General features: G+C 67.0%; 96 protein-coding genes and 1 riboswitch. Of the genes, 62 read left to right on the top strand and 34 right to left on the bottom strand.

All coding sequences use genetic code 11. From position 1 onward, the window contains the following. Positions 1-56 precede the first annotated feature (56 nt). On the bottom strand, positions 57-461 hold the full coding sequence (locus HMPREF3097_RS05900) for a DUF5319 domain-containing protein (protein ID WP_070758343.1): 405 nt from the start codon (positions 459-461) through the stop codon (positions 57-59). A gap of 224 nt (positions 462-685) precedes the next feature. On the opposite strand from HMPREF3097_RS05900, the gene guaB reads away from it, so the two are divergent. From guaB to guaA, 6 genes are all read left to right on the top strand, one after another. After that, on the top strand, positions 686-2245 hold the full coding sequence (gene guaB, locus HMPREF3097_RS05895; protein WP_070758344.1) for an IMP dehydrogenase: 1560 nt from the start codon (positions 686-688) through the stop codon (positions 2243-2245). A gap of 149 nt (positions 2246-2394) precedes the next feature. Further along, the gene (locus HMPREF3097_RS05890) at positions 2395-3573 is read left to right on the top strand and encodes a GuaB3 family IMP dehydrogenase-related protein (protein WP_070761530.1); all 1179 of its coding nucleotides are present in this window, start codon (positions 2395-2397) and stop codon (positions 3571-3573) included. Positions 3574-3800: 227 nt separating this feature from the next. After that, a complete protein-coding gene (locus HMPREF3097_RS05885; RefSeq protein WP_070758348.1) occupies positions 3801-4832 on the top strand; it encodes an ABC transporter substrate-binding protein in 1032 nt (343 codons plus the stop codon). A gap of 2 nt (positions 4833-4834) precedes the next feature. Continuing rightward, complete coding sequence (locus tag HMPREF3097_RS05880) at positions 4835-5941, top strand: FecCD family ABC transporter permease (protein WP_070758350.1); 1107 nt, start codon at positions 4835-4837, stop codon at positions 5939-5941. Continuing rightward, positions 5938-6762, top strand: a complete 825-nt coding sequence (locus HMPREF3097_RS05875) for an ABC transporter ATP-binding protein (protein WP_070758352.1) — start codon at positions 5938-5940, stop codon at positions 6760-6762. The genes HMPREF3097_RS05880 and HMPREF3097_RS05875 overlap by 4 nt, the downstream gene beginning before the upstream one ends. Positions 6763-7000: 238 nt before the next feature. Continuing rightward, positions 7001-8572 (top strand): glutamine-hydrolyzing GMP synthase, encoded by a 1572-nt coding sequence (gene guaA, locus HMPREF3097_RS05870; protein WP_246821303.1) that lies wholly within the window; start codon positions 7001-7003, stop codon positions 8570-8572. Between the two features lie 187 nt (positions 8573-8759). On the opposite strand, the gene HMPREF3097_RS05865 is transcribed toward guaA, so the two are convergent. Further along, on the bottom strand, positions 8760-9302 hold the full coding sequence (locus HMPREF3097_RS05865; RefSeq protein WP_246818015.1) for a hypothetical protein: 543 nt from the start codon (positions 9300-9302) through the stop codon (positions 8760-8762). 369 nt (positions 9303-9671) lie between these two features. Between HMPREF3097_RS05865 and HMPREF3097_RS05860 the strand changes: the two genes are divergently transcribed. From HMPREF3097_RS05860 to HMPREF3097_RS05835, 6 genes are all read left to right on the top strand, one after another. After that, positions 9672-10406, top strand: a complete 735-nt coding sequence (locus HMPREF3097_RS05860; protein ID WP_371260086.1) for a hypothetical protein — start codon at positions 9672-9674, stop codon at positions 10404-10406. Next, the gene (locus HMPREF3097_RS05855; RefSeq protein ID WP_070758357.1) at positions 10403-12061 is read left to right on the top strand and encodes a Y-family DNA polymerase; all 1659 of its coding nucleotides are present in this window, start codon (positions 10403-10405) and stop codon (positions 12059-12061) included. The genes HMPREF3097_RS05860 and HMPREF3097_RS05855 overlap by 4 nt, the downstream gene beginning before the upstream one ends. A gap of 260 nt (positions 12062-12321) precedes the next feature. Then, complete coding sequence (locus HMPREF3097_RS05850; protein WP_246818016.1) at positions 12322-13008, top strand: hypothetical protein; 687 nt, start codon at positions 12322-12324, stop codon at positions 13006-13008. A 122-nt stretch (positions 13009-13130) separates the two neighbouring features. Then, entirely contained in the window at positions 13131-14291 is a 1161-nt protein-coding gene (locus tag HMPREF3097_RS05845) for a sucrase ferredoxin (RefSeq protein WP_070761529.1), read from the top strand. Positions 14292-14355: 64 nt separating this feature from the next. After that, entirely contained in the window at positions 14356-15039 is a 684-nt protein-coding gene (locus tag HMPREF3097_RS05840; RefSeq protein ID WP_070758412.1) for an AzlC family ABC transporter permease, read from the top strand. Then, positions 15036-15437 (top strand): branched-chain amino acid transporter permease, encoded by a 402-nt coding sequence (locus HMPREF3097_RS05835; RefSeq protein ID WP_070758361.1) that lies wholly within the window; start codon positions 15036-15038, stop codon positions 15435-15437. Before HMPREF3097_RS05840 ends, HMPREF3097_RS05835 begins: the two co-directional genes overlap by 4 nt. Before the next feature lie 235 nt (positions 15438-15672). On the opposite strand, the gene HMPREF3097_RS05830 is transcribed toward HMPREF3097_RS05835, so the two are convergent. The 3 genes from HMPREF3097_RS05830 to HMPREF3097_RS05820 form a co-directional block, all read right to left on the bottom strand. Beyond that, a complete protein-coding gene (locus HMPREF3097_RS05830; protein WP_041628562.1) occupies positions 15673-16329 on the bottom strand; it encodes a methionine ABC transporter permease in 657 nt (218 codons plus the stop codon). Between the two features lie 98 nt (positions 16330-16427). Next, positions 16428-17519 carry a methionine ABC transporter ATP-binding protein gene (locus HMPREF3097_RS05825; RefSeq protein WP_070758363.1) on the bottom strand — a complete coding sequence of 364 codons (1092 nt, stop codon included), beginning with the start codon at positions 17517-17519 and terminating at the stop codon, positions 16428-16430. Between the two features lie 87 nt (positions 17520-17606). After that, positions 17607-18476 (bottom strand): MetQ/NlpA family ABC transporter substrate-binding protein, encoded by an 870-nt coding sequence (locus tag HMPREF3097_RS05820; RefSeq protein ID WP_012359664.1) that lies wholly within the window; start codon positions 18474-18476, stop codon positions 17607-17609. A gap of 256 nt (positions 18477-18732) precedes the next feature. On the opposite strand from HMPREF3097_RS05820, the gene HMPREF3097_RS05815 reads away from it, so the two are divergent. The 6 genes from HMPREF3097_RS05815 (at position 18733) to HMPREF3097_RS05790 (ending at position 27718) form a co-directional block, all read left to right on the top strand. Further along, positions 18733-22230 (top strand): error-prone DNA polymerase, encoded by a 3498-nt coding sequence (locus tag HMPREF3097_RS05815; RefSeq protein ID WP_070758365.1) that lies wholly within the window; start codon positions 18733-18735, stop codon positions 22228-22230. Between the two features lie 172 nt (positions 22231-22402). Continuing rightward, positions 22403-23740, top strand: coding sequence for a CE1 family esterase (locus tag HMPREF3097_RS05810; protein WP_070758368.1), 1338 nt, complete (start codon positions 22403-22405; stop codon positions 23738-23740). Between the two features lie 30 nt (positions 23741-23770). Next, positions 23771-23887, top strand: a riboswitch (TPP riboswitch). Further along, the gene (locus tag HMPREF3097_RS05805; RefSeq protein ID WP_070758370.1) at positions 23879-24538 is read left to right on the top strand and encodes an ECF transporter S component; all 660 of its coding nucleotides are present in this window, start codon (positions 23879-23881) and stop codon (positions 24536-24538) included. (Overlaps the previous riboswitch by 9 nt.) 21 nt (positions 24539-24559) lie before the next feature. Continuing rightward, the gene (locus tag HMPREF3097_RS05800) at positions 24560-26260 is read left to right on the top strand and encodes an ABC transporter ATP-binding protein (protein ID WP_070758372.1); all 1701 of its coding nucleotides are present in this window, start codon (positions 24560-24562) and stop codon (positions 26258-26260) included. Beyond that, positions 26257-27042 carry an energy-coupling factor transporter transmembrane component T family protein gene (locus HMPREF3097_RS05795; protein WP_070758374.1) on the top strand — a complete coding sequence of 262 codons (786 nt, stop codon included), beginning with the start codon at positions 26257-26259 and terminating at the stop codon, positions 27040-27042. The genes HMPREF3097_RS05800 and HMPREF3097_RS05795 overlap by 4 nt, the downstream gene beginning before the upstream one ends. Then, complete coding sequence (locus HMPREF3097_RS05790) at positions 27035-27718, top strand: nucleoside/nucleotide kinase family protein (protein WP_141759422.1); 684 nt, start codon at positions 27035-27037, stop codon at positions 27716-27718. Before HMPREF3097_RS05795 ends, HMPREF3097_RS05790 begins: the two co-directional genes overlap by 8 nt. 36 nt (positions 27719-27754) lie before the next feature. Here the strand turns inward: HMPREF3097_RS05790 and HMPREF3097_RS05785 are convergent, their stop codons facing one another. Further along, entirely contained in the window at positions 27755-29095 is a 1341-nt protein-coding gene (locus HMPREF3097_RS05785) for a saccharopine dehydrogenase family protein (protein WP_070758377.1), read from the bottom strand. Between the two features lie 120 nt (positions 29096-29215). Here HMPREF3097_RS05785 and HMPREF3097_RS05780 point away from each other — a divergent pair, with 120 nt between their 5' ends. The 3 genes from HMPREF3097_RS05780 to HMPREF3097_RS05770 all read left to right on the top strand — a co-directional run bounded on the left by HMPREF3097_RS05780 (position 29216) and on the right by HMPREF3097_RS05770 (position 31175). Further along, positions 29216-29824 carry a tRNA (cytidine(34)-2'-O)-methyltransferase gene (locus tag HMPREF3097_RS05780; protein WP_070761528.1) on the top strand — a complete coding sequence of 203 codons (609 nt, stop codon included), beginning with the start codon at positions 29216-29218 and terminating at the stop codon, positions 29822-29824. Positions 29825-29909: 85 nt separating this feature from the next. Then, entirely contained in the window at positions 29910-30767 is an 858-nt protein-coding gene (locus tag HMPREF3097_RS05775) for a bifunctional methylenetetrahydrofolate dehydrogenase/methenyltetrahydrofolate cyclohydrolase (RefSeq protein WP_141759492.1), read from the top strand. Between the two features lie 36 nt (positions 30768-30803). After that, on the top strand, positions 30804-31175 hold the full coding sequence (locus tag HMPREF3097_RS05770; protein WP_070761526.1) for a DUF3017 domain-containing protein: 372 nt from the start codon (positions 30804-30806) through the stop codon (positions 31173-31175). Positions 31176-31283: 108 nt separating this feature from the next. Here HMPREF3097_RS05770 and HMPREF3097_RS05765 read toward each other — a convergent pair whose 3' ends face one another. Both HMPREF3097_RS05765 and HMPREF3097_RS05760 read right to left on the bottom strand, forming a co-directional pair. Next, complete coding sequence (locus HMPREF3097_RS05765; protein ID WP_070761525.1) at positions 31284-32450, bottom strand: homoserine O-acetyltransferase MetX; 1167 nt, start codon at positions 32448-32450, stop codon at positions 31284-31286. Positions 32451-32465: 15 nt separating this feature from the next. Beyond that, positions 32466-33788 carry an O-acetylhomoserine/O-acetylserine sulfhydrylase gene (locus HMPREF3097_RS05760; RefSeq protein WP_070761523.1) on the bottom strand — a complete coding sequence of 441 codons (1323 nt, stop codon included), beginning with the start codon at positions 33786-33788 and terminating at the stop codon, positions 32466-32468. A 505-nt stretch (positions 33789-34293) separates the two neighbouring features. Here HMPREF3097_RS05760 and HMPREF3097_RS05755 point away from each other — a divergent pair. After that, positions 34294-34974, top strand: a complete 681-nt coding sequence (locus HMPREF3097_RS05755; protein WP_070761521.1) for an MOSC domain-containing protein — start codon at positions 34294-34296, stop codon at positions 34972-34974. Between the two features lie 179 nt (positions 34975-35153). Here HMPREF3097_RS05755 and HMPREF3097_RS05750 read toward each other — a convergent pair whose 3' ends face one another. Beyond that, the gene (locus HMPREF3097_RS05750; protein ID WP_070758386.1) at positions 35154-37391 is read right to left on the bottom strand and encodes an NADP-dependent isocitrate dehydrogenase; all 2238 of its coding nucleotides are present in this window, start codon (positions 37389-37391) and stop codon (positions 35154-35156) included. 232 nt (positions 37392-37623) lie between these two features. Here HMPREF3097_RS05750 and HMPREF3097_RS05745 point away from each other — a divergent pair, with 232 nt between their 5' ends. The 10 genes from HMPREF3097_RS05745 to HMPREF3097_RS05700 all read left to right on the top strand — a co-directional run bounded on the left by HMPREF3097_RS05745 (position 37624) and on the right by HMPREF3097_RS05700 (position 49278). Continuing rightward, positions 37624-38832: an MFS transporter gene (locus HMPREF3097_RS05745; protein ID WP_070758389.1), complete on the top strand. Its 1209-nt coding sequence runs from the start codon at positions 37624-37626 to the stop codon at positions 38830-38832. Positions 38833-38886: 54 nt separating this feature from the next. After that, on the top strand, positions 38887-39921 hold the full coding sequence (locus HMPREF3097_RS05740; protein ID WP_070758390.1) for an exodeoxyribonuclease III: 1035 nt from the start codon (positions 38887-38889) through the stop codon (positions 39919-39921). Positions 39922-39938: 17 nt separating this feature from the next. Next, positions 39939-40820, top strand: a complete 882-nt coding sequence (locus tag HMPREF3097_RS05735; RefSeq protein WP_070758391.1) for a trimeric intracellular cation channel family protein — start codon at positions 39939-39941, stop codon at positions 40818-40820. A gap of 11 nt (positions 40821-40831) precedes the next feature. After that, the gene (gene trpS, locus HMPREF3097_RS05730) at positions 40832-41884 is read left to right on the top strand and encodes a tryptophan--tRNA ligase (RefSeq protein ID WP_070758393.1); all 1053 of its coding nucleotides are present in this window, start codon (positions 40832-40834) and stop codon (positions 41882-41884) included. 148 nt (positions 41885-42032) lie between these two features. Next, on the top strand, positions 42033-43118 hold the full coding sequence (gene yhjD / locus HMPREF3097_RS05725; protein WP_070758413.1) for an inner membrane protein YhjD: 1086 nt from the start codon (positions 42033-42035) through the stop codon (positions 43116-43118). A 90-nt stretch (positions 43119-43208) separates the two neighbouring features. Next, positions 43209-44576, top strand: a complete 1368-nt coding sequence (locus HMPREF3097_RS05720) for an adenosine deaminase (protein ID WP_070758394.1) — start codon at positions 43209-43211, stop codon at positions 44574-44576. Between the two features lie 209 nt (positions 44577-44785). Further along, positions 44786-45760 carry a substrate-binding domain-containing protein gene (locus HMPREF3097_RS05715; RefSeq protein WP_210398553.1) on the top strand — a complete coding sequence of 325 codons (975 nt, stop codon included), beginning with the start codon at positions 44786-44788 and terminating at the stop codon, positions 45758-45760. Continuing rightward, positions 45761-46909, top strand: coding sequence for an ABC transporter permease (locus HMPREF3097_RS05710; RefSeq protein ID WP_070758398.1), 1149 nt, complete (start codon positions 45761-45763; stop codon positions 46907-46909). A 155-nt stretch (positions 46910-47064) separates the two neighbouring features. Continuing rightward, on the top strand, positions 47065-47808 hold the full coding sequence (locus tag HMPREF3097_RS05705) for an ATP-binding cassette domain-containing protein (RefSeq protein ID WP_210398551.1): 744 nt from the start codon (positions 47065-47067) through the stop codon (positions 47806-47808). Between the two features lie 168 nt (positions 47809-47976). Further along, positions 47977-49278, top strand: coding sequence for a hypothetical protein (locus tag HMPREF3097_RS05700; RefSeq protein ID WP_070759545.1), 1302 nt, complete (start codon positions 47977-47979; stop codon positions 49276-49278). A 181-nt stretch (positions 49279-49459) separates the two neighbouring features. Here the strand turns inward: HMPREF3097_RS05700 and HMPREF3097_RS05695 are convergent, their stop codons facing one another. The 4 genes from HMPREF3097_RS05695 to HMPREF3097_RS05685 all read right to left on the bottom strand — a co-directional run bounded on the left by HMPREF3097_RS05695 (position 49460) and on the right by HMPREF3097_RS05685 (position 52527). Further along, complete coding sequence (locus HMPREF3097_RS05695) at positions 49460-50740, bottom strand: hypothetical protein (RefSeq protein ID WP_070759547.1); 1281 nt, start codon at positions 50738-50740, stop codon at positions 49460-49462. 11 nt (positions 50741-50751) lie between these two features. Then, positions 50752-50892: a hypothetical protein gene (locus HMPREF3097_RS09745; RefSeq protein WP_168167014.1), complete on the bottom strand. Its 141-nt coding sequence runs from the start codon at positions 50890-50892 to the stop codon at positions 50752-50754. 178 nt (positions 50893-51070) lie between these two features. Continuing rightward, the gene (locus HMPREF3097_RS05690) at positions 51071-52183 is read right to left on the bottom strand and encodes a C40 family peptidase (RefSeq protein ID WP_070759550.1); all 1113 of its coding nucleotides are present in this window, start codon (positions 52181-52183) and stop codon (positions 51071-51073) included. After that, positions 52183-52527: a hypothetical protein gene (locus HMPREF3097_RS05685; RefSeq protein WP_070759551.1), complete on the bottom strand. Its 345-nt coding sequence runs from the start codon at positions 52525-52527 to the stop codon at positions 52183-52185. The genes HMPREF3097_RS05690 and HMPREF3097_RS05685 overlap by 1 nt, the downstream gene beginning before the upstream one ends. A 135-nt stretch (positions 52528-52662) precedes the next feature. On the opposite strand from HMPREF3097_RS05685, the gene upp reads away from it, so the two are divergent. Beyond that, entirely contained in the window at positions 52663-53310 is a 648-nt protein-coding gene (gene upp, locus HMPREF3097_RS05680) for a uracil phosphoribosyltransferase (RefSeq protein ID WP_012359692.1), read from the top strand. On the opposite strand, the gene HMPREF3097_RS05675 is transcribed toward upp, so the two are convergent. Then, positions 53251-54858, bottom strand: coding sequence for a phospho-sugar mutase (locus tag HMPREF3097_RS05675; protein ID WP_070759553.1), 1608 nt, complete (start codon positions 54856-54858; stop codon positions 53251-53253). The two genes, upp and HMPREF3097_RS05675, sit on opposite strands and share 60 nt — an antisense overlap. After that, positions 54855-55703, bottom strand: coding sequence for a purine-nucleoside phosphorylase (locus HMPREF3097_RS05670; RefSeq protein WP_070759555.1), 849 nt, complete (start codon positions 55701-55703; stop codon positions 54855-54857). Before HMPREF3097_RS05670 ends, HMPREF3097_RS05675 begins: the two co-directional genes overlap by 4 nt. 143 nt (positions 55704-55846) lie before the next feature. Between HMPREF3097_RS05670 and HMPREF3097_RS05665 the strand changes: the two genes are divergently transcribed. Beyond that, positions 55847-57058, top strand: a complete 1212-nt coding sequence (locus HMPREF3097_RS05665) for an amidohydrolase (RefSeq protein WP_070759557.1) — start codon at positions 55847-55849, stop codon at positions 57056-57058. A 108-nt stretch (positions 57059-57166) separates the two neighbouring features. Here HMPREF3097_RS05665 and HMPREF3097_RS05660 read toward each other — a convergent pair whose 3' ends face one another. From HMPREF3097_RS05660 to HMPREF3097_RS05645, 4 genes are all read right to left on the bottom strand, one after another. Beyond that, positions 57167-57724 carry a DUF1707 SHOCT-like domain-containing protein gene (locus HMPREF3097_RS05660; protein ID WP_070759559.1) on the bottom strand — a complete coding sequence of 186 codons (558 nt, stop codon included), beginning with the start codon at positions 57722-57724 and terminating at the stop codon, positions 57167-57169. A 9-nt stretch (positions 57725-57733) separates the two neighbouring features. After that, a complete protein-coding gene (gene glpK / locus HMPREF3097_RS05655; RefSeq protein WP_070759561.1) occupies positions 57734-59347 on the bottom strand; it encodes a glycerol kinase GlpK in 1614 nt (537 codons plus the stop codon). Positions 59348-59365: 18 nt separating this feature from the next. Next, the gene (locus tag HMPREF3097_RS05650) at positions 59366-59944 is read right to left on the bottom strand and encodes a hypothetical protein (RefSeq protein ID WP_070759563.1); all 579 of its coding nucleotides are present in this window, start codon (positions 59942-59944) and stop codon (positions 59366-59368) included. A gap of 312 nt (positions 59945-60256) precedes the next feature. After that, positions 60257-61999 (bottom strand): acetyl/propionyl/methylcrotonyl-CoA carboxylase subunit alpha, encoded by a 1743-nt coding sequence (locus tag HMPREF3097_RS05645; protein WP_210398549.1) that lies wholly within the window; start codon positions 61997-61999, stop codon positions 60257-60259. Positions 62000-62331: 332 nt separating this feature from the next. Between HMPREF3097_RS05645 and prpD the strand changes: the two genes are divergently transcribed. Continuing rightward, positions 62332-63855 carry a 2-methylcitrate dehydratase PrpD gene (gene prpD / locus HMPREF3097_RS05640; RefSeq protein ID WP_070759567.1) on the top strand — a complete coding sequence of 508 codons (1524 nt, stop codon included), beginning with the start codon at positions 62332-62334 and terminating at the stop codon, positions 63853-63855. A gap of 151 nt (positions 63856-64006) precedes the next feature. Beyond that, positions 64007-65194 carry a bifunctional 2-methylcitrate synthase/citrate synthase gene (locus HMPREF3097_RS05635; protein ID WP_070759569.1) on the top strand — a complete coding sequence of 396 codons (1188 nt, stop codon included), beginning with the start codon at positions 64007-64009 and terminating at the stop codon, positions 65192-65194. A gap of 99 nt (positions 65195-65293) precedes the next feature. Here HMPREF3097_RS05635 and HMPREF3097_RS05630 read toward each other — a convergent pair whose 3' ends face one another. The 3 genes from HMPREF3097_RS05630 to HMPREF3097_RS05620 all read right to left on the bottom strand — a co-directional run bounded on the left by HMPREF3097_RS05630 (position 65294) and on the right by HMPREF3097_RS05620 (position 67885). Beyond that, positions 65294-65944 (bottom strand): Maf family protein, encoded by a 651-nt coding sequence (locus HMPREF3097_RS05630; protein WP_070761520.1) that lies wholly within the window; start codon positions 65942-65944, stop codon positions 65294-65296. A 63-nt stretch (positions 65945-66007) separates the two neighbouring features. Continuing rightward, positions 66008-66340 carry a hypothetical protein gene (locus tag HMPREF3097_RS05625; RefSeq protein WP_070759574.1) on the bottom strand — a complete coding sequence of 111 codons (333 nt, stop codon included), beginning with the start codon at positions 66338-66340 and terminating at the stop codon, positions 66008-66010. 48 nt (positions 66341-66388) lie between these two features. Further along, positions 66389-67885 (bottom strand): acyl-CoA carboxylase subunit beta, encoded by a 1497-nt coding sequence (locus HMPREF3097_RS05620; RefSeq protein WP_070759576.1) that lies wholly within the window; start codon positions 67883-67885, stop codon positions 66389-66391. 102 nt (positions 67886-67987) lie between these two features. Between HMPREF3097_RS05620 and HMPREF3097_RS05615 the strand changes: the two genes are divergently transcribed. The 4 genes from HMPREF3097_RS05615 (at position 67988) to purE (ending at position 71359) form a co-directional block, all read left to right on the top strand. Continuing rightward, positions 67988-68929, top strand: a complete 942-nt coding sequence (locus HMPREF3097_RS05615) for a biotin--[acetyl-CoA-carboxylase] ligase (RefSeq protein WP_246818142.1) — start codon at positions 67988-67990, stop codon at positions 68927-68929. Then, entirely contained in the window at positions 68929-69471 is a 543-nt protein-coding gene (locus tag HMPREF3097_RS05610) for a hypothetical protein (RefSeq protein WP_070759578.1), read from the top strand. The genes HMPREF3097_RS05615 and HMPREF3097_RS05610 overlap by 1 nt, the downstream gene beginning before the upstream one ends. A 68-nt stretch (positions 69472-69539) precedes the next feature. Continuing rightward, positions 69540-70802: a 5-(carboxyamino)imidazole ribonucleotide synthase gene (locus HMPREF3097_RS05605; protein WP_070759580.1), complete on the top strand. Its 1263-nt coding sequence runs from the start codon at positions 69540-69542 to the stop codon at positions 70800-70802. Positions 70803-70831: 29 nt separating this feature from the next. Further along, a complete protein-coding gene (purE, locus tag HMPREF3097_RS05600) occupies positions 70832-71359 on the top strand; it encodes a 5-(carboxyamino)imidazole ribonucleotide mutase (RefSeq protein WP_070759582.1) in 528 nt (175 codons plus the stop codon). 124 nt (positions 71360-71483) lie between these two features. Here purE and HMPREF3097_RS05595 read toward each other — a convergent pair whose 3' ends face one another. From HMPREF3097_RS05595 to HMPREF3097_RS05575, 5 genes are all read right to left on the bottom strand, one after another. Then, on the bottom strand, positions 71484-71828 hold the full coding sequence (locus HMPREF3097_RS05595) for a hypothetical protein (RefSeq protein ID WP_070759588.1): 345 nt from the start codon (positions 71826-71828) through the stop codon (positions 71484-71486). A 13-nt stretch (positions 71829-71841) separates the two neighbouring features. Then, a complete protein-coding gene (locus HMPREF3097_RS05590) occupies positions 71842-72672 on the bottom strand; it encodes a carbohydrate ABC transporter permease (RefSeq protein WP_070759584.1) in 831 nt (276 codons plus the stop codon). After that, entirely contained in the window at positions 72669-73727 is a 1059-nt protein-coding gene (locus HMPREF3097_RS05585; protein ID WP_246821306.1) for a carbohydrate ABC transporter permease, read from the bottom strand. Before HMPREF3097_RS05585 ends, HMPREF3097_RS05590 begins: the two co-directional genes overlap by 4 nt. A gap of 308 nt (positions 73728-74035) precedes the next feature. Next, positions 74036-75289, bottom strand: coding sequence for an ABC transporter substrate-binding protein (locus HMPREF3097_RS05580; RefSeq protein WP_070761516.1), 1254 nt, complete (start codon positions 75287-75289; stop codon positions 74036-74038). Between the two features lie 188 nt (positions 75290-75477). Further along, entirely contained in the window at positions 75478-76554 is a 1077-nt protein-coding gene (locus HMPREF3097_RS05575; RefSeq protein WP_070761514.1) for an ABC transporter ATP-binding protein, read from the bottom strand. Positions 76555-76615: 61 nt separating this feature from the next. On the opposite strand from HMPREF3097_RS05575, the gene HMPREF3097_RS05570 reads away from it, so the two are divergent. From HMPREF3097_RS05570 to HMPREF3097_RS05555, 4 genes are all read left to right on the top strand, one after another. Next, positions 76616-77869, top strand: a complete 1254-nt coding sequence (locus tag HMPREF3097_RS05570) for a sensor histidine kinase (protein ID WP_070761512.1) — start codon at positions 76616-76618, stop codon at positions 77867-77869. A gap of 95 nt (positions 77870-77964) precedes the next feature. Beyond that, positions 77965-78759, top strand: a complete 795-nt coding sequence (locus HMPREF3097_RS05565; RefSeq protein WP_070761511.1) for a response regulator — start codon at positions 77965-77967, stop codon at positions 78757-78759. Positions 78760-78933: 174 nt separating this feature from the next. Next, positions 78934-79905, top strand: a complete 972-nt coding sequence (locus HMPREF3097_RS05560) for an ABC transporter ATP-binding protein (RefSeq protein WP_070761509.1) — start codon at positions 78934-78936, stop codon at positions 79903-79905. Positions 79906-79965: 60 nt separating this feature from the next. Next, a complete protein-coding gene (locus HMPREF3097_RS05555; RefSeq protein WP_070761507.1) occupies positions 79966-80724 on the top strand; it encodes an ABC transporter permease in 759 nt (252 codons plus the stop codon). 97 nt (positions 80725-80821) lie between these two features. Here HMPREF3097_RS05555 and HMPREF3097_RS05550 read toward each other — a convergent pair whose 3' ends face one another. Next, positions 80822-81613 (bottom strand): TIGR03089 family protein, encoded by a 792-nt coding sequence (locus tag HMPREF3097_RS05550; RefSeq protein WP_070761505.1) that lies wholly within the window; start codon positions 81611-81613, stop codon positions 80822-80824. Positions 81614-81650: 37 nt separating this feature from the next. Continuing rightward, positions 81651-83435, bottom strand: a complete 1785-nt coding sequence (locus HMPREF3097_RS05545; RefSeq protein WP_070761504.1) for an LCP family protein — start codon at positions 83433-83435, stop codon at positions 81651-81653. A gap of 204 nt (positions 83436-83639) precedes the next feature. Between HMPREF3097_RS05545 and HMPREF3097_RS05540 the strand changes: the two genes are divergently transcribed. From HMPREF3097_RS05540 to HMPREF3097_RS05525, 4 genes are all read left to right on the top strand, one after another. Continuing rightward, positions 83640-84704 carry an SDR family oxidoreductase gene (locus HMPREF3097_RS05540; RefSeq protein ID WP_246821302.1) on the top strand — a complete coding sequence of 355 codons (1065 nt, stop codon included), beginning with the start codon at positions 83640-83642 and terminating at the stop codon, positions 84702-84704. 10 nt (positions 84705-84714) lie between these two features. Continuing rightward, on the top strand, positions 84715-85671 hold the full coding sequence (locus HMPREF3097_RS05535) for a glycosyltransferase family 2 protein (protein WP_070761502.1): 957 nt from the start codon (positions 84715-84717) through the stop codon (positions 85669-85671). A gap of 294 nt (positions 85672-85965) precedes the next feature. After that, positions 85966-87078 (top strand): mannose-1-phosphate guanylyltransferase, encoded by a 1113-nt coding sequence (locus HMPREF3097_RS05530; RefSeq protein ID WP_070761500.1) that lies wholly within the window; start codon positions 85966-85968, stop codon positions 87076-87078. Positions 87079-87565: 487 nt separating this feature from the next. Then, positions 87566-87874, top strand: coding sequence for a WhiB family transcriptional regulator (locus HMPREF3097_RS05525; protein WP_012359725.1), 309 nt, complete (start codon positions 87566-87568; stop codon positions 87872-87874). Between the two features lie 124 nt (positions 87875-87998). Here the strand turns inward: HMPREF3097_RS05525 and HMPREF3097_RS05520 are convergent, their stop codons facing one another. After that, a complete protein-coding gene (locus tag HMPREF3097_RS05520) occupies positions 87999-88463 on the bottom strand; it encodes a metallopeptidase family protein (RefSeq protein WP_070758275.1) in 465 nt (154 codons plus the stop codon). Between the two features lie 79 nt (positions 88464-88542). Here HMPREF3097_RS05520 and HMPREF3097_RS05515 point away from each other — a divergent pair, with 79 nt between their 5' ends. The 3 genes from HMPREF3097_RS05515 to manA all read left to right on the top strand — a co-directional run bounded on the left by HMPREF3097_RS05515 (position 88543) and on the right by manA (position 91891). Then, positions 88543-89025 (top strand): DUF3499 family protein, encoded by a 483-nt coding sequence (locus HMPREF3097_RS05515; protein ID WP_070761551.1) that lies wholly within the window; start codon positions 88543-88545, stop codon positions 89023-89025. A 76-nt stretch (positions 89026-89101) separates the two neighbouring features. After that, on the top strand, positions 89102-90490 hold the full coding sequence (locus tag HMPREF3097_RS05510) for a phosphomannomutase/phosphoglucomutase (RefSeq protein WP_070761499.1): 1389 nt from the start codon (positions 89102-89104) through the stop codon (positions 90488-90490). A 129-nt stretch (positions 90491-90619) separates the two neighbouring features. After that, positions 90620-91891 (top strand): mannose-6-phosphate isomerase, class I, encoded by a 1272-nt coding sequence (gene manA / locus HMPREF3097_RS05505; RefSeq protein WP_070761497.1) that lies wholly within the window; start codon positions 90620-90622, stop codon positions 91889-91891. Positions 91892-91986: 95 nt separating this feature from the next. Here the strand turns inward: manA and HMPREF3097_RS05500 are convergent, their stop codons facing one another. Then, positions 91987-92811: a hypothetical protein gene (locus HMPREF3097_RS05500; RefSeq protein WP_070761494.1), complete on the bottom strand. Its 825-nt coding sequence runs from the start codon at positions 92809-92811 to the stop codon at positions 91987-91989. A gap of 223 nt (positions 92812-93034) precedes the next feature. On the opposite strand from HMPREF3097_RS05500, the gene ahcY reads away from it, so the two are divergent. From ahcY to secA, 8 genes are all read left to right on the top strand, one after another. Then, complete coding sequence (gene ahcY, locus HMPREF3097_RS05495) at positions 93035-94522, top strand: adenosylhomocysteinase (RefSeq protein WP_070761492.1); 1488 nt, start codon at positions 93035-93037, stop codon at positions 94520-94522. Positions 94523-94585: 63 nt separating this feature from the next. Beyond that, positions 94586-95281, top strand: a complete 696-nt coding sequence (locus HMPREF3097_RS05490; protein ID WP_070761491.1) for a dTMP kinase — start codon at positions 94586-94588, stop codon at positions 95279-95281. A gap of 81 nt (positions 95282-95362) precedes the next feature. Beyond that, positions 95363-96043: an MtrAB system response regulator MtrA gene (gene mtrA / locus HMPREF3097_RS05485; RefSeq protein WP_070761489.1), complete on the top strand. Its 681-nt coding sequence runs from the start codon at positions 95363-95365 to the stop codon at positions 96041-96043. Positions 96044-96046: 3 nt separating this feature from the next. Then, positions 96047-98122 carry an MtrAB system histidine kinase MtrB gene (gene mtrB / locus HMPREF3097_RS05480; RefSeq protein ID WP_070761487.1) on the top strand — a complete coding sequence of 692 codons (2076 nt, stop codon included), beginning with the start codon at positions 96047-96049 and terminating at the stop codon, positions 98120-98122. Next, a complete protein-coding gene (gene lpqB, locus HMPREF3097_RS05475; RefSeq protein WP_070761485.1) occupies positions 98119-99849 on the top strand; it encodes an MtrAB system accessory lipoprotein LpqB in 1731 nt (576 codons plus the stop codon). Before mtrB ends, lpqB begins: the two co-directional genes overlap by 4 nt. Positions 99850-99968: 119 nt before the next feature. After that, entirely contained in the window at positions 99969-100688 is a 720-nt protein-coding gene (locus HMPREF3097_RS05470) for a ComF family protein (RefSeq protein WP_070761484.1), read from the top strand. 137 nt (positions 100689-100825) lie between these two features. Continuing rightward, positions 100826-101503 carry a ribosome hibernation-promoting factor, HPF/YfiA family gene (gene hpf, locus HMPREF3097_RS05465; RefSeq protein WP_012359737.1) on the top strand — a complete coding sequence of 226 codons (678 nt, stop codon included), beginning with the start codon at positions 100826-100828 and terminating at the stop codon, positions 101501-101503. A 174-nt stretch (positions 101504-101677) separates the two neighbouring features. Continuing rightward, the gene (gene secA, locus HMPREF3097_RS05460) at positions 101678-104272 is read left to right on the top strand and encodes a preprotein translocase subunit SecA (RefSeq protein WP_070761482.1); all 2595 of its coding nucleotides are present in this window, start codon (positions 101678-101680) and stop codon (positions 104270-104272) included. 70 nt (positions 104273-104342) lie between these two features. Here secA and HMPREF3097_RS05455 read toward each other — a convergent pair whose 3' ends face one another. Beyond that, on the bottom strand, positions 104343-104900 hold the full coding sequence (locus HMPREF3097_RS05455; RefSeq protein ID WP_070761480.1) for a hypothetical protein: 558 nt from the start codon (positions 104898-104900) through the stop codon (positions 104343-104345). Positions 104901-105123: 223 nt separating this feature from the next. Between HMPREF3097_RS05455 and HMPREF3097_RS05450 the strand changes: the two genes are divergently transcribed. Further along, entirely contained in the window at positions 105124-105534 is a 411-nt protein-coding gene (locus HMPREF3097_RS05450) for an HAD family hydrolase (protein ID WP_070761479.1), read from the top strand. A gap of 1 nt (position 105535) precedes the next feature. Continuing rightward, positions 105536-106054 (top strand): DUF6912 family protein, encoded by a 519-nt coding sequence (locus HMPREF3097_RS05445; RefSeq protein WP_070761477.1) that lies wholly within the window; start codon positions 105536-105538, stop codon positions 106052-106054. 130 nt (positions 106055-106184) lie between these two features. Here HMPREF3097_RS05445 and rsgA read toward each other — a convergent pair whose 3' ends face one another. Both rsgA and aroA read right to left on the bottom strand, forming a co-directional pair. After that, positions 106185-107195, bottom strand: a complete 1011-nt coding sequence (rsgA, locus tag HMPREF3097_RS05440; protein WP_070761475.1) for a ribosome small subunit-dependent GTPase A — start codon at positions 107193-107195, stop codon at positions 106185-106187. A 3-nt stretch (positions 107196-107198) separates the two neighbouring features. Continuing rightward, positions 107199-108578, bottom strand: a complete 1380-nt coding sequence (gene aroA / locus HMPREF3097_RS05435; RefSeq protein WP_070761473.1) for a 3-phosphoshikimate 1-carboxyvinyltransferase — start codon at positions 108576-108578, stop codon at positions 107199-107201. Positions 108579-108615: 37 nt separating this feature from the next. On the opposite strand from aroA, the gene HMPREF3097_RS05430 reads away from it, so the two are divergent. Beyond that, positions 108616-109314 (top strand): SOS response-associated peptidase, encoded by a 699-nt coding sequence (locus HMPREF3097_RS05430; RefSeq protein ID WP_070761471.1) that lies wholly within the window; start codon positions 108616-108618, stop codon positions 109312-109314. The last annotated feature ends 37 nt before the right edge of the window (positions 109315-109351 follow it).

Raw genomic sequence — 109351 nt, 5'->3', positions numbered from 1 at the left:
AATTGTGGCACGGCACAGCCCAAAACGGGGGCTGGCCATGCCTGGGGCTTTAAAAGCTACAGCCGCCCGGTCCAGGGGAAGCGGGCGCGCAGCTGCTCGTTGGCGAAATCCATCGCATCCGCATAACCCAGGCAGTAATCCCAGGTCACATAATCCTGCGGGGATGGCGCAGCCGAAGGCTCGTGCACCGGCAGGTGCTGGTGGTTCAGCATGGAGACGATATTCGACTCGATGATCCCCCAGTCGTAGTAGTGCTGCTCATCGCAGTCCTCGCAGAGCATCGCCACGCCCCGCACGCCGTGCGGCTCCAGCAGCTCCCGGAAGACCCGCACGTTCGCGAGGTCTTCACGCAGCGCGGCTTCCTCAGCCGCGTCGATCGGCTCCATGACATCATCGCCCTCGATGGGCCCCAAAAGGGACGCCGGATCGTTCGGATCATCCGCGAAGGGATCCGGCGGCATCTGATAGTTACTAAAGCTCACGAAACCCACCGTACCCGCAAGCCAACCCGGAAAACACATTGCAGACGTTTAGCGCTAAAGTAAGGGCTAATAAAAGCTCGTAACCGAAGCTGCGCTAGCGATTCCGGCATAACCCGCAGGCAGGTGCGTGTCTCGCGGGGAAAGCGGAAGACCTTCGCCAGTGCGGATCGTGCGCTGACAATGCGATGGAAGGATCAGGCCTTATGGCAAACCCACAGTCCACTAACAACTCTCAGGCAGCCCAGCGCGTGGAGACCGGGGGCGACGATCCGAACAAGGTCGCTCTCACCGGGCTCACTTTCGACGACGTCCTCTTGATCCCGGATGCGTCCGAGGTCATTCCTTCCGCCGTGGACACCGCGACTCAGTTCTCGCGCAACATCAAGCTGAACGTCCCAATCGCATCCGCAGCGATGGATACCGTCACCGAGGGCCGCATGGCCATCGCCATGGCTCGCCAGGGCGGCATCGGGGTGCTGCACCGCAACCTCTCCGTCGAGGCGCAGGCCGAGCAGGTCGAGATCGTCAAGCGCTCCGAGGCCGGCATGGTCACCAACCCGGTCACCGCGAGCCCGGACATGACGATCGAGGAGGTCGACGAGATCTGCGGTCGTTTCCGCATCTCCGGCCTGCCGGTCGTCGACGAGGATCAGACCCTCCTGGGCATCATCACCAACCGCGATATGCGTTTCGAGCGCGACGTCAACCGCCCCGTCCGCGAGGTCATGACGCCGATGCCGCTCGTCGTTGCCGAGCAGGGTGTCTCCGCCGACGCCGCGCTGCGCCTGCTGTCGGAGAACAAGGTCGAGAAGCTGCCGATCGTCGATGGTGCGGGCAAGCTGACCGGCCTGATCACTGTCAAGGACTTCGCGAAGCGCGAGCAGTACCCGAACGCCGCGAAGGACTCCTCCGGCCGTCTCCTCGTCGCCGCTGGTATCGGTACCGGTGAGGACGCCTGGAAGCGCGCCACCGCCCTCGTCGACGCTGGGGTGGACGCCCTCGTTGTCGACACCGCGCACGCCCACAACCGCGGCGTGCTGGACATGGTCTCCCGCGTGAAGAAGGAGTTCGGCGACCGCGTGGACGTCATCGGCGGCAACCTCGCGACCCGTGAGGCCGCGCAGGCGATGATCGACGCCGGCGCCGACGGCATCAAGGTCGGTATCGGCCCGGGCTCCATCTGCACCACCCGCGTCGTCGCTGGTGTCGGTGCCCCACAGATCACCGCGATCATGGAAGCAGCCGTCCCAGCCCGCGCCGCTGGCGTCCCGATCATCGCGGACGGTGGCATGCAGTACTCCGGTGACATCGCCAAGGCCCTGGCAGCTGGCGCATCCACCGTGATGCTGGGCTCCATGCTGGCGGGTTGCGCCGAGACCCCGGGCGAGGTCGTCACCGTTGGTGGCAAGCAGTACAAGCGCTACCGCGGCATGGGTTCCCTGGGCGCGATGCAGGGCCGTGGCCTGACCGGCGAGAAGCGTTCCTACTCCAAGGACCGCTACTTCCAGGCCGATGTGAAGTCTGAGGAGAAGCTGGTGCCGGAGGGCATCGAGGGTCGCGTGCCGTTCCGCGGGCACCTGGACCAGATCCTCCACCAGCAGGTCGGTGGCCTGCGCGCTGCCATGGGCTACACGGGTGCCGCCACGATCGAGGAGCTGAACAACGCTCGCTTCGTGCGCATCACCTCCGCTGGCCTGCGCGAGTCCCACCCGCACGACGTGCAGGGCATCGCCACCGCACCGAACTACGACCCGAACCGCTAAAACCCCATCGGCCGGCTTCGCGCACACCGCCGGAGCCGGCCGCTACCGGTTAGCCTCGTTCTAGAGATAAGCCTCCCACCCCTGACCAGCGGGGTGCGCCGCCCACACCACCGCAGCGCACCCCGCTGGCCCACGAAATAAGGACCAACATGCAGGAATACAAGGACATCGGCCGCGGTCGCTCCGCACGCCAGGTCTTCGGACTCAACCAGATCGACATCGTGCCTTCGCGGCGCACGCGTTCCTCCCGGGACGTGGACACCTCCTGGCGCATCGATGCCTATGAGTTCGACTTCCCGATCATGACGCACCCGACCGACGCCGTGGTCAGCCCGGAGTTCGCCATCGAGTTCGGCAAGGCCGGCGGGTTGCCCGTCATCAATGCGGAGGGCCTGTGGGGCCGTGCGAAGGATCTCGACGCCGCCTTCGGCGAGATCGTTTCCGCGGCGGAGCGCGGTTACTTCGGCTCCTTCAACGAGGGCGCGGACGAGGACGTCGCGGCCGAGGCGCTGGAGACCCCGGAGTTCGCCGCGAACCAGGTGCTGCAGCGCCTGCACCAGCAGCCGCTGGACCTGGACCTGCTCCAGGAGCGCCTGCAGCAGGTGCGCGACTCGGGCGTGCGCTTCGCGGTGCGTGTCTCCCCGCAGCGCGCCCGTGAGCTCGCCCCGACGCTGATCGCCGGCGGTATCGACCTGCTGGTCATCCAGGGCACCCTGATCTCCGCGGAGCACGTGGACACCGATGGTGAGCCGCTGAACCTCAAGGAGTTCATCGGTTCCCTGGACGTTCCGGTCATCGCCGGGGGAGTGGTGGACTACACCACCGCCATGCACCTGATGCGCACCGGCGCGGCCGGCGTGATCGTGGGCGCAGGCCCGGTCACCAACAGCCAGGCCCTGGGTATCGACGTCCCGATGGCCACCGCCATCGCCGACGCCGCCGCTGCCCGTCGCGACTACCTGGACGAGACCGGTGGCCGCTACGTGCACGTCATCGCGGACTCCGAGCTCTCCTGCTCCGGCGACATCGCGAAGGCCATCGCATGTGGCGCGGATGCCGTCGCCCTCGGCGCGCCCCTGGCCGCCGCGGAGGAGGCCGGCGCCCCGAACTGGTTCTGGCCCTCCAGTGCAGCGCACCCGAAGCTGCCACGCGGCACCGTGGACGCTCTGCTGCCGCCGACCTCCGTGCCGCTGAACCAGCTGCTCTTCGGCCCGACCCCGGACCCGCTGGGCCACGAGAACCTGGTGGGTGGCCTGCGCCGCTCCATGGCGAAGTGCGGCTACACCGAGGTCAAGGCCTTCCAGAAGGTGGATATCGCGGTCCGCTAAAGCCGTGAAAGAGGGGCGCAGAAATAGCGGCTATGCGCGCTGTGGCGCCTAACTAATGGCGCCACGCGGCGCCGGAATCATCAGAAGATAAAGCGGTCGAACTCCTGCTTGTGAGTTCGACCGCTTTATTCATGCTTAAAATGACAATCAAATGTTCGCTCGGTAAGTTGAAAACTGTCTGCCTTATTGCAATGGGCGATTGATTCAACTTCTTTTGGAGGAATATTATGCAGCGCGCACACAAGCTCCGCACCGCCGGTCTCATGAGCATTCTGGCTTCCGGGGCTCTCGTCCTCGGGGCGTGCTCGGACGCCGGCGAAAACGGGGCACAGGATTCCCAGAACAACGCCTCGGGTGAAGGCTTCGAGTTCAGCAACTGCGGCTTCACGATGCAGCTGGATAAGCCAGCCGAGCGCATCATGTCCGTCGAGCAGGGCACTACGGACAACGTCCTTGCCTTCGGCCTCGGCGATAAGCTCGCGGGCTACTCCCACCAGAAGGACGCCCCGCTGGAGGGCTACGAGGACGAGATGAAGAAGTCCACGGAGGTCTCCCCGGAGGTCGCCACTGCCGAGCAGATCCGCACGGTAGACCCGGACGCCATCCTCTCTCCGTTCGAGTCGGTCTACACCGACGACGGCGCCGGCACCCGCGAGGAGTGGAAGAAGCTGGGCGTCGCCACCTGGTACTCCAACGTCGAGTGCCGCGACAAGGACGGCAACGAGGGCAAGAACGCCTACGACCTCCTGCTGAAGGACTACCAGCAGCTCGGCCAGCTCTTCGGCGCCGAGGACAAGGCCGCCGAGCTCGAGAAGAAGCACAAAGAGCACGTCGACGCAGCCAAGGAGAGCGTCAAGGACGCACCGAAGGACCTCTCCGGCGCCCTGCTGTACTCCATCTTCGACGGCGCGCCGTACATCGGCGGCAAGCTCTCCATCGCACAAGACATCTTCGACCTCACCGGCGTGAAGAACGTCTTCGAGGACGCCAACGAGGCATGGCCGGAGCTCAGCTGGGAGGCCCTGGCTGACAAGGACCCGGACTTCATCGTCCTGGCTGACCTGCCGGGCCGCGGCGCACCGGGAGACAAGGCCGAGGAGAAGATCGAGATGCTGGAGAAGGACCCAGCAACCCGTAACCTCAAGGCTGTGAAGGAGAAGCGCTACGTCATCGTGAAGGGCATCGGCCTGTCCGGCTCCGTCCAGTCCTACGAGCCGCTCGAGGACGTCGCTGAGTACGTAAAGAACTGGAAGAACTAGGTATGGCATCGAGCACTGACACTCGCCGCGAGCCCGGAAAAGGCGCGAAGGCATCCCCCCTGGAGGGCACGAAGCTCGCACCCGCGCGCCGCGTGCCCACCTGGGTGGCGTGGGTCGTCGGGCTGATCCTGCTGGCCCTGGTCTGCTACATGGCCCTGTTCATGGGCGCGGCCACCCTGACTCGCGACGAGGTCTGGGGCTCGATCACCCACAAGCTCGGCATCTTCGTCAGCGATGACCGCCCCGCACCCAGCCTGATCCGTCAATCCATCCTCTTCGACCTGCGCATTCCGCGCATCGTCATGGGGATCTTCGTCGGCGCGGGCCTCGCGGTCGCGGGTGCCTCGCTGCAGGCGATCACCCGCAACGATCTGGCGGAGCCGTACCTGCTGGGTGTCTCCTACGGTGCCTCCACCGGCGCGGTCGTGGCCCTGCTGCTCATGCCCGTCAGCTTCGCGCTGGGGCTGACCGGTGGCGCGGCCATCGGTGCCCTGCTGAGCTTCGGCTTGCTGATGCTCCTGCTGCGCGGCACGGGCTTCGTCTCCACCCGCGTGGTGCTCACCGGTGTGCTGGTCGGCCAGTTCTTCTCTGCCATCACCAGCCTCATCCTGGTCGCCCGCGGCGACGCGGAATCCGTCCGCGGCATCACCTTCTGGCTGCTGGGTGCGATGGGCGCCTCCCGCGCCAACACGATGTGGATCGTGCTGATCACCGTGGTCATCACCAGCCTGCTGATCTGGATGATGTCCCGCTACCTGGACGCCATGAGCTTCGGTGACGAGACCGCGAAGTCGATGGGCGTGCCCGTTGTCGGCGTGCGCGCCGCAGTGCTGATCCTGGTTGCCCTCATGACGGCGGCGACGGTCTCCGCCGTCGGTGCGATCGGCTTCATCGGTCTGCTCGTGCCCCACGCGGTGCGCATGATCGTGGGCTCCGCCCACGCGCGCCTCATCCCGCTGTCCGCGCTGGTCGGTGCGATCCTGCTGGTGTTCACCGACGCCCTGGCCCGCAGCGTGTTCCAGCCGCAGGAAGTCCCGGTCGGTGTGTTTACCGCGCTGCTGGGCGTGCCACTGTTCTTCTTCATCCTGAACCGGGGGCAGCGAGTATGAGCATCGTAGAAATCCAGAACGTCTCCATCACCTACCACCGCAAGTCCACCCCGACGGTGGCCAACGTGGACGCCTCCTTCGAGGCGGGGACGATCACCGCGCTGGTGGGGCCGAACGGTGCCGGTAAGTCCACCTTGCTGAAGTCCGTCGCCGACGTCGTCGACTTCGACGGCGAGGTCATGATCGACGGCGCCCCGCTGCGCAGCTACAGCCGACGCGAGAAGGTCAAGCAGGTCGCGTTCGTCGCGCAGCACGGTAACGCGAACTCCGAACTGCTGGTCCGGCAGGTCGTCGAGCTTTCCCGAATGGCCTCCAAGGGGCCATTCGCCCGGCAAACGGACGAGGACCACGACGCGATCTCGCACGCGGTGGAGCACGCGGACGTCGCCCACCTGATGGATCGGACGTGGAACACCCTCTCCGGCGGTGAGCAGCAGCGCGTCCAGCTGGCCCGCGCCATCTCGCAGAGCGCGAAGGTGCTGGTGCTGGACGAGCCGACGAACCACCTGGATATTCATCACCAGTTCCGACTCATGGAGCAGCTGCGCCACCTCGCGGCCGACCACAACGTGTGTGTGATCGTCGCGATGCACGACCTGGGGCTGGCCTCCCGCTACTGCGACCAGATCGTGCTGCTGGAGGACGGCGCGCTCGTGAAGTCCGGCACGCCGCACGAGGTCTTCACCCCGGAGCGGCTGATGAGTGTGTTCGGGATCGACGCCGAGATCACCACGGTGGGCGGGCACCTGGACCTCGCGGTCAACAGTGCGGTGCCGAACTGGAAGCACCATCACGAGCCGAAGGAAGACCTCGCGCACTAAGCGGCGTGCTAAGCGGCCACGAAGTCGCGCGAAGCGGCCACGAAGCCGTGCGCTCAAGCCACGCGCAGGCGGCCACGAAGCTGTGCGCTCAAGCGGGCAACGAGGCCGCCAACTGGGGTGCCGACCGCGCGGCCAGTCGGGCCGGTCATGAGGTAGCCCACCAAGTGAGTCGGCTAGTCCCCCGCGGGTGTTACCCACCCCGTGGGGGACTAGCCATATATGCGATAGGATGAGCAGCGTGAATCACCAAAATCATCAGCCAGTCCTCGTGGTGGATTTCGGCGCGCAGTACGCACAGTTGATCGCGCGCCGTGTGCGTGAGGCTCGGGTCTATTCCGAGGTTGTTCCGCACACCGCCACCATTGAAGAAATCAAGGCCAAGAACCCTGCGGCCATCGTGCTGTCGGGTGGTCCGAGCTCGGTCTACGCCGATGGTGCACCGGCCCTGCAGCCGGAGCTGCTGGAGCTGGGCGTGCCGGTGTTTGGCATTTGCTACGGCTTCCAGGCCATGACGCACGCGCTCGGCGGCACCGTCTCCGAGACGGGGCAGCGCGAGTACGGCCGCACCGAGGTTGAGCTCCTCGATGACGGCGGCGTGATGCACGCGGGCCTGGGCTCGCACAAGGCTTGGATGAGCCACGGCGACGCGGTCTCGCAGGCTCCGGAGGGCTTCACGGTCACCGCGAAGTCCGCCGGAGCGCCGGTCGCCGCCTTCGAGTGCCTGGATCGCCGCATGGCCGGTGTGCAGTACCACCCGGAGGTCATGCACAGCCCGCACGGCCAGGAGGTGCTGGAGCGCTTCCTCACGGAGGTCGCGGGCCTGGAGCAGAACTGGACCGCCTCCAACATCGCCGAGGAGCTCATCGAGCAGGTTCGGGAGCAGATCGGTGAGGACGGCCGCGCCATCTGTGGCCTGTCCGGTGGCGTGGACTCCGCCGTGGCCGCTGCGATCGTGCAGCGCGCCATCGGCGACCGCCTGACCTGTGTGTTCGTGGACCACGGTCTGCTGCGCGCAGGGGAGCGCGAGCAGGTGGAGAACGACTTCGTCGCCGCGACCGGCGCGAAGCTGGTCACCGTGGACGAGCGCGAGGCCTTCCTCAAGCGCCTGGACGGCGTGACCGACCCGGAGGTCAAGCGCAAGGCCATCGGTGCGGAGTTCATCCGCTCCTTCGAGCGCGCCGTCGCTGGCGTGCTGGCCGACTCCCCGGAGGGCTCCACCGTGGACTTCCTGGTCCAGGGCACCCTGTACCCGGACGTCGTCGAGTCCGGCGGCGGCTCCGGCACCGCGAACATCAAGAGCCACCACAACGTCGGTGGCCTGCCGGATGACGTCGAGTTCAAGCTGGTCGAGCCGTTGCGCCAGCTGTTTAAGGACGAGGTCCGCGCGGTGGGCCGCGAGCTCGGCCTGCCGGAGGTTATCGTCGCCCGTCAGCCGTTCCCGGGCCCGGGCCTGGGCATCCGCATCATCGGCGCGGTCAACGAGGAGCGACTGGAGACGCTGCGCGCGGCGGACAAGATCGCCCGCGAGGAGCTCAGCGCCGCTGGCCTGGACGGCGAGATCTGGCAGTGCCCGGTCGTCCTGCTCGCGGACGTGCGCTCCGTGGGTGTGCAGGGCGACGGCCGTACTTACGGTCACCCGATCGTGCTGCGCCCGGTCTCCAGTGAGGACGCCATGACCGCCGATTGGTCTCGCATCCCTTATGACGTGCTGGAGAAGGTCTCCACCCGCATCACCAACGAGGTGGCGGAGGTTAACCGCGTGGTGCTGGACATCACCAGCAAGCCGCCGGGAACCATCGAATGGGAGTAATCCCAGCAGCTTGAGGCGCCCAGCGGGGTGTACCCCAAGTAGAAAGCGCGTCGCACGATGAGGTGCGGCGCGCTTTCGCGTTCGTGGGGGTGGGGCGTGGGCTAGCCAGGATCAGCGGGTAGTCCGCACTGTGGGGCAGGGGCACTGGCGTTGAGCGGGGCCGTGTACCTGGCTCAGAACGTGGGGCTTAAGCGTCGTCCCGAACCTGCCCGGTCCCAGGTTCGGCGAGATAGCGGGTGCCGTCGATGCTGGGGAACGAGACCCACGCATAGGCCCCGGCCAGCGCGAGCACGATCAGTGCCGCGATCCAGGAGTGGATCTGGAAGGCGGGCAGGATCATCAGCGCGAGCCAGAGGGGGAATAGCGGCATGATCTGCGCGACGGAGGTCTTGTACTTCCGTCCTGTCGACTCCACGGCCGCGCGCACCTTCTTGCGGTAGGGGTGGCTGAAGGTCACGAGGAAGCCCGCCCCGATGGCGATGACCAGCACCATGACCTGCCAGGTTGTCGCCAGCGGCATGACCATCGCCGCCACGCCGAGCCCGAGCAGGAGGGACGCGACGGCGCGCACGCCCTCGGGAGCGCGGACGAGGATGGTCGCCTCGCCGGGGGCGTCGCCCTGCTTGGCCTGCGCTGCGCTGGCTTGCGCTGAGCTGGCCTGCTGAGTGCGCGGCGAGCGCTGCGGGGTGGGGCGCTGGGCTTTCTTGCGGGGCTGGTTCTTTTTGCTCATATGTGACGAGTCTAGTTCCTCGCGGCGGTGTGTTCTTTGTTGGCGGTGAGCAGGGCGTTGGTGAACTGCACCAGGTGGGTCTAGAATCCCTAAATTAGAACACCTGTTCGATATGTCTGGTGTGTTTTCTATTTTTTAGGGCGTCAACCCGGTCGGCCTGGCCGTAGCTGTGAACTCAACCTTAAAGCCCGGCGGAAGTGGGGCTGGCCTGCATGTTTCCCGAGCCGATGGTGTCGATATAGAGGAGGGAGTGCTGTACCCATGCTGATCGATGAGAGCAATGTTGTTCATGCGATCGAGAAGATCAAAAGCAGCCGTGCAGCGGCGCGGGCTGCGGCCGCGGCGCAGCATGCGGCGGAACCTCGAGGCGTGTCGGAACTACGAGGCGCGACGGAATCCCAGAACGCGGCTGGTCTTCAGGGGGTGGTGCAGCCTGTAGAGCGGGAAGCAGGATCTACCCGGGGAGTGTCGCCGCTGCGCGCGGTTGCGCCCGAGCCTGCGACGGTGGGGCGGGCGCGGGCGCTCGGCATGCCCGAGTGGCTCGCGGGCCAGCTTGCTGGCGGTGGGCTGGCTCGTGGGGCGGTGACCGCGATGGCGGATTGCCCCGCCGCGGTCGTCGATATTCTTGCGCATGTCACCGCGAACGGCGGGTGTGCGGCGGTGGTGGGCTACCCGAACCTCGCGCTGGCGGCCGTCGCCGCGGCGGGCGGGGAGCTCTCCCGGTTGATCATCGTGCCGGACCCTGCACCGCACGTCGGGGCGGTGCTCTCGACCTTGGCGGAGGGGCTGGACCTGGTCGTCTACGTGCCCGTCCGGCGGGTCACGCCCACCTTCGCGCGCCCCGTGGAGGCGAGGCTGCGTAAGAGTAGTTGCGCATTACTGAGTTGCGGCGCGCCCTGGCCGGGTGCGCGGCTGAACCTTGACGTGCGGGTGTCTGGTGTTCACGGGCTGGGCCGGGGGAGCGGGCGCATCCGCTCGGTCGGTGTGACCGGGCGCGTTTGGGGCAAGGGGCAGCCGCCGCAGCGCATCACGGCGGAGTTGACGGGCCGCCGCGATGGTGCAGGCAGTCAGGTCGATCAGGGCCGGATCGAGGTGGCGCTGTGACTGGCCGGGGAAAGGCCAGTGCCGAAGCTAGCGCTGCTGCGGCTGAACGCGTGACCGTCCTGTGGTTCCCGGATTTCCCGGTCTATGCCGTGGGGCTTGCTCGCGGCTGGGACATGCTGCGGCCTGCCGCCACGATCGCGGAATATCGCGTCCAGGCCTGTAATGCCGCTGCGCGGGCGCAGGGAGTGCGCCAGGGGATGAAGCAGCGTCACGCGCTCGCAACCTGCCCGGAGCTACGGCATGCGCACGCCGACCCAGTGCAGGAGGCCACGATTCATGAGGACATCGTGGCGGCCCTCATGGAGGTGGCTGCCGGGGTGGAAACGCTGCGCCCGGGTCTCGTTGCATTGCCCACCAGGCCGCTGGCGAACTACTACGGCGGGGAGGCTGCCGCCGTCGAACTCCTGCTGGATTCCGCAGCCCGGTTGGGTGTGGAGTGCCTGGCCGGCACCGCCGATGATCTGATGCCTGCCGTGTGGGCAGCGCGTCGCGGAGTGCACGTCCCCACGGGTGGAAACTCTAGTTTTGTGCCCACCCTGCCCATCGGGTTTTTGGCGGTGGAAGCTGTGCTGAGCGCCCCCGCCGAGTTGGTGAGCACCCTGCAGGAGCTGGGGGTGCGCACCCTGCGAGACTTCGCGGCACTGGGGCGAAAGCACGTGGCGGGGCGCTTCGGCGCCGAGGCTGTGTACTGGCACCGCGTGGCATGCGGCGAGCCCGGCCGGGAGGTCTCCCCGCAGTGCCCTATTCAGCCCGTCGAGGTGCTGCACCAGGTAGGGGAGCCCATTCGGAGTACTGAAACCGCGGCCTTCGTTGCCCGTCAGGCCGCCGCCCGGCTGCACGGGGAACTCTTCCGTCGCGGGGAAGCCTGCCTCCGGCTGACCGTGCGGGTGCACCTCAACCCGCCCGCGGAGTACACCGGCCCCACCATGGTGGAGCGCGCCTGGCGCTGCCGCGAGCCTCTAACGGAAGAGGACACCGCCCAGCGGGTTCGCTGGCAGCTCGATGGCTGGATCACCCGGCTGCGCGCCAAGGCTGGTGAGCCGGAGCAGGATGGTTTCGAGGACTCCGCCGCCGGCGTGGTTGCCATCGAGCTGCTCCCAGTCGAGACGGTGCCCGCGGGCACCATTGCCGAACCACTCTGGGGCGGGGCGGACGAGGGGCTGCGCGCAGCCCGCGCCGCCGCTGGGCGCGCGCAGGCCCTTATCGGCATGGCCGCCGTTCAACAGGTCGTCCACCGGGGTGGACGCGCCATCGGTGGACGCGTGCTCACGCTGCCCTATGGCGAGGAAGCGCCCGAGGAGGTCGACGCGCTGCCCACGACCCAGTGGTGGGGTGAGCTGCCCGCGCCGCTGCCCGCGACCGTGGGTGAAGCTGCTAACCCCAGCGCGGGGCACCCAGCTGCATCGATCACGGTGCTCGGCGATCACGAGCAGCCCGTGCACGTGACCGGCCGGGGTCTGATGAGCGCATCACCCCAACGGTTGCGGTGGGGTAACCGGACACTGCCCATCCGGGGGTGGGCTGGCCCCTGGCCCGTGGATGAGCAGTGGTGGGCCGAAGGGAAGCGCTACGCGCGCCTGCAGGTCGCCACCGATGAGGGTGCCTACCTGCTGGTATGCAAAGGTCAGAAGTGGCGAATCGAGGCGACTTACTGAGGGCATGTTGAGCTGCGTGAGTGTCAAAGGCCAGGGCAAAGGGGGCGGGGCGTGAGAATAAAACAGAAATAGTTTTCCAAAGGAATGTACTGGTGCTAAGGAAATAGTAAGCTTCCAGGCACTGGGGTGAAGCAGGGCTATTCCAGAGCACTAGACCTTCGGCAAGCGACAGGCGGGACCGCCCAGTGCATCCAGATCCCAGTTCTCAAAGACAAAAGATCAGCGCATCTGCGCGGGTCAGCATGAAAGGGGCCAAAGAAATGGCGACCAAGAAGATCAACGCAATCGGCAAGGCCACCATTGCCCTCACCGCAGCGACGGCCGTCGCCATGGGCGGCGTCACCGCCGCAAGCGCAAACCCGCTGGGCAGCCTGGGCAGCCTCGGCTCCTCCTCTCCGGGAGACCTGGAGCAGGCCCAGGGCAAGGAGTACAAGCTCGGTAATGTCGGCGGTCCGGCCTGGAACGTGGACGTCTACAAGCAGCTCGTTACCGGCGCTGAGACCGTGCGCCCGGGCGCGACCGTCAAGACCCGCATCAAGATCCAGGGTGTGAAGGGCGAGACCAAGGTCAGCGACCTTATCGAGCGCATGCCAGAGAGCTTCCAGCTGGTTAAGGTTGAGACCTTCGAAAACGGCTTCCTCGGTGGCAGCATCAAGCAGATCGACCAGAGCCAGTACGGTGTGACCACCAACGACGGCGTCAAGCAGGTCAACGTCGGCCTGAAGGAAGGCCTGCTCTTCAAGGGGGACAGCACCGTCAGCACCACCAAGTCCCTGGTTGTCGACTTCACCTGGAAGGCCGGCTCGGAGGAGGGCACCTTCGCCACCGGTGGTGGCGCAAAGGTTGGCGCAGCCATCAACAACTACAAGGTCTTCGACAATGGTCCGAAGATCACCGTGAAGAAGGGCGCGTCCAAGCCATCCGGCAGCGTCTCCCTCAGCTCCTAGAAGCACCCGTGGGCCTTCCACCCACCCCGCGGGCGTGAGCCCGTGAACCCCTAAGCGGCCGCGATCAACCGATCCGGCCGCTTAGGTCTGCCTAAGGCCTTCCATTTGGTACCTTGTCAGTTATGGCTACCAGCAGAAATCCACTCGCGGGAGTCTCGCCACACGAGTTCACCACCGAACAGCTCGATGACGCCCCCACCATTTGCTCCACCTTCACCGGAGAGCAACTCGCTGGCACCGCAAAACCCGGAAAAATCATCCTCTGCCTGGAGTTCTACACCGGCTGGGGGCACGACATCCTCGACGGCACCGCCTTCGGCGCCGAACTGAACGCGAAGATCAAAACCTTCCTCAAGGACAACGGGGCAGAGCTCCAGTTCATTCGCCGCCCCGGCCGGGAAGGCCAGGACCGCCGCTGCAACAACACCCGGGTGCTCTACATCGCCTGGGCCACCGGCACCGAACCCATCCTCGAGAGGATGGACCTCCCAGACGTCGAGGCCCTCCTGGACATCGACCTGAGCCCCCCGGGCAACACCCCGGGCGCCCGCCGCGTCGACCACCCCATCCTGCTGGTCTGCACCCACGGCCGCCGCGACCGCTGCTGCGCCGTCCGCGGCCGCCCGCTCGCCGCCGCGCTGAGCAAGCATTTCGACGAGCCCGCCGCACCGGAGGGCGAGGCCACCCCGAGGATCCAGCCCGCCGCGAACCCCGCGCTCACCCAGAACCACGCCGACACGGCCGGAGTGGGAGCCGGGCCAGTCGACCCGAAGCACACCGAATTCGACGATCATCCCTCGGTGGACCCCATCGACCCGATCATCTGGGAGTCCTCCCACACCAAGGGGCACCGCTTCGCGCCCTCCATGCTCCTGCTGCCCGCCAACTACTCCTTCGGCCGCATGGCCGAGGGCGGGGCGCGCAGCATGGTGGAGCACGCCCAGCGCGGGGAGCTCTGGCTGCAGGGGAACCGTGGCCGCGGCTGCCTCGATCCTGCCAGCCAGGCCGCCGAACTCCGCGTGGCCCACGAACTTGACGACCGCGGTCTGCCCGTCGGCCTCGCAGCGCTGACGTCCTGGGAGGAAACCCCGGAGAACAGCGACGAGGAGACCGCGCAGTCCGCCGACGTCGCCGTCCGCGTGGTGGAAGATACCGCCTCCGACCTGCGCTTCCGGGTCCGCATGGAGCGCCGGGACAGCGTCATGGTGGTGTCCTCCTGCGGGGATAAACCCAAGCGCTCGAAGTCCTGGATTGCGGTTGGCTGCGAGGAGATTCTTGGGTAGCTCGCGGCGTCCCGAAGAGAGGAATCTCGACCAGGGCGGCATCCGCCACGCCATCGGGCTGGCCATGCCGGTGGGCCTCGGCATGGTTCCGCTCGGCCTGGCCTTCGGCATCCTGCTGACCCAGATGGGCTTCGCGTGGTTCTGGGCGCCGATCTTCTCCCTGGTGATCTACGCCGGCTCGATGGAGTTCCTGGCGCTCAGCCTCGTCACCGGGGGAGTGGGACCGCTCTCAGCCGCGCTCTACGGGCTGTTGGTGAACTTCCGCCACGTCTTCTATGCCCTGAACTACCCGCTGCAGGTCATCCGCAGCAGAGCCGCCCGTGCCTATGGCATCTACGCGCTGACGGACGAGACCTATGCGATCGTCAGCGCCAACCCCAATCAGCGTTTCACCGGCCGCCAGGTCATCGCCATCCAGATCGTCCTGCAGTGCGCGTGGGTCGGTGGGGGAGTCCTCGGCGCCCTCTTCGGCGACGCCATCCCCTGGAAACTCGAGGGCATGGAATTCGCGCTCACCGCGCTGTTCGTCGTGCTGCTGATCGAGTCCTTCCTCGCCACCAGGGACGTCTCCCTGGTCCTCACGGCCGTGGTGACCGCCGCGGTGGCGCTGCTGGTCTCCCCGGGCAACATGCTGATGATCGCGATGCTGCTCTACTTCGCCGTGCTGCTCGCCCGTTTCTACCTCCCGGGTCTGGACCGCGCCCTTCAGCTGCGCTGGCGCACCGGGGACGAAAGGCAGGAAGTATGAGCCCCCAGCCCACAGTTCTGGCCGCCGAGGCTGTCCACGCCGCCGAGGCTGCCGGCAGCTATGGCCTGCCCGCGGGCGTGAGCCTCGGCACCACCATCGGCGTGCTGCTCCCGCTCTGCATCGTCACCGTCGCCCTGCGCGGCCTGCCCTTCGCGGCCCTGCGCTCCTTCCGGGAATCCAAGCTCGTCGCATGGCTCGGCATGGGCATGCCCGTGGGCGTGATGAGCATCCTCGTGATCTACACCGCCGCCGACCGGATGGCCGCCCCCGGCGGCCTGGCCTCCCTGCTCATCGCGGTGGCTTTCACCACGGCCTGGCATCTGTGGCGCCGCTCCGCCACCCAGTCCATCCTGCTGGGCACGGTGTTCTACGTGCTGCTCGTCAACCTCGTCTTCTAGACGACGACGCCGCGCCCGTCACCGATGCCTCGTTCGTCACCGTCGCCCGCCCCCGCGGCAGCGCACACCGGTCCTCGCGCTCACCCCCCCGCTCGGCCAAAGCCCACTCGGTCCAGGCCCACCCGGTCCAACCCCAGCCTCGCTTTAGACAGAAAAAGAACGCCGCCCCGCACCGAAGTGCAAGGGGGCGACGTCCTCAAAAGAGGGGCACAAAACCCCGGAGAAGGGTGAGCTTCTAGCGGCGCATAACCTTCTTGGCCAGCCAGTTACCGAACAGCTGGGCAGCCTGGACGATAACGATGATAACCAGCACGGTGATCCACGTGACTTCGTCGTTGAAGGCGCGGTAACCGTAGACAATCGCGAAGTCACCCAAACCGCCAGCGCCGATGTAGCCAGCCATCGCGGACATGTCCACGATCGCGATGAACATGAACGTAAAGCCCAGGATCAACGGCCCCAGGGCCTCCGGGATGATCACCGTGAAGATGATCCGCAGCGGCGAGGCACCCATGGACTTCGCCGCCTCGATCACGCCCGGGTCGATGGTGACCAGGTTCTGCTCCACGATGCGGGCCGCGCCGAAGGTCGCGGCGATCACCATGCCCAACACCGCGGCCTTCAGACCGATACGGCTGCCCACCAGGGCGTCGCTCAACGGGCCGATGGCGGTGAGCAAGATGATGAACGGAATCGGGCGAACGAAGTTCACCAGGAAGTTGATCACCCAGTAGATGGGCTTATTCGACAGCACCCCACCCGGGCGGGTGGTGTACAGCAGCATGCCGAACACCAGGCCCAGCAGGCCACCGATGACGAGGGTGGCCAGCACCATCGTCAGGGTGTCGTAGATCGCCTGGGTGAAAGTACCGCCCAGCCGGTCCCAGTCCATCGCGGCGAGCACGAGGGTGTCCGGGGACGCGGTGGCAGGGGCGGTAGCGGCTGTGGTGGCGGTGGAGCCCGCGGCGGTCGGGAAAGTAGTCAGCGCGCTCATCGGATCTCCTCAATATCGGTTCGCTGGGACAGGTCGGCGTAGAACTTCTCGATCGCTGTCTCACCGGCGGCGTCCTGAGCGGTCACGCGCACGGTCAGGCGGCCGAAGGAGTGGTTCTGCAGGGTGGTGACCCCGCCGTGGACGATGTTCACGCTCACATCCGTAGCCGAGAGCTCGGAGACGGCGTCGAAGAAGCCCACACCCTGGTTCATCGTGATGGTGAACAGGCGGCCGTCGCCGGCCTGCAGGGCGTCCGCTTCCACGTTGTCCGGGGTGTTGCGCAGGGAGGTGGCCACGAAGTTCTTCGCGACCTCCGTCTGCGGGTTGGAGAAGACCTCGTAGACCGAGCCCTGCTCCACCACGCGGGCGTTGGACATGACGACCACCTGGTCGGCGATGGAGCGGACGACCTCCATCTCGTGGGTGATCACCACGATGGTGATGCCCAGCTCCTCGTTGACGCGGCGCAGCAGCGCGAGCACGTCGCGGGTGGTGGAGGGGTCCAGCGCGCTGGTTGCCTCGTCGGCGAGCAGCAGGCTCGGGTTCGTCGCCAGGGCGCGGGCGATGCCCACGCGTTGCTTCTGGCCGCCGGAGAGCTGCTCCGGGTAGCTGCGGCCCTTATCAGCCAGCCCCACGAACTCCAGCAGCTCGGCGACGCGCGCCTCGCGCTCGGCCTTCGGCATGCCCTGCAGCTTCAGAGGGTAGGCGATGTTGCCCGCCACGGTGCGGGAGGAGAACAGGTTGAACTGCTGGAAGATCATGCCGATATCGGAGCGCAGCTTGCGCATCTCCGGTTCCTTCAGCGGGACGATGTCCTGCCCGTCGAGCAGGATCTCGCCGCTGGTCGGCTTGTCCAGCCCGTTGATCTGGCGCACCAGCGTGGACTTGCCCGCGCCGGAGTAGCCGATGATGCCCACGATGGAGCCCGGCTGGATGGTGATGTTCACGTCCTCCAGAGCGGTGATGGACTTGCGTCCCTGCTTGAAGACCTTGTGGACGTTGCGAAATTCGATTCCCGTTCCCGTGCGGTCGCCCCGCGGGGTTGCGGGGCCGGCCGTGTCGGGGGCGGCGGATGTGCCTTGGGCCATTGGGGTGCCTTCCGGTTTAAAAGGCGTGCCTCGGCTGGCGGGCTGGTGGGCCGGCCATGCGAGACACGCCTTTTTGGGGGTTGGGTTTTACTGCTCCTTGAGCTTCTGCTGGGTGGTGTCCAGCACCTTCTGCAGCTCATCGCCGGACATGGTCACGGCGACGGAGGTGCCCTTGGTCTGCTCGTCGATGGCGTCCTGGACCGGCTTGGAGTGCCAGATCTCGACGAGCTTCTTCAGGTCCTCTTCGTCCTTGCGGTCCTTGGTGGTCACGAAGCCGTTGATGTACGGCTGTGCCTCCTCCTTCTCCGGGTCGTCCTGGAAGATGGCGGTCTTCGGGTCGATGTCCGCGCGGTCCAGGAAGGAGTTGTTGACGATGGCCGGGGTGCCGTCGAGCCAGGAGGTCGCGGTCTGGGCTGCGTCGACCGGGGTGACCTTGATCTTGGACTTGTCGGTGTCGATGTCGGCCGGGGTCGGGGTCAGCAGACCTTCCTTCTTCAGGGTGACCAGGCCAGCCTGGACGAGGACGTTGATGGCGCGGCCCTGGTTGGTGGAGTCGTTCGGGATGGCGACCTCGCCAGCCTTCTCGACGTCCTTCAGGTCGGAGTGGTCCTTGTAGTACAGGCCCAGCGGCAGGATCTCGGTAGCGCCGACCGGTGCGAGGTCGGTGTTGTTGCCGTTGTTGTACTCGGCCAGGAACATCATGTGCTGGAAGTTGTTGACGTCGATCTCGCCGTCGGTCAGCGCACGGTTCGGGATGGAGTAGTCGTTGAAGGACTTGATCTCGGTCTTCAGGCCGGCGTTATCCAGCTCCTGCTTGAAGACCTGCCACTGCTTCTGCTCGGAGTCGGTGGTGCCGATGACGATGGTGTCGTCGTCGTTGCCGCCGGAGCAGGCCACGAGGCTGAAGCTGGTGGTCAGGGCGATCGTCGCGGCCAGGGCCTTGCGTCGAAGAGTCATGGTGATCCTCCTAGATCTGGGGGTGTCCGCCGTGTGCCGTCGTTGGCACGGGTGTTTTTTGTTTGGCGGGGCACTGTTTGTTGAAGGCAAATTTAGCACCGTAGGGCAGCATGGACAACTTGGTCTATTTTCTTGTCATTTATGCACGTGGTGTCGTCGATTTCTGCCTTGAGGGAATGGCGGTACAGGGGCGGTAGGCAGGGGCGAATGCTGTGCTATATCGAATAGATGTTCGATTTAGGGTAGGGTTCTGGCCGTGACGTATACGCGCGGATTCAACAACCCCAAAGCCCTCAGCTGGTCGCGGATCGAGCGTGTCCTTTCGGGAAAAACCACAGGTGAGGGTGTTGAAGTTCGCCCGCGGAACGAGGCGCGGCGCGACGAGCAGCTCGATGGTCGACATGACGATTACCCCGGCGAGGCCCAGTCCGCGGAGCGGCTTGACCTCAGGCGCGGGAAGCAGCCTGATGGGATCCACGGGGCGCGGAGCGCGGCGGGGGAGCCTGGGGGTAGGGCGCGCGCAGCCGGGGCGCACGTGGAGTTCGCGGAGCTGCGCGCCGCCAGCAGCTATCACTTCCTCCACGGCGCCAGCGAACCCGAGGAACTAGTGGAGCAGGCCATCGCACTCGGCATCAGCGCGCTGGCCTGCCTCGACCGGGACGGCATGTACGGGGCCGCGCGTTTTGCCACCGCCGCCGCAGAGGCAGACGGCGAGCTAAAGACCGTCTTCGGGGCGGAGCTCAGCATCGACGGGCCACAGGCCCCCGGCCTGGCGGTGCTCTGCCGCGGCCAGGAGGGCTACCGGCGGCTCAGCCGCGGCATCACCGCCGCCCGGATGGCCCACCGGGACAAGGACGCAGTTGAATACCCCAGCTTCAACTCTCTCGCCGAGGCCGCCGGCGGGCACTGGCTCGTCCTCATCGACGCCGCCCAGCTCGCCATCCCCGGCCGCGCCGCCGAATTACTAGAAGCCTTCGGCACGCAGCACTGCCTCGTGCAACTGCAGCTGAGCATGGACCCGGCCGACGTGGACCACAACGAGGCCCTCCACGCCTTCGCGACCACCCACGGGCTGCGCGAGATCCTCTCCTCGCAGCCCACCTGCGCGACCCCCAGCCAGGCCCGCCTGGCTGGGGCCAAGGCCGCCCTGCGGCGGCGTTGGGACGTCGCTCGTGCCGAACCCGTTACCCACCCCGTGGGTGGATCCTGGCTGCGCTCCGGGGCGGAACTGCGGCAGCTCGCCGGGGACTGCGCCTGGCTCGCGGAAGCCACCGCAACCAGCGTGGGCGTCGCCGAAGAATGCGCCTTCACCCTGAACCTCGTCGCCCCGGAACTACCGCACTTTCCCGTGCCGGAAGGCCACAGCGAGATGTCCTGGCTCCGCGAGCTCGTGGAAAGAAACGGCACCCACCGTTACGGGCGGCGCGGCTCCACCGCGGCGGCGCAGAAGGCCTGGGAGGTCATCGACCGGGAACTCGGCGTCATCGAAAAACTGGGCTTCCCCGGCTACTTCCTCATCGTCCACGACATCGTCGACCACTGCCACAGCAACAACATCCTCTGCCAGGGGCGCGGCTCGGCGGCGAACTCCGCCGTCTGTTTCGCGCTCGGCATCACCTCTGTCGACGCCGTCGCCGCCGGCCTGCTCTTCGAACGCTTCCTTTCCCCGGAACGCGAGGGGCCACCCGACATCGACCTCGACATCGAATCCGGTCGCCGCGAGGAGGTCATCCAGTACGTCTACCGCCGCTACGGGCGGGAGAACGCCGCCCAGGTCGCGAACGTCATCACCTACCGGCGCAAGGGGGCGCTGCGGGATGCCGCCCGCGCGCTCGGCTACCCGGCAGGCCAGGTGGATGCCTGGACCCGAGGTACCGCCGAGGCGCCCGAGCGGGTGCGGCAGCTTGCTGAACAGCTGATCGGCCAGCCCCGCCACCTGGGTATCCACTCCGGCGGCATGGTCATCTGCGACCGCCCCATCGCGGACGTCGTGCCCACCGAGTGGGCGCGCATGGAGAACCGCTCCGTGGTGCAGTGGGATAAGGACGACTGCGCGGCCGTCGGGCTGGTGAAATTCGATCTGCTGGGCCTGGGCATGCTCGAGGCCCTGCACCACGCCATCGACCAGGTGGCCACCCACCGTGGCCGCCGTATCGAGCTGTGGCGGCTGGCCCCGACCGAGGAAGCGGTCTACGAGATGCTCAGCCGCGCCGACGCGGTGGGCGTGTTCCAGGTGGAGTCCCGCGCCCAGATGAACACCCTGCCCCGCCTGCGACCCCGGCGCTTCTACGACCTGGTGGTGCAGGTCGCGCTGATCCGCCCCGGCCCCATCCAGGGTGGGTCGGTCCACCCGTTCATCCGGCGGCGCAACGGCCTGGAGCCGGTGACCTTCGACCACCCGTGCCTGGAACCCGCGCTCGGCAAGACCCTCGGCATCCCACTGTTCCAGGAGCAGTTGATGCAGGTCGTGGTGGACGCCGCCGGGTTCACTGCCGCGGAGGCCGATACGTTGCGCCGCGCGATGGGGTCCAAGCGTTCCCCGGAGCGGATGGCGCGGCTCAAGGAGCGCTTCTACGAGGGCCTGGAGCGCACCAACGGCATCACTGGGGAGGTCGCGGACCGGCTGTGGGAGAAGATCACGGCGTTCGCAGCCTATGGCTTCCCGGAGTCCCACTCCCAGTCCTTCGCCGCGCTGGTCTACTACTCCGCCTGGTTTAAGTACCACTACCCGGCGGAATTCTGCGTGGCCTTGTTGCGCGCCCAGCCGATGGGCTTCTACTCGCCGCAGTCGCTGATCGCGGACGCCCGCCGCCACGGGGTGCGGATCCTCCCGGTGTGCGTCAACGCTTCCGGGGTGCAGGCGGATACGGATCTCTCGGCAGGTTCTGCTGCGTCTTCTTCCGCGTCTTCTTCCTCTTCTTTTGACGACGTCAACCGCGCCCGCGGGGTGCACGGGCTGGGGCGGGGCACCGCGGAGCCCCTCGGTGCGATCCGGCTGGGGCTGGCATCCATCGCGGGGATCAGCGAGGACACGGCCGAGCGGATCGTCGCCACACGGGAAGAGAAGGGGGAATACCGGCAGGTCAGCGACCTCTCCCGGGAAGCCGGGCTCAGCGTGGCGCAGGTGGCAGCCCTGGCGCGGGCCGGGGCCTTAGAGAGCCTCGGGCTGGATCGGCGGCAGGCGGTGTGGGCCGCGGGGCTGGCGGCCACGGAGCGGGAGGGCATGCTGCCGGGGACGTCCGCACCCTCGGTTCCCGCGCTGCCTGGCATGAGCGCCTTCGAGCTGGCTGCCGCGGATCTCGCGGCCACGTCGGTGACCCCGGACGGGCACCCTGTGGAGTTGCTGCGGGGCCAGCTTTCCCAGTGGCACGACCTGCCGGTGCGTGCCGGGGTGCGTCGCGGGCAACGCCGGGGTGGGGCGGCGGTGGTGCCCGCCGTGGATCTGCTGCACGTGCCGGATGGTTCGCGGATCCGGGTGGCCGGGGTGATCACGCACCGGCAGCGCCCGGCCACTGCGGGCGGGGTCGTCTTCCTCGGGGTGGAGGACGAGACCGGCATCGCGAACGTGATGCTCACCCAGGGCTTATGGAAGAAACAGCGGCAGGTGGCGATGACAGCGCGCATCGTGGTGGTCCGGGGGATCGTGCATAACGCGGAGGGTGCGGCCAGTGTTACCGCCGATCTGTTGGAGGCCGTGGAGACGGAGCTGGGTGGTGCCGCGGCGCTGGGTAGCCCGTCGCGGGATTTCCGCTGAAGTGCCCCGGAGCCGGCTACCGGGTCGGCCGTGGTCACGACCCAGGTGGGTGGCTGCGACGGTGAGGAAGTGCCTGTGGCCGGGGGAGGCGGGGGCGATCACAACGTGGGGAATAACACTTATGCGATTCACCGATTGACAATCAGCGCGCCCACCCTTCAAGATCGGGGGAATGACCACCCCTAGCCCTTCCGGGCGCCCCACCAGCCAGCGGCGCTATATGCTGCGGCGAATCATCGCCCTCGCGCTGGCAGCCGTGGCCATTGGGCTCGCCGCCGGGGCCGGGGTGTGGCTGCAGAAAAATACCGGCTGGAGCGTCGACTACCTCACCCGAAAAAGCCGACACAGCCTGGTCAGCGAACGCACCGAACACGAATCCGCCGTGGCCATCCCGGAGCGCTCGAGCCGGACGGCGGGGACCAGCAACGACCGCACCCCGGGGGCTGGCGGTACCGGGGAGGACCAGGCCGGCGCGGGCAGTGAGCCCAGCACCCGTGGGGGTAGCGGGGGAGAAGCCAGCCAGGGTGCTGCCACGGACCCAGCCACGAGCACCAGCCCCGCACCCGTGCTGCGCAATACCCAACACTCCGCCCCACTGCGGGGCGCCCCACACCCCGGGCACAATGGCCAAGTCCAGCTGACATCGGGCGGACTGAACCGCCAGGCAGTGTTGCATGTGCCTGCTGACGCCCTGCCCCGCCAGTCCCAGGCCACCCGGCCCAAGCCACTGATCCTCGCCTTCCATGGCTATGGGCAGTCCGGCGCAGCCATGGCCCGCTTCGGCGACCTCGCCCGGGACGGCGCCATCGTCGCCTACCCCGACGGCGTCGACAGGGCCTGGGCGGGCGCACCTTATGCCACGGCCACCGGGAAACAAGACCTGGCCCTGGTCCGGGACCTCATCAACCGCATTGCCGCCACCTACCAGGTCGACGACCTGCGCATCTACGCCGCGGGAATGAGCAACGGCGGCGGCTTCGTCGCAAAGCTCGCTTGCGAGATACCCCAGGAATTCGCCGCCTTCGCCTCGGTCGCAGGGGCCTATTACAAGGGCACCTGGCAGAACTGCGCAACACGGGCACAGCGTAGCAAAGAACACCCACAGTTTCGCGGCAGCAGGGCGACGTCCTTCCTCGAAATCCACGGGGAGGACGACAGTCGCATCCACTACGAGGGCGGCTCCCGCTACGGCACCCCGTACCTCGGGGCGATGAGCTTCACCTCCGCCTATGCACACCGTGCCTCCTGCTTCGGGGCCCCCGCGGTCCGCAACGTCACCCCCATTGTCCGCCGCTACCAGTGGCGCGACTGCGCGGCGGATAAGGACGTCATGCACATCGCGGTGAAGGGGATGGGGCACACCTGGCCCGGCGAGGGCGAAGCCGCCCGGCCCGGTGAGTCCGGGATTGCCGGGGTGCGTAACGACGGGGGCCAGCAGGAAGCGAACCCCACTCGCGCGGTCAATGCCGGGGCGGAGATCTTGAGTTTCTTCACCCGCCACCGGAAATAGGGTCCTCCGGGGCGGCTGCTAGGGTTAGACCCGACCAACGCGGGAGTCCGGGAGAACGTCCGGGCTGAGAGGGCGCCAGCACCGTGGTGCCGACCGATGAACCTGATCCGGATCATGCCGGCGATAGGGAGGATAAGCGTGAGCATCACGCCCGAAAAACCATCACAGACCAGCGAAACCCACGGCTTCTCAGGCGAGCAGCAGGCTCCCCAGCACAGCAAGTCCTGGCGCGTCGTGGACATCATCGTCGCCGCCGTGCTCGGTGTCGCCTGCGGCCTGATCTTCTGGGTCTGGAACGGCATTGGGGGCGCGGCCTACGGCGTGTTCGACGCTGCCACCCCGGGCCTTGGCGGGCTCGCGGTCGGCATCTGGCTGCTCGGCGGCGTGCTGGGCGGGCTGATCATCCGCAAGCCGGGCGCGGCACTCTTCGTCGAGGTGCTCGCCGCCGTCGTTTCCGCGCTGCTGGGTAACCACTGGGGCATCGAGACCGTGTATTCCGGCCTGGCCCAGGGGCTGGGCGCGGAACTGGTCTTCGCGATCTTCGCCTACCGCCGCGCCGGGCTGGGCGTGGCCATGGCCGCCGGTGCTGTGGCCGCCATCTTCGAATTCATCCTGGAGCTGGCGACCAGCGGAAACTACGCGAAGTCCCTGGCCTTCAACGCCACCTACCTGTCCACCATGATTCTCTCCGGCATCGTGCTGGCGGGCCTGGTGGGCTGGCTGCTCGTCCGCGGTTTGGCTGCTACCGGGGCGCTCGACCGCTTCCCGGCGGGCAGGCAACGCCAACAACTGGTTTAGGCCGCTCAAGGGGAGAAAACCATGACGAGCCACGGGCGGCCGCCGGGCGGGGCGGTCGTGGAGATCACCGACTTCGGCTGGCGCCACGCCGGCCGGAAGAACCCGGCCATCGCGAACATCACCGCACGCCTGGAACCCGGGGAGCGCATCCTGCTGCTCGGGGCCTCGGGCGCAGGTAAATCCACCCTGCTCGCCGGTATCGCCGGGGTGCTGGGGGATGCCGAGGACGGCGAGCAGCGCGGTGCCATCCGCGTGGACGGCAAGGACCCGGCCCAGGCCCGGGGCCTGGTCGGCATGGTGCTGCAGGACCCGGACTCGCAGGTCATCGCCGCCCGGGTGGGCGACGATGTTGTTTTCGGCTGCGAGAACCTCGGCATCCCGCGGGAAGAGATGTGGCAGCGCGCCACGGAGGCTCTACGCACCGTCGGGCTGGGGGAGCTGGACCTCGACCGGTCCACCCACCGGCTCTCCGGCGGGCAGAAGCAACGGCTCGCGCTGGCCGGGGTGCTGGCCATGCGCCCCAGGGTGATCGTGCTGGACGAACCCACCGCCAACCTCGACCCGGAGGGCGTGGCCGAGGTGCGCGACGCCGTCATCCGGGCCTGCGAGGACACCGGCGCCACACTGATCGTCGTCGAGCACCGCGCAGCCACCTGGGCCGGGCACGTCGACCGCATCCTCGTGCTCGGGGAGACCAACCCCAGCGGCGTGGGGGAGCAGGCCAGCGGTGGTCGGCAAGCCGGGGGAGTGCTCGCCGACGGCCCGGCCGGGCAGATCCTGGACACCCACGCCGACCGGCTCGCCGAGGCAGGCATCTGGGTGCCGGGCATCTCGCCCGCGCTGCGCCGCATGGGCACCCCGCCGCCCGAGCTGGGCGCGTTGAAGGCCGCGCCCGGTTCAACTGGCAACCAGGGCCATGCTGATCACCAGAACCATGCTGGCAACCGAGGCACCGTTGCCCACCCGATCGACGCAGAAACAACCATCGACGCTGCGTCCGCGCCCGCAGGTGGGAGCTCCCAGGCGAGCGGGAAGCCACTGCTGCGCACCCAGGACCTGGCCATCGGCTGGGGCCAGCACACCATCCGCACTGGCATCACCGCTGCCCTGGAGCCGGGGTCCACCTGCCTGACCGGCGGCAACGGCACCGGAAAATCCACCTTGGCGCTCACCCTCGCGGGCCTGGTTCCCGCGGCGGGCGGGGAGCTGGACGCCAGTGGGCTCCAGCCCGCTAAGCACAGGCGCCGGGAAACCCCGGACCCCCGCAGCTGGCGCTCGAAGGACCTGGTCCGCCGCATCGGATACGTCTTTCAAAGCCCCGAGCACCAGCTGGCCGCCCGCACCGTCCGCGACGAGTTGCTGCTCGGCCCCAAGGCCGCCGGGATGGACGCCGCCGCAGCCGAGCGCCGCGCAGACGAGCTGCTGGGCACCCTCGGGCTGAGTCACCTCGCGGCCGCCAACCCCTTCACCCTCTCGGGTGGGGAGAAACGCCGGCTCTCCGTGGCCGCGGTGCTGGCCACTGAGCCGCGCCTGCTGATCCTGGACGAACCGACCTTCGGCCAGGACCTCAACACGTTCACCGCCCTGGTCGGGTTGCTGCAACAGCTGGCGGACAGCGGCATGGGGCTGCTGTCCATCACCCACGACGCGGATTACTTCGCCGCGCTGGGCCAGCACCACTGGCACCTTCCCCAGGGCCCCGGCCTGGAGGTGCGGGTATGATCCTGGAACGCATCGACCCATCCACCCGGCTGCTCGCGCTCGCGCTGTTGACCACCCCGTTGCTGATCAGCATCGATATTGTGAGCGCCAGCGTGTCCTTCGCGCTGACCCTGCTGGTCGTCGCGCCCCTGTGCGGGGTCGGGCCTGCCCGGCTGTTCCGCCGGGCTTGGCCGCTGCTGCTCCTCGCCCCGCTGACGGGTGTGAGCATGCTCTTCTACGGGCGGGCTAGCGGGCAGAGCTACTTCGAATGGGGCTTCATCCACATCACCGAGAACTCGGTGCAGCTGGCCATCGCGGTGATGATTCGCGTGCTGGCGGTGGGCGTGCCCGCCGTGGTGCTCACCGCGGACATGGACCCCACCCGCCTCGGCGACGGGCTGGCACAGCTGTGGAAACTGCCCACCCGCTTCGTCATCGGTGCGGTGGCGGGCGTGCGCCTGGTCACGCTATTCCGAGAGGACTGGACGGCCGTGGAGCGTGCCCGCCGCGCCCGCGGCCTGGGGGACGAGGGCAAGCTGAAGCGTGCGCTGCAGCAGTCCTTCAGCCTGCTGGTGCTGGCGCTGCGTCGTGGCGCCAAGCTGGCCACCGCGATGGAGGCCCGTGGGTTTGGAGCCACCCATAACGCCGAGGGCCAGCCCATCGAACGCACCTGGGCTCGTCAGGCTCATTTCGGCGGCTGGGACTGGGCCGTGGTTGTGGGCTCCTTGGCACTGAGCCTGCTTTCCTTGGGGATCGCCGTGTGGACCGGCCATTTCGTGTTGCTGGGAGTACAGAATGGCTAGCGCTCCACAGCTCTCGCCCGAGGAGGCCACCCGCGAGCTCGCCACCTGGGTCGCAAGCCAGCGAGGCCGCCGAGCCACACAGATCGAGTCGGCTGCTGCGCATCGACCCCGCGCGGGCCGCGACCCGCGGTGGGTGATCCTCATCGACGGTCGCAGCGGCTCCGGCAAGACCCACTTTGCGGAACACCTCATGGCCACACTCGGTGCTCCCAGCCACCAGACCGGCGCATCGCCGAGCACGCCCCCGGCCCCCAATACCACGCCCCAGCTGGTGCACCTGGAGGATTTCTACCCCGGCTGGGGTGGGCTCTTCGCCGCAGCCCGCATGCTCGCCGCCGACGTGCTGCAGCCCAATTGCCCGGGCTTTCGCCGCTGGGACTGGGAGAAGAATACCCCCGCGCAGTGGCAGCCCCTGGACCCCGGCCACCCACTAATCGTCGAGGGCGTCGGTGCCCTCAGCCCCGAGGCCCTAGCCGTGCTGCGACGCCGCGGCATCCCGCACCGGACCCTGGTGCTGGAGGCCCCCACCCAGCTGCGCAAGCAGCGCGCGCTGCACCGCGACCCCTACTACGCCCCTTGGTGGAACATGTGGGCCGCCCAAGAGCGCGCCCACATCAATCGGCGCCCCGCCCCGGACTTCATCGTCGCCAACGGCTCCACCCGGTCGGAGGCCTAAAACACCGCCCGCCCGACACAGCGCCGTACTCGCCGGTTACTGCGGCGTGGAGGTGCGGTAGAGCCCGCCTCGCGCCACGTCCAGGCGCATCCCGGACTCGCGGAGGCGACGCACGTACACCATGCCCAGGCCCGTCGCCGGGGTCAGCACGCCACCTTCAGTTCCCGGCAGCTCCGCCTCATCCTTGAGCAGCGTGAGCGCTGCGGTGCCCAGCATCCGGGAGGTCGAGCGGTAGCCCGGATCCCCCTGGGAGTACAGGGTGGCGATGTAATCCGGCTCCACGTTCGGCGCCGGATTCGGCTTCACGAAGCCGTGGAACACGCAACGGAAGTAGCCGTTCTCCTGCGCCTTGCTCGTCGGACCCTCGCCCGGCTCGGGTGCCCACTGGGAGATGAAGTCCCGCAGCTTCGGCGCCTTCATCGCGGTCAGCATCGTCCAGTTAACCCCACCCATTGCGTAGGCCTGCGCGCGGCCCTTCAGGCCCGGCCCGGTGGACTGGAACTCGCGGTAGCGCAGGGACTTTCCGTACTTGAAGCCGCTCAGCGCATTGGAGCGGCGCACCACGCGGGTGTTCACCGAGGCCATGAGGAAAGGCCCGGCCCAGCCCTCCGGGGCGCCGACGGTCTCGGTCTGCAGCACGCCATAATCCGGCTGCTCGCCCAGCTCCGGCTCCGCCTCGCGATCCGGGCTCAGGGAGTACGGGTCAGCCAGCACGCGCCTCTGCTCCGGGTCGCGCTGTGCGGCCTGGAACTGCTCGCGTGCGGACTCTACGGTGCCGCCGGACATGGCCCCGCGCATGCTGACCAGGTTCGTCACCTCGGCCAGCTTCTTGCCATCCTTGGCCGCGGCCTCGTTGATCAGCAGCATGCCGATATCGGAGGGCACGGAATCGAAGCCACAGGCGTGGATGATGCGCGCCCCGTTGGCCTTCGCCACGTCGTCGTACTTGTCGATCATCTTCCGCATGAACAGCACCTCGCCGGTGGAGTCCACGTAGTGCGTGCCGGCCTCAGCGCAGGCGCGCACGAGGTCCTCGCCGTAACGCACGAACGGGCCCACCGTGGAGATCACCACGCGGGTGTTCTTCGCCAGCTCGGTCATGGCGTCCTCGTCGAAGGCGTCCGCCTCCACGATGCGCCAGTCCATCACGCCCTCGTGGATGGTCAGCAGCTGCTGCTTGAGGAAGACCAGCTTCTCGCGGTTGCGGCCGGCCAGCGCGATGGTGACGTCCTTCGGCGCGTGCTCTGCCAGCCAGCCCGCGAGGATCTTGCCGACGAATCCGGTCGCGCCGAACAGGGTGATGTCCACCGGGCGCTGCTTTCCGCCGGTCGGGGTCTTCTTGCCTTGCGGTGTGGCGTCCTTCGGTGCATCAGCCATGTCTGATCGACCTCTTTCATCGTCTGATGGGCTTCGTGCCCGATCGTCGGGGTTCTTCCCCTCCATTCTTACCGTGTTCCGGTGCCGTCAGCGCCCGCGGGCGCGGTTAAGGTGAGTGGCGTGTCTTCGCAGCCTTCCACTCCCGCTTCCGCCGCAGGTCGGTCTTCTTCTTTAACGACGCCACCCCGGCCGGCCGCCGATCCGCCCTTCCATATCCTGTTCGACCAGCCGCAGATCCCGCCGAACACGGGCAATGCGATCCGCATGTGCGCGGGCACCGGGGCGGCACTGCACCTGGCGGGCCTGCTGGGTTTCAACTTCGAGGAGAAGCACGTCCGCCGCGCCGGTCTGGATTATCACGACTTGGCGGAGGTGCAGCTCCACGAGGATTTCGAGGCCGCGGCCGCGCACTTGACTGGGTTGAGTCGGAAGCAGGCAGAGCTGAGCCGGAAGCAGGCAGCGGATGGCGCCTCGCCCCGGGCGAGGGTCTTCGCTTTCACGACGCACGCGGAGACCTGGTTTACGGACGTGGACTTCCGCCGCGGTGACGTCCTCCTCTTCGGCCCCGAACCCACCGGCCTGGACGAGGAGACCCTGGCGGACCCCCGGATCACCGCGCAGCTGCGGATCCCGATGCTGCCGGCCCGTCGCAGCATGAACCTCTCGAACGCGGCGGCGGTGGCGGCGTACGAGGCCTGGCGGCAGCTCGGTTTCCCGGGCGGGCAGTAGCGGGCGAGCGGGCGCCCGCCCTGAAGTGGGGGAAACGGGGCGCACGCCGGTGGGGCAGCGGTAGGCCTGTGGAATAATGGCGGGCATGGCTGCGATTACCCTGGATGGAAAGAAGTACCGCGACGAGATCTTCGCGGACCTGAAGCAACGAGTCGACGCTCTGCGGGACAAGGGGATCACCCCGGGCCTGGCAACGGTCCTGGTCGGTGACGACCCGGCGAGCCACTCCTACGTGCGGATGAAGCACAAGGACTGCGAGCAGATCGGCGTGAAGTCCATCCGCAAGGACCTGCCGGCGGACGTGACCCAGGAGGAGCTCAACGCCGTCATCGACGAGCTCAACGCGGACCCGGAGTGCACCGGCTACATCGTGCAGCTGCCGCTGCCGAAGCACCTCGACGAAAACGCGGTGCTGGAGCGCATCGACCCGGCCAAGGACGCCGACGGCCTGCACCCGGTGAACCTCGGCAAGCTGGTGCTCAACGAGCCCGCCCCGCTGCCGTGCACCCCGAACGGTGCGATCAGCCTGCTGCGCCGCTACGACGTCGAGCTGAACGGCGCGAAGGTCGTCGTCATCGGCCGCGGCGTGACCGTTGGCCGCCCGATCGGCCTGATGCTGACCCGCCGCAGCGAGAACGCCACCGTCACTCTCTGCCACACGGGCACGAAGGACCTGAAGGCGGAGACCATCAACGCGGACATCATCGTCGCCGCTGCAGGTAAGCCGCACATGCTGACCAAGGACATGGTCAAGCCGGGTGCGGCGATCCTCGACGTCGGTGTCTCCCGCCTGGATGGCAAGCTCGCGGGCGACGTGCACCCGGATGTCTGGGAGGTCGCGGGCGCGATCTCGCCGAACCCGGGTGGCGTGGGCCCACTGACCCGTGCCTTCCTGGTCCACAACGTCGTGGAGCGCGCCGAGCTCCTCGCGGAGCAGGGCTAGAGCCAGGGGATTAGAGCGCCAGAGGAGCTGGGCACGATGCCGGACACCCCGAAGGAGCGGGCGGAGGCCGCGCAGATCGGTACCTTCCGCCGAAAGCTGCTGGCGAACCCGCACGACCGGGACGTGCCCGCCTCGCCGCTGCCGGTGATCGCGCAGCGGGCGCTCATCGGGGTGTTTTTGCTGCTTCTGGCGGTGGGGGTGTTCTTCATCGCGGCGGACCGGTGGCGCCGCGGCACCACAGCAATGGGGGCCAGCCTGGTGTTCTTGGCCACGATCCGGTGGGTCGTGGACTCCGACGTGCTGGGGATTTTCGCGGTCCGCAGCCGCAAATTCGATTGCCTTTTCGCCGGGGGCGTGGGGCTGTTGATGATGTACCTGGCGATCAGCGTGGACACGCTGGGCAGCTAGGGGCATCCGGACCAAGTCCCTGCGCGGGGGTCGCGCGGAGCTGGGTATCCCGCGACGCTGGGCGTGGGGGGTGGGTGGCGGTTGTTCGGTGGCAGCCCTTAGCGGTTCCTAGCGGTTGTGGTGCTGCAGGATCTCCGCGCGCTGCTCCGGATTCTCGGCCAGCTCCTCGGCGGCCGTGAGGAACTTCTCAAGCACATTGCCCATCTGGCGGGCCTCGATGAGGAAACCATCGTGGCCGGTGGGGGAGGTGATCTGGCACAGCCCCAGGAAGGCTCCCAGGTTGCGGGAGAGGTGCTCCTGCTGGTGATAGGGGTAGAGGATGTCCGTGTCGATGCCGCAGACCATCGTGGGGACCGTGGAGTTACCCAGGGCGGCGTTCATGCCGCCGCGATCCCGGCCGACGTCGTGGCGGTTCAGGGCATCCGTCAGGGTGACGTAGGAGCCGGCGTCGAAGCGGTTGCGCAGCTTCATCGCCTGCCGGTCCAGGTAGCCCTCGACCGAGAAGCGCTGATTGGGGGAGCGGTACTTACCCAGCGGGTTTTCGCCCCGCTGCGGCTCGGCGCCGAAGCGCTCGTCGACCTCCAGCTCGCCGCGGTAGGTCAGGTGTGCGATGCGGCGGGCCTCGCCCAGGCCCCAGACCGGTCCCATGCCGGCCTCGTAGTAGTCCCCGCCGTGCCACAGCGGGTCGGCCTCGATCACACGGATCTGGGCGGACTGGATGCCGATCTGCCAGGCGGAGGCGCGGGCGGAGACGGCGATGAGGAGGACGGCGTCCATCATCTCCGGGTAGAGCAGCGACCACTCGAGGGTGCGTGCCCCGCCCATGGAGGCGCCGACCACCACGTGGACCCGGGGGATCTCCAGCACGTCGAGCAGCTGCTTTTCGGCCTGCACGAGGTCGCGGATGGATAGGCCCGGGAAGCGGGAGCCCCAGAAGCCACCCTCCGGGTGCAGGGAACCGGGGCCGGTGGAGCCCGCGCACCCACCCAGGGCATTGGCGCAGAGCACTAGGTACGTGGAGGTGTCGATCGGTTTGCCCACGCCGACCATGTCGGCCCACCAGTCGGTGGCGTTGCCGTCGCCGGTGAGGGCGTGCTCGATCAGCACGATGGGGCGCTCCTCCGGCGGCGTGGATACCGCCGCCTGCTCGGCTGCGTCGTAGAAGGCGTACAGCCGCAGTGAGGTTTCGGGAATGCTTGCGCCCGCCTCAGTGAGCACCTCGCCGATGGGAATATCGGCGTAGGAACCGGAGGCGGGCAGCAAGTCGGAGCGCATAGAAAACCTCGTGAGTTAAATCTGCTCGAAGCCCTGCTCGAGGTCGGCGATGATGTCGCGGACGTCCTCGATACCGACGGACAGGCGAACCGTTGCCTGGGAGATGCCCGCGTTGCGCAGGTTCTCCTCGGTGGACTGCGAGTGCGTGGTGGTGGCCGGGTGGACGACCAGGGAGCGTACGTCACCGACGTTAGCGAGGTCGGAGTGCAGCTTCAGGGAGTCGATGAACTTCCAGGCGGCCTCGCGCGGGTCGGCGTCGCCGGTGGCCAGGTCGAAGGCCAGAACGGAGCCAGTGTACTCCAGGCCCAGCTTCTCCTTGACCTTGTTCCACGGGCTGGACTCCAGGCCGGCGTAGGCGACACTGGCGACCTTCGGGTGCTTGTCCAGGAACTCGGCGACCTGCTTGGCGTTCTCGTTGTGCTGCTTGACGCGCAGGTTCAGGGTGTCGAGACCCTGGACGGCCAGCCAGGCGTTGAACGCGGAGAGGGTGGCGCCGGTGTCGCGCAGCAGACCCGCACGAGCCTTCAGGCCGAAGGCTGGCTCGCCGAGGTCGGCGTACTTCAGGCCGTGGTAGGCCGGGTCCGGGGTGACGAAGCTCGGGAAGACCGGCTTGCCGTTGCGCTCCTGGGTCCAGTCGAACTTGCCGCCGTCGACGAGGATGCCACCGATAGCGGAGCCGTTGCCGGTGTAGAACTTCGTCAGGGAGGAGACGGAGACGTCGGCGCCGAGCTCCAGCGGCTTGACCAGCGCTGCGGTAGCCAGCGTGTTGTCGATGATCAGCGGGACCTTGTTCTCGTGGGCAACCTTGCTGATCTCCGGGATGTCCAGGACGTCCGCCTGCGGGTTGGCGAAGGTCTCGCCGAAGAAGGCGACGGTGTTGTCCTGAACGGCGTCCTGCCAGGACTGCGGGTCATCCGGGTTCTCGACGAAGGTGGTGGTGATGCCCAGGCGCGGCAGGGTGACGAGCAGGAGCGTCTCGGTGCCGCCGTAGAGGCGCGGGGAGGCGACGATGTGGTCACCGGAGTTCGCGACGTTGATCAGCGCGGCGGTGATGGCGGCCATGCCGGAAGCGAAGGCGACTGCGTGGACACCACCCTCGAGGGTGGCGAGGCGGTTCTCGAGGACCTCGACCGTTGGGTTGGTCAGGCGGGAGTAGATCGGGCCCGGATCCTCGAGCGCGAAGCGCTGCTTGGCGTGCTCGGCGTTGTCGAAGACGTAGCTGGTGGTCATGTGGATCGGCAGGTTACGGGAACCGGTCGGGTCCAGGGTCTGGCCGGCGTGGATCTGCTGGGTGGCAAAGCCCCACTCTGCTGCGTTGGAGTTGTCGTACTTTGGCATGGTTTTCCTGTCTCTTTCGTGTGTTTGAGGCTGTGTTGTGAATCGTGGCGATCCGGGTGGGATCCGGGTGGATTGTGCCGCTCGATCGCTGTGTGGTGACTCACTTTATAGTCCCCGCTGAAAAAAGTAAACCGCTCTGTCTATTTTCGGGGTCTTTATGCGTTAACAGTGCAGGTCAAGAGCGTTTAAAAATTTATACCACTTAGTCTACTTTTGGGTCTTTTGGGGGCTGTTGCTCGGTGGCCCTGGGGTCGTATTGGCGGTTTTTAAGTACCGCTCGGTATGGGTTCATGCGGTGGGTGGCAGCAGCGCACGAAGCGCTGTTTTGCACCGCATCGGATGGGAGGTAGGAGGTCTGGGCTTCAACACTTTTGGCGGAAAAATTGCGGGTCGCACCTGCAAACGCAGTTGAGTCACTAGGGTGGGGTGGTGCACGGGATAAAGAAAGAATCCCAGCGCAACGAGCACAACACGGGCCCATAAGGCGCCAGAAAGGACCCGCACCATGGCGAATACAGACGCTGCATTCCTGATTGACGCAGAGCCGAGCGTGCTCCAGGTGGCAGTTGGTCGGCCCCAGTCCAACCCCGCCGGAACCTACGAGCACACCGGCATCGAAAAGCTGCCGCAGTCGCACATCGACGTGCTCGCGCCGGGCCCGAACTACGGCGACGGCAGCGGCGTCGTTGGGGATACGATCGGAGACGATAAGCACCACGGCGGGGCAGATAAGGCCGTCTACGCCTTCGCCCGCGAGGAGCTGGACTTCTGGGAGGAGGAGCTCGGCCGTGAGCTCGTCTACGGCAGCTTCGGGGAGAACATCACCACTGCCGGGGTGAAGTGGTCGGAGGTCTATATCGGCCAGCGCGTGTCCATGGGTAGCGCTGAGCTCGAGGTAAGCGTGCCGCGCACCCCGTGCGCGACCTTCGCCGCCTGGCTCGATGAGAAGGGCTGGGTCAAGCGCTTCGCACAGCATGGCGACTGCGGCGCCTACTTCCGCGTGATTACCGCCGGGCGCATCCGCCCGCTGGACGAGATTCGCTTCGGACCGGTGCCGGAGCACGGCGTGACGATGGGGGAGGCCTTCGCCGCCAAGCTGGGTGATAAGGAAGCTGCCCGCAAGGTTTTCGACGCCGGGGTGCTCCCCGGGCACCATCATGAGCAGCTGGGTCGCCTGCTGAACTGAGATATGAGCAGCTTGGTCTCCGCTGGATGGAGGCCGCAAGGTCGGGGCAGGGGCTCCTGGCCGGTAGAAAAGAAAAACTGGGCCTAGCAGCGCTATCTCTAGCGCGCTAGGCCCAGTCGGCTATATCCCTCCGCTGACCCCGGGGGCGGGCCTGCAGCAGGCCCGACGGGGGAGCGGTACTAGCCCTCCAGGGAGTTATCTGCTGCAGCGAGATCGTCGATGATCTTGTTGAATGCAGCGACCGGACGCATCACAGCGTTCGCCTTCTCCTCGTCCAGGTGGTAGTGGCCACCCAGCTCCACGGCCTTGCCCTGGATGTCGTTGAGCTCCTTGATGACCTCGTCCTCGGCAGTCTCCAGCGCGTCGGCGACCGGGGCGAAGAGCTCGGCCAGGTCGGCGTCGTCCTTCTGATCGGCCAGGGCGCGAGCCCAGAACATTGCCAGGTAGAAGTGGGAACCGCGGTTGTCGAGGGTGTTGACCTCGCGCTGCGGGGACTTGCCCTCCTCCAGGATCCGCTCGGTAGCAACGTCCAGCGCGTCGCCCAGCACCGGGGTGCGCGGGTTGTTATCCGTGTCGGCCAGCTTGCGCAGGGACTCAGCCAGCGCCAGGAACTCGCCCAGGGAGTCCCAACGCAGGTGGTTCTCCTCGGTCAGCTGCTCGACGTGCTTCGGCGCGGAACCGCCAGCACCGGTCTCGAAGAGGCCACCGCCCGCGATCAGCGGAACGATGGAGAGCATCTTCGCGGAGGTGCCCAGCTCCAAGATCGGGAACAGGTCGGTCAGGTAGTCACGCAGCACGTTACCGGTGACGGAGATGGTGTTCTTGCCCTCGCGGATGCGGTCCACGGAGAGCTGGCAGGCCTCGACCGGGGAGAGGATGCGGATATCCAGGCCCTCGGTGTCGTGGTCCTTCAGGTACTTCTCGACCTGGGTTGTCATGTTGCGGTCGTGGGCGCGCTCCGGGTCCAGCCAGAAGATAGCCGGGTCGCCGGTCTTGCGGGCACGCTCGACGGCCAGCTTCACCCAGTCCTGAACCGGGATGTCCTTGGCCTGGCAGGCGCGCCACAGGTCGCCCTCGGAGACCTCGTGCTCCATGAGCACGTCGCCGGCCTTGTTGAGGACCTGGACCTTGCCGTCCGCCTCGATCTTGAAGGTCTTGTCGTGGGAGCCGTACTCCTCAGCCTTCTGCGCCATCAGGCCGACATTCGGGACGGTGCCCATCGTGGTCGGGTCGAATGCGCCGTTCTTGCGGCAGTCGTCGATGACGACCTGGTACACGCCTGCGTAGGAGGAGTCCGGCAGTACGGCCAGGGTGTCCTGACGGGCGTCGTCCTTGTTCCACATCTTGCCGGAGTCACGGATCATGGCCGGCATGGAGGCGTCGACGATGACGTCGGACGGGACGTGCAGGTTGGTGATTCCGCGGTGGGAGTTGACCATCGCCAGATCCGGGCCGTCCTCGAGGCCCTTGTCGAATGCGGCGCGGATCTCCTCGCCGTTGTCCAGCTCGGACAGGCCGTCGAGGATGGCAGCCAGGCCGTCCTCACCGTCGAGGCCGGCGGCCAGCAGCTCCTCGCCGTACTGCTCGTAGACGTCGGAGAAGTAAGCGCGCACGGCGTGGCCGAAGATGACCGGGTCGGAGACCTTCATCATCGTGGCCTTCAGGTGCACGGAGAACAGCACGCCCTCAGCCTTCGCGCGGGCGACCTGGGCGCGCAGGAACTCGTCGAGCGCGGCGGCGCGCAGGACGGTGGAGTCCACGATCTCGTTCTTCTGCACCGGCAGGGAGTCGCGCAGCACGGTGGTCTCGCCGTTGGCCTTCACCAGCTGGATGCGCAGGTCATCCTCAGCCGGCATGATGACGGACTGCTCGTTGTGGCGGAAGTCGTTGGCCTCCATGGTCGCCACGTTGGTCTTGGACTCGGCGGTCCACTCACCCATGGTGTGCGGGTGGGTGCGCACGTAGTTCTTCACGGCCTTCGGCGCGCGGCGGTCAGAGTTGCCCTCGCGCAGCACCGGGTTCACGGCGGAGCCCATGACGGAGCTGTAGCGGGCGTAGGCGTCCTTCTCCTCCTCGGTGTTGACCTCGAGAGGGAAGTCCGGCAGGTCGTAGCCGGCCTTCTGCAGCTCGCCGATGGCTGCGCGCATCTGCGGGACGGATGCGGAGATGTTCGGCAGCTTGAGGATATTGGCCTCAGGGGACTGGGTCAGCTCGCCGAGCTCCTTGAGAGCGTCGTTGACCTGCTGCTCCTTCGGGAGCTTATCGTTGAAAGCGGCCAGGATACGACCTGCCAGCGAGATGTCACGCGTTTCCACGTCCACGCCGCAAGTCGATGCAAAAGCTTCCACGATCGGCTTCAGCGAATACGTGGCCAGAAGTGGGGCCTCGTCGGTACGGGTGTAAATGATCTTGGCCATAAGGCGGTATCTCCCTGCTTTCACATCGTTTTCGGTGAACCGTTAAAAGTCACTCGATTTTTATCGTGCTACCCAGCTTACGTGAAGTAGAAAAATCGTGAATCATACGGGTACTGTCGCAACTTCGCTTGCGAAAGGCGAAAAAAGTTATTAAAAATATTGATTCTTTTTCGTTACTTCGTATTCATCCGGCCCAGCCAAAGAATTTCAGGAAGCGTGCCCCGTGCCAACCATGCCGAATCGCCGCCCCGTGCCAACACAAACCACCATGGGCAGCCGCAGGAGAATCATCACCATGCTGGCCATCGCGCTCGGTGGCTTCGGCATCGGTACCACCGAGTTCGTGGCGATGGGGCTGCTGAACCTCATCGCCGAGGATTTCCAGATCTCGGAGGCCACGGCCGGGCACGTCATCTCCGCCTACGCCCTCGGCGTGGTGGTGGGTGCCCCGCTCATCACCACGCTGACCAGCACCGTGCCGCGCCGTCGCCTGGCACTGGTGCTCATGATCGCCTTCACGATCGGTAACGGGCTGACCGTGCTGGCCAGCAGCTATAACATGCTGCTGATCAGCCGCTTCATCGCCGGCCTGCCACACGGTGCCTACTTTTCCGTCACCGCGCTCATCGCCGCCTCGATGGCCCCGCCGGGGCAGCGCGGCAAGGCGGTGGCCTTCTCCGGGCTGGGACTCTCGGTGGCCACCGTCGCAGGTGTGCCCGCCGCGCAGTGGCTGGGCACCCACTTCGGATGGAACTTCGCCTTCCTGCTCGTCGCAGTGATCGGCCTGGTGACCTTCGTGGCGCTGTATATCTCGCTGCCGCACATGACCCTCATGCCGAAGAGCAACCCGATCACCGAGCTCGGCGCTCTGATCAACCCCCAGGTACTGCTCACCCTGGCGATCGGCACGGTCGGCTTCGGCGGCATGTTTGCGGTCTATACCTATATCTCCTGGACGCTGACCGAGCGTGCAGGCTTCAGCGAAACCCTCATCTGGATTCCCTTGATGGTCTACGGCATCGGCATGGTTTTCGGAACCTGGTTCGGCGGCGTGCTGGCTGACCGGAACCTGGAGTACACCATCGCCGGCAGCCTCATCGCTCTGATCGTGGTGCTGGGCGCGTTCTACTTCACCTCCACCAACGCCATCACAGGCATCGCCAACTTCGGCCTCATCGGATTCCTGGGCTCCTGCCTGGTCCCGAGCCTGCAGACCCGCCTGATGGACGTCGCCCGGGACGCCCAGAACCTCGCCGCCGCCCTCAACCACTCCGCGCTAAACATGGCCAACGCCGCCGGTGCCGCGATCGGTGGCGCGGTCATCGGCGCTGGCTTCGGCTATGCTGCCCCAGCCCTCGCGGGTGCGGCCCTGGCTGCCACCGGTGCGGTGGTCTGGCTGCTCGCCTTCCTGCTACGACGTCGCCAGCTCGCCGCCTCCTAGCCCGCGGCTTATGCGGCTGCTGGTGTGTCCGGGGCACGGCCTATATTGGTGGGCATGGGTTTTACAGTCGCTACGGTTAACGTCAACGGAATCAGGGCCGCCGCGAAGGTGCGCCACGAGAACAACCAGGGCATCCTCCCGTGGTTGGCCACCCACCCGGCTGATGTGGTGCTGATGCAGGAGGTCCGCGCCGACGAGGCGCAGACCGCCAAGGCCATCGCCCCCGCCCTGGAGGACGGCTGGCATCTCGCCCAGGCGCCAGCCGCGGCCAAGGGGCGGGCCGGGGTGGCGATCCTGTCGCGCCTTCCACTGCGGGACGTGCAGATCGGCTTCGGCCACGAGGCCAACCCGGAACACCCGGGCGCGGTGGAGGCCGCCCGCGAGTTCGACGACTCTGGCCGCTACATCGAGGCCACCGTGGACGCCGAGGTCGGGGGCACAACCCAGCCGATCACCGTGGCCTCCCTCTACCTGCCCAGTGGTGCCAGCGGCACCGAGAAGCAGGACGAGAAGTTCCGCTTCCTGGATGCCTTCGCGCCCTTCATGCACCAGCGTGCCGCGGCCGCCGAGGCCGGGGGGCAGCAGATGCTCATCGGCGGTGACTGGAATATCTGCCACCGCCGCGCGGACCTGAAGAACTGGAAGCCCAACCGCAACAAGTCCGGCTTCCTGCCCGCCGAGCGCGCCTTCCTTGACCACGTGCTCGGCACCTACCCGGACGGTGCAACCCAGGTGGGCGATGCGGAGGACTCCGGCCGGGTCGGTAACCCCGCCGGGGCGGCCGAGGACTTCTTCGGTGCCGTGGACTACCAGCCCGGCGAGCTCGCGCAGGCCCGCATCGCGGCAGGCGCCGCCACCCAGCCAGGCTGGCACGACGCCGTGCGCCACCTCCACCCCGAGGAGGACGGCCCGTACTCCTGGTGGAGCTACCGCGGCAAGGCCTTCGACACGAACGCGGGCTGGCGTATCGACCTGCACGCCGTCACCGGTGGACTGCTGGAGCACGCCGCCGCTGCCCGGGTGGACAAGGCGCCCACCTACGACCAGCGCTGGTCCGACCACAGCCCCGTGATCCTCGAGTTCCGCTAAACCCACCGGGAGACGGTATGTTCCTGATCGTCCTCTTCGTCATCGGCATCACTGCCGAAGGCGCGACCGGCGCCCTGGCCGCCGGCCGCGAGCGCATGGACCTCTTCGGCGTGGCCATCATCGCGTGCGTGACCGCCATCGGCGGCGGCTCTGTCCGCGACGTGCTGCTGGGGAACTACCCGCTGGTGTGGGTAGAAAACCCGATCTACCTGGTCTTCGTGCTCGTCGCCGCGTTCATCACCGTGGCCATCCCCGTGATGATGACTTACTTCCACTGGGTCTTCCTCATCCTCGACGCCGTGGGGCTCTCTGTGTTCACGGTGCTCGGCACCCAGATCGCCCTGGGCGCCGGGCACGGGGCGCTCATCGCGATCGTCGCGGCGGTGCTCACCGGCGTGTTTGGCGGCGTGCTCCGCGACATCATGAGTAACCGCGTCCCCCTGGTCTTCCAGGGCGACCTCTACGCCTCCGTCGCGGTCTCCGGGTCCATCCTCTACCTGGCGCTCAACGCCGCCGGGGTCAACGACAACCTCAACGCGATCATCGTCCTCGCATTCACCTTCGGCCTGCGCCTATGCGCGATCTTCTTCCACTGGTCACTGCCCGTCTTCGAGTACCAGGAGCGCGAGTTCACCCGCGACCGGGAGCACAGCCTGTCCAACCGACTGCTGAACAAGGCCCGGGAGCTGCGCCCCGCTGGCCCCCGCCAGCTGCGCATCACCGAAGGCATCGCCGGGCTGCGGCACCGCCACCACGGCGAAGAGCCGGGGGCGAGTGCCACGGGAGAGGACCCACGAACCGGGGGACGAGCGGCGACCGAGGGCGACGTCGAAAAGGAATGCGGCTGCGATTGCCACGGACAGGGGGACGGCGACACGCAGCCGAAACCCGGTGAGTAGCATTAGAAGACATGACAAGCAGCGAAAACCCACAGCACAGCGATAGCGGCGCGAAGAAGCAGCGCGTCGTCTCCGGACTCCAGCCGACCAGCGACTCCTACCACCTGGGCAATTACCTCGGGGCGGTCAAGCAGTTCATTACCCTGCAGGATGATTACGACGCCTTCTACTTCATCCCGGACCAGCACGCCATCACCGTTCCGGGATATAGCCCGAAGGACCTGCGCAACCGCACCCTCGCCGGTGCCGCGCAGCTGCTCGCGCTCGGCATCGACCCGGAGCGCTCCACCCTGTTCGTGCAGTCGCACGTCCCGGAGCACAGCCAGCTCGCGTGGGTGCTGATGTGCATCACCGGCGATGGCGAGGCCCGCCGCATGACCCAGTTCAAGGACAAGTCCAGCAAGCAGGGTAACGAGAACACCACCTCCGGGCTCTACGCCTACCCGATGCTCATGGCCGCGGACATCCTGCTCTACCGCCCGCACCTCGTGCCGGTCGGGGAGGACCAGCGCCAGCACCTGGAGCTGACCCGCAACCTCGCGGAGCGCTTCAACTCTCGCTATAAGAAGACCTTCGTGGTTCCGGAGGGCATGATCCCGCAGGGCGCGGCGAAGATTTACGACCTGCAGAACCCGACCGCCAAGATGAGCAAGTCCACCGACAACCCACGCGGCCTGGTGAACCTGCTGGACGACCCGAAGGTTTCCGCCAAGCGCATCCGCAGCGCGGTGACGGATAATGACAACGAGATCCGCTACGACGTCGAGAACAAGCCGGGTGTGTCTAACCTCCTGGTCATCCAGTCTGCCCTCGGTGACAAGAGCATCGACGAGCTCGTCGCCCAGTACCAGGAGGCCGGCTCCGGCTACGGCGACCTGAAGAAGGACACCGCCGAGGTGCTCGAGGCCTTCTGCTCCCCGCTGCGCGAGAAGTACAACGAGTACATGGACGACCGCGCCGAGCTGGAGCGCGTCCTCGCCAAGGGTGCGGAGCGCGCCCGCGAGATCGCTGCGAAGACGGTGGAGCAGGTCTACGACCGCGTCGGCTTCCTGCCAAAGCCCTAAACCGGCACACCGCGACCGACGAAAACGACATAATGAGGTACGTGCCCAGGTCGGCCACCAGCCGTCCGGCGCGTGCCACAGAATGATCCGACCCCGGATCGAAAACCCGAAGCCCCGAAAGCCTGCCCAAGGAAGGATGGACGCGCTGATGGCGAAAACATCAACGACGCCCGACTATGACAAGCTCGACGCCTACGGCGTGGAACGCAGCCGCAAAGACGACGAAGGGGCGCTGGTCAAGCTCCGCGACAAGTGGCCGTGGTTCGACCACATCATGCGGATGAACGAGCGCTACGGCGAGCAGGGCGGCAACCAGTTCGCCGCGGGCATTACCTACTTCTCAGTGCTGTCCATCTTCCCGCTGACCATGCTCGTGCTGGCAACAGTCGCGATCATCCTGGCTAATAACCAGGATCTGCTGGACAAGGTCATGGACCAGGTGACGTCCATGGGTAGCGGCGAGATGGGTGACACCCTGGGCACCATCGTCGAGGGCGCGATCGATCAGCGTAAGTCCGTGTTCTCCATCGGTCTTCTGCTGGCCCTGTGGTCCGGCCTGAGCTGGATGAACCACCTGCGCATTGGTGCTTCCGAGATGTGGAAGGTCGATAACAGCCCGGAGAATTTCATCAAGGGCAAGCTCTCCGACCTGCTGGGCCTGCTGGGCCTGCTCCTCGCCCTGGTCGTGGCCTTCGCCGTCACCACCATCGGTAACTCGGGGCTCACCGAGAAGCTGCTTGGTGTGGTGGGGCTCGACGAGGTCCCGGGCATCCGATTCATTACCTTCCTCGTGGCTCTGGTCGTTGCACTGCTGGCTAACCTGCTGGTCTTCTTCTGGCTGATGGTCTACCTGCCGCGGGCGAAGGTGCCGCGCAAGTCCGCCTTCAAGGCAGCCATCATCGGCGCGGTCGTGTTCGAGATCTTCAAGCAGTTCGCCACGATGTTCTTCTCCAACGCGCTGAGCAACCCGGCGGGCGCTGCCTTCGGTCCGATCATCGGTGTGATGGTGCTGTTCTACTTCATCTGGCGCATCACCCTGTACTGCTCCGCGTGGGCAGCCACCACGCCGGAGTCCCTGGCCATGATGACCCCGCCGGTGCCGCCGGCAGCGGTGATCCGCGTTCGCCAGGAGGTTCGCACCGGCTCCACCGACGCCGGCCGCGCCGGGCTGGTCGGCCTCGGGGCCGCCGCGGGTGTGGTCCTGGGTGGGGCCATCCGCTCGATCTTTAAGTAATCCGCCGGTTTTCACCGGGCTTCAACGGCGGGGTTGATAACCCTCCCCGCCCGCCACCATGGGGCACAGCTGCCGAGTAAGCTGTGCCCCATGATTGATTCGGACGTCATTGCATCCCTGCCCAAGGTCGAACTCCACGACCACCTGGACGGCGGCCTCCGGCCCGCCACGATCGTGGAGCTGGCCGCCGAGATCGGCTACGAGCTGCCCACGACGGACCCGGTGGAGCTCGAGAAGTGGTTCTACGACGCCGCGAACTCGGGCGACCTGCCGACGTACCTGACCACCTTCGACCACACCACCGCCGTCATGCAGACGAAGGAAGCGCTGGTGCGCGTCACCCGCGAGGCCGTCGAGGACCTGGCCGCAGACAACGTGGTCTACGCCGAGCTGCGCTACGCCCCCGAGCAGCACCAGGCCAACGGGCTGAGCCTGCAGGAGGTCGTGGAAGCCACCGTGCAGGGCGCGAAGGAGGGCGAGCGCGCCGCCGCCGCGAAGGGCAAGCGCATCCACGCTCGCCTGATCCTGTGCGCCATGCGTCATGCCGACCGCGCCACCGAGATCGCGCAGCTGACCGTGGATAACTACCCGATCTCCAGCCCGGGCGAGGGCTACGTGGTCGGCTTCGACATCGCGGGCGCGGAGGACGGCTTCCCGGCCGCCAACCACGCCGAGGCCTTCCAGCTGCTGCGCGAGAACCTCGTGCCCTTCACCATCCACGCCGGCGAGGCCGCGGGCGTGGAGTCCATCAAGGACGCCCTCGTTCAGGGCACCCTCCGCCTCGGCCACGGCGTGCGCATCTACGAGGACCTCAACGCCACCCTCTCCGGCATCGAGCTGGGGCCGGTAGCCCGCCACGTGCGCGACCGGGGCATCCCGCTGGAGATCTGCCCGACCTCCAACACCCAGACCGGTGTTGCCGAAGAAATCGCCGACCACCCCTTCAACCTGCTCTACGAGCTGGGTTTCGTGTGCACCGTGCACACCGATAACCGCCTGGTCTCCGGCACGACGATGACCCAGGAGTTCGAGCGCCTCGCGGAGGTCTTCGACCTGGAGTACTGGCAGATGCTGGAGCTGACCACCAATGCGCTGGATCATGCCTTCTGTGATGCTCCGCTGCGCGCCGAGCTGGAGCAGACCGTGATCTACCCGGCCTACGCGAAGCTGGGGGAGGAGCTCGGCTTAAGCACCGTTGCTGGTGCGGCTGCCGGTCACGAGCACGATCACGGCGGCCACGACCACGAGCACATCGGCGGGCCAGGCCAGGGCATCTCCGCGGGCCTGCAGGGCCTGCACAGCCCCAACGGCGCGGCCGGGGCGCTTGGGGAGGACGCCAACCTGGAGCTGTCCATGGAGAACCTCAAGGCGGAGCTGGAGCAGCTCGGCCTGAGCCTCGATGACGAGCCCGGCAGCGACGAGGACTCCGCGGACGAGGATTCCGCGGAGAAGGAGTAAGCACGACACCCCGCCGACCGCGCCCCACGCGCGCGGTCCCTCGGGGCGGGTCATATCGGCACGGTATCGCTGCAGTACAGCGCGTCTTGAAGGATTCAGAAGGCCGGTTTGCGGTTTGACTTAGGCCTCTGACCTGCGAAAAATCAGGAAACGTGCAGAAAAATAATCCCCGAATCAACACCGCGTTCAAGCGCGCCCTCGCGGTGCTCATGGCCCTGACGATGGGCGCGGTCGCGGCATGCTCCGCCACCGGCGGTCGCCCGCGCGAGAACGCGAACGGCGAGGGTGGCGCGGCCGGTGGCGTCGATACGCCCCGCTACACCGTCGCGATGATCAGCCACGGTGCGCCCGGCGATACCTTCTGGGACCTGGTCCGCCGTGGCGCGGAGGACGCCGCGAAGAAGAACAACATCGAGCTGCGCTACGCCAGCTCCCCGCAGGCGCCTGACCAGGCCAACCTCGTGCGCAACGCCATCGACTCCCAGGTCGACGGCATCGCGCTGACCATGCCCACCGCCGAGGCGCTGGGTCCCATCGCCCGCCGCGCCACCGAGCAGGGGATCCCCACCGTCGGGCTGAACTCCGGCATGGGCCACTACGAGCGCTACGGGGTGTCCGCCTTCTTTGGCCAGGACGAGCACGTCGCGGGTGAGGCCGCGGGCGAGCGGCTGGCCAAGGACGGCGCGAAGAAGGTGCTCTGCGTGATCCACGAGCAGGGCAATCCCTCCCAGGAGGCCCGCTGTGGTGGTGCCAAGAAGGCCCTCCAGGCCAAGGGTGGCGGCACGCTGGAGACCCTCTACGTCAACGGCATGGATATGACCAGCGTGACCTCCACGGTTCAGGCGAAGCTCGCCCAGGATCGCAACATCGACTGGGTGCTCAACCTCGTCGCCCCGGTGGCCCTGGCCTCCGTCAACTCCGCCCGCGCCGCCGGTTCTGACGCCAAGATCGTCACCTTCGACACCGACGCCGAGCTCGTCACCGCCATCAAGGACGGCACGGTGCAGTGGGCCGTGGACCAGCAGCCCTACCTGCAGGGCTACCTTGCGGTCGACGCGCTCTGGCTCGCCAAGCGCAACGGTGCAATCCCAGGTGGTGGCCAGCCCGTGTTCACCGGCCCGGCCTTCGTGGACGCCAGCAACGTGGACAAGATCGAGGACGCCGCGAAGGAGGGGCTGCGCTAAATGTCTGACCCCACATCCGAGCAGGCCACCGGCCCGGCAACGGCGGAGCAGATTGACGAGGCGGCGCCGAACCTGACGTCGTCCCCGGATACAGAAAACACCGCGGACTCCGCAGCCGAGGGCGCAGCGGAACAGAACGCAGACAAGGCCGGGGACAACGCCGTCCTCGCGGCCTTCAAGCGCCCCGAGCTGACCTCCCTGGTCGGCGCGATCCTCATCTTCGCGCTGTTCATGATCCTCGCCCCGGCCTTCCGCAGCGCGGACGCCTTCGCCACCGTGCTGTACTCCAGCTCCACGCTGGGCATCATCGCGCTGGGCGTGGGGCTGCTGATGATCGGCGACGAATTCGACCTGTCCTCCGGCGTGGCCGTGACCACCGCCGCGCTCGCCGCCACGATGCTGAACTACAACCTGTGGCTGAACTCGTGGACGGGCGTGTTCCTCTCCCTGATCATTTCGCTGTCCATCGGCGCGATCAACGGCTACCTCGTCACCAAGACCGGCATTCACTCCTTCCTGATCACCCTGGCGATGTTCCTCATGCTGCAGGGCATCAACCTCGCCGTGACGAAGCTGGTCACCGGGCAGGTCGCCACCCCAACGATCTCCGACATGGAGGGCTACAACTCCGCCAAGGCCTTCTTCGCCTCCAGCTTCGAGGTCTTCGGCGTGGACGTGCAGATCACCGTGGTGTGGTGGCTGCTGTTCGTGGCGCTGGCCAGCTGGCTGCTGTTCAAGACCCGCTTCGGTAACTGGATTTTCGCCGTCGGTGGCGACGCCGACGCCGCCCGCGCCGTGGGCGTCCCCGTGCGGCGCGTGAAGATCACCCTGTTCATGTTCGTGGCCTTCTCAGCGTGGTTCGTGGGGATGCATAACCTCTTCGCCTTCGACTCGATCCAGGCCGGGCAGGGCGTGGGTAACGAGTTCCTGTACATCATCGCCGCCGTGATCGGTGGCTGCTCGCTGACGGGTGGCCGGGGAACGGCGATCGGCACGGCCATCGGTGCGCTGATCTTCGGCATGACCAACCAGGGCATCGTCTACGCCGGATGGAACCCCGACTGGTTCAAGTTCTTCCTCGGTGCGATGTTGCTGCTGGCCGTGCTGACCAATAATTCCTTCTCTCGGGTGCAGGGAGGTGCCAAGTGACTCGCAGAAACAAGCGGAAGGACGCGGCGACGGTGACGTCGACCGGGACGGGCGCGGCAGGCGACGTCGTCGCCGATAAGGGCGCCGTTGCCGACGGCGCTGCTGATAAGGACGTCCCCGGCGCCGAGGACGGCGCCACCCCGCCGATCATCGAGATGCGCGGCCTGGAAAAGGCCTACGGCGAGCGCCTGGTGCTCAAGGGCATCGACATGGAGATCCGCCCCGGCACCGTGACCTGCGTGCTGGGAGATAACGGCGCTGGTAAGTCCACGCTGATTAAGGCGCTTTCTGGGCTGCACCAGCCCACCGGCGGCGAGATGCTGATCGACGGGGAGCCAGCGAGGCTGCGCAACCCGAAGGACGCCCTCGACCGGGGGATTGCCACCGTGTATCAGGATCTCGCGGTGGTGGGGCAGATGTCCGTGTGGCGGAACTTCTTCCTGGGCCAGGAGCTCACTGGCGCGCTGGGGCGGCTGAAGGCCGACGAGATGCGCGAGATTACCGCCGAGCAGCTGGAGAAGATGGGCGTGGATCTGCCGGATGTGGAGGTGCCGATCAGCACGCTGTCCGGTGGCCAGCGGCAGGTTGTGGCGATCGCCCGGGCGATCTACTTCGGCGCGCGCGTGCTGATCCTGGACGAGCCGACCGCAGCACTGGGTGTGAAGCAGTCCGGCATGGTGCTGCGCTTCGTGAAGAAGGCCCGGGAGTCCGGGGTGGCGGTCATCTTCATCACCCACAACCCGCACCACGCCTACCTGGTGGGGGATCGCTTCATGATGCTGAACATGGGCGAGCAGGTGATGAACGCTGACTTGGAAGACGTCACACTGGAGGAGCTCACGGTGGAGATGTCCGGCGGCGGGGAGCTGGACGCGCTGAGCCACGAGCTGCGCAGCTAGCGGCGAGGGCTGGCTGCGGGGGGGGGATGCGGGGGATCCCAGAGTGGGGGCTGGGCCGATTCTTAAGGGGGGCGATTGAATGCGCTCGACCGGTGCTTTAAGGTGTAGCCGAGAATTAAAAAATATGAGCTAAGTCTCATATATTTTTCATCGAGTTGAGGATTCACTATGACGAACCCGGAATCGAACGGGCACCAGAACAACACACCTGAGGAGGGCGGGCAGCCCGCATCCCAGGGCGGTACCGCGCAGCCACAGCAGCCACCGCAGCCGCCACAGTACTGGCAGGGCCAGCCCCAGCAGGGCTATGGGCAGCCGCAGGGGAACTGGCAGGGCCAGCAGGCACCACAGAACTGGCAGACACCACCCCAGGGCAATTGGCAAGCACAGCCCCAGCAGGCCTACGTCCAACCTCAGCAGAGCAACTGGCAAGGCCAGCAGGCACCACAGAACTGGCAGGGCCAGCCCCAGGGCAACTGGCAGGCACAGCAGCCAGGTAACTCTGGCCCTGGAACCGCGGAGAAGATCAGCGCCGCCGTGGGGCAGCGTGCCTTCGCGGCGGCGACGAGTCTGCAGAGCAAGGCACTGCCGCGCCTGATGGGCGGCATCCTTGGCATTCTCGCCGTGCTTCAGCTGATCGCAGGACTGCTCGCGTGGTACCGGATGAGTGCCTCGGCTTCCTTCATGGGGGTCACGGCAGGCGGGGATGTGAAGATCAACGGCTTCGGCTCCCTAAAGGTCGCCGCAGAGATTCCGTTCGAGGGCAAGCATACCGAACGCGAATTTCTCTGGCAGGCGTTCCTCGTGGAGGTCGTCGTCCTGGCCCTCGTGGTGGCCGCGGCGGTGTTGGTCTTCCGTAACCTCAAGTTCAAGATGGCGGGTATCTTGGCCGCTGCCTCGGGTGGACTGGGAGTTCTGTACGCGATCATCTTCTCTTCGCAGCTGCGGGAGCTGATCAGCTCCGATGCGGAGGACTTCCTGGACATGGTGAACTTGAGCGAGCAGGGTAAGGGATTTGGTTTCTACCTCAGCGTTCTCATCAGCCTCCTCACCATCGCAGTGGGCGTGTGGCTGATCGTGAAGAAGCCTGCGGAGATCGACGCGCAGCGCAATAAGTTCCTTGGTGATGTGGCGAACCGCTCCAGCAAGCAGGCCAATGCTGCCCAGCAGCCTGCGCAGCCGCAGGGGAACTGGCAGGGTCAGCAGTACGGTGGCCAGCCACAGCAGGGCAATTGGCAGGCCCAGCCGCAGCAATACGGTGGCCAGCCACAGCAGGGGAACTGGCAGGGCCAGCCACAGGGTTATGGTCAGCCTCAGCAGTACGGCGGTCAGCCGCAGCAGGGCCCGGGTCAGCAGTACGGTGGTCCGGCTCAGAACTCGACCTCCAATGAGCAGGGCACCCCAACTGACGGAAACCAGCTCGGCCAGTCCGATGACCAGGCCAATGGCGGAGACACCCCGCAGAACTAGCGAGCTCCATGGGACTCACTGAGCCCTGACCCGGTACGCACGGCTGGTGGCTGCCGTGGCAGGCTGGGGTCAGCTCAGCGCCAGGGATACGGGTCTAGAAGCACATGAAAGGGCGCCTCCCGAAAGATCATCCTTTCGGGAGGCGCCCTTTCAGCTTTTCTTAGGCAGCTAGCGGCTCACGCTAGAACTTGCTGAAGCGCTTGATGAGGTCATCCTCCAGCTGCTTCCAGCCGCGCACCTCCTCGTCGAAGGGCGCGGTCGGCGTGGTGCCGGACGGCGAGCCCGTGACGTAGGCGATGTAGGTCTGCAGGCGCGGGAAGCCGACCAGAACCTTGTTCACAGCATCGTCGCCCGCCCAGTCGGCGGCGTCGGCCAGCAGCTCATAAGCGCGGCTCAGCTGCTTCGGATCCACCGCGTCCACGGACTTGCCGATGTCCTCGCGCAGCCCGGTGAAGGTGTACTGGTTCAGGTCGTGAACCGTGACCTCCAACTCGCCGGCATTCGCGGCCTGGACGATGTCGCCCCAGGTCTCCATCTCCTCAAGGTCGTGCTGCGGGGCGTCGATGAGCCAGCGCACCAGGGAGCGAGGATTGGGGAAAGTGTTGATCTGGCCGTGACGGCCCAGGAACACCGGCTTGCCTCCCACGTAGCAGCGCAGGGTGTAGACCCGCTGGCCGTTCAGGGAGATGCGGATCGGGTCGATACCGGCCTGTGCCCATAGCGTCTTGTCGTACGGGTCGGTGTCTTCGTCGGCGGTGCTGCCAGCGGCGGCCTTCTCCGCGGCGGCGTCCTCCCGCTTCTTCGCGGCAGCAGCGCTGGCATCGGCCGCGGCCTTCTCGACTGCGTCGATGCGCTTCTGGGACTCCGCGACGGCCGTCTCGTCCACCTCGACCTCGGTGAGGCCGTCCTCGAGGTCGTCGAGCATCTCCGCCCAGGCGCCGAGCACGATGCGACCCATCGCGGTCCACTCTTCGACACCGTTCTGGCCGGAGTAGTGGTCCGCGCCGCGGTAGATGTTCTGCAGCATGGAATAGGAGCCGAACCATTTGTTGATCGACTCGATGCCAGCGACACCGCCGATGGACTGCAGCAGGCGGTACGCGCGGCTGACGTCCCGGACGTTCTCGTAGCTTGCCCGGCCGGCCAGCTGGTTCGGAGCCTCGATCAGGGAGATCTCCTGGATCTTCTGCGCCGACATCTGGGCATCGGCGTCCGCCTTGAGCTCCTTCCACTTCGGGTGTTCGGCGAGGACGTGATCGTTGCTGCCGACAACGTAGGCGTGGAGCTCGGCGGGGGAGGAGAACACGGAGATCGTGTCGTCCTTACCCAGGAATGCCTGCCACTTTTCGCCCCTGACGACCCACAGCGGGGCCCAGACGGTGTACCAGGTGCCGCTGGTGGTCTCCATCTTCAGCGTCACGAGCTGGTTTGGTTTAAACGTTGTCGGTTTGGAAGCTGCCATGATTGCGGATTCTACCCGGCCGGATCGGAACTCATAGCCTCGACATTGCGAAGCCGGGCATCGAGCACCTTCGGCACCACAGCAGGGGGTGCGCCCAGGAACTGCGCCTGAAGATATTCCTGTTCCTCCGGCTGCGTGACGATCCGCGCCAAGCCCGGAACGCTCCGGGAAGAATGAGCCCCACCCATGTTGTGAAATCCCCCTTTGTTAAACCGGCTCTGTGTTAAACCGACCCAGCCTGGACCGACCCAGCGTGAACCGGCCGAGCCTGAACTGAACCAGTGCGAACTAGCTCAGTGAACCTTTTCAGTGCCCACAGACTAACCCCAGCTAGCCGGTGGGGCGGTAGAAACCGTGGAAACCCATGCCGATATTCTCCGTGCGGATCGGGCTGATACCCACCGGGTCGCCCGCCTCGATCAGCTGGCCGTCTTCGATGACCATCGCCACGTGACCATCCCACACCGCCAGATCCCCGGGCTGCACCTGATCCATCGGGATCTGCGGTCCCACCGCCTGCTGATCGGCCAGGCGGGGCAGCTCCACCCCAGCTTGCCCGTAGGCCCACTGGACGAAACCGGAGCAGTCGAAGCCCTGGCCTGGCGTGGTGCCGCCCCACACGTACGGGGTGCCCAGCTGCGTCTTCGCTGCGGCCACGGCCTTGGCCGCTGCCTCCGTCGGGGCACCTGCCACAGCATCGCTGGATGCCACAGCGTCGCTGGATTCCGCAGCGTCGCTGGAATCCGCGGCGTCACCGTGAGCCACTTCGGGTCCCGTGGCGCTACCCGCGTTCGCCGCTGCGGGAGGCTGTCTGTTCGCCCCCTCGGACGGCGCGGGTACTGCCGGGATCGCCTCCGCCGGCACCGCTGTGGCCGTCGCCTCAGCTCCCAGCCCCAGCAACTCCTGGCCTAGCGCCTGCACGCGGGCCTCCGCCCTGCCCAGGTGCTTGCAAGCAATCGCCTGCGCCTCCGCCAGCGCCACCGGTGCAGTCGGGCCGAGCAGCTGCACCGGATTCATCGCACCGCCGATCTCCGCCAGGGCTTCCATCGCGATTGCCCCGACATCCTCGATCGCCGCCAGGACGGCCTGCTGCCCGCGCCCAGCGACCGCGTCCAGCCCCTGGCGGACTTCCTCAATGAGGTCCACCGCAGCCGAACCTTGTGCGAACTTGGCGGCCATCGCCCCACCGGCCTCGCCGAGCACAGCCGACCCGACTGTCTGGATGACCTCCCCGGCGAGCCCGCTGACCCCGGAGCCCAACAGCGCGGACACTCCAGGCTGTAGCGGCTGTGGGATGAGGGCTGCGATGGGCTCCACGAGCCCCAGAAAATCCGGGATGCAGCCGCCTCCGCCGAGCACGGAGCCAGCCATCTCCCCAAGAACGGAGCCGGCCACGTCCTCGATCACGTCCCCTCCAGCTGGTGCCAAAACAGGTGCACTCATCACCGAACACCTCCCGCAAGTGCTTCAAAGCCAGCCTGGGCTGCCTGCTCATGCTCGTCCACGCGCCCCCGGAACTCATCCAGCGCACCAGCAGCGCCCTGGTAGAACCTCGCCAACTCCCCGGTGGTCTCGTGGTGCCGAGCCCGGGCCTGCTGCAGTGCGGCCAGGAACCTCCCCAGCTCCGGCAGGAATGGCAGCTCCACGTGTGGCGTGTGCGGTGGGGCTGTCGCAGCCAGCTGCTCTGCCACCGTCCGCGCCTCCTGCGCTGCTGATTGGATTCGCTCCTGCTCGGCGATCACCTGGCCGCCACTGTGTCCCCCAATACCGTTCGTCAAAGGCACCATTGTTCCCCCTGAATCTTCCCTGAATCGTCTCGGTGCGTGAAGTAACTCAGAGGTATTAGACAACGGGGACGGTCATTTGGTTCCCGCCCGTGCCAATTTTCTCGCGTGCCCGGTGCTTAACGTAGATTTGGAGTCATGGACATCAAGGTGGTCAATCATCCTCTCGTGCGCGCCCGTCTGACGATTATGCGCGACGCCCGCAGCAACAACGTGGTCTTCCGCGACGCCCTCGCGGACCTCGGTGCGATGCTGATCTACGAGGCCAGCAACGACCTCGAGACTGAATCCTTCGACGTGGAAACCCCCGTCTCCACCGCCGAAGGGCACCGGCTGAAGAACCCGCCAATCATCGTCCCCATCATCCGCGCCGGCCTCGGAATGATCGACCCGGCACTCTCGATGATCCCGGACGCCCAGGTGGGCTTCATCGGCCTGGCCCGCGACGAGAAGACCCACGAGCCAGTCCCATACCTCGAGGCCCTGCCGGATGACCTCTCCGGACAGCCCGTCATGTTGGTCGACCCGATGCTCGCCACCGGCGGCTCCCTGCTCAACGCCGTGGAGCTGCTCGTCGAGCATGGTGCGGACGACATCACCTGCGTGTGCATGGTCTCCGCCCAGCCGGGCGTGGACAAGCTGGTTAACTCTGGCCTGCCGGTGCGAAAGCTCGTCACCGCCACGATCGACCCGGCGCTCGACGAGAACGCCTACATCGATCCGGGCCTAGGCGACGCCGGCGACCGCCTCTACGGCCCGCGGAATATCGACCTCGAGAGCCGCTAGCGCAGCCTCCACCTGCTCGCGGTCCGTGGCCTCGCCCACGGCCTCCAGGTAGAACTTCGCCTTCGGCTCCGTCCCGCTCGGCCGGGCGACGACCCGCAGCGCCACGCCGTCTGCATTACCCACCAGGCGCAGCCCCTCCGCGGCCTCGTCACCCAGCAGTTCGGCGCTCATCGCGGCCCCCGCCAGGTTTTCCGGCGGTGCGGCCGCGATTTTTTTAATGACGTCCGTGGCTTGCGCAATGGACTCCAAGCGGATCGACAGCTGGCTGGAGCGGAAGCAACCGAACTGCTGCTCGATGGCCACCAGCTCGTCCGCCAGGCTCCGTCCCGCCGCGGCGAGCTCCGCCGCCCACGCTGCCGCGACCAACGCGGTGGCGATGCCGTCCTTATCTGCGACGATGCCGGGGGTGGGGCAGGTGCCGATGGCCTCCTCGTAGGCGAAAGTCAACTCCCCGGGGCGACCTTCCGCCGCACGCGCCAGGTGCTTGAAGCCCGTTTTCGTCTCCACGTACTCCCACCCGCTGGCCTGGGCCATCACACCCAGCAGTTGGGAGGAGACGTAGGTCGTCGCGACCACCGGCGGGGCAGCGGCGTCTGCCGCCACGTCAGAGAGCACGCGGCGGGCCAGCAGCGGGCCGGCCTCGTTGCCACTCAGCATCCGGTAGGTCGGCTCGCCACCGGTGGGCACGCCAAGCATGCAGCGATCCGCATCCGGATCGAGTGCGATCAGCAGGTCCGCGCCGACCTCCTTGCCCAGTGCGAGCAGCAGGTCGGTCGCGCCGGGCTCCTCCGGGTTGGGGAAATCCACGCTCGGGAATTCCGGGTCCGGCCAGCGCTGCGCTGCCACCGCATGGATATCCGCGAAGCCATTGGCTTGCAGTACAGACTCCAGCGTGTCCCCGCCGACCCCATGCATCGGGGTATAGGCGATGGTCAGGGCTCGCCGTGCGGTGAGCACCGCGTTCTCGCTACTAACAACCGGGGCGCTGATCGCGGACTCGTAGCCCTGGGATGCGCCGAGTTCAAGCTGCACGCTGCGGGAGCGGGCGACCTCCTCGGCCGCCGGCTGGGCCGCGATGGCTGCCTCGATCTCGCGATCGGCGGGGGAGACCAGCTGGGAGCCACCAGAAAGGTACAACTTGTAGCCGTTATCGCCCTTCGGGTTGTGCGAGGCGGTGATCTGCACGCCGGCGTCCAGGCCGCGGTCGCGCACCAGCCAGGCCAGCACCGGGGTGGGATTGTTGCCACCCAGCAAGGTGACGGTGAAGCCCTTGGCCGCGAACACCTCGGCGGTGGCTCGCGCGAAGGTCTCGGAACCGTAGCGCGCGTCGTGGGCCACCGCTACCGCGATATCGGCAGCGACCCGGTCTGGATGCTGGGCGATCAGCCAGTCGGCCACCCCGGCGGTCGCCCGAGTGACGGTCGCGACGTTCATACGATCCGGGCCCACGTCCACTGGGGCGCGCAGCCCCGCGGTGCCGAAACTCAGACCCGGCTGGGAAGTGTTGTCCTGCGGAGCTGGAGTCGTTTCCTGCGGGGTGGGGCTCACGACTGGATCACGCTCGCGAGCAGGGAACCCATCTCCTGAGCCGCGGCCTGACCGGCGGCCAGCACCTCCTCGTGATTCAGCGCCTCCCCGGTCACGCCTGCCGCCAGGTTCGTGACCAGCGAGATGCCGAGCACATCCACGCCAGCCTCCCGGGCGGCGATCGTCTCGTAGACCGTGGACATCCCCACCAGGCCCACCCCGAAGGTGCGCAGCATGTGGATCTCCGCCGGGGTCTCGTACTGCGGCCCTGGCATCATCGCGTACACCGCCTCACGAATGCTGGGTCGCAGCGCCTTGACCTTCTCTCGCAGCTCGGGGGAGTACGCATCCACCAGGTTCACGAAGTTCGCGCCCACCAGCGGGGTCTTCGCCGTGAAATTGATGTGATCGCTGATCAGAACCGGCTCTCCCACAGACATGCCCTCAGTCAGCCCGCCTGCCGCGTTGGTCAGCACGACCTGCTTCACGCCCGCGGCGGCAGCGGTGCGCACAGCGTGCGCGCACCGCCACAGCTCGTGGCCCTCGTAGGCGTGCGTGCGGCCCAGCAGGATCAGCACGTTGCGCTCACCGATGCGCAGCGCCCGAATGGTGCCCCCGTGGCCCTCTGCGGTGGGTGGCAGGAAGCCCGGCAGGTCGGACATCGGGAACTCCTGGACGTCGCTGTCTGCGGCCTCGCAGACCACGTCCGCAGCTGGTCGCCAACCGGAACCCAGGACGATGGCGACGTCGAAAGCAGAAAAACCAGTCTTCTGCAGCAACGCCGCGGCAGCCTGCTCCGCGAGCTCGTAGGGGGCCTGCCCGGGGTTCGACGCCGCGGGCGAGGATTGCGCATTGTGGCTAGACATGGCCCAAGGCTACCGCGAAGTCACGCGCCACAGGGGTGGGCATATAGAATGGTGTTTCATGCGGCGTAACTAGACAACTCGGTCTTGAAGCGCCACAATCAGCAGACATCGACAATTATTGGCTTTAAGCCGGGAGGCATGCAGTGCAACACGGCGGACCCACCTCTGAGGCGGCCCAACTCACTCAGTTCGTCACCCTGTGGCTGAACGAGAACGTGGACCGTCTGATCGAGTGGCGGCGCCACCTGCACCGGAATCCGGAACTCTCCCACATGGAGGACGGCACCACCGCCTTCATCATGGGGATCCTCCGCGACGCCGGCCTTACACCGCAGGAGATGACCTGCAAGGGAGCCACCGTCGACATCGGGCCCGACACCGCACCAATGATCGCCTTCCGCGGGGACATCGACGCCCTCCCGGTCACCGAAACCACCGGCCTCGAGTTCAGCTCCACCGTGCCCGGCGTGATGCACGCCTGCGGCCACGACATGCACACCACCATCCTGCTGGGGCTCATGGTCGCCCTGGCTGCCTACGTCGAGGAGTACGGCGAGGACGCCCTGAGTGTGCGGGTGCGTGGCATCTTCCAGCCCGCCGAGGAGGTTCTGGACGGTGGGGCCAAGGACGTCATCGCGGCCGACGCCCTGCGTGGGGTGAACCAGATCTTCGCGGTGCACTGCGAACCGAAGCTGCGCTGCGGGCAGATTGGTGTGCGCGTGGGTGCGATCACCTCGGCCACGGACGTCATGGAGATCGTCCTGCGCGGCCCCGGCGGCCACACCTCGCGCCCGCACCTGACCGCGGATCTCATCAACGCCGCTGGCCTGGTCGTCACGATGCTGCCGCAGCTGCTGAGCCGGCGGGTGGACCCACGTAGCGGCACCGTCGCCGCCTTCGGCTCGATCCACGGCGGCCAGGCCTTCAACGCGATCCCTGAGGAGGTTCGTCTCGTTGGGTCCTTCCGCACCGCGGAGGTCGGGGTGTGGCGCGAAAGCGAGGCGATCGTCCGCGAGCTGCTGGACGAGATCGTCGCCCCGACGGGCGCGACTGCGGAGCTGCACTACACGAAGGGCGTGCCGCCGGTGACCAACGACGACGTCGCGACCGCGCTGCTCGCGCAGTCCGTGCGCAACGTCGATCCGCACTCCCTGGTGGAGGCGCCGCAGTCCAGCGGCGGGGAGGATTTCTCCTGGTACCTGGAGCACGTGCCGGGCTCGATGGCACGCCTGGGAACGTGGACCGGCGAGGGGGAGAAGCCGGATCTGCACCGGCCGAATATCATCTTCGACGAGCGCGCCCTGGGTATTGGTGTCCGGCTCTTCGCCGGGGTCATCGACCAGTTCCGTCCCTAAGCGGAGCCCTGCGCTGTGCTCCGCGCCGGAGAGACGGCGCGACTGGGCTGGAGTCAGCGAGGGGTAGTGGCGCGGGACGCCGGGGGAGCATCAACCCACGGGGCAGTCTTAACGGTTGAGGCGGCGCTGCTGGCGTAGCTGGCGAACGGCGTGGCGCTGTTCGCGCTCGAGCTGCCGATTCGTCGGCATGTACCACGACTCCGGGCCAATCTTGAGCATGTACAGCAGGATCGCCATGACGGGGATGATCCACATGAACCAATCCGAGACGGTGGTCAGCATGAGTGCGCTGACCACGGAGAGTGCCATGATCCCGCCGCGGATATTGCGCCCCCGCTTGGAGGCCACGGCGACCTCCTCGGCGGTATACACCTGCCTGCCATAACCCGGCACCGCAACCACCTGCGATGGCTGCGCCTGGTCGCCGCGTGGGATGCGGGGGAGATCCAGGAAAACCTCCGAGAGCTCGCCATGCACCCTGGCGTTGGCGATGTGGCGGCAGCGTTCGTCGTACTCTGAGATGTCTAGCCGGCCCGCCTCGAGGTGCTTCGAGAGCAGGTCCATGGCCTCTTCGCGCTCCTTATTCCCGATGCGGACAGCGCTGCGGGGATCGGGCCGCGAACCGTGTTCCCCCGGCCGGTTCTGCGGGTCATTCGAAAAAGTCATATAACGAGCCTACGCTTTCGTGGCCCAGTCGAAGGTGCGTTCCACAGCCTTATTCCACATGCGGTAGAGCTCGTCCCGCTCTTCTTCGGAAGCCCGCGGGGTGAAGGTGTGCTCCTCCTGCCACAGGCGCCGGATTTCCTCCTCATCCCGGAAGAAGCCCACCGCGAGGCCCGCGGCATAGGCCGCACCCAGGCAGGTGGTCTCCGTGATTTTCGGGATCGTGACGCTCACGCCCAGCTGGTCGGCCTGGAACTGCATCAGCAGGTCGTTTTCCACCATGCCGCCGTCAGCCTTCAGGCTGGTCAGCGGGACGCCGGAGTCCGCGTTCATCGCCTCGACGACCTCCCGGGTCTGGAAGGCGGTGGCCTCCAGGGCGGCGCGCGCGATGTGGGCTTTCGTCACGTAGCGGGTCAGTCCCGTGATCACCCCGCGCGCCTCGGGCCGCCAGCGGGGCGCGAGCAGCCCGGAGAAGGCGGGGACCACGTAGCAGCCACCGTTATCCGCCACGGAGCGGGCGAGGGGCTCGATCTCGTCGGCGGTGTTGAAGAAGCCCAGGGAGTCGCTGAGCCACTGCACCAGCGAGCCGGTCACGGCGATGGAACCCTCCAGCGCGTACTTCGGGGGCTGATTCCCCAGCCGGTAGGCGATGGTGGTGATCAGCCCGTGCTTGCTGCGCTGCGGCTCGTCACCGGTGTTGAGCAGCAGGAAGCTGCCGGTGCCATAGGTGGACTTCGCGTCCCCCGGTTCCAGGCAGGCCTGCCCAAAGGCAGCGGCCTGCTGATCGCCGAGGATGCCAGCGATCGGCACGCCCTGCACCGGGCCGGAGCGGCGCACCCGGCCGATGACCTCGCTGGAGGCGACGATCTCCGGCAGCAGGGACATCGGGATGTCCCAGATCTTGCAGAGTTCCTCGTCCCACTGCTGGGTGGAAAGGTCCATCAGCATGGTGCGGGAGGCGTTCGTGACGTCGGTGACGTGCTTGGCGCGCTGGCGTCCTGCCTTGGCCCCGGAACGGCGACCGGAACGGGAAAGGGAGGACCGGGTCAGCTCCCAGATCACCCAGGTGTCGATCGTGCCGAAGGCCAACTCGCCGCGCTCCGCACGCTCGCGGGCGCCGTCCACGTGGTCCAGGATCCAGCGGATCTTCGACGCGGCGAAGTACGTCGACGGCGGCAGGCCGGTGCGCTCTTCGATAAGTTCCCGCTCCTCGTCGGTGAGAGCGTCGACGAGGTCGGAGGTGCGGGTGTCCTGCCAGACGATCGCGTTGTAGATCGGCTCGCCGGTGGCCCGGTCCCAGATCACCGTAGTTTCACGCTGATTGGTGATGCCGACGGCCGCGATCTCCTCCGGGGTGATGTCCTCGGAGGCGGCCGCGTCGGCTATGACACGGCGGATATTGAGCCGGATCTCCTCCGGGTCGTGCTCCACCCAGCCCGGCTGCGGGAAGATCTGCTCGTGCGGCAGCTGGCTGCGACTCGCGATCTCCCCGCGACCGTCGAAAATGATGCAGCGCGTGGAGGTCGTCCCCTGGTCGATGGAGAGGACGAATCCCCGACGGGAGTTGGTCAGGCGGGCGTACTGCTCAGCGACCTGGTTGGAAAACTGATTCGCGAGGGTGTCCATCGTGTGCGGCTGCGGGACCTAGCGATTTTCCCGACCGCGGAGAACTGCGGACACGACGAGCAATGCGATACCGCTGCCCACGCCGATCATCGAGATCCAGCGGAGGGTATTCAGCGAGCCGCCGGACTTGGCGGAGATGTAGTTCTTCCCCTCGTTGCACTCGATGTGCGCGCCCTGGATGTTCTCGGTGAACTCCACCCGGGCGTACACTCCCTTGACCTTGGTGAACGGCAGGGAGACGTCCTTGATCTTGACGTCCTCGTCGGTGAGGTCCTCCAGGTCCTTGACCTTGTCGTGGATGGGCTTGCTGCCTGGGCCGAAGAAACCACAGGCGGTGGCCTCGAGGGCGTCCTTATCGGCGAGCAGGTAGTAGGAGGTGTCCGCCTTCACTGCGGTGGGGTGATCCTCGGAGAATCCCTTGACGGAAGAGAGGCTGACGATCCACGTGATCGCGCCAATGACCAGGAATACGGCGCCGATGATTCCCAGCAACTTGGGGGAGACCCGTCGCGTGTCGCGGTCGTGCTCTTCTGCCTCGGTGGACGTGTCGGGCACCAGGTCCGGCTGGTCCGTGGGGTCGAGGTGGTTATCGTTCATAGTTATGAAACTCCGCAAAACAGGGTGGGCACCGGGAACAAGCGAACCATGCCGCGAACTCAAAGCCACGTTCGCAGCCAGAAGCGCCGCCCCCAAGGGCATAGGCCAGGCCCCAGCACTGGGTCGTGGGTGACCACTGGCATGGACCAGATCTACCAATCCATTCTAAACAGACCCCCATGCCGGTGGGTAGCTCACCCTTACTCTCGCGCCCGGTGTTGCCTGGCGAACTCTGCCGGAGGAGCCGGGATCGGCCACGCCGAAGAAAGGCGGGAACGGCAGTGCGGAAGAGGTCGGGGGCGGGGTAGCGGGTTAGTCGTCGAGAATCTCGAAGAGCGCCTGGTTCTTCGTCACGCTATCGCCCGGGGCGATCGCGAGTCCGGTGACTACGCCCGACTTGTGCGCTTGCAGGGCGTTTTCCATCTTCATGGCCTCCAGCACCAGCAGGGTATCGCCCTCGGCGACACGCTGGCCCTCCGAGACCTCGATCTTCACGATCGTGCCCTGCATCGGGGCGGCCACGGTATCGCCGGTGATGGCGGCCTCGCCCGCGGCGGCGCGGCGGCGAGGGGCCCGCTTCGTGCGGCCTCCAGCGGCCATCAGCTCGCCCGGGACGGTGATCTCCACGCGGCGGCCCTCCACCTCGACGGTGACGCGCTGGCGGGGCAGCTTCTCCTCGCCGCCCGCCGCTGCGGATGCGTCCTCCGTCGACTCGGGCAGGGAGCCGTCCCACTCCTCTTCGATCCAGCGGGTGTAGACCTTGAAGCCATCCTCCGCGGTGAAGTCCGGGTTGTTCAGCATCTGCTGGAAGAAAGGGATGACCGTCGGCAGGCCAGCAACCTGAAACTCCCGCAGTGCACGCTTCGAGCGGGCGATGGCCTGCTCGCGGTCCTCGCCCCACACGATGAGCTTGGCCAGCATGGAGTCGAACTGACCGCCGATGACGGCGCCTTCCTCGATTCCGGAGTCCATGCGCACGCCTGGGCCGGACGGCTCGCGGTAGGCGGTGATCATGCCTGGGTTTGGCATGAAGTTATTGGCTGCGTCCTCGCCGTTGATGCGGAACTCGATGGCGTGGCCACGCAGCGTCGGGCGGCTGGTCCGGGACAGTGGGCGGCCTTCTGCGATGCGGAACTGCTCGCGCACCAGGTCCCAGCCGGTGATCTCCTCGGTGACGGGGTGCTCGACCTGCAGGCGGGTGTTGACCTCCAGGAAGCTGACCAGGCCGTCGGAGCCAACCAGGTACTCCACGGTGCCCGCGCCCTGGTAACCCGCGGCGCGGCAGATCTCCTCGGCGGACTCGTAGATCCGGCGGTTTTGCTCGGCGGTCAGGAACGGGGCTGGAGCTTCCTCGATGAGTTTCTGGAATCGGCGCTGTGTAGAACAGTCGCGGGTGGAGGCGACCAGGACGTTGCCGTGCTTATCTGCCATGACCTGCGCCTCCACGTGGCGGGCGCGGTCGAGGTAGCGCTCGACGAAGCACTCGCCGCGGCCGAAGGCTGCGATGGCCTCGCGGGTGGCGGAGTCGAAGAGATCTGGGATCTCCTCCATCGTGTAGGCGACCTTCATGCCGCGGCCACCGCCACCGAAGGAGGCCTTCACGGCAACCGGGAGGCCGTGTTCCTTGGCGAACTCCTCGACCTCGGCGGCGCTGGAAACGGGGTGCTTCGTTCCCGGTGTCATGGGAGCATCGACCATCGCGGCGATCTGGCGTGCGGTGACCTTGTCGCCGAGGCGGTCGATGGCCTCCGGCGGCGGGCCGATCCAGTTCAGGCCAGCGTCGATGACGGCGCGGGCGAAGTCCGCGTTCTCTGCGAGGAAGCCGTAGCCGGGGTGGATGGCATCGGCGCCGGACTCCTTGGCCGCGGCGATCAGCTTGTCGATGTTCAGGTAGCTCTCGGCGGAGGTCTGCCCGCCCAGCGCGAAGGCCTCGTCGGCCATGCGGACGTACGGGGCGTCGGCATCCGGCTCGGCGTAGACCGCGACGGAGGCGATGCCCTCGTCCTGTGCGGCGCGGATGATGCGGATCGCGATTTCGCCGCGGTTGGCGATCATCACCTTCTTGATGGGGGTGATGCCCTCGGAGCTGGCCGTCGCAGCAGCATCTTGAGCTGGCGCGCTCGACACCTGATCCGTCTTGGCCGTCACGACGTTAACTCCTCCAATGTGGGTCCTCTTTGAACTCATCACCCTACCGCTATTCGTTTCCGAATTGTTACCTGGCACGCGGTGTTTTGCTCAAGCTCTACTGAACTGGGGTGGGGCTGACGTGCCCTCACAAGCCAACTATGAATTCTCTCACTCGCTGGCTTTAGGGAAAGTGCTTCGCGTGTCTGCTGTGCAGTCTATTATTTTCGCCAAGCTAAGGAGTTGTGAGGAGGCTCATAGTGAAAAACCACGTTGTCCGTACCCGAAAGTCTGCCGAAGAGTTCCCGAGGGAGGAACATCTGGCGTGGAAGATCGCGACGATGGCTGCCGACCCCGTCGCCGTCGACGAGGACGTCGAGGAGATGGTCGTCAACCGCGTGATCGACAACGCGGCCGTCGCGGTGGCCTCGGTGCTGCGCCGCCCGGTGTCTTCCGCCCGCGCCCAGGCCCTATCGGTCGGCCGTCCGCTGCAGGGGGAGGGTGCGACCGTCTTCGGTGTGACGGACAGGGTCTCCCCGGAGTGGGCGGCCTGGGCCAACGGGGTGGCGGTGCGAGAACTGGACTTCCACGACACCTTCCTGGCTGCGGACTACTCCCACCCGGGGGATAACATCCCCGCCGTGCTCGCGGTCGCCCAGCACCGCGGTGCGGACCTGGGGCTGACCGGCAAGGACGTGGTCCGGGGGATTGCCACGGCTTATGAGACCCAGGTCAACCTCGTGAAGGGGATCTGCCTGCATAAACACAAGATCGACCACGTGGCCCATCTGGGTCCGGGTGTGGCTGCGGGCCTGGGTACCCTGCTGTCGCTGGATCCGGAGCAGATCTACCAGGCCATCGGCCAGGCGCTGCACACCACGACCGCGACCCGCCAGTCCCGCAAGGGAGAGATCTCCAGCTGGAAGGCCCACGCCCCAGCCTTCGCCGGGAAGATGGGTATCGAGGCAGTCGACCGTGCACTGCGCGGGGAGGGGGCGCCCGCCCCGATCTGGGAGGGCGAGGACGGCGTGATCGCCTGGCTCCTGGACGGGCCGGAGGGCGAGTACACGGTTCCGCTGCCGGAGCCGGGGGAGCCCAAGCGCGGGATCATGGACACCTATACCAAGGAGCACTCCGCCGAGTACCAGTCCCAGGCACCCATCGACCTGGCCCGGCGCATGCGCGATCAAGTCGGCGACCTGAGCCAGATCGAATCCATCGTGCTGCACACCAGCCACCACACGCACTACGTCATCGGCACCGGCTCCGGAGACCCGCAGAAGTTCGACCCGCACGCCTCGCGCGAGACCCTCGACCACTCGGTGATGTACATCTTCGCCGTGGCTCTCGAGGACGGCACGTGGCATCACGAACACAGCTACGCCCCGGAGCGGGCGCAGCGGCCGGAGACCATCGAGCTGTGGCGGAAGATCTCCACGGTGGAGGATCCGGAGTGGACCCGCCGCTACCACTCCGAGGACCCCGCGGAGAAGGCCTTCGGGGCCCGCGCGGTGATCACGCTGAAGGACGGCACCGTCATTGAGGACGAGCTCGCCGTCGCCGACGCGCACCCGTTGGGCGAGCGTCCTTTCGAACGCGCCAACTACGTCGAAAAGTTCCGGACTCTGGCGGAGGGCGTCATCGACGAGGCGGAGCAGAACCGCTTCCTGGACGCAGCCGAAAAGCTGCCGGCGATGAGTGCTGCGGAATTCGGGGAGCTCAACATCCGATTCTCAGCGGACACCCTGGGTCGCGCGCCGCAGATCCCGCGGGGCATCTTCTAGCGCGCAGCGGAACCTCGACGGGCGCGGAGGACGGGCGCGGAGGGGCCCGAAGACCAACAGCAACCGATTCCACGCAGCGCCCGAGCCGCAAGCACCAAAGCCCAAGAGCACCACCTGAGCCACAGCAACGAGGAGCAAAGGAGCTTCCACCATGAGCACGAACACGCAAAACGCCAACGCCCAGAACAACGCAGCCGAGCAGCCGGAGGTCCGCAAGGGGCTCTACGGGGTGGTCGCCGACTACACCAGTGTCTCGAAGGTCATGCCGGAGACGAACTCGCTGACCTACCGCGGCTACGCCGTCCAGGACCTCGTCGAAAACTGCACCTTTGAGGAGGTGTTCTACCTCCTGTGGAACGGCGAACTGCCCACCGAAGAACAGCTGACCGAGTTCAACAAAGCAGGCCGCTCCTACCGCAAGCTCGATGCCGGGCTGATCTCCCTGATCCACTCCCTGCCCACCGACTGCCACCCCATGGACGTCATGCGCACTGCGGTGAGTTACATGGGGACCAAGGACCCGGAGCACTTCACCCCAGACCGGGAGCACATCACGCACGTCGGCCACAACCTGCTGGCCCAGCTGCCGATGGCCATGGCCATGGACATCCGCCGCCGACAGGGCGAGGATATCGTTGCCCCGGACCCGGAGAAGGGGGTGGCGGAAAACCTGCTGGCCATGGTCTTCGGCAACGGGCCGGACTCGCCGGCGAGCAACCCCGAGGACGTGCGGGACTTCGAGAAGTCGCTCATCCTCTACGCCGAGCACTCCTTCAACGCCTCCACCTTCACCAGCCGCGTCATCACCTCGACCCGCTCTGACGTGTACTCCGCGATCACCGGCGCGATCGGCGCACTGAAGGGGCCACTGCACGGCGGTGCCAATGAGTTCGTCATGCACACCATGCTGGAGGTCGACGACCCGGCGAAGGCAGAGGAGTGGGTCAACACGACCCTCGATAACAAGGAGCTCATCATGGGCTTCGGCCACCGCGTCTACAAGAACGGGGATAGCCGCGTGCCGAGCATGGAGCAGTCCTTCCGCGCGCTGGCCGAGCGCCACGACGGGGCCAAGTGGGTGGCGATGTACGAGAACCTCGCCGCGGCAATGGACAAGCGCACCGGGATCAAGCCGAATCTCGACTTCCCGGCCGGCCCCGCCTATTACCTACTGGGCTTCCCGGTGGACTTCTTCACGCCACTATTCGTCATCGCCCGCGTGGCGGGGTGGACGGCACACATCGTGGAGCAGTACGAGAACAACTCGCTGATCCGCCCGCTGTCGGCCTACAACGGGCCTCAGCAGCGGAAGGTCGTGCCGATCGCCGAGCGAGGGTGATAGGCAGGGCACACCGCGACGTTGGGAACCCGGCTAGCCCCCGAAGCTGATGCCGGTGGCGCGCCGGGGCGATGACCGTATCAGCCACCCTGGCCGGGGCTAGCGGTTCCAGAAATCCGAGACGCTGAGCCCGAAGTGCTCCAGCGCCTGGCGCACCAGCGGCAGGGATAGCCCGATGACGCTGGAAGGATCCCCCTCGATGCGGTCGATGAACCAGCCGCCGAGGGCCTCCAGCGTGAACGCGCCCGCGCAGCCCCAGGGCTCGCCGGAGGCGGCGTAGGCCTCGATGTCCTTATCGCTGGCATCCGCGAAGAACACACTCGTGGCCGAGGAACCCTCGAACCAGTGCCCGTCGTGGTAGATCGCGTGCCCGGTGATCAGCTCCGCCCGTTTGCCCCGTTGCTGCTGCCAGCGGCGCACGGTCTCCTCCGCGGTGTGCGGCTTTCCCTGCAGCTCCCCGTCGAGCAGCAGCATGCTGTCCCCGCCAATCAGGACGTCGCCCTCGCCCAGCTGGAGCCCATCCTCCAGGACGGCATTCGCCTTGGCCTTGGCCAAGTGGCAGACCTTTTCGGCGGGGGGGGGGGTACGCCCCTGGCTCGCGGCCTCGTCGATCAAACGCTGCATCGCGGCGTCCTCGTCCACACCGGAGACCTGGACTACTGGCTCCACCCCGGCGCTGCGCAGGATGGAGAGCCGGGAGGGGGAGGAGGACGCCAGCACGATGCGTGGGGTGGCCTGGGAGTCAGGCATGTCTCGCTCCTTGAAAGGGACGGGAGTTAAGTATCGGTGTGCCGCCGCCGCGATGAGCGGCAGCTAGGCCTGCGGCAGATTCGGGCTGCGGAAGCCCGCCGGATTCGGCTCCGGGGCATTGGGAAAGGGCTCGCCCGCGGAGCCATACCAGCCGCGGGTGTTCGGCTTGGCGCGGCGGCGCTCTTCGGCCTGCTCGGTGAGCTCGCCCACCAGCTGTTCGAGGGCCTGGCGCTGGACGGGCGTGGGATTGCCCTTCACCACCTCGACGGCGGCCTGTGGCTCCGCCTGCGGCGCCTCCTTCTCAGCCGACGCGGCACCGGTGCGGTGGGTCAGCCGTGCGCTGGTGAGCTCTGTTGGCTGTGTCTTGCGGCGGGCGCGGGAAAACTTTCTGCTCATTGATGCTCCAAACGTGTGCTTGGCGGGGGCTCGGTGGGCAGCGGGGCGCTAGAAGGTGACGATGCTGTGCTTGCGCGGGTAGCCGTCCTCAACCTTGCGCTCCAGCAGGGCGAGGCCTTCCACCAGCTTCTGGCGGGTCTCACTCGGCGGCAGCACCGCATCGACCAGCCCGCTCGCCGCGGCCTCGTAGGGATCCTGGGCGCTTGCCTCGTCCGCGCCGATCTCGGCGGCGAAGGTATCAGCGTCCGCCACCGCAACCTCCGCGGTCGGCCACGCGAAGACCAGGTCCGTGCCCATCCGCTTCGCAGCCAGGGCCAGGTAGGCGGCGCCGGTGGCCTTGCGGGTGATCACCGTGATCTTGCCGACCGATGCCGCAGCCGTGGTGTGGAAGAGCTTCGCGGTGCGGCGGATCACCGGCGCGTCCGCCTCCTCCGGCAGGAAGCCCGGAGCGTCGACGAAGGAGACCAGGGGCACGTTGAAGGCGTCGCAGAGCTGGATGAAGTAGCTGACCTTCTCCGCGGAGTCGATGTCGATGCCACCCGCCTTGACGGTGGGCTGGTTGGCGATCACGCCGACTACGCGACCTTCAAGGCGGGCGAAGCCGGTGATGATGTTCGGCGCGAAGCCCAGGCTCAGCTCCAGCAGGCTGTCCTCGTCCAGGACTGCGGCCAGCACATCGCGGACGTCGTAGGTTTCGGACCCGGAGTCCGGGATCAGGTGGTTGATCTCGTGGACCAGCGCGGCAGCGTCGGCACCCTCCTCGGCGCGGCGGTTCGCCAGCTCGGTGTTTACAGGCTCCGTGGCCGGTGCGATCGCCCGGTTATTGGAGGGCAGGTAGGTCAGAACGTCGGCCACCGTGTCCTGTGCGGCGGACTCGTCGGGGACCACGATGTGGGCGGTACCAGTCTCCTGCGCCTCGACCACCCCGCCGGGGTTGGCGTCCATAGACAGGGAACCCTGCCCGTCGATGGAGATGACGACGTCGGACATCGCGATCCCGTGCACCTGCACGCCACGGCACTCGCCGGCGACGACCGCGATCTGCGGGATCACGCCGGAGGCCTGGGTCTGCAGGCGCAGGATGCGGGAGTACATGTCCAGGGCGATGATGCCCTCCTTGAGACGGGCGCCCGCACCCTCGTAGAAACCGATCACCGGGGTGCCGGACTTCAGCGCCAGCTCCAGCACCTTAATAATCTTCGCGCCGGTGGTCTCGCCGATCTTGCCCTCAAAGAGGGTCGCATCCTGCGAGAAGATACAGACCGGGCGGCCGTCGATGGTGCCGTGGCCGGTGACCACGCCATCGGTCAGCGGGCGTTCCTTCTCCAGGTCGAAGGCCTTGGAGCGGTGCCGGGCCAGAGCATCGATCTCCACGAAGCTGCCATCATCCAGTAGCGCTTCCACCCGTTCGCGGGCAGTGAGTCGACCGGCGCTGTGGACCGCCCGCACCGCGTCCTCCCCGGCAGGTTGGCGGGATTTCGCCAGGCGATCCTGGAGGTCCGCGATCTTTCCGGCCGTGGTGGACGTGTCATTCTGAGGATTCATGGCACACAGTCTAGATCATGCAGCGGGTCAGTCCCTATGCCACACGAGCTGGGTGGCTGAGGATGGCGGGGTGTGTCCGCGCCGTGTTCTAACATCAAGGGCATGCAAACTTCCCGTGTTCTTCTCGACGCCGCCACCTTGCGCGAGGTGCTGCCCGCCCTCGGCTGTGGGGCCGTGGAGGTGCTCGATCAGACGACGAGCACCAATAGCGTGCTCGCTGAGCAGGTCCGGGCGGCGCTGGCGGCAGGCGAGGAGGTGCCGGAGTTCTCCGTGCTCTTTGCCGAGGAGCAGACGCAGGGCCGGGGGAGGCTGGACCGGGCGTGGGGTGCGCCGCGTAGCAGTCAGCTGATCGTCTCTGTTGCCGCTCGACTGCCGGGGGTGGATGTGGCGACCCGGCTGGGGCTGTTGCCACTGCTGACCGGTGTCGCGGCGGTGGACGCGGTGCGCGCGGTGAGCCGGGCAGCTGGTGCGGAGGTCCCGGCGGAGCTGAAGTGGCCCAATGACGTGATGGTGGACGGCCGGAAGCTCGGCGGGATCCTCGTGGAAGCCGTGCAGCTTGAACCCGAACCGATCGTGGTGATCGGCCTGGGGCTGAACGTGGATCTCCAGCGCTCGGAGCTGCCGGTGCCGCATGCGACTTCCCTGGTTCTGGAGGGCATGCCGGGCGACCAGGAGTCGAGCGAGGGCGGCCCAGCCAACCCCGACATGGCCGATCCGGGTTCGAGCGAGCCAGACCCGGCCGAGCCTGGCCCCGGAGTGCGCACCCGCCTGGCCATCGCGCTGATCGACGAGCTGGTGGGCGGGCTACGCCGCTTCATCCAGCTGGGCGGGGCACCGCAGAGCGTGCTGCCGCGCTACCGACAGGTCGTCGCCACCCTGGGCACGAAGGTCGTGGTCCACCTTCCGGACGGCACGACCACCCACGGCGTCGCCCGAGACGTGGAGGGTACCGGTGCGCTGGTTGTGGACGTCGACGGTGGCGGAGAGCTGGTCGTCGCCGCCGGCGACGTCACCCACCTGCGACCCGCGGAAGGGGAGAGCTGATGGCCTTCGGGAAAATCACCTTCGAACCAGGCGAGCAGATTCTCGCCGAGCTGTGCCCCAACCGTCGCTCCCTGCTCTTCCCCGTGCTGGAGCTGCTGCTGATCACCGGGGTCACCTGGGCACTGATCGGGATGATCGACCACTACCTCGACGCGGAGGCGCTCCGCCTGCTCGGCTATAGCCTCCCCGTGCCCAGCCAGCTGGCGATGCACGTTGGCGAACCGTTCTACGTTGCGGCCCAGTGGGGTCGGCGCGCGCTGGTGGTGCTGTGGCTCTTCCTGGCCTGGCGGCGCTGCGGGCGCCAGATGATCTTCCGCGCCCGCAGCCGGATGATGCTCACCAACGAGCGCCTCATCACCGCCACCGGGCACTGGCGCAGCCAGACTGCCCAGGTGCCGCTGGAGTACATCGTGGACGCTCGGGCGAAGGGCTCCACCGTCTCCGTGTTCGTGATGGGAACCCGCAATCCGATCGTGCTGCGGGACGTGCCCTATGCCAAACGCTTCGTCCGGCTGATCCGCAGTTACACGCGGGCACTATGATTGGCCGTGTGAAAGATTCAGCTCATTCTTCTGCACCATCCGCTTCCAATCCCAACGCCGAGGCCGGCATGACCCGCGCTGCTGACTGGTCCATCGCCCGGGCGGCTGCCCACGCGCCGGGCGCCCCATTGGTGACCATCATCGGCGATGGCCAGCTGGCCCGCATGATGCAGCAGGAGGCCGTGGAACTGGGCCTGTCTGCCCGCGTGCTTGCCGGCTCCGCCGACTCTTCTGCCGCGCAGGTCACCGCGGACGTCGTGCTGGGGGACTACACCAATAAGGCACACGTCGCGGAGGTCTCCAAGGATGCCGATGCCGTGACCTTCGACCATGAGCACGTGCCAAACGAGTTCCTCGACGAGCTCATCGCCGCGGGCATCAACGTCCAGCCGCAGCCGAAGGCCCTGATTAATGCGCAGGACAAGCTGATCCAGCGCCAGCGCCTCTCCGAGTTGGGCGCCCCGGTCCCGGCCTTCACCGCCATCGCGAACACCGAGGACGCCGCCGCCTTCTGGGGTACCACCGGCGGCAAGGTCTGCCTCAAGGCCCGCCGCGGCGGGTACGACGGCAAGGGCGTGTGGTTCCCGGATTCCGAGGCCGAGCTCAACGAGCTGGTCGCCGAGCTGCTGGACAAGGGCGTGCCGCTGATGGCCGAGGAGAAGGTCGAGCTTGTCCGCGAGCTCTCCGCCCTGGTCGCCCGCACCCCGTCGGGGGAGGCGAAGGCCTGGCCGATCACCGAGTCCGTCCAGGAGCGCGGCATCTGCGTGGAGGCCGTCGCCCCAGCCCCGGGCCACGACGGAGAGGTCCTCAACCAGGCCCGCGAACTGTCCCGCACCATCGCCACCGAGCTGGATGTCACCGGCGTGCTCGCCGTCGAGCTCTTCGAGTTCCGCGACGCCGAGGGTTCGCTGGCGATCAGCGTCAACGAGTTGGCCATGCGCCCGCACAACACCGGGCACTGGACCCAGAACGGTTCCGTGACCAGCCAGTTCGAGCAGCACCTGCGCGCAGTGCTGGACCGCCCGCTGGGCAGCACAGATCTCACCGCGCCCGCCACGGTCATGGCCAATGTGCTGGGGAACGACGATGCCGACCCGGCCATGCCGATGCACGAGCGGATGGACCAGGTGTGGCGCCGCTTCCCGGCGGCCAAGATCCACATGTACGGCAAAGACTGGCGCCCGCGTCGCAAGATCGGGCACGTGAACCTCTCCCTGCCCGCAGGCCAGCCCGCGACCGACGAAGCGGTGGCACAGCTGCGCCGCGACGCCCGCCTGGCCGCGGACTTCCTCGTCGCCGCCGAGTGGTCCGACGGCTGGACCGAAGCCTAGAAACCGATCAGCCCCAGGAGGCACATAACATGACTAGCAACAAGAACTCTGCCCCCACCGGCCCGCAGGTCGGCCTGATCATGGGCTCCGATTCCGACTGGCCGACCGTCGAACCCGCCGCAGAGGTGCTGGCCGAGTTCGGCATCCCGATGGAGATCGGCGTGGTCTCCGCGCACCGCACCCCGGAGCGCATGCTGGATTACGCGCGCGAGGCGCACAAGAACGGCGTGAAGGTCATCATCGCCTGCGCTGGGGGTGCTGCGCACCTGCCGGGCATGGTTTCGGCAGCCACGCCGCTGCCGGTCATCGGCATTCCACGTGCTCTGAAGAACCTCGATGGCCTGGACTCGTTGCTCTCCATCGTGCAGATGCCGGCGGGCGTGCCGACCGCCACCGTCTCCATCGATGGTGCGAAGAACGCTGGCCTGCTGGCCGTCCGCATGCTCGCGGTGGCTGACCCGGAGCTCATGGAGCGCATGGTGAAGTACCAGGAGGATATGCGCGATAGCGTCATGGAGAAGGACGCCGCCTTGAAGCGCAAGCTCCTCGGCGAGTAGTTTCCAGCTGCCGCAAAGCTGGGCCTCGCAGCTCAGCAACGCCATCGCCGGGCCTCGCAGCTCGGCCAGGAAAGGCAAAAAGCGCCCCTCGGGGCGCTTTTTCTTTGTGCTCTCCAGGGGCGCTCTAGTACTCCCGGTAGCGGCGGTAGCGACGCCACACCAGCCAGCTCAGCAGCAGTAGGACCGCGAAGAATACACCGGGCCAGGGGGAGGGCTCGGGCTGGAAGACATTCCACACCGCCTGCACCCCGGCCAGCAGGGTGAAAAAGCCCACGAAGCCCAGGGCGGACTCCCAAACCAGCTTCTTGCGCTGGCCGTCCGGATCCACCTCGCCGGCTGTGGCGCCACTCCGGGCAGATTCGCCGGTGCGCCCGCCCGCTCCACCGGCGCGCTCGTCCAGCCCGCTGGCAGCCCCGCCGACTGGCCGGTCCTCGCGCGTGCCCCGCGCCACGTCCTCAGGTTTCGACACGTTCAACCAACCCCTACTTCACGCCACCGGCGGTCAGCCCGGAGACGATGCGGCGCTGGAAGACCAGCACCATCACGACCAGCGGCACCGTCACCAGCGCGCCGGCGGCCATCGTCGCCGCGTAGGGGAACTCGTAGGCCGAGGCCCCGGAGAAGCGGGCGATCGCCACGGTCACCGGCTCCACGGCGGGGGTGGACAGCTGCTTGGCGAGCATGAACTCGTTCCAGGTCGCGATGAACGCCAGGATGGCCGTCGTAAACAGGGCGGGCGTGGCCAGCGGAAGAATGACCTTCCGGAAAGCCAGGCCACGGGAGGCGCCGTCCACGCGGGCGGCCTCCTCCAGCTTCCACGGCAGCTCGCGGAAGAAGCTGGTCAGCGTGTACACCGTCAGCGGCAGCACGAAGGAGATATTCGGGATGATCATCGCCTGGTAGGTGCCGATCCACTCGATCTTGGAGAAGAGCTGGAACAGCGGGGTGACCAGCGCGATGCCCGGGAACATCGAGGCCGCCAGGATGATGCCCGTGACCAGCCCCTTGCCGCGGAAGTCCACGCGGGCCAGGGCGTAGGCGGTGAACACGCCCACCGTGAGCGCGATCGCGGTGGTCGCGGCACCGATGATCAGTGAGTTGCCGATCGCCCGGAGGAAGTTATTGCCGGCGTCGGTGGCCAGCGCGTCGCGGAAGTTCTCCAGCGTCAGGTGGCTGGGCAGCGGGTTGGTGGAGAAGGTGTAGCGCTTGTCGCGCAGGGCGGTGACCACCATCCAGTAGAACGGCGCGAGACCCCACGCCAGGATCACTATGACGGCGAGGTAGTTGCGCAGAGTCTGGGTTGCCTTCTTCATCGCTGTCCTCCCGTCGCTGCGGTATCTACGGTGTGCGCGCCCTGCGCGCCCGCTGCGTTGCCCTTGTCGGGGACGTCGCCGCGGTCGGTCTCAGCCTTCTGCTCGTTCTTCTTCGTGGCGACGCTCCCGCCGCGCAGCCTGCTCAGCAGAGACTTCTTTGGCTTGCTGCCAGCATCCTGGGTTCCGCCGATATCGGCGCCCAGGAACCTCACCATCACGTATGCCACCCCGAAGATCAGCAGGAAGATGAGGGTGGACAGGGCGGAGGCTGAGTTGTAGTTGCCCTGCTTGGTATCCGTGATCACCAGCTGGCTGATCACAGCAGTGGGGGAGTTGGAGGACTCGGAGATCATGATGACCGGCAGGTCGTACATGCGCAGCGCGTCCAGGGTGCGGAAAAGCACCGCGACCATCAGCGCCGGGCGGACCAGCGGCAGGGTGATCTGGGTGAACTGCTGCCACTTGGAGGCCCCATCCACGCGGGCGGCCTCGTAGACACCCTGCGGGATCATCTGCAGGCCCGCGAGGATCAGCAGCGCCATGAAGGGTGCGGTCTTCCACACGTCCGCGATGATCACCGCGAAGCGGGCGGCCCACGGGTCGGTGGTCCAGTGGATCTGGGTGCCGAGCAGGGAGTTGATGATGCCCTGGTCCGCGAAGATGAACTGCCAGAGCTTCGCGGTCACCGCAGTGGGGATCGCCCAGGGCACCAGCACGGCGGCGCGCAGCAGGCCACGGCCGAGGAAGCTGCGGTTCATCACCAGCGCCATCCACAGACCCAGCACAGTCTCCAGGCTGACGGTGACCACCACGAAGAAGAGGGTGATGCCCAAGGCAGGGTAGAAGTCCGTTGGCAGCATGCCGGAGGTGCACTCCACCACGGTGCCGTTCGGACTCATGCAGCGCTGGGCGATCCACGTGAGGTAGTGGTCGAAGCCCGCGAAGCCGCCCTCCACGAACATGCCGGTGTCCGGGTTAAGGTGCCGGTTGGCCTGGAAGGAAAGATAGATCGCTCGCAGGATCGGGTAGCCGATGACGAGAGCCAGCAGCAGCATGGCCGGGCCGACGAGCCAGATCGCGCGCAGGTCGCGGCGCGGCGTGCTCCTGCTCGTGTCCGTCGCCTTCCTGCCGTGCGACGTGGCACCCGGTCCAGGCTGCTGGTTGGCCGGTGCCGCCGATGTCGGCGAGGTGCTCACAGGCTTTCTCCTTTTGCCGTTGACGGGCCCGCCGGGGACACCAGCGGGCGGGTTGCATAAAAAGCATAGTCGCCACCCCCGACAGGAATGGCGAGGCGGCCACCACATCATGGTGATGCGGTGGCCGCCTGAGTGTCGCGCATCGCGACGAGAGGGGTGAAGAGGCTTTAGCCCTGAGCAGACTCGATGGCCTTCTTCATGTCCTCGGTGACCTTGTCGACCGGGCGCTTCTGGGTCAGTGCAGCGTAGGAGTTATCCTGCACCGCCTTGGACAGAGCGTCGTAGGTCGGGGATGCCGGACGCGGCTTCGCGTTCTCCAGGGAGACCTTCAGAGCCTCCATGTACGGGAACTCCTTCTGGATGTCTTCCTCGTCGTAGATGCTTGCCAGCACCGGTGGGAAGGAAGCCTTGGCGAAGGAGCGCTGGTTCTCTTCAGTGATGATGAACTCGATGAACTCCTTGGCCGTGGCCTTGTGCTTGGAGTTGATGTTGATGCCGTTGTTGTAGCCACCCAGGGTGGACACGCCGACGCCGTCCTTACCGACCAGCGGGGAGACCTCGGTCTTGCCCTTCACCGCGGAGCCCTCCTCCTCGGCGTTGGTGTACATGTACGGCCAGTTGATCGCCATTGCGGTCTGGCCCTGCGTGAAGGCGAGGTTGACCTCTTCCTCGGTTGCGCCGGTGGAGGCGGAGGAGATGGTCTTGTCGTGGTACGCGTCCACGAGGGCCTGCAGGCCCTCCTGGGACTTCTCATCGGTGGCGGTGACGTTGCCGTCCTCGTCCATGATGGCCCCGCCCCAGCCGCGCATGAAGCTGTCGGTCATGACGGTCAGACCCTCGTACTGCTTCAGGGTCGCGGTCAGGCAGTCCTGGTCCTTGACCTCCGTGCACTTCTCGACGAGCGCGTCCCAGTTCTCCGGCACGTCCTTGACGATGTCGGTGTTGCGGTACAGCAGCTGCGCGTTGGTGTTCTGCGGCAGCGCATAGAGCTTGTCGTTGTAGGTTGCGGACTCCACGGTGGGCTGCAGCAGCTTGCTGGTGTCGACCTCGAGGTCGCCCTCCAGCGGTGCGAGCCAGCCGTTGGCTGCGAACTGTGCGGTCCAGACGACGTCCAGTGCCATGACGTCGATGTCGTCCTGGCCTGCCTGCAGGGACTGCACCAGGGTGTCGCGCTGGGCATCGGCCTCACCGGCGAGCTCCTGGAGCTTCACCTGCTCGTCCGGGTGCTCCTTGTTCCACGCGTCGATGATCGGGCGGAGCTTGTCGGTGTCGTTCTTGCCCATCGCGAAGGTGATGGGGCCGCGGGCGTCGGCGCCCTCCTGACCCTTGGCGGAGTCGTCGGAGCCGCCGTCGGAGCAGGCTGCCAGAGCCATGCCGGATGCCGCGAGGATGGCCAGCATCTTCTTGTACTGGTTTGCCATAGTGGAGCCTTTCTAGAAGGTATTCCCGGCTGACCGTTCCCGGCGAGAGATACAGGGAAGCCACCCACCAACGCGCCGTCGGGGCGCGCGGATGAGTGGCAGTCAGCGGGAAAGCTGAAAAGTCTGCACCCCAAGTTTAGGTAATCGGGGGGTAGATCCCACGATGAATATCTTTCTAGTGGTGAATTCTAGCCCCGGCCGTTACCCCCGACCCGCTCCTGGGTCTGGGCGTCGAAGAAGTGGATCCGGGCGCCTGTCGCCGGGGAAAGCACCACGGTCTGCCCAATGGCGGACTGCTCACCCGACCCGCCGCGGGCCACGAGGGTGCCGTAGTCGGTCTCCGCATAGATATAGGAGTCCGCGCCGAGCTCCTCGACGAGGCTGACCTCGCCGCGCACGCCGTTGGACGAGCCCGCGGTGTCGACGGTGAGGTGCTCTGGGCGCACGCCCACGATCAGTTCCTTAGAGCCATCATTTCCCGCGTAGCCAGCCGGCGGGGCCTCGTCGAAGCCCGGCAGCGGCTCGGTGGTGCTCAGCAGGTTCATCGCGGGCGAGCCGATGAAGCCTGCCACGAAGGCGTTATCCGGGTTCTCGTAGAGCTCCTTCGGGCTGTCCACCTGCTGCAACACGCCGTCCTTGAGGACGGCCACGCGGTCGCCCATCGTCATCGCCTCCACCTGGTCGTGGGTGACGTAGACGGTGGTCACCCCCAGGTTCTTCTGCAGCTTCACGATCTGCGCGCGGGTCTGGACGCGCAGCTTGGCGTCCAGGTTGGACAGCGGCTCGTCCATGAGGAAGACCTGCGGCTCGCGGACGATCGCCCGGCCCATGGCCACGCGCTGGCGCTGGCCACCGGAAAGGTCCTTCGGCTTGCGATCCAGGAACTCCTCAAGACCCAGGATCTCCGCCGCGCGGTCCACCCGCTCGGCGATCTCGGACTTCGAGCGCTTGGCGACCTTCAGTGCAAAGCCCATGTTCTCCCGCACCGTCATGTGCGGGTAAAGGGCGTAGTCCTGGAAGACCATCGCGATGTCGCGAGCGGCCGGCTCAGTGCCGGTGACATCCTTGCCGCCGATGGCGATGTGCCCGCCGCTCGTCGCCTCCAGGCCGGCGAGCGCGCGCAGCGTGGTGGACTTTCCACAGCCCGACGGCCCCACGAGCACCAGGAACTCGCCGTCGGCGATGTGCAGGTCGAGGTCCCGCACGCTGGGTCGTTCCGCGCCGGGGTACTGGATCGTTACGTCATCGAATTTCACGTCGGCCATGGGAAAGATGATACTTCAGGACGACGAAGCCCCGCCCCAGCCGACCCTAGAATGTCGAACTATGCCCGAAAGCAAAGTTCCCGGCGCGCTCGGTCACAACCCGCTGAGCACCGGCCCCCTCGGTTCCAACGCGAAGTGGTGGCGCGACCCTGTCCGCCGACTGCAGTTCCTCGTTATCTCGCTGCTTTTCCTCCTGCTCGCCCTCCCGGAGATCGGCTTCGCTTATGGCCAATCCGGGAGGTGGCACGGGCCGGTACTCCTTGCCGGTCTCGCCATCTCCTACGCAGGCTTGGTTGTGCAGCAGTGGCGCGTGGAGCTTGGGGCGGCGGTTGTAGCGATCGGTCTGGCTATATCCGCGCTGTCCGGGACTTTCGCAGTGTTACTCGGGTATCCGCTGGTGTGCTGGCAGGTCTACCTGATCCGAGCACACCTGCCACGGCGCCGGGGTATGTGGCTGACGATCGCCGTGGTCGGCAGCCTTGCGGCGATCACCTGGCAGTTCATCGCGGACCGGTTGTATAACCCGATCTTTTCTGAGGAAACCACCCTCAAGGAAGTGGTCGCCGAGCCAGAGATATGGATGACCATCGGCATGGCCAGCCTGCTGGCCCTGGTGTCCATCGCCCTGTGCTGGCAATTCGGCAAGCAGGCTCATGAGCGCCGGGAGGAGGTCGCCAATCTCGCGGCACGGGCGGAGCTGGCCACAGTTTCCGAGCGCAACCGCATCGCCCGCGAGATGCACGATATCGTCGCGCACTCCCTGACCGTGGTGATCGCGCAGGCCGATGGCGGCCGCTACGCCGGACGTAAGGATCCGGAGAAGGCCATTGAGGCGCTCGAGACGATCTCCACCCGCGGCCGCGAGGCGCTGACACAGATGCGCAGCCTGCTCTCCGTCCTCCACACCGAGGAGGGCCGGGACGTTGCCGCCACCCCGGGCGTCTCCGGTATTCAGGACCTCATCAGCGACGCCAACCGCTCCGGTGCCCACGCCACCCTCGCCGTCGAGGGTGAGGAGGTCCCACTCGACGAGACGAAGGGGCTGACCGTCTACCGGGTGGTGCAGGAGTCCCTCACCAACGTCATTAAGCACGCGGGTCCCGTCGAGGTGCGCGTCCGCCTGCTGTGGGAGGATGCGCGCCTCACCGTGATGGTGGATAACGCCCCAGGGGAGGAGCAGCTGACGGGCAGCGGCCGGGGACTGACGGGCATTAAGGAGCGCGTACGGATCCACGGTGGGAAGGCTAGCTGGGGGTCGAGCGCGCTCTTCCCCGGCGGCTGGAATGTCACGGCCAGCATTCCGCTCGGCGCGTAGGGCTGCGTGTCTGACCGCAGTGCTACCGTGACGGCAGCAGGCCAGCAGAAGAACTAATGACCGAAGAATTTTTAAAAGGCGAGGGGCACGCAAACATGATCACCGTGGGATTGGCTGACGACCAGCAGCTCGTGCGCGCCGGCTTCGCGATGGTGCTGGATAGCCAGGATGACATCGCCGTGGTCTGGGAGGCAGCCGACGGGGCCGAGGCCTGCGAGCTGGCCGTAGCCCAGCCCGTGGATATGATCCTGATGGACGTGCAGATGCCCACCATGGACGGCATCGCGGCGACCCGCCGAATCCTCAACGAGCTCGCCCCCACGGGACCTGCGGGGGAACCGACCCGGGTGGTCGTCCTCACCACCTTTGATAGCGATAACTACGTCCTCGGTGCCGTCACCGCCGGGGCCAGCGGTTTCCTGCTCAAAGACGCCGACCCGGAGGAACTCATCAACGCGGTCCGCACCGTCGGGGAGTCCACCGCCGTGATCAGCCCGGCGGCGACCGCGAAGCTCATCCAGCGCCTGCGGGCGGACGGGGCCGCAGGCAGTGCCGCGTGGCAAGCAGGGTCACCCGCGCCGGGTGCGCAACCGGAGGACACCGCCGCCACGACACCGTCAGCGATGAGGCAAGACACGCCGGATGCCGAGGATGACCTCGGGCTGGTGGATCCACTCACCCCACGCGAGCGGGAGATCCTCTGCCTCATCGCGAAGGGACAGAGCAACCAGGAGATCGCGGAAAAACTCTTCATCTCCCTGCCGACGGTAAAGACCCACGTCGGGCGGGTTCTGATGAAGACCGGCTCGCGGGACCGGGTGCACGCCGTGCTTTTTGCCCTGAAGCACCACCTCGTGGACCCGGAAGAGCTGCTGACCGCCGAAGGTTAAGCGTCAACCGGGTCAGGCACGCCAGCCCGGTGGAGGAACACAGCGGAACCACGGTGAGCCGCGGGGATGACCGGAAGGGGCGGACGTCATACCCCGGTATGAAAGAACAGAAACGGCGATAATCATCCGCCGGACCGATGTTCCAGGGTGGGGCTAGGCACGAAACTGTGAAACATGATCACAGTTGAACAGCTCAGCAAGAGTTACGGAAAGAACCAGGTCCTGAAGGACATCAGCTTCCACGTCCCGGACGGGAAGGTCACCGGCTTCCTCGGGCCAAACGGTGCGGGCAAGTCCACCACGATGCGCTGCATGCTCGGCCTGGACCGGGCAAGCGCCGGGCAGGTCACCTTCAGCGGCGAGTACCGCGACGGGCAGTCCTACGACGGGGCCTTTGCCACACTAAAGAACAAGACGCAGATCGCCGGCGCGGTGCTGGACGCCTCCTGGTTCACCCCGGCACGCACCGGACGCAACCACTTGCGCGTTCTGGCACACGGCGCGGGGATCAGCGACAAGCGCGTGGATGAGTGCCTCGAGATCGTGGGCCTGAGCAGCGCGGCGAAGAAGAAAGCAGGCGGCTACTCCCTGGGCATGAAGCAGCGCCTCGGGCTGGCGGCGGCACTGCTCGGCGACCCGCAGCACCTCATCATGGACGAGCCCGTCAACGGCCTGGACCCCGAGGGCGTCACGTGGATGCGCAACACCATCCGGGCGCTCGCGGCGGAGGGGCGCAGCGTGCTGGTCAGCTCCCACCTGCTCAGCGAAATGCAGCTCACGGCCGACCGCCTGGTGGTGATCGGCAAGGGGCAGATGATCGGGGAGTACTCGATGGACGAGTTCCTTGCCGGCGGAACCGCGGTGTCCGTGGAGTGTCGGGAGGCGGTGCTGCTCAGCGAGAAGCTGCAGCACAAGGGTCTGAAAGTGGAGCTGCAGCGGCCCCGCAGCCTGCGCATCGCCCTGCCGGAGGAACTCAGCGAAGCAGAGCTGCGCGAGTTGGTGGCGCAGACCGCGCTGGAGGAGAACTTCCTCATCACGAAGCTGGCCGCGGAGACCGCGAACCTGGAGCAGCGTTTCCTGGCGGCGACGTCCGAAGCTCAGGAATACCGGACGGGCGCGGTGGCCGGCGCTGGGGCGAAGCGTTAAGTCGCACCGAACAAAACAAGCTAGAAGACCAGCGCGAGAACAAGAAAGAAGGCGCACCCCATGAGCAGCTTCCTCAGCTCAGTGAAATCCGAAACAACGAAACTCCTCACCCTGCGCAGCACGTTGACCTACTTCATCCTGCTGGGCGGTTCCATCGGCGGGCCGGTGTTTTTGTACCTCCTCCTGTCGGAGACGCCCCTCAAGGTGGACTTCTCGGACGTCGGCCTTGGCGGCATGATCGCCCTGATGATCTGCATCGTTTTTGGCGCCTCCACCACGGCCGGCGAGATCAGCACGAAGATGCACGCCCAGGCCTTCCTGACGCAGCAGTCGCGGTGGAACTGGCTGGCCGCCCGTGGCCTCGTTGCCAGCGTCTTCGTGGTGTTCACCCTTGCGCTGGCGATGGCGCTGACGGTGCTGATGATCGTGATCTGGCCAGGAGCGACCTTCGTGGGTGAGCAGAACAATACCGTCTGGTCGCTGCTGATCGGCGGGGCCGCGTTCACCCTGCTCGCGCTGGGAACCGCCAGCCTGTTGCGCTCCCGCGTCGCAGGTATCGGTGTGCCGCTGGTCTGGATGCTCGTCGTGGAGCCGCTGATTTCCCTCGGCGGCGAGAAGTTCGACATCCTCCGGAAGATTTCCGACGTCATGCCAGCGAATACCATCAACGAAATCCAGCGGTATTACACCCTTGAGGGCTACGGCGCCCTGATGGAGGATGCGCACACCCCGGCGTTCTACCTGACTGTGCTGGCGGTGTGGGTCGTGGCCCTGCTGGCCCTGGGCTTCTTCCGCAACTGGCGCGCGGACGTGCGCTAGGCGAGCGCAACCAGGGGGTTGGCAATACTGGCGCGTGGCTTCGGCCGCGCGCTTTTCGTATTTCGGCGCTTGTCAGCGGGCCGGGTACCCGCCGTTATTAGTTAACGAGGCGGGCGTTTTCCGAGGCTGCGAGTTCCGCGAGCCGCTCTGGGGTGGCATCCGTGCTCATGACGACGGCCCCGCCCGCTGCCCAAGGCCGCAGGGTCTCCGCCAGCTGGACCGCGTTGTTCCAGGGGCCGAAGATCACGCGCTCGCCGTCCGCGGCGACGTCGTCGTTCTTAGTGGTGGCCAGCCACTGGCCCTCGCTGAGCTGCTCGCCACCGCTGGCCGCCAGCACCCGGCCCTCATCGACCGGGGCGGACGAGCCCAGGAATGCATCGGGCTGCACCCGCAACTCGGGGGAGAAGTCATTCAGACCGAAGGGCAGCTCGCCGCCCGATTCCGTGACGCCACGGCCGAAGGGGTCGGTGGAGAGGACGAAGACCTCCTCGATCGGCTCGCCCAGCTCGCCGATGTCACCCAGGCCGCCCACTGTATCCAGCCCGCCCAGCCCGTCGTCGGCCAGCTGCTCGGCCAACTCGACAGAGTCCGTGAACGCAGCAACCGGCGGGGCGGCGTCGGAAAGGGAGTCGGGGAGGGGACCGCGGGCGTCCACGACGGTCGCACCGATCAGCCACGCACCCACCGCGATCGTCACCGGCTGCCAGCCGGGCTCAGCGTCGCAGACGATCACCGACCCAGGCCCCGCCCCCAGACCGAGCAGGAGGTTAGCCACCTTGGACTGCCAATTCTGCAGCGTCTGGGCAGAGAGCTCCATGCGGCCAGCATCGGTGTAGGTGGTTAGCCGTGGGGCGGCGGGATCGTTCAGAAGGGCAGAGAGAGCATCCATGCGCCCCATCCTAGAGACGCCACCCGCACGGGTGCGCCTAGTTCACGCACATCGGGCCGTCGCCGCCCGCGTCGATTTCCTCGACCGGTGGCTTGGCCGTCGGGTCCTCGGTGTTCTCCACCGGGTTGCCGTCGCCGCCAATGCTGCCCGTCTGCCCGACGGTGTTGCTGTCCTCGCCGGATTCGGTGCCCTCGTCCGGGATCCCGTCGCCGTCGAGGTCGCGCATGCCCTCGGTCAGCGTGCCTGCGTTCGGGTCATTCGGCTCGACCAGCGGGGCGGTGCCAGGCACGGAGCCCGGGCCGGAGTAGGTGCCCGCCAAAGTGACGGAGAGTTCCTTGTCATCCAGGGAAGGATCCTCGACGATCTCCAGGCCACCGAGCTGCTTGGCCAGCCCACGGGCGGCCGGGTCGTTCTTATCCTTCGCGTTGACCTGGGACTCCGAGACGCCGGTCTCCTCGGAGTTTCCGACCTCTCCCTCCTTGTAGCCGTAGTTTCGGGTCAGCTCGGAGACGTTCGCGGCTACCCCTGGGATGTTGGAGGCATTGAAGACGTTCACGCGGTAGTCCTCCGCGTCGTAGTCCTCGATTGGACCGTCCTTGTCCTTATCCTTGGTGGCCTTCTCGCCGCCGTCCTCCGGGGCGTCCTCGCCGAGCAGTTCGTTGAAGAACTCGTGGACCTGGTCGACGTCGACGGTGACGATGGATTCGCCCATGTCGCCGACCCCGTCGATGGAGGTCACGGGGATGGTCTGGAACTTGACGTTGCCGCCGGCCAGATCCTGCATCTGGGTGGCCAGGGACATGACGTCCCAGCCCTGGTCCAGGACCACGGAGCGCTCCACGGCGTCGTTGATGCGGTTCAGCGCGGAGGGGTCGGTCAGGGTCTTGGAGGAGAGCACCTTGTTGACCAGGGAGGCCATGTAGGCCTGCTGGCGGGTGATGCGGTCCAGGTCGCCTCGGGGCAGACCGTGGCGCTGGCGGACGAAGCTCAGCGCCTGCGAACCCTTGAGCGTGGAGCGCCCCTTCGGGAAGTCCGCGCCGGACAGCGGCTCCTTGACCTTCTCCTTCAGGCAGACGTCCACGCCGCCGACCGCGTCGGTGAGCAGGACGAAGCCGAGCAGTCCGATCTCGGCGTAGTGGTCGACGGTGATGCCCGTCAGGTCGGCGACGGAGTGGATCAGCGCCTGGCGGCCGGCCTGCTTGGAGGCTTCCTCGTCGCTCTTCTCCTGCTCAGCATCCGCCGGCTCGGTGCGGCGCTCGGCGATCTTCTGTTCTTCCTCGAACTTCGCGGTGCCGTAGACGCCGTTGAGCTTCATGTTGCCGTTCGGGGTGGCGACGTACGTGTCGCGCGGCAGGGAGACGGCAGTTGCCCCGGAACCGTCGTTGGGCACGCGGATGAGGATGATCGTGTCCGTGTTGGTGACCTCCTCCTCGCCCGCGTTGAGCATGTCGATCTCCTTTTGGCTCAGGGGGTTGCCCTGGGCATCCGTGCGGGAGTCGATGCCGACCAGGAGGATGTCGGTTGCGCCGTCCTGGTTATCGCCGAGGGCGAGCTCGCCGGTCTGGGCGAGCCGCCCGTCGAGCTGGCCGATCGCCTTATACCCAACCGCGCCGAGCACCAGCACCAACGCTGAGACCGCGGCGAGAACCATGCGCACCGGCTTTGAGCCGATCTGGCGGGTGGCAGTATCCCCGGGGGCGGGCATGATTTGGCGGGAGGAGCGCCGCGGCGTGGCAGGCTCCGAATCCACCCTGCCTGCGCGATCAGTCCGCGAGCGGTAGGCGCGGGGCTGCTGGTCGCCAGCGTTGGGGGGCATAGTCATAGGGTTTTCTTCTCATTCCCGGTTGGCAGATCCGCTGGGGCGCGGGCGGCCTCGTGGCACACAAAACTCCGATAATTATAGGCCTTTTCCCCTGCCAAGCCCACCACCTCCAGGGTGGGCGCAGCGGCCGCCTGGGCGGCTGCTGTTTCCCCGACTGGCTGTGGGGGCCTTAGTTGGCTGTGGGGCCTGAGTAATCTGGACGCCATGCCACAGTCACAGGATTCCCCGACCAACCCCGAGCGCCCGTTGGGCGCTCACGGCGACGCTGCCCGCAACACCGGCGCCGGCCGTGAGGCTGACCGGATGTACGAGAGCCTCGCTGTGGGAACGGGAACAACCGGTGGCGTGGTGCCCGGCATCGTCGTGCTGGGTGCCGGGGGCCAGCTGGGCACAGCGCTTGTGGCCGGGCTGGCAGACCACGCCGCCCCGGTGGTGGCGCTCGGCCGCGCCGAGCTGGACCTGACCGCCAGCGATGAGGAGTGCGCCACCGCCCTGCGGGCAGCCATCGAGCAGGCGGGTGGCCACGACGTTGTGGTCATCAACGCCGCTGCGTGGACGGCGGTGGATGCCGCGGAGGACGCTGCGAATACAACGACGGTCGAGCGGGTGAACGGGACCGCGCCGGGCGTGCTCGCGCAGGTGGCAGCCGCGCAGAACGCGGGTTTCGTCCACATCTCCACTGACTACGTCTTCAGCGGGGAGGCGGGCAGGCCGCGGGCGGTGACCTCGGAGGATCCCCCGGCGCCGGTGAATGAGTACGGCCGCACGAAACTGGTGGGGGAGCGCGCGGTGCTGGATGCCGGCGGAACCGTGGTGCGCACCGCCTGGGTATTCAGCGGGGCCACCGGGCCCGGCCGGGACTTCCTGGACACGATGGCGGGGCTGGCTGACCGCGGTGTGGACCCGAAGGTGGTGGACGATCAGTGGGGCAGGCCGACCTTTACCGGGCACCTCGCCGCGGGGCTTGTCGAGCTGGCAATCACGCTGTGGCGCCAGCGCCCGGTGGATGCGGAGGCGCGCACGCCGGAGCTGCCGCGACTACTGCACGCCACCGGTAGCGGGGAGGCTACGACCTGGGCGGGGTTCGCCGCCGCAATCTTCGACGCCACCGGCCACGACCCGGCCCGCGTGAGCCGAATCCCGACCGCGGAGTACCCCACCCCGGCGCGCCGCCCGGTCGGGGTGTACCTGGACACGAGCTGCTGGGAGGCCGCCGGGCTTTCCCCGCTGCCAGCGTGGCAGGACGGACTGCAGGCGGCTCTGGGGTAACGTTCCCCCCGTGGCACCCATAGCGATTATCACGGTGACGTACTCGCCTGGCGAGTACCTCACAAAGTTCCTGGACTCCATCCCCGCTGCTGCCGAGCAGGGGGCGCACGTCGTCATGGTCGACAATGGTTCGACGGACGGCGCGCCGGAGGCTGCCGTCGCCGACCGTGGCGGACGTATCAGCGGGCCCGGGGCTGAGTCTCAGGACGCCGCCCCGGATGCGGCTGGTAATGCGAAGGAACTGGGCCTGGAGCTGCGCTATTCGGGCGGCAATATCGGCTACGGCTCTGCGATGAACCTCGGCGCCCGCAACCTCCGCGACCTGCGTGACGCGGGTGAGATCGACGATGAGTTCCTCATCATCTCCAACCCGGATGTCGTCTTTACCCCGGGGTCTATCGACGCGATGCTTGAGTGCGCCCGCCGCCACCCGCGCGCAGGGGCCATCGGCCCACTGATCCGCGAGGCAGACGGTTCCGCCTACCCGAGCGCGCGCAGCGTCCCTCGCCTGGGGGCTGGCATCGGGCACGCCCTGCTGGGTGGGGTGTGGCCGTCCAACCCGTGGACGAAGCAGTACCGTCACGACGATGACCTGGACCGTGAGCGCGAGGCCGGCTGGCTGTCCGGCTCCTGCCTGCTGCTGCGGTGGAAGGCCTTCGAGTCTGTCGGTGGCTTCGACGAGCGCTACTTCATGTACATGGAGGACGTGGACCTGGGCGATCGCCTGGGCCGGGCGGGCTGGCAGAACATCTTCACGCCCACCGCGGAGATCAGCCACGCCAAGGGGCACGCCGCGGGTGAGCACCCGGAGAAGATGCTGCCCGCCCACCACGAGTCCGCGTACCGCTTCCAGGCCGACCGCCTGCCCGGGGCGAAGAATGCGCCGATCCGCCTGCTACTCAAGGTGGGGCTCTCGGTGCGCGCCAAGGTGTCGGTGTGGCTCGCCGCGCGGAAACGCAGGGGCTAGCACCGAAAGCGGCGGCCTCGAAGCGCGCACGCCGAGATGCGGTGTGTTGCGGGGCTGCGCATTTTTTCGCAGAGCCTTCCGCCTGGTCGTGGCGCGCTGACGGGAAAATTTGCCCCAGTGTCTCGGCGCCCCGGCGTGGAGGCGGGATTATCACCCGCTGGCGCGCTAACGTGCCTAAGGACACCAACCCCACGATCGGTCGGCCCCAGCAGGGTGCCGGTGAGCTGTTCGTCTGGGGTGAAGCGAATAGTTTTTGACTGTCTACAGCAGTTGCCGAACACGAGGGAGTAAGCGATGGCAGAGGTGCCTCAGGACAACCTTGATACCCGAGCTCTGGCGGAGCAGACTGACGCGGTGATCCTCGTCGGTGGGAAGGGCACCCGGTTGCGTCCCCTTACCAACAGCACGCCGAAGCCGATGCTTCCGGTGGCAGGGGCCCCGTTCCTGCAGCACCTGCTGGCCCGCATCAAGGCTGCGGGGATGACCCATGTGGTGCTCGGCACCAGTTTCAAGGCGGAGGTCTTCGAGCAGTACTTCGGCGACGGCTCCGAGATGGGGCTGGAGATCGAGTATGTCGTCGAGGACGAGCCGCTGGGCACCGGCGGCGGTATCCGCAATGTCGCGAGTAAGCTGCGCCACGACCGCGCGATGATCTTCAACGGTGACGTGCTGGGCGGCACGGACCTCGGCGCGATCCTGCGCACCCACGTGGAGCAGGACGCGGAGGTCACCCTGCACCTGCTGCGCGTGGCCGACCCGCGCGCCTTCGGCTGTGTGCCGACGGACGAGTCCGGCCGTGTCGAGGCTTTCCTGGAGAAGACGGAGGACCCGCCGACGGACCAGATCAACGCGGGCAGCTACGTCTTTAATAAGGACATCATCGAGTCCATCCCTCAGGGACGTGCGGTGTCCGTGGAACGGGAGGTCTTCCCGGAGCTGCTGAACCGCGGGGCGCGCGTGTTCGGGCACGTGGATCAGGCCTACTGGCGCGACCTGGGCACCCCGGGGGACTTCGTGCGCGGTTCTTCCGACCTGGTCCGTGGGATTGCTCCCTCGCCGTTGCTGGAAGGACGTCACGGTGAGGCGCTGGTGGACGAGTCCGCCGCGGTGTCCAGCGGTGCGCTGGTTTATGGCGGTTCGGTGATCGGCCGTGGTGCGGAGATCTCCGGTGGTGCTCGCGTGGAGTCCTCGGTCGTTTTTGATGGCGTGCAGATCGAGGCTGGGGCCACGGTGGAGCGCTGCGTGATCGCGGAGGGGGCGCGCATTGGGGCGCGTGCGCACCTCGAGGACTGCGTGATCGGCGAGGGGGCCGTGATCGGTGCCCGCTGTGAGCTGGAGTCCGGGGCGCGCGTGTGGCCGGGCGTTGCGATTCCGGACGGCGGAATCCGCTTCAGCAGTGACGTCTAGCGCAGCCTGGTCGCGCTAGGGGCGGGGGTCGGTAGACCCCACCGGCGACACCGGTGAGGCGTCATGCTGGCCCTGCGGCGGGACTTTCGGGGGTGGAAATAAAAATTCTTCGAATTTCCAATATCTTGTGCGTGAGACGTCACTTCCGCTGATCGCAGGCCCATATGTAGTGGTTCCGGTGGGGGCGTGCGGAATATCTCGTTACCTTCGAACGTCTGTTCTAGATGTCTGCTGCGGACGATATAGTGACCTCTGTGACAGCTGTGGCTTTTGGGGCGGGCGGGATTTTCAGAAAGTTTGACGGGACGTAACTACACGTGTGTAATCTTCGATATAGCTGCAATAACAACACACCCGGTGAGGCGCTTGACTTTCACCTCAGGCGATACCTTCACAGCGCCGGGAGTGCGAACCAGTAAGGAGTATTGCCGTGGATAAGCCAGCGAGCTCGGCCTATCCCGCCCCGCCGCAGCAGGGGTCGGCGGCAATGGAAAGGGAGGCTCGAGTGGACACAGGTGCCCGCCAGCACAACCTCTTCGACCTTACGCAGGACTTCGACAAGCTCTTCGACGCCGTGGAGCAGGACTGGCAAGAGCAGGCGCTGTGCGCCCAGACGGACCCGGAGGCCTTCTTTCCGGAGAAGGGTGGCTCCACCCGCGAAGCCAAGCGGATCTGCATGGCCTGCGGGGTGCGCGATGAGTGCCTCGAGTACGCCCTCGCTAATGACGAGCGTTTCGGCATCTGGGGTGGCCTCTCCGAGCGCGAGCGGCGCAAGCTGAAGAAGCGCCTCGGCTAACAGTCCGGACGACACCCCGGCCGCTATGGCCGGACTGCACGAGTGACCTCACGCGCCCTGAACGGGACCGCGTGAGTTTTTCTTTTCCCTGTGGCTTTCCTCGGCGTTCCCGCGCAGTGGCCGACTAGCGATCCCAGTCGAAGCGCGGGTCGATGATCTCCGGGCCGACGTTCAGGTAATGCGCGACCAACCGGGTCACGATATAGCGGAGCATGTCCGCCCGCTCCTCTTTGCTGCGCGCCCGCATCTCCACGGGGCGGCGGAATACGATCAGCCGGGGGCGGGTGGGGGAACCGCTGGAATCCACGCCCGCGGGGATCAGCCGCCCCAGCGGCACCTTGCCGTCGGCGACGACATCTGAGGGCCACTGCGTGTAGCCGTGTTGCAGGCGCATGCGGGGCACTAGGTCCACCGCCAGATCCAGGGAGACGAGCTGATCGTCGAAGCGGTCGAGGATCCGCTCGTAGGCATCCAGCACCGCCTGATCGAAGTCCTCAGAGCGGGTCCGGTAGCGCGGCAGATCCGGCAGCAAAATGCCGCGCGGGCCGCGCCCCCGGGGGTCGTTCCTCACTCTGCGGATGTGACTCATGGATATTGAGCCTACGCGGTCGGCGGCCTCGCGCCCCGCGGCGCGCGGGCAGATGTGAAAGCTGGTGAATCTGGCTAAGATGTTCCGCGTGACTGTACACCGAAATTGCTCCCGCCCCGGCTGCCAGCGCCCGGCCGCGGCGACGTTGGAGTTTAATTACGCGGATCAGATCGCCATCATCGGACCGCTGCAGCCGGCCGGCAATCCCCACCGCTGGGATCTCTGCGAGGATCACGTGGAACGCACGTCCGTCCCGCAGGGGTGGCGCCTCGTCCGCAAGACTGAGGACGCGACCCCGCCACCGGCGCTCGGCGGCACGAGCACCATCGGAGCCGCCGACGGCCACGCGGCGGACGACGAGGCTGATGAGGAGGAGCTCCTCGCCCTCGCCGAGGCGGTGCAGCAGGCCTACGAGGAGTCCGGCGAGCTGCCGAACGACCCGGGCCCGCGGCTGGTGCGCCGAGAGGAGATCCCGCTGCCCACCGGCCACCACCCGGCCCGCGGCAACCTGCCGAGCAGCCGCCCCCGCCGCCACCTGCGTGCGGTGCAGGAAAACGACTAGAATCTGACCCAGAACCAACGCCGACCCCGCCCGACCGTCCAGCCTGCGCTGGGCAGCATTGCAATCAGGAGAAAATATGGCACAGCAGTCCGCTCAGCGCGATATCGACGCCGTGAACGCCGTCATCAAGGCCTACGACGTCCGGGGCGTGGTCGGCGACCAGGAGGGTCAGATCAACGAGGGCTTCGTCCGCGACGTCGGGGCCTCCTTCGCCCGCCTCATGCGCGCAGAGGGAGCGAAGAGCGTGGTCGTTGGCCACGACATGCGCGATAGCTCCCCGGGCCTGGCCGCCGCTTTCATCGAGGGCGTGACCGCCCAGGGGTTGGACGCCGTGAACCTCGGCCTGACCAGCACCGACGAGCTCTACTACGCGGCGGGCGTGGGGGAGTGCCCGGGCGCGATGTTCACCGCCTCCCACAACCCGGCCCAGTACAACGGCATCAAGCTCTGCCGTGCCGGTGCCAAGCCGGTCGGCCAGGGCACGGGTCTGGAGCGCATCGTGGAGGAGCTCGTCGCTGGCGTTCCCGCGTATGACGGCGAGCCGGGGACGTCCTCCGAGAAGGACGTTCTCGACGGCTACGCGGACTACCTGCTCTCCCTGGTCCCGATGGACATCCGTCCGCTGAAGGTTGCGGTGGACGCCGGTAACGGCATGGGTGGGCTGACCGTCCCTGCCGTGTTCGGCAAGCTGCCGGTGGAACTGAAGGACCTCTACTTCGAGCTGGACGGCAACTTCCCGAACCACGAGGCCAACCCGCTGGAGCCGAAGAACCTGGTGGACCTGCAGAAGTTCACCGTGGACAACGGCTGCGACCTGGGTATCGCCTTCGATGGCGACGCCGACCGTTGCTTCATCGTCGACGAGAACGGGGATGCGGTTAGCCCGTCCACGGTCTGCGCGATGATCGCCGAGCGCTACCTGGGACAGAATCCGGGGGCGACGATCATCCACAACCTCATCACCTCGAAGTCCGTCCCGGAGATCGTCTCCGAGCTGGGTGGTACCCCGGTGCGCACTCGCGTGGGCCACTCCTTCATCAAGGCGAAGATGGCCGAGACGGGCGCGGTCTTCGGTGGCGAGCACTCCGCTCACTACTACTTCTCGGACTTCTTCAACGCGGACTCCGGCATGCTGGCCGCGCTGCACGTGCTCGCTACCCTCGGCGCGCAGGATAAGCCGCTCTCCGAGCTGAAGGGCAAGTACGAGCGCTACATCGCCTCCGGCGAGATCAACTCCGAGGTCGCGGATCAGGCTGCCAGTACCAAGGCGGTCGTGGCGGCCTTCGCGGATCGCACGGAGAACAGCGACGACATGGACGGCGTGACCGTCGAGCTGACCGGCGGCGCATGGTTCAACGTGCGCGCGTCGAACACCGAGCCACTGCTGCGCCTGAACGCCGAGGCGGCGACCCAGGAAGAGGTGGACGCGATCGTCGAGGAGGCTCTGCGTCACATCCGCGGCTAGCTGCGGGAACTCCGCGGGCACGCCCCGCGGATTACCGCCGGCGGGCGGGTGAGAGGCTAGAATAGCCGGCTAGTTGAATGGCCGACCCCGCGGCGGTAAGCGGTCGACGAGCGTTGAAGGCTGAGGAAAGTGTATCTACTGAAGGGCAACATCCACTCTTTCGAGTGGGGCTCCACTGAACTCCTTGCGGGAGTCATGGGGCGCCCTTCGCCGACCCCGGAACGCGAGGCGGAAGCGTGGTTTGGCGCACACCCGGGCGGTCCCAGCGAAATTCTTGCGGGCCCGGCTGGTGCAGGATCGGGGCTGCCCCACGACCTGGCCGAGGCTATTAGTCAGGATCCGGCGGGCCAGCTGGGACCGGACCTGGCTGAGCTGCCCTTCCTGGTGAAGCTGCTGGCCGCCGATAAGGCGCTGAGCATCCAGGCGCACCCCTCCAAGGCGCAGGCCGAGGCCGGGTTCGCCGCGGAGAATGCCGCCGGGCTGCCCGCGGGCGATCCGACGCGTAATTACCAGGATAAGAACCATAAACCGGAGCTGCTCGTCGCGCTGACGGAGTTCCACGCGCTCGCTGGCTTCCGGCCAGTGGCGCAGACCGTGGAGCTGCTGCGCGAACTGGACGTGCCGGAGCTGGCCCCGCAGTGCGAGGCGCTCGCGGCCACCCTGCCGGGGGCGGAAGGTAGTGCGGCTCGGGTCACCGAGTCGGCTGCCCTGCGCGAGGTGCTGGGCGAGTGGCTGAGCCTCTCGCCCGCCGATGCTGAGAAGCGCGTCGCCGCCCTGCTTCAGCGCTGCGAACCGCTATGCGGAGAACCGGGGGTCCTGGGGGAGGCAGCCCGCACGGTGGTGGAGCTGCAGCGTGATTACCCTTCCGACCCGGGCATCCTGGTCGCCCTGCTGCTCAATCGCGTGTCTCTGCGCCCCGGGGAGGCGGTGTTCCTTGCCGCAGGCCAGCTGCACGCCTATCTGAAGGGCATGGGCGTGGAGGTCATGGCGAACTCCAATAACGTGCTGCGCGGTGGCCTGACCGCCAAGCACATGGATGTCGCCGAGCTGCTTAATATTTTGGACGCCTCGCCGCTCGCCGAGCCGCGCTGCGAGGTTTTCGCTGACGGCGACCAGGCGACGGCTGAGTACCGCACCCCGGTGGCGGACTTTCGGGTGCGCACACTGCGACCAGGGGCCAGCATGGTGGTCGAGGAGCCAGCGGTGGTTCTGGCCGCTGGCGGTGAGTTGACGGTGACGTCAGCGACGCAGGAGCTGCCCGTCGCCTCCGGTTCCGCGGTGTGGGTGGGAGCTGCCGACGGCCGCGTGTCCGTTACTGCTCGCGGTGAGGGGACTCGGGAATCTGAGTTCGACGCCACGGGCTTTATCGTGACCGTGGGGGATGCCGCCGCGCTCGACTAGCCTCGCTGCGACGGTGTCATGTAGTCCCGTGGGCGAATTGCTCTGGCTACGGGGTATCGCTCGACATGCGCGGGGAAGGGGTCTGCCCCGGTGCTTTAGCGCCCTGGGCGGGGCTTCGGCTCGGGGGTTGGGGTCGCCTCAGGCTGCGGAGAGTCCTGCTTGCCTGCTTCCGCACCGTCCGTTTTGGTGCCCTTATCCGGCTTCGTGGATGGGGCGGGCGTGCCGCCCTGGCCGCTGTCGCTCGAGCCTGTATTCGGTTGATCGGGCTGCTGACCCGGGTCGGCCTCGCCGGCACCCGGTGTCGTGGTCGTGCCGTCCTGCACACCTGGCTTCCCTGGCTTCGGTGTCGTTGGATTGGACGGCTTCGGGTCGCCCTTCGACGGTGGCTTCCCAGGAACCCCGGGCAGCTTGGTCGGCCACTCAGAGGGCAGGGGTGGGAGGTTCATGTCCGGCATCTGCGGCTGCTTCGGCAGCTTCTGCGGGGACGTGCCGCTGGGCTCTGCGTCCTCCACGATCGTCTGCTGTGGGGAGGGCGCCTGGTAGCCGCCCCGCCAGGTGTCCGGCGGCAGGAGCGGGTCGTTGCCCAGCGGGGCGAGGTTGCCGCCACGGGCGAGCGCGTCGATCTTCTCGGTCGGGTCCGTAGGGGTCCCGTTGCCATTCATGCCCTCGCCCTGCTCCGGCGCGGGGGAGGACGTGGATCGGGTGGCCTTCGAGCTGGTGTTCGTGGCGGTGGACCGGGAGGCCTGATCGCTGGCGAGCTCGCTCGTTGCCGAGGTGTTCGTCTCGTCCGGGCCGGCCGCGGTGTTGGACACTGCTGAATTCCAGGTCCAGACGGTGATGCCCACAGCGAGTGTCAAACCGGCAGCGGCGAAGCTGAGGATGCCCTTGGAGCCGGAGCGCGGCTCGTCCGTGTTAGTCACGGCACTGTCCTCCTTTGCCTGCTTGTGCTGCGCGTGATGATGCGGAGCGCCGATCGACGTCTTTTATAACGTTTTCATCACGCTATCTGATCTTGGCAGCTCACGCCACCCCCAACGCGAGATTATTTCCCTCCGCCCCACGCCCAGGGCGGCACCGTGACGGGTGGGGCGGCTAGACTTGGGCGAGTTAAAGCATTCGGAAACCCAAGGAGAGTATTCGACCATGGCAACCCTGACTCCAGACAGCATCGGAGACCTCGAGTTCAAGATTCGTGACCTCAGCCTCGCTGAGTCCGGCCGCCACCAGATCCGCCTGGCGGAACACGAGATGCCGGGCCTGATGGAGTTGCGCCGCGAGTACGCCGACGAGCAGCCCCTGGCCGGCGCTCGCATCGCCGGTTCCATCCACATGACGGTCCAGACCGCCGTCCTCATCGAGACCCTCACCGCCCTTGGTGCGGAGGTTCGCTGGGCTTCCTGCAACATCTTCTCCACGCAGGACGAGGCCGCCGCGGCCGTCGTCGTCGGCTCCGGAACCCCGGAGCAGCCTGCGGGCGTGCCCGTCTTCGCCTGGAAGGGCGAGTCCCTGGCCGAGTACTGGTGGTGCCTCGAGCAGATCTTCACCTGGGGCACCGACGCCAACGGTGAGGCCATCTACCCGAACATGATCCTGGACGACGGCGGCGACGCCACCATGGCCGTCATCAAGGGCAAGGAGTTCGAGCAGGCCGGCCTGGTGCCGGAGCCGGGCGAGGGCGACTCCGATGAATACGGCGAGTTCCTGGGCATGCTGAACCGCGTCTTCCAGCGCGATAACACCTTCTGGACCAACAACGCCGAGCAGATCAAGGGTGTCACCGAGGAGACCACCACCGGCGTGCACCGCCTGTACCACTTCGCCGAGCAGGGCACCCTCCCGTTCCCGGCGATGAACGTCAACGACGCGGTCACCAAGTCCAAGTTCGATAACAAGTACGGCACCCGCCACAGCCTCCTGGACGGCATCAACCGCGCCACCGACATGCTCGTCGGCGGCAAGTCCGTCCTGGTCTGCGGCTACGGCGACGTCGGCAAGGGCTGCGCCGAGGCTTTCGCTGGTCAGGGCGCGCGCGTCGTCGTCACCGAGGCAGACCCGATCAACGCGCTGCAAGCGCTGATGGACGGCTTCCCGGTCGTCACCGTGGACGAGGCCATCGGTGCAGCAGACATCGTCATCACCGCGACGGGCAACCTGGGCATCATCACCTTCGAGCAGATGCAGAAGATGAAGGACCACGCCGTCCTGGGTAACATCGGCCACTTCGACAACGAGATCGACATGGCCAGCCTCCTGCATCGCGACGACGTCACGCGCGTGAACATCAAGCCGCAGGTCGACGAGTTCAGCTTCCCGAACGCCGAGGGCGAGCAGATCAGCATCATCGTCCTCTCCGAGGGGCGCCTGCTGAACCTGGGTAACGCGACCGGCCACCCGTCCTTCGTCATGTCCACCTCCTTCGCGGACCAGACCATCGCGCAGATCGAGCTGTTTAAGAACACCGATCAGTACAGCAACGAGGTCTACCGCCTGCCGAAGATCCTGGACGAGAAGGTCGCCCGCATCCACGTCGAGGCGCTCGGCGGCACGCTGACGAAGCTGACCAAGGAGCAGGCGGAGTACATCGGCGTGGACGTCGAGGGTCCGTACAAGCCGGAGCACTACCGCTACTAAAGGCACGTCCCCGCCCGTTGCTGGGGCGGGGAACGGTAGGAAAGTAGAGACCGAGAAGAACCCATGATCATCGCTTTTGAGGGCATCGACGGCGCCGGGAAGAACACCCTGGTCACCGCGCTGGAGGCCGAGCTACTCGCCCGGGAGCTGCCCGTCGCGCGGGTGAGCTTCCCCCGCTACGAGGACTCCGTGCACGCCCAGCTCGCGCAGCGGGCACTGACCGGGAAGATGGGAGACCTCATCGACTCGGTCCACGGCATGGCCACCCTCTTCGCGCTGGACCGCGCGGAGGTCGCCGAGCCGCTCGAGGACCTGGATGCCGATGGCTACATCGTGCTGATGGACCGTTTCGTGGCCTCCAACGCGGCGTACTCCGCTGCCCGGCTGGCTGGCGATGCGGCCGACGGCGAGGAGCCTGCGGAGCTTGCCGAGCACCCGGTGGTTGAGTGGGTTCGCAGCCTGGAGATCGATGACCTGGGCTCCCCGGTGCCGGACCTGCAGGTGCTGGTGGACGCCAGCGCGGAGGTCGCCGGCGAGCGGGCGAAGTCCCGGGAGCAGCAGGATGCCGCGCGCACCCGCGATGCCTACGAGTCCGACGGCGGGTTGCAGCAGCGCACCCTTGAGGCCTACCGCAGCTTGGCTGCCGCCGAGTGGCTGGGCCCGTGGCAGGTCGTGGCCTCGGAGGCCGGGGGAGTGGCCGAGCGGGCCAGCCAGCTGGCCGACCGGATTGAGGCTGGGTACCGGGAGCTGGACTCCTAAACCCGGCGGGCGTGTCTGCCCGGCATAGTACAAAGAACTAAAGACTTTAAACTCAAGAAAAGCGAAGGAAGCACTGCGCTCATGACAGCCAAGATTCTGGTGGTCGACGACGATCCGGCGATCTCGGAGATGCTCACCATCGTGCTGCAGAACGAAGGTTTCGACACGGTCGTGGTCGGCGACGGCAACGACGCCGTTACCGCAGCCCGGGAGCACGATCCCGACCTGATCCTGCTGGACGTCATGCTGCCCGGAATGAGCGGGATCGACGTCTGCCGCACGGTGCGCGAGTTCTCCACGGTGCCGATCGTGATGCTCACCGCCCGCACGGACACGGTGGACGTCGTGCTCGGGCTGGAGTCCGGCGCGGATGATTACATCACCAAGCCCTTCAAGCCGAAGGAGCTCATCGCCCGCGTGCGCGCTCGCCTGCGTCGTAGCCCGGAGGAGGCCACTGAGTCCACCACCATTCGCGTGGGAGAGGTGGAGATCGACACGGCTGGCCACGAGGTCACCCGGGGCGGGGAGGTCATTAACCTGACCCCCATCGAGTTCGACCTGCTGACCACCCTGGCCTCTCGGCCGGGGCAGGTGTTCAGCCGCGAGGAGCTGCTGGAGAAGGTCTGGGGCTACCGCAAGTCCGGCGACACCCGCCTGGTGAACGTGCACGTCCAGCGCCTGCGCTCCAAGGTGGAGCGCGACCCGGATGACCCGCAGGTGGTGCTGACCGTCCGCGGTATCGGCTACAAGTCGGGCGAGTAGCTTATGCCCAACCCCGTCCCGCCGAATGGTCCGGCTGAGCCCGACGCGCTGACTGATACCGAGTCGCGCCGCTCGGCCGGCTCGCCAGTGCGCGCTGACGGGGTTGGCTCGGCGCTGACCGCGGGCGTGGACCGCGTAGCGCAGCCGGGGGAAAGTGCCTCTCCGGCAGCGTCTGCTGGGGAGGGCGAGCCACGGGCAGAGGCTGCTGGGGCCGGGGCGTCCTCGGAGCTGGACATCGCGCCGGAGTCGGGGCCGGAAAGGCCCACGTGGCGTTCCGCGCTGCGTCACCCCGCCGCTACGGCGAAAAGCCTGTGGTACCGCCTGCTGTTCAAGTGGCGCACCTCGATCCAGGTGCGAGTGATTGGCTCGGTCTTCCTCTCCTCGGTGCTGGTCATTCTGGCGCTGGGCTTCGTGCTCATCAGCTTTTTGAACCAGCAGCTGCTGAATGCGAAGTACTCCTCGGCCACCGAGGAGATCCACCGAGCACGTGCCACGGTGGAGGAACAGATCGCCGCCACGGATACCTCGAACCCGCTGCCCGTGCGGCTCAGTGCAGCTAGGGCAGTGCTGGCGGACTCCGGCTCCACCGCGAAGGCCAATTCCGCGGTCTACGAGCCGGTGCTGATGGCGAGCTCTTCCGCTGGCGACGAGGTCCGGGTGCCGCAGGAAGCGGTGATCCCGACGAAGCTGCGCAACTTCGTGCAGCAGGGGCAGGTTTCCTACCAGTACACGACGATGACGGAGGGCACGGAGACCTTCAAGGCCCTGGTCATCGGCACACCCGTGGCCAGCGATGTGTCTGGCATCGAGCTGTACCTGGTGATGCCGCTGGACGCGGAGGAAAACACCTTGAACCTGATGCGAGGCCTGCTGCTGGCGGGAGCGATCGTGCTGCTGGTTCTGCTGGTGGTCATCGCGTGGGTTTTCGCCCAGCAGCTGACCGTCCCGGTGCGTTCCGCATCCCGCATTGCGGAGCGCTTCGCGGCCGGTCACTTGCGCGAGCGCATGGTCGTGGATGGCCAAGACGAGGTCGCGCGCCTATCCATTTCTTTCAACGAGATGGCCGAGTCGCTGTCTGCGCAGATCCGCAACCTGGAGGAGTTTGGCTCCCTGCAGCGCCAGTTCACCTCGGATGTCTCCCACGAGCTGCGCACGCCGCTGACGACCGTGCGCATGGCCGCGGACCTCATCAACGACAACGCGGAGAACCTCGACCCGTTGACCGCGCGTGCAGCGGAGCTGATGGACAAAGAGCTCGATCGTTTCGAGATGCTGTTGGGCGACCTGCTGGAAATCTCGCGCCACGACGCGGGCCAGGCGAACCTCTCGGCGGAGAAGATCGATATGCGCGGTGTGGTCCACTCCGCGCTGGCGCAGGTCCGTGGCCTTGCCGAGGACCTGGGCGTGGAGTTCCACCTGGATCTACCGGAGGAGCCAGTGACCGCGGAGGTGGACTCCCGCCGCGTGGAGCGCATCCTGCGCAACCTGTTGGCCAACGCGGTGGACCACTCCGAGGGGCACCCGGTGGAGGTTGCCTTGGCGGCCACGGAACGCAACGTGGCGATCACCGTCACGGACCACGGGGTTGGCCTGAATCCGGGCGAGGAGGAGATGGTGTTCAACCGCTTCTGGCGCTCGGACCCATCCCGCGAGCGCCGGACTGGCGGCACGGGCCTTGGCCTGGCGATCGCCAGGGAAGACGCCAAGCTGCACGGCGGTGTGCTGGACGCCATCGGCGAGCCCGGGGTGGGCTCCTGCTTCCGGCTGACCGTGCCGCGCAAGGCGGGCTCGAAGGCCGGGACCTCGCCACTGCCGCTGGCCGTCCCAGCGGTGGTCGAGCACGATACCGAGGACGTCCAGACCGATGGCGTCCAGGATGCCGAGCCCCAGGACGCCCAGATCCAGGACGATGAGCGCCAGTCCGAGGGAGTAGGGGCAGCTGGAGCCCAGGCCAATGCGGAGAATGAGGTTCAGCCTGTCGACAACGCGGCGGAACACCGTGACGAGCACACCGCGGGCCGCGCGTCCGGCGGTTCCGGCGGTGAAGAGGGCCCGCGGCCGGAAGGGGAGGACTCGTGAGGAAGCTCAAACTGATCGGCACCACGCTGGTGGCCTGCGGTACTCTCGTGGCCACCGGATGCACCACCTTGCCGGGCGATTCCGCACCGGAGGTGATCAGTTCCTACTCGCCCATGCCGGACGTGGAGGACGTCGTCGAACCGAAGGACAACCAGCCCTCGGACCTGCTGCTGCGCGACTTCTTCGCGGCGAGTGCCCACCCGGTCAGCGACTACGCGGCGGCCCGGAAGTTCCTCACTACCGAGCGGGCGGATCAGTGGCACCCGGAGCGTAAAACGAAGGTGCTGGACCGCGTGTTCATCAACTCTGATGGCGCGGTGCGTGACGGCAAGATCACCTACCGGGTGCGCGGCAACGTGCTGGGTACGCTCTCCCCGGGCGGGGTATTCACCCCGGAGTTCACGGGCTATGAAACCACCTACGAGATGGTGCAGGAGCGGGGCCAGTGGCGGATTTCCAACCTGCGTGACGCGGTGGTGCTGGATCGCGCGGACTTCTTCTCCGCCTACGAGGCCCGGGACCTGTACTTCGTGAACCCGCGCGGCTCGATGCTCGTACCCGACCGGCGCTGGGTATACACCCGCCAGCAGTCCATCGGGGCCTCGATGGTTTCTCTGCTGAACAATGGCCCGAACCCGCTGCTGGGCGACGCGGTGAACTCGCTGATCCCGCCGATGGCGACGGTGCGAACCCAGCGGACCGGGGAGGGTGAGTTTGAGGTCGAGTTCACCGGCCTGACCGGGCTAAATCCGGAGGCTCGCCGGCTGCTGGGTGCCCAGGTGGTGTGGACGTTGGCAGGTGCGGACGTGCGCGGCCCGTACCGGCTGATCGCTGACGGCACCCTGCTATCCGAGGAGGTCGGGGAGACGTGGCGGGTCAATGACGTCTCCGAGTTCGACCCACGAGCCAGCGCTGCGGGGACGCTGCGCGCGGTCTCCGGTGGCCAGGTTCGTGAGCTCAGCGAGTCCAATGCCGATGCCGTCGCGATGGGAGGCTGGTTGGCGTCGAACTACATCGAGTCTTTGGCAGTCTCCTCCCAGGAGAACATGTTCGCCGCCGTCGCGGGGATGGGAGAAAGACCGCGCCGCCTGCTGGTCGGCAAGTCGGAGGGGGCGCCCCAGGAGCTGTTGGAGTCGAAGTCCCTGACCCGCCCGACGTGGAGCGGCGACGCCCACGCCCTGTACACGGTGGCCGATGGGCAGGAAATCAAGCGCTTCGTGCGCTCGGTCCGTACCGGAAACCTCGTGGAGGAGCCGGTGGATGCCGAATCGGTGGAGCGCCTGGGGCCGGACGCGCGGATCAGCATGTTCCGGGTCTCCCGCGACGGCGTGCGCGCCGCCCTGCTGATCGACGGCAAGGTGTACGTCGCGGTGCTGCACGACCGGGAGCGGGGCGGGGTGCGCCTGGGCAAGCTGGAGGAGATCGGCTATCAGCTGGGGGACACGGCTGTTTCCGTGGGCTGGCAGCACGACGGCACGCTGCTGGTGGGCACCCGCGCCAACGACGCCCCGGTGTGGCACCTGGCAGTGGACGGGTCGATGGCTCGGCAGGAGTCCGCGCGCAACATCGCGGCCCCGGTGGTGGCGGTGGCGTCCACGGGACAGGCGATCTACGCCACGGACGATCGGGCGCTGGTGATGCTGAACCGGGATGATCCCGACCCGAAGTACTGGCGCGAGGTGCCGGGGCTGGTGGGGCAGCGGGCGATCCCGGTGGTCGCCCACTAGCGTTGCGCGATTGCGGGGGAGGCGCTCGAGCACTTCCCGCAAGAAATGCCGATCCCGGGGACCCCGGGGCGGCGCCGGGGTAAAACAAGGGGAGTACGGGGACATAAGGGGGGCTCTACGTGTCAGCTGGGGGCTGGATCGAGACGGCAGCGGACCTGCTGTTGCGTAACGACTGCATGTGCTGCGGCCGGGTCGCGGAACGGGCCAGCCGGGCAGGCGGCCTGGCCGGGGCAGCGCTGTGTGCGGACTGCGCCCTCGAGCTCACGGTGGCTCCGCAGCGGATCGACCCGCAGGTGCCGAGCGTCCCGGTGTTCGCCTGCGGACCCTATGGCGGGGCGCACCGGGCGATCGTTCTCGCGGCCAAGGACCACATGCGAGCACCCGCCACGAAGGTGATCGGCCGGGTGTGGGCCGGGGCGGTGGAGTACCTCGCGGCCGGGGGAGAGCTCCCGCACCCCGGGCTGTGCCCGGTTGCGCTCGTCCCCGCGCCTACGCGCCGGGCGGCGGCGAAGACCCGGGGTGGGGACATCGTCACGGGGGCCGCCCGCGAGTTGGCGCGCGCACTTCCTGGGGCGCAGGTGGTGGCCATCGCCGAGCTGGACGACCGCGCCCCGGACGCAGTGGGGTTGAGCAGGCTGCAGCGGCGGGTCTCCCTGGCGGAGAACCTGCGGCTGCGCCGAGGTGGCGTCCGAAAACTAGCGGAATTCAGCCGTTTAGGAGGGGAGGTGCTGATCGTGGATGACGTCTGCACGACCGGGGCGACGATCGCCCAGCTGGCACTGGCTCTGGCGGCCCGAGGCGTGCCCGTCCGGGCGGCGCTGACCGCCTGCCACGCATAGCCGGAAAAGCTCCACCAGAGGCTTGAAAATCCGCTGCAGCCGGGGTGGCGGATCGGTATAGTTGCGGGTGAAGCATTCGTTACCAGCCAGCGGCAAATCCGCCGCTGGTCTGAAGCGAAAGAACCAGGAGGGTGAGCATGTCGACCGACAACAAGAAGGCTGATTTCCAGGCTGAGGAGCAGGCTGTGCCGAACGCTCAGGTCGAGATCACCGGTCGTAATGTCACGGTGCCAGAGCACTTCGCGGAGCGCGTCAACACGAAGTTGGCCAAGATCGAGCGCCTGGACCCGACCCTGACGTACTTCCACGTGGAGCTCAAGCACGAGAACAACCCACGCCGCGCGGATGAGTCCGACCGCATCCAGATCACCGCGTCCGGCAAGGGCCACATCGCCCGCGCCGAGGCGAAGGAGGACTCCTTCTACGCCGCACTCGAGGTTGCGCTGGCCCGCATGGAGCGCTCCCTGCGCAAGGTGAAGGTGCGCCGCAAGACCCCGAAGTCCGGCCACCGCGCGCCGGTCGGCATGGGCGAGGCAACCGCAGCCCTGGTCGAGGAGGCAAAACCGCACCAGGAGGAGAAGCCGGGCAAGTACGACGTCGACCCGTACGAGGATCAGTTCCAGCCGGGTCAGGTCGTCCGTTCCAAGACTCACTCCGCGAAGCCGATGAGCGTCGACGAGGCGCTCAGCGAGATGGAGCTGGTGGGCCACGACTTCTACCTCTTCGTTAACGAGGAGAACTCGCAGCCTTCCGTGGTGTACCGCCGCCACGCTTTCGACTACGGCCTCATCACGCTGAAGCCGGAAAACAACTAGCGGATAACTCCTGAACTCGGGGTGGCCACGAAGCCTAGAGCCGTGTGGCCGCCCCGAGTTTTTATGTGTTGCCGTCAGCCCCATCCAACAGAGTAGAATGATGGGCTGATCATGCGTCGAAGCTAGACAACGAACGTACGAGACGTAGAAAACGTAGAAAAGGACGAGCAGGTCGTGCTAGGACTATCCAAGATTTTGCGCTGGGGCGAGGGTCGTGCCGTCAAGCGGCTCGACAAGATTGCCGATCAGGTTCTCGAGCTAGAGGACGAGTACTCGGCACTCAGCGACGAGGATCTCCGGGCGAAGACGGATGAGTTCAAGAAGCGTCTCGAGGACGGCGAGAAGCTCGATGACATCCTGCTCGAGGCCTTCGCTACCGCCCGTGAGGCCTCCTGGCGCGTGCTCGGCCAGAAGCACTACAAGGTGCAGGTCATGGGCGGTGCCGCGCTGCACTTCGGCTACGTGGCGGAGATGAAGACCGGTGAGGGTAAGACCCTGACCTGTGTGCTTCCCGCTTACCTCAACGCCCTCGAGGGCAAGGGTGTGCACGTCGTCACCGTGAACGACTACCTGGCGAAGCGTGACTCCGAGTGGATGGGCCGTGTCCACCACTTCCTGGGGCTGAGCACCAACGTGATCCTCTCCGAGAAGCGTCCGGCGGAGCGTCGCGAGGCTTATAACGCGGACATCACCTACGGCACGAACAACGAGTTCGGCTTCGACTACCTGCGCGACAACATGGCGCACTCCCTCGACGACCTGGTGCAGCGTGGCCACCACTACGCCATCGTCGACGAGATCGACTCCATTCTTATCGACGAGGCCCGCACCCCACTGATCATTTCCGGTCCGGTGGAGGGCTCCTCCCAGTGGTTCACCGCGTTCGCGCGCATCGCGCCGCGCCTGACCCGCGACATCCACTACGAGGTCGACGAGCGGAAGAAGACCATCGGCGTGAAGGAGGAGGGCGTCGAGTTCGTCGAAAATCAGCTCGGCATCGATAACCTCTACGCCCCGGAGCACTCCCAGCTGGTCAGCTACCTGAACAACGCCATCAAGGCCAAGGAGCTGTTCATCCGGGATAAGGACTACATCGTCCGCGACGGCGAGGTCATGATCGTCGACGAGTTCACCGGCCGCATCCTGGACGGGCGCCGCTACAACGAGGGCATCCACCAGGCCATCGAGGCCAAGGAGAACGTGGAGATCAAGAACGAGAACCAGACTCTCGCGACGATCACCCTGCAGAACTACTTCCGCCTCTACGACAAGCTGTCCGGCATGACCGGTACCGCGGAGACCGAGGCGGCGGAGCTGAAGCAGACCTACAAGCTGGATGTGGCCCCGATCCCGACGAACCGCGAGAACCAGCGCGTCGACAACGTGGACCTGATCTACAAGACGCAGGAGGCGAAGTTTGAGGCAGCTGCCGAGGACATCGCCGAGCGCGTGGAGAAGGGCCAGCCGGTGCTGGTCGGTACCACCTCCGTGGAGCGTTCCGAGTACCTGTCGAAGCTGCTGCAGCGACGCGGCATTAAGCACAACGTGCTGAACGCGAAGTACCACGAGCAGGAGGCGGAGATCGTCGCCCGCGCTGGTCTGCCGGGTGCGGTGACCGTCGCGACGAACATGGCCGGCCGCGGTACGGACATCGTGCTGGGCGGTAACCCGGACATCATTGCCGACCAGGATCTGCGTGAGCGCGGTTTCGACCCGGTGGAGGACCCGGAGGCCTACCAGGAGGCCTGGGATGAGGAGATCATCAAGGCCCGCGAGAGGTCCAAGAAGCAGGCTGAGGAGGTCCGCGAGGCCGGTGGCCTCTACGTGCTGGGCACGGAGCGCCACGAGTCCCGCCGCATCGATAACCAGCTGCGTGGCCGTTCCGCGCGTCAGGGTGACCCGGGCGAGACCCGTTTCTACCTCTCCATGCGCGACGACCTGATCACCCGCTTCGTGGGCCAGTCGATGGAGGCGATGATGACTCGCCTGAACATCCCGGATCACGAGGCGATCGACTCGAAGATGGTCACCAACGCCATCAAGGGTGCGCAGTCCCAGGTGGAGGCCGCGAACCTCGAGATGCGTAAGAACGTCCTGAAGTACGACGAGGTCATGAACGAGCAGCGCAAGGTGATCTACGCCGAGCGTCGCCAGATCCTCGAGGGCGAGGACGTGCAGCGTCAGATCCGCGGGATGCTCGAGGACACGATCACCGCGTACGTCACCGCGGCGACCGCCGAGGGCTACGTGGAGGACTGGGACCTGGACGAGCTGTGGCAGGCGCTGGGTTCCCTGTACGGCCCGACGATGAGCTACGAGTCCCTGATCTCCGGCAGCGAGTACGGCAAGCCGGGCGAGCTGAACTCCTCCCAGCTGCTGGAGGCCGTTCTGGCGGACGCGAACGCGCAGTACGACAAGCTGGAGGACGCGGTCATCGAGATGGGTGGCGAGGAGCAGATGCGCGGCATGGAGCGCGGCGTGCTGCTGAACGTCGTGGACCAGAAGTGGCGCGAGCACCTCTACGAGATGGACTACCTCAAGGAGGGCATCGGCCTGCGCGCGATGGCGCAGCGCGACCCGCTGGTGGAGTACCAGCGCGAGGGTGGCGACATGTTCAACCGCATGAAGGAGGGCATCCGCGAGGAGACGATCCGTCAGCTCTTCCTGGTGCGCACCCAGCTCGCCCAGGCGGGAGCCTTCCAGGTGGAGGACCCGGCAGAGAGCGACGGCGATGAGAACGCCAAGCCGGAGCACACCATCGGCGGCTAGTCAGGCAACGGCTAGGTTGGCCGCCCGGGTCGGCGGTCGGCTGGTCGGCGGCTAGCTAGTCGGCAGCCAGCTAGATCAGGTGGATGTGTTCCACCCGCCACAGGCCGGCACGGAGCTCGCCCCGCGAACGTTGCGGGGAACGGGTACCGTGTCGGCCTTCGCCGTCGTCGAGGAAGCCCGCGATGGCGCGCACGCGACCGTCGTAGAACGCGGAGGCGGAGAAGCGGATCTGCCCGAAGCGGGTTTTCTGGGCGTGGACCCGCAGCAGCCGGGCACCACCCGTGGCCGGGCTGCTCGCGCGGCGCAGGTCCTCGATGACGGCCGGGGAGTAGGGGCCGCGCCGCAGGCTCATCGGGGCGCGGCGGCCTTCCCTCGCCTCCAACCACAGGACGATCCAGCGGCTCAGCGTCGCTAGGTCCACGGTGTTCTGCGGTGTGCTCTGCGCAGCGGCCGGCGGGGCGCTCTCGATTGCCGCCGGCGCTTGTGCGGTGAGGAAGCGCGCGGCTGGCCCCTCCGCCTGCAGCCCCGCAGGGATGCGCAGGAAGTTATATCCCGGCTTCGGTACGGACGCCAGCGGCGGGATCTTCTTCGGCTTCTTCGCAGGCAGCCTCTCTCCGCTGAGCTGCACCCCGCCACCATGCCGCTCACCTCGAGTGGTGTCACCTCGCGCGGCCACTTGTGACGCACTGGTCTCAGCCCCGCGGCTAGCCGCTTTAGTCAGTGTTGGGCTCGTCATCTTTCCCCCTTGTCCCCACGCTGCCTCCCGCGCATCCCCCCGATGCGCGCAGCCTGTGCGCCCCAGCGTAGCCGAGTGCTGCGCGCCGGTAGTGGAAAATGGCAGAATATAGGGCATGCGAGGACTAGTTGTTGACCATAATGGTGTGCTCGATGGAGCCGAAGAAGACCGCCGCCGCTGGCGCAAGCTGCTGAGCGCTGTCCGCGAGGAGGGACTGGCCGTGGCCATCGTCTCCAACGCGCCGGATGACGCCTCCTCTGACCCGATCCGTCAGTGGGAGAAGGACGGCTACGTGGACACCGTCGTCCTCTCCGGCGAGGTCGGCGTCGAGAAGCCGGACGAGAAGATCTTCCAGGAGGTCGCGAACCGCCTGGAGCTGCCCGTGAACGACCTGGTGCTGGTGGATGATTCCATCATCAACGTCAAGGGCGCGGTGGAGGCCGGCATGATCGGCGTGTACTACCAGCAGTTCGACCGGATGATCGTCGAGGTGCAGAACATCTTCGAGCTGGAGGGTGAGTTCTAGGATGCGCGTTTTCATCCCGGCGACCCACTCGATGCTCGCGGATTTCGCCCGCGACCAGGTGCTTCCGATCCGTTCCGGGGCGGTGTTCGGGCTGACGCAGGCGGTGCGCGATTTCTACACCTCCGGGGATGACGAGGAGCTGGAGTACACGGCCTTCCTGGATGCCGCGCGTGCGTCGTTGCGGCTGCTGGCGACGGAGGACGCCTCCGGTGCGGAGGAGGCCTTCCCGAACCGTCGCGTCGTCTTGGCTGCGGATATTCCGGACGCCAACCTCACCGCCGATCCGACTGGCGGGGATTCCGTGCTGCGTGTGGACCCTGCTCAGCTGGAACTGACGCAGCTGCGCGCGATCCACACCGATGACGAGGATGCGGAAGCGGCCACGAAGCGGGCCAAGGAGTGCATCGATGATGCGGATCTGGGGGATGAGGACGCGGAACTCGCGCTGGGGGACTGTGAAGATAACCTCATGAGCTGGTACGACAGCAAGGAGCTGGGGATGCTCGTCGACCTGATGTAGCGGGAGGCTACTGGAAGGTACGGGAGCTACTGAAGCTACGCGGCAAGCCACAGCCCGCGTGCGCCGCCAATTCGGCGGCCCGCGCGGGCTTATTTGTGTCTATGGCCTTGCCTGGGACTGGCCTATGTGGCTATTCCGTCTCGAAGGGGAGCTCCCACTCGTTGTTGCTGCGCAGCGCGGTCAGCAGGCGGCGTACCGCGGCGGCCCGGCGCCCGGAGGCGCCCTCCAGGGTGTCGAGCGCGCACTCCGGGTCCGCTGGCGGGCCCAGGTGCGTGCAGCCGCGGGGGCAGTCCTGCACGACTTCCCGGAGGTCGTCGAAGACCTGCACCACGGTGTCCGGGTCCACGTGGGCCAGCCCGAAGCTGCGGATGCCGGGGGTGTCGATGATCCAGCCGCCACCGGGAAGGGGCAGGGCGACGGATTGGGTGGAGGTGTGGCGGCCCTTGCCGACTCCGGAGACGTCCCCGGTTTCCCGGTCGGCGTCCGGAACCAGCCGGTTGACCATCGTGGACTTACCCACGCCGGAGTGACCGATCAGGGCGGAGACCTCGCCGGTGATGACCTCGGTGAGCTCGGCCAGCTCGTTGCTGGTGCCGGTGTAGTGCACGGGCACGTCCAGTTCCCGGAATTCGGCGGCGAAGGCCTCCGGGTCTTCCAGGTCGGTCTTCGTCAGGCACAGCACGGGCTGCAGGCCACCGACGAAGGCGGCGATCAGCGCGCGCTCCACGAACCCGGCCCGCGGTGGTGGGTCGGCGACGGCGGTGACGATCAGCAGGTTCTTCGCATTCGCGACGACGATGCGCTCGTAGGGGTCGGTGTCGTCCGCGGTGCGGCGCAGCACGGTGTCGCGCTCGGCCTGGCGGACGATGCGGGCCAGCGTGTCCTTCCGCCCGGAGGTATCGCCCACCACGCCGACGCGGTCGCCGACGACGATGGGGGTGCGCCCCATCTCCCGGGCGAGCATGCAGGTGACCTCCACGCCGGTCTCATCGAGAACCACGCCCCAGCGGCCGCGGTCGCGGGAGATCACCATGCCCCACTTGGCGTCCTTGTGCTTGGGGCGTTGTTTGGTGCGGGGCCGCGATCCCCGGCGGTTGGGGCGCACGCGGACGTCGGACTCATCCCACTGGTAGCGTGCCATCGCTTAGGCCTCCCCGGTGCCGCTGGCAGCGGTGGTGTCGGTGCCGTCCAGCATCTGGGCCCACATGTGTTCGAAGCCGGGCATGGTCTTGGCGGTGGTGGCGATGTCCTCGACTTCCACGCCGGGGACCAGCAGGCCGATGATGGCGCCGGCAGTGGCCATCCGGTGGTCGGCGTAGGAGCGCCAGCGGGCCCCGGCCAGGGGGACGGGGGTGATGTGCAGGCCGTCTTCGGTTTCGGCGACGTTCCCACCGAGCGCGTTGATCTCCGCGGCGAGGGCGTGGAGGCGGTCGGTTTCGTGCCCGCGCAGGTGCGCGATGCCCCGCAGGCGGGTCTCGGTGGTGGCCAGGGCGGCCAGGGCCGCGACGGTGGGGGTGAGCTCACCGATGTCGCCCATGTCCCAGTCCACCCCCTGCAGGGGGCCGGTGGCGCTGGCGGTCAGGGTGCCGCCTGCCAGGGTGACGGTCGCGCCCATGGCTTCGAGGATGGGGCGGATCTGGTCGCCTGGTTGGGTGGTGGTGGCAGGCCAGTGCGGGATGCTCACCGCGCCCTTGGTCAGCGCGCCCGCGGCGAGGAAGGGCGTGGCGTTGGAGAGGTCCGGTTCGATCACCCAGTCCACGGCCTTGATGGGGCCGGGGTGGACCGTCCAGGTCGGGTTGCCGGTGGTGTCCTCTGTGCCTGTTTCGACGACGACGCTCGCCTGGGCGAGCATGTCGATTGTCATGTCGATGTGGGGCTTGCTGGGCACGGAGGCGCCGGTGTGGACGATGCGCACGCCGTCGGCGAAGCGGGCGCTGACCAGCAGCAGCCCGGAGACGAACTGGCTGGAGCCGGAGGCGTCGATGCGGACCTCGCCGCCGGCTGGGGCAGCGTCGCCCGTGGTGGGGAGGACGGTGAAGGGCAGGGTGCTGGTCTCCGCTTTGGGCTCGGTGGCGTCCGTGCCCGCGCCGATCCCGGCGCCGAGGCCGCGAATGGAATCCAGGGTTTGGTCCATGGGGCGGCGGCGGGCCTGGGGGTCGCCGTCGAAGCTGACAGGCGCGGTGGCCAGTGCCGCGATGGGCGGGACGAAGCGCATGACGGTGCCCGCAAGGCCGCAGTCGATGTGCCCGCCGGTGAACTGGGTGGGCGGGGTGATGCGCACGGTGGCGGCAGCACCCTCGGAGCTCAAGACCTCGACACCCACCCCGAGGGTGCGCAGCGCGTCGAGCATGAGGTTCGTATCGCGGCTGATGAGGGTGTTGGTGATGGTGGCCGGCCCGTCGGCGAGCGCTGCGAGGACGAGCGCGCGGTTGGTGATGGACTTGGAACCGGGAACGGGCACCGTCGCGGTGACGGGGCCGCGTGCGGTGGGGGCGGGCCAGGCGGGGTGGGTGCTAGTCGACATGGCTCTAGTCTCTCATCTTTTGGGGATAATGGGTCCCATGTGTGGCCGTTATGTCCTTTACAGCACGCCCGAGCAGCTCGTGGACGCCGTGCGGCGCCGGACCGAGCAGCAGCGGGTCGCGATGGTCGGGGAGGGGCCACGGGAGAACTACAACATCGCGCCCACCCACACGGTGCCGGTGCTGCGGCCGTTCCGCGGGGTGCCGACGCTCGGGCCGGCGGTGTGGGGCTACCCGCCGAAGACGGTCTTCAACGCGCGCGGGGAGACGGCTTTCGACAAGCCGACCTTCGCGGGCTCGGAGCCGTGCGTGTTCGTCATGGACGGTTGGTACGAATGGACCGCCGATAAAAACCCCGCGCCGGGGGACCGGCGGAAGCAGCCGTGGTTCACGCATGCGGGTGGGGAGCCGATCTTCATTGCCGGGCTGTGTAAGGCCGTGGATGGGGTGGTGTACGCGACGATGGTGACCACGGCGGCCACCCCGGAGCTGGAGTGGCTGCATCACCGGATGCCGCGGGTGCTGGTGCCGGGCGAGGGGAGTGGCGCCGATGGCGGCGTGACTCGCGGGGACGGCGCGGCCGATGAGGTGCGCCTCTGGCTCGAAGGTGACGAGGCGACGTTGCGCGCGATGGCTGCGGCACCTCCTCAGCACGGTTTGGGTGGCCTGGTGAGCGAGAAGGCGGATAAGGCGGTCGGCAATGTGGCTAATAATGGGCCGCATTTGATTGGCCGATAGTTCGACGCGCGGGGGGAAGGTGTGTTGAGGGGTGGGG

Origin of the sequence: Corynebacterium sp. HMSC27B11 (genome assembly GCF_001815985.1) — a bacterium.
Classification (GTDB): Bacteria; Actinomycetota; Actinomycetes; order Mycobacteriales; family Mycobacteriaceae; genus Corynebacterium.
The sequence above is the reverse complement of the archived record's forward strand: the minus strand, read 5'-3'. Positions and strand labels throughout refer to the sequence as shown.

Bases quoted from the DNA above. Each gene is read 5' to 3' on its own strand.
- mtrB (WP_070761487.1), top strand. From the start codon at position 96,047: ATGCCCAACCCCGTCCCGCCGAATGGTCCGGCTGAGCCCGACGCGCTG.
- HMPREF3097_RS05845 (WP_070761529.1), top strand. From the start codon at position 13,131: ATGGCTACCAGCAGAAATCCACTCGCGGGAGTCTCGCCACACGAGTTC.
- HMPREF3097_RS05620 (WP_070759576.1), bottom strand. From the start codon at position 67,885: ATGAATCCTCAGAATGACACGTCCACCACGGCCGGAAAGATCGCGGAC.
- HMPREF3097_RS05685 (WP_070759551.1), bottom strand. From the start codon at position 52,527: ATGGTGCCTTTGACGAACGGTATTGGGGGACACAGTGGCGGCCAGGTG.
- HMPREF3097_RS05840 (WP_070758412.1), top strand. From the start codon at position 14,356: ATGCCGGTGGGCCTCGGCATGGTTCCGCTCGGCCTGGCCTTCGGCATC.
- HMPREF3097_RS05745 (WP_070758389.1), top strand. From the start codon at position 37,624: ATGCCGAATCGCCGCCCCGTGCCAACACAAACCACCATGGGCAGCCGC.
- HMPREF3097_RS05450 (WP_070761479.1), top strand. From the start codon at position 105,124: ATGCGAGGACTAGTTGTTGACCATAATGGTGTGCTCGATGGAGCCGAA.
- mtrA (WP_070761489.1), top strand. From the start codon at position 95,363: ATGACAGCCAAGATTCTGGTGGTCGACGACGATCCGGCGATCTCGGAG.
- HMPREF3097_RS05800 (WP_070758372.1), top strand. From the start codon at position 24,560: ATGACGAGCCACGGGCGGCCGCCGGGCGGGGCGGTCGTGGAGATCACC.
- HMPREF3097_RS05645 (WP_210398549.1), bottom strand. From the start codon at position 61,999: ATGATCGCCAACCGCGGCGAAATCGCGATCCGCATCATCCGCGCCGCA.
- HMPREF3097_RS05715 (WP_210398553.1), top strand. From the start codon at position 44,786: ATGGCCCTGACGATGGGCGCGGTCGCGGCATGCTCCGCCACCGGCGGT.
- HMPREF3097_RS05525 (WP_012359725.1), top strand. From the start codon at position 87,566: ATGGAAAGGGAGGCTCGAGTGGACACAGGTGCCCGCCAGCACAACCTC.
- HMPREF3097_RS05650 (WP_070759563.1), bottom strand. From the start codon at position 59,944: ATGAACGATAACCACCTCGACCCCACGGACCAGCCGGACCTGGTGCCC.
- HMPREF3097_RS05590 (WP_070759584.1), bottom strand. From the start codon at position 72,672: ATGAAGAAGGCAACCCAGACTCTGCGCAACTACCTCGCCGTCATAGTG.
- ahcY (WP_070761492.1), top strand. From the start codon at position 93,035: ATGGCAACCCTGACTCCAGACAGCATCGGAGACCTCGAGTTCAAGATT.
- HMPREF3097_RS05530 (WP_070761500.1), top strand. From the start codon at position 85,966: ATGGCAGAGGTGCCTCAGGACAACCTTGATACCCGAGCTCTGGCGGAG.
- HMPREF3097_RS05575 (WP_070761514.1), bottom strand. From the start codon at position 76,554: ATGGCCGACGTGAAATTCGATGACGTAACGATCCAGTACCCCGGCGCG.
- HMPREF3097_RS05490 (WP_070761491.1), top strand. From the start codon at position 94,586: ATGATCATCGCTTTTGAGGGCATCGACGGCGCCGGGAAGAACACCCTG.
- HMPREF3097_RS05760 (WP_070761523.1), bottom strand. From the start codon at position 33,788: ATGCCAAAGTACGACAACTCCAACGCAGCAGAGTGGGGCTTTGCCACC.
- HMPREF3097_RS05790 (WP_141759422.1), top strand. From the start codon at position 27,035: ATGGCTAGCGCTCCACAGCTCTCGCCCGAGGAGGCCACCCGCGAGCTC.
- HMPREF3097_RS05710 (WP_070758398.1), top strand. From the start codon at position 45,761: ATGTCTGACCCCACATCCGAGCAGGCCACCGGCCCGGCAACGGCGGAG.
- HMPREF3097_RS05555 (WP_070761507.1), top strand. From the start codon at position 79,966: ATGAGCAGCTTCCTCAGCTCAGTGAAATCCGAAACAACGAAACTCCTC.
- HMPREF3097_RS05570 (WP_070761512.1), top strand. From the start codon at position 76,616: ATGCCCGAAAGCAAAGTTCCCGGCGCGCTCGGTCACAACCCGCTGAGC.
- HMPREF3097_RS05430 (WP_070761471.1), top strand. From the start codon at position 108,616: ATGTGTGGCCGTTATGTCCTTTACAGCACGCCCGAGCAGCTCGTGGAC.
- HMPREF3097_RS05605 (WP_070759580.1), top strand. From the start codon at position 69,540: ATGACCCGCGCTGCTGACTGGTCCATCGCCCGGGCGGCTGCCCACGCG.
- glpK (WP_070759561.1), bottom strand. From the start codon at position 59,347: ATGGACACCCTCGCGAATCAGTTTTCCAACCAGGTCGCTGAGCAGTAC.
- HMPREF3097_RS05865 (WP_246818015.1), bottom strand. From the start codon at position 9,302: ATGAGCAAAAAGAACCAGCCCCGCAAGAAAGCCCAGCGCCCCACCCCG.
- HMPREF3097_RS05720 (WP_070758394.1), top strand. From the start codon at position 43,209: ATGATTGATTCGGACGTCATTGCATCCCTGCCCAAGGTCGAACTCCAC.
- HMPREF3097_RS05625 (WP_070759574.1), bottom strand. From the start codon at position 66,340: ATGAGCAGAAAGTTTTCCCGCGCCCGCCGCAAGACACAGCCAACAGAG.
- HMPREF3097_RS05670 (WP_070759555.1), bottom strand. From the start codon at position 55,703: ATGTCTAGCCACAATGCGCAATCCTCGCCCGCGGCGTCGAACCCCGGG.
- HMPREF3097_RS05515 (WP_070761551.1), top strand. From the start codon at position 88,543: ATGTTCCGCGTGACTGTACACCGAAATTGCTCCCGCCCCGGCTGCCAG.
- HMPREF3097_RS05700 (WP_070759545.1), top strand. From the start codon at position 47,977: ATGACGAACCCGGAATCGAACGGGCACCAGAACAACACACCTGAGGAG.
- HMPREF3097_RS05740 (WP_070758390.1), top strand. From the start codon at position 38,887: ATGGGTTTTACAGTCGCTACGGTTAACGTCAACGGAATCAGGGCCGCC.
- HMPREF3097_RS05585 (WP_246821306.1), bottom strand. From the start codon at position 73,727: ATGCTGCTGCTGGCTCTCGTCATCGGCTACCCGATCCTGCGAGCGATC.
- HMPREF3097_RS05850 (WP_246818016.1), top strand. From the start codon at position 12,322: ATGGCGACCAAGAAGATCAACGCAATCGGCAAGGCCACCATTGCCCTC.
- purE (WP_070759582.1), top strand. From the start codon at position 70,832: ATGACTAGCAACAAGAACTCTGCCCCCACCGGCCCGCAGGTCGGCCTG.
- HMPREF3097_RS05810 (WP_070758368.1), top strand. From the start codon at position 22,403: ATGACCACCCCTAGCCCTTCCGGGCGCCCCACCAGCCAGCGGCGCTAT.
- upp (WP_012359692.1), top strand. From the start codon at position 52,663: ATGGACATCAAGGTGGTCAATCATCCTCTCGTGCGCGCCCGTCTGACG.
- HMPREF3097_RS05705 (WP_210398551.1), top strand. From the start codon at position 47,065: ATGCGCGGCCTGGAAAAGGCCTACGGCGAGCGCCTGGTGCTCAAGGGC.
- HMPREF3097_RS05735 (WP_070758391.1), top strand. From the start codon at position 39,939: ATGTTCCTGATCGTCCTCTTCGTCATCGGCATCACTGCCGAAGGCGCG.
- HMPREF3097_RS05875 (WP_070758352.1), top strand. From the start codon at position 5,938: ATGAGCATCGTAGAAATCCAGAACGTCTCCATCACCTACCACCGCAAG.
- aroA (WP_070761473.1), bottom strand. From the start codon at position 108,578: ATGTCGACTAGCACCCACCCCGCCTGGCCCGCCCCCACCGCACGCGGC.
- hpf (WP_012359737.1), top strand. From the start codon at position 100,826: ATGTCGACCGACAACAAGAAGGCTGATTTCCAGGCTGAGGAGCAGGCT.
- HMPREF3097_RS05795 (WP_070758374.1), top strand. From the start codon at position 26,257: ATGATCCTGGAACGCATCGACCCATCCACCCGGCTGCTCGCGCTCGCG.
- HMPREF3097_RS05560 (WP_070761509.1), top strand. From the start codon at position 78,934: ATGATCACAGTTGAACAGCTCAGCAAGAGTTACGGAAAGAACCAGGTC.
- HMPREF3097_RS05540 (WP_246821302.1), top strand. From the start codon at position 83,640: ATGCCACAGTCACAGGATTCCCCGACCAACCCCGAGCGCCCGTTGGGC.
- HMPREF3097_RS05695 (WP_070759547.1), bottom strand. From the start codon at position 50,740: ATGGCAGCTTCCAAACCGACAACGTTTAAACCAAACCAGCTCGTGACG.
- HMPREF3097_RS05820 (WP_012359664.1), bottom strand. From the start codon at position 18,476: ATGACTCTTCGACGCAAGGCCCTGGCCGCGACGATCGCCCTGACCACC.
- HMPREF3097_RS05885 (WP_070758348.1), top strand. From the start codon at position 3,801: ATGCAGCGCGCACACAAGCTCCGCACCGCCGGTCTCATGAGCATTCTG.
- HMPREF3097_RS05565 (WP_070761511.1), top strand. From the start codon at position 77,965: ATGATCACCGTGGGATTGGCTGACGACCAGCAGCTCGTGCGCGCCGGC.
- rsgA (WP_070761475.1), bottom strand. From the start codon at position 107,195: ATGGCACGCTACCAGTGGGATGAGTCCGACGTCCGCGTGCGCCCCAAC.
- HMPREF3097_RS05610 (WP_070759578.1), top strand. From the start codon at position 68,929: ATGGCCTTCGGGAAAATCACCTTCGAACCAGGCGAGCAGATTCTCGCC.
- HMPREF3097_RS05755 (WP_070761521.1), top strand. From the start codon at position 34,294: ATGGCGAATACAGACGCTGCATTCCTGATTGACGCAGAGCCGAGCGTG.
- HMPREF3097_RS05580 (WP_070761516.1), bottom strand. From the start codon at position 75,289: ATGGCAAACCAGTACAAGAAGATGCTGGCCATCCTCGCGGCATCCGGC.
- HMPREF3097_RS05550 (WP_070761505.1), bottom strand. From the start codon at position 81,613: ATGGATGCTCTCTCTGCCCTTCTGAACGATCCCGCCGCCCCACGGCTA.
- HMPREF3097_RS05545 (WP_070761504.1), bottom strand. From the start codon at position 83,435: ATGACTATGCCCCCCAACGCTGGCGACCAGCAGCCCCGCGCCTACCGC.
- HMPREF3097_RS05825 (WP_070758363.1), bottom strand. From the start codon at position 17,519: ATGGCCCAAGGCACATCCGCCGCCCCCGACACGGCCGGCCCCGCAACC.
- HMPREF3097_RS05785 (WP_070758377.1), bottom strand. From the start codon at position 29,095: ATGGCTGATGCACCGAAGGACGCCACACCGCAAGGCAAGAAGACCCCG.
- HMPREF3097_RS05660 (WP_070759559.1), bottom strand. From the start codon at position 57,724: ATGACTTTTTCGAATGACCCGCAGAACCGGCCGGGGGAACACGGTTCG.
- HMPREF3097_RS05900 (WP_070758343.1), bottom strand. From the start codon at position 461: ATGCCGCCGGATCCCTTCGCGGATGATCCGAACGATCCGGCGTCCCTT.
- trpS (WP_070758393.1), top strand. From the start codon at position 40,832: ATGACAAGCAGCGAAAACCCACAGCACAGCGATAGCGGCGCGAAGAAG.
- HMPREF3097_RS05635 (WP_070759569.1), top strand. From the start codon at position 64,007: ATGAGCACGAACACGCAAAACGCCAACGCCCAGAACAACGCAGCCGAG.
- HMPREF3097_RS05880 (WP_070758350.1), top strand. From the start codon at position 4,835: ATGGCATCGAGCACTGACACTCGCCGCGAGCCCGGAAAAGGCGCGAAG.
- HMPREF3097_RS05830 (WP_041628562.1), bottom strand. From the start codon at position 16,329: ATGGACTGGGACCGGCTGGGCGGTACTTTCACCCAGGCGATCTACGAC.
- HMPREF3097_RS05890 (WP_070761530.1), top strand. From the start codon at position 2,395: ATGCAGGAATACAAGGACATCGGCCGCGGTCGCTCCGCACGCCAGGTC.
- HMPREF3097_RS05630 (WP_070761520.1), bottom strand. From the start codon at position 65,944: ATGCCTGACTCCCAGGCCACCCCACGCATCGTGCTGGCGTCCTCCTCC.
- HMPREF3097_RS05835 (WP_070758361.1), top strand. From the start codon at position 15,036: ATGAGCCCCCAGCCCACAGTTCTGGCCGCCGAGGCTGTCCACGCCGCC.
- HMPREF3097_RS05765 (WP_070761525.1), bottom strand. From the start codon at position 32,450: ATGCGCTCCGACTTGCTGCCCGCCTCCGGTTCCTACGCCGATATTCCC.
- HMPREF3097_RS05520 (WP_070758275.1), bottom strand. From the start codon at position 88,463: ATGAGTCACATCCGCAGAGTGAGGAACGACCCCCGGGGGCGCGGCCCG.
- HMPREF3097_RS05690 (WP_070759550.1), bottom strand. From the start codon at position 52,183: ATGAGTGCACCTGTTTTGGCACCAGCTGGAGGGGACGTGATCGAGGAC.
- HMPREF3097_RS05510 (WP_070761499.1), top strand. From the start codon at position 89,102: ATGGCACAGCAGTCCGCTCAGCGCGATATCGACGCCGTGAACGCCGTC.
- guaB (WP_070758344.1), top strand. From the start codon at position 686: ATGGCAAACCCACAGTCCACTAACAACTCTCAGGCAGCCCAGCGCGTG.
- HMPREF3097_RS05615 (WP_246818142.1), top strand. From the start codon at position 67,988: ATGCAAACTTCCCGTGTTCTTCTCGACGCCGCCACCTTGCGCGAGGTG.
- yhjD (WP_070758413.1), top strand. From the start codon at position 42,033: ATGGCGAAAACATCAACGACGCCCGACTATGACAAGCTCGACGCCTAC.
- HMPREF3097_RS05770 (WP_070761526.1), top strand. From the start codon at position 30,804: ATGCCGGACACCCCGAAGGAGCGGGCGGAGGCCGCGCAGATCGGTACC.
- HMPREF3097_RS05775 (WP_141759492.1), top strand. From the start codon at position 29,910: ATGGCTGCGATTACCCTGGATGGAAAGAAGTACCGCGACGAGATCTTC.
- HMPREF3097_RS05750 (WP_070758386.1), bottom strand. From the start codon at position 37,391: ATGGCCAAGATCATTTACACCCGTACCGACGAGGCCCCACTTCTGGCC.
- HMPREF3097_RS05445 (WP_070761477.1), top strand. From the start codon at position 105,536: ATGCGCGTTTTCATCCCGGCGACCCACTCGATGCTCGCGGATTTCGCC.